The organism is Pseudoalteromonas sp. J010, assembly GCF_003934235.1.
Classification (GTDB): Bacteria; Pseudomonadota; Gammaproteobacteria; order Enterobacterales; family Alteromonadaceae; genus Pseudoalteromonas; species Pseudoalteromonas peptidolytica.
In genome coordinates, this window is the sequence record NZ_RDBW01000006.1 from 1 (window position 1) to 115,343 (window position 115,343).

General features: G+C 41.4%; 81 protein-coding genes and 1 pseudogene (1 of these 82 running past the window's edge). 38 read left to right on the top strand and 44 right to left on the bottom strand.

Annotated elements, in window-relative coordinates; translation table 11 throughout:
- Nucleotides 1–139: 139 nt before the first annotated feature.
- A complete protein-coding gene (locus EAG18_RS04545; RefSeq protein ID WP_125251216.1) occupies nucleotides 140–730 on the bottom strand; it encodes a uracil-DNA glycosylase family protein in 591 nt (196 codons plus the stop codon).
- A gap of 606 nt (nucleotides 731–1,336) precedes the next feature.
- Between EAG18_RS04545 and EAG18_RS04555 the strand changes: the two genes are divergently transcribed.
- Both EAG18_RS04555 and EAG18_RS04560 read left to right on the top strand, forming a co-directional pair.
- A complete protein-coding gene (locus EAG18_RS04555; RefSeq protein ID WP_125251218.1) occupies nucleotides 1,337–2,920 on the top strand; it encodes a PepSY-associated TM helix domain-containing protein in 1,584 nt (527 codons plus the stop codon).
- The gene (locus tag EAG18_RS04560) at nucleotides 2,920–3,252 is read left to right on the top strand and encodes a DUF3325 family protein (RefSeq protein WP_125251219.1); all 333 of its coding nucleotides are present in this window, start codon (nucleotides 2,920–2,922) and stop codon (nucleotides 3,250–3,252) included. Before EAG18_RS04555 ends, EAG18_RS04560 begins: the two co-directional genes overlap by 1 nt.
- Nucleotides 3,253–3,840: 588 nt before the next feature.
- Here the strand turns inward: EAG18_RS04560 and EAG18_RS04565 are convergent.
- From EAG18_RS04565 to EAG18_RS04575, 3 genes are all read right to left on the bottom strand, one after another.
- The gene (locus tag EAG18_RS04565) at nucleotides 3,841–5,511 is read right to left on the bottom strand and encodes a hypothetical protein (protein WP_125251220.1); all 1,671 of its coding nucleotides are present in this window, start codon (nucleotides 5,509–5,511) and stop codon (nucleotides 3,841–3,843) included.
- A 62-nt stretch (nucleotides 5,512–5,573) separates the two neighbouring features.
- Entirely contained in the window at nucleotides 5,574–7,487 is a 1,914-nt protein-coding gene (locus EAG18_RS04570; RefSeq protein ID WP_125251221.1) for an alkaline phosphatase PhoX, read from the bottom strand.
- A 182-nt stretch (nucleotides 7,488–7,669) separates the two neighbouring features.
- The gene (locus EAG18_RS04575) at nucleotides 7,670–8,206 is read right to left on the bottom strand and encodes a lipocalin family protein (protein WP_125251222.1); all 537 of its coding nucleotides are present in this window, start codon (nucleotides 8,204–8,206) and stop codon (nucleotides 7,670–7,672) included.
- 168 nt (nucleotides 8,207–8,374) lie between these two features.
- Between EAG18_RS04575 and EAG18_RS04580 the strand changes: the two genes are divergently transcribed.
- A complete protein-coding gene (locus EAG18_RS04580) occupies nucleotides 8,375–8,917 on the top strand; it encodes a hypothetical protein (protein WP_125251223.1) in 543 nt (180 codons plus the stop codon).
- Between the two features lie 289 nt (nucleotides 8,918–9,206).
- Here EAG18_RS04580 and EAG18_RS04585 read toward each other — a convergent pair whose 3' ends face one another.
- From EAG18_RS04585 to EAG18_RS04600, 4 genes are all read right to left on the bottom strand, one after another.
- Nucleotides 9,207–9,872 (bottom strand): class I SAM-dependent methyltransferase, encoded by a 666-nt coding sequence (locus tag EAG18_RS04585; protein WP_125251224.1) that lies wholly within the window; start codon nucleotides 9,870–9,872, stop codon nucleotides 9,207–9,209.
- A 10-nt stretch (nucleotides 9,873–9,882) separates the two neighbouring features.
- On the bottom strand, nucleotides 9,883–13,536 hold the full coding sequence (locus EAG18_RS04590) for an SbcC/MukB-like Walker B domain-containing protein (RefSeq protein ID WP_125251225.1): 3,654 nt from the start codon (nucleotides 13,534–13,536) through the stop codon (nucleotides 9,883–9,885).
- Nucleotides 13,526–14,740 carry an exonuclease SbcCD subunit D gene (gene sbcD / locus EAG18_RS04595; protein ID WP_125251226.1) on the bottom strand — a complete coding sequence of 405 codons (1,215 nt, stop codon included), beginning with the start codon at nucleotides 14,738–14,740 and terminating at the stop codon, nucleotides 13,526–13,528. Before sbcD ends, EAG18_RS04590 begins: the two co-directional genes overlap by 11 nt.
- Nucleotides 14,741–14,821: 81 nt before the next feature.
- The gene (locus tag EAG18_RS04600) at nucleotides 14,822–15,061 is read right to left on the bottom strand and encodes a hypothetical protein (protein WP_125251227.1); all 240 of its coding nucleotides are present in this window, start codon (nucleotides 15,059–15,061) and stop codon (nucleotides 14,822–14,824) included.
- A gap of 479 nt (nucleotides 15,062–15,540) precedes the next feature.
- On the opposite strand from EAG18_RS04600, the gene EAG18_RS04605 reads away from it, so the two are divergent.
- From EAG18_RS04605 to EAG18_RS04625, 5 genes are all read left to right on the top strand, one after another.
- Nucleotides 15,541–17,937 (top strand): M1 family metallopeptidase, encoded by a 2,397-nt coding sequence (locus EAG18_RS04605; RefSeq protein ID WP_275557230.1) that lies wholly within the window; start codon nucleotides 15,541–15,543, stop codon nucleotides 17,935–17,937.
- Entirely contained in the window at nucleotides 17,934–18,428 is a 495-nt protein-coding gene (locus EAG18_RS04610) for a DUF6702 family protein (RefSeq protein WP_125251229.1), read from the top strand. The genes EAG18_RS04605 and EAG18_RS04610 overlap by 4 nt, the downstream gene beginning before the upstream one ends.
- Nucleotides 18,429–18,515: 87 nt before the next feature.
- Nucleotides 18,516–19,403, top strand: coding sequence for a hypothetical protein (locus tag EAG18_RS04615; RefSeq protein WP_125251230.1), 888 nt, complete (start codon nucleotides 18,516–18,518; stop codon nucleotides 19,401–19,403).
- 480 nt (nucleotides 19,404–19,883) lie between these two features.
- The gene (locus EAG18_RS04620) at nucleotides 19,884–20,585 is read left to right on the top strand and encodes a hypothetical protein (protein WP_125251231.1); all 702 of its coding nucleotides are present in this window, start codon (nucleotides 19,884–19,886) and stop codon (nucleotides 20,583–20,585) included.
- Nucleotides 20,586–20,772: 187 nt separating this feature from the next.
- Nucleotides 20,773–21,519 carry a reprolysin-like metallopeptidase gene (locus EAG18_RS04625; RefSeq protein ID WP_125251232.1) on the top strand — a complete coding sequence of 249 codons (747 nt, stop codon included), beginning with the start codon at nucleotides 20,773–20,775 and terminating at the stop codon, nucleotides 21,517–21,519.
- A gap of 444 nt (nucleotides 21,520–21,963) precedes the next feature.
- Here the strand turns inward: EAG18_RS04625 and EAG18_RS04630 are convergent, their stop codons facing one another.
- Nucleotides 21,964–22,584 carry an arylesterase gene (locus tag EAG18_RS04630; protein WP_125251233.1) on the bottom strand — a complete coding sequence of 207 codons (621 nt, stop codon included), beginning with the start codon at nucleotides 22,582–22,584 and terminating at the stop codon, nucleotides 21,964–21,966.
- Here EAG18_RS04630 and EAG18_RS04635 point away from each other — a divergent pair.
- From EAG18_RS04635 to EAG18_RS04660, 6 genes and pseudogenes are all read left to right on the top strand, one after another.
- Nucleotides 22,583–23,296 (top strand): ABC transporter ATP-binding protein, encoded by a 714-nt coding sequence (locus EAG18_RS04635; RefSeq protein WP_125251234.1) that lies wholly within the window; start codon nucleotides 22,583–22,585, stop codon nucleotides 23,294–23,296. The genes EAG18_RS04630 and EAG18_RS04635 overlap by 2 nt on opposite strands.
- Nucleotides 23,286–25,787, top strand: coding sequence for an FtsX-like permease family protein (locus EAG18_RS04640; RefSeq protein WP_125251235.1), 2,502 nt, complete (start codon nucleotides 23,286–23,288; stop codon nucleotides 25,785–25,787). Before EAG18_RS04635 ends, EAG18_RS04640 begins: the two co-directional genes overlap by 11 nt.
- Nucleotides 25,788–25,937: 150 nt before the next feature.
- Complete coding sequence (locus tag EAG18_RS04645; RefSeq protein ID WP_125251236.1) at nucleotides 25,938–26,555, top strand: HAD family hydrolase; 618 nt, start codon at nucleotides 25,938–25,940, stop codon at nucleotides 26,553–26,555.
- Between the two features lie 480 nt (nucleotides 26,556–27,035).
- Nucleotides 27,036–27,542 carry a hypothetical protein gene (locus tag EAG18_RS04650; protein ID WP_125251237.1) on the top strand — a complete coding sequence of 169 codons (507 nt, stop codon included), beginning with the start codon at nucleotides 27,036–27,038 and terminating at the stop codon, nucleotides 27,540–27,542.
- A gap of 168 nt (nucleotides 27,543–27,710) precedes the next feature.
- Nucleotides 27,711–27,866 (top strand): annotated as a pseudogene (locus tag EAG18_RS04655) (NAD(P)-dependent oxidoreductase); the annotation flags it as partial.
- A 250-nt stretch (nucleotides 27,867–28,116) separates the two neighbouring features.
- Nucleotides 28,117–30,801, top strand: coding sequence for a heparinase II/III family protein (locus tag EAG18_RS04660; protein WP_125251238.1), 2,685 nt, complete (start codon nucleotides 28,117–28,119; stop codon nucleotides 30,799–30,801).
- 386 nt (nucleotides 30,802–31,187) lie between these two features.
- On the opposite strand, the gene EAG18_RS04665 is transcribed toward EAG18_RS04660, so the two are convergent.
- A complete protein-coding gene (locus EAG18_RS04665; protein WP_125251239.1) occupies nucleotides 31,188–31,679 on the bottom strand; it encodes a VOC family protein in 492 nt (163 codons plus the stop codon).
- Nucleotides 31,680–31,800: 121 nt separating this feature from the next.
- On the opposite strand from EAG18_RS04665, the gene EAG18_RS04670 reads away from it, so the two are divergent.
- Nucleotides 31,801–32,694 carry a LysR family transcriptional regulator gene (locus EAG18_RS04670; protein WP_125251240.1) on the top strand — a complete coding sequence of 298 codons (894 nt, stop codon included), beginning with the start codon at nucleotides 31,801–31,803 and terminating at the stop codon, nucleotides 32,692–32,694.
- Nucleotides 32,695–33,095: 401 nt separating this feature from the next.
- Here EAG18_RS04670 and EAG18_RS04675 read toward each other — a convergent pair whose 3' ends face one another.
- On the bottom strand, nucleotides 33,096–33,524 hold the full coding sequence (locus EAG18_RS04675; RefSeq protein WP_125251241.1) for a nuclear transport factor 2 family protein: 429 nt from the start codon (nucleotides 33,522–33,524) through the stop codon (nucleotides 33,096–33,098).
- 336 nt (nucleotides 33,525–33,860) lie between these two features.
- Between EAG18_RS04675 and EAG18_RS04680 the strand changes: the two genes are divergently transcribed.
- A complete protein-coding gene (locus EAG18_RS04680; protein ID WP_125251242.1) occupies nucleotides 33,861–34,352 on the top strand; it encodes a GNAT family N-acetyltransferase in 492 nt (163 codons plus the stop codon).
- A gap of 88 nt (nucleotides 34,353–34,440) precedes the next feature.
- Here EAG18_RS04680 and EAG18_RS04685 read toward each other — a convergent pair whose 3' ends face one another.
- The 4 genes from EAG18_RS04685 to EAG18_RS04700 form a co-directional block, all read right to left on the bottom strand.
- Entirely contained in the window at nucleotides 34,441–37,602 is a 3,162-nt protein-coding gene (locus EAG18_RS04685) for an EAL domain-containing protein (RefSeq protein WP_125251243.1), read from the bottom strand.
- Complete coding sequence (locus EAG18_RS04690; protein ID WP_125251244.1) at nucleotides 37,592–38,548, bottom strand: cytochrome c peroxidase; 957 nt, start codon at nucleotides 38,546–38,548, stop codon at nucleotides 37,592–37,594. Before EAG18_RS04690 ends, EAG18_RS04685 begins: the two co-directional genes overlap by 11 nt.
- Before the next feature lie 102 nt (nucleotides 38,549–38,650).
- A complete protein-coding gene (locus EAG18_RS04695; protein ID WP_125251245.1) occupies nucleotides 38,651–39,223 on the bottom strand; it encodes an NAD(P)H-dependent oxidoreductase in 573 nt (190 codons plus the stop codon).
- A 64-nt stretch (nucleotides 39,224–39,287) separates the two neighbouring features.
- Nucleotides 39,288–39,662, bottom strand: a complete 375-nt coding sequence (locus tag EAG18_RS04700; RefSeq protein WP_125251246.1) for a MerR family transcriptional regulator — start codon at nucleotides 39,660–39,662, stop codon at nucleotides 39,288–39,290.
- A gap of 325 nt (nucleotides 39,663–39,987) precedes the next feature.
- Here EAG18_RS04700 and EAG18_RS04705 point away from each other — a divergent pair, with 325 nt between their 5' ends.
- The 3 genes from EAG18_RS04705 to EAG18_RS04715 all read left to right on the top strand — a co-directional run bounded on the left by EAG18_RS04705 (nucleotide 39,988) and on the right by EAG18_RS04715 (nucleotide 41,740).
- Nucleotides 39,988–40,620, top strand: coding sequence for a glutathione S-transferase family protein (locus tag EAG18_RS04705; protein ID WP_125251247.1), 633 nt, complete (start codon nucleotides 39,988–39,990; stop codon nucleotides 40,618–40,620).
- A gap of 30 nt (nucleotides 40,621–40,650) precedes the next feature.
- Complete coding sequence (locus tag EAG18_RS04710; protein WP_125251248.1) at nucleotides 40,651–41,019, top strand: nuclear transport factor 2 family protein; 369 nt, start codon at nucleotides 40,651–40,653, stop codon at nucleotides 41,017–41,019.
- A gap of 346 nt (nucleotides 41,020–41,365) precedes the next feature.
- Nucleotides 41,366–41,740 (top strand): PH domain-containing protein, encoded by a 375-nt coding sequence (locus EAG18_RS04715; RefSeq protein ID WP_125251249.1) that lies wholly within the window; start codon nucleotides 41,366–41,368, stop codon nucleotides 41,738–41,740.
- Nucleotides 41,741–41,795: 55 nt separating this feature from the next.
- Here the strand turns inward: EAG18_RS04715 and EAG18_RS04720 are convergent, their stop codons facing one another.
- The 5 genes from EAG18_RS04720 to EAG18_RS04735 form a co-directional block, all read right to left on the bottom strand.
- Complete coding sequence (locus EAG18_RS04720) at nucleotides 41,796–42,023, bottom strand: hypothetical protein (protein WP_125251250.1); 228 nt, start codon at nucleotides 42,021–42,023, stop codon at nucleotides 41,796–41,798.
- A 133-nt stretch (nucleotides 42,024–42,156) separates the two neighbouring features.
- Complete coding sequence (locus EAG18_RS04725; RefSeq protein ID WP_211091672.1) at nucleotides 42,157–42,522, bottom strand: nuclear transport factor 2 family protein; 366 nt, start codon at nucleotides 42,520–42,522, stop codon at nucleotides 42,157–42,159.
- Between the two features lie 30 nt (nucleotides 42,523–42,552).
- A complete protein-coding gene (locus EAG18_RS22315; protein ID WP_263972643.1) occupies nucleotides 42,553–42,675 on the bottom strand; it encodes a hypothetical protein in 123 nt (40 codons plus the stop codon).
- A gap of 11 nt (nucleotides 42,676–42,686) precedes the next feature.
- A complete protein-coding gene (locus EAG18_RS04730) occupies nucleotides 42,687–43,247 on the bottom strand; it encodes a hypothetical protein (protein WP_125251251.1) in 561 nt (186 codons plus the stop codon).
- Nucleotides 43,248–43,551: 304 nt separating this feature from the next.
- Nucleotides 43,552–46,107: an insulinase family protein gene (locus EAG18_RS04735; RefSeq protein WP_125251252.1), complete on the bottom strand. Its 2,556-nt coding sequence runs from the start codon at nucleotides 46,105–46,107 to the stop codon at nucleotides 43,552–43,554.
- Nucleotides 46,108–46,476: 369 nt separating this feature from the next.
- Between EAG18_RS04735 and EAG18_RS04740 the strand changes: the two genes are divergently transcribed.
- Entirely contained in the window at nucleotides 46,477–48,009 is a 1,533-nt protein-coding gene (locus tag EAG18_RS04740) for an ATP-binding cassette domain-containing protein (protein ID WP_125251253.1), read from the top strand.
- A gap of 129 nt (nucleotides 48,010–48,138) precedes the next feature.
- Here the strand turns inward: EAG18_RS04740 and EAG18_RS04745 are convergent, their stop codons facing one another.
- Genes EAG18_RS04745 through EAG18_RS04755 form a run of 3 tightly spaced genes read right to left on the bottom strand, consistent with a single transcriptional unit; the run spans nucleotide 48,139 to nucleotide 52,054 of the window.
- Nucleotides 48,139–48,966 (bottom strand): DUF4198 domain-containing protein, encoded by an 828-nt coding sequence (locus EAG18_RS04745; RefSeq protein ID WP_125251254.1) that lies wholly within the window; start codon nucleotides 48,964–48,966, stop codon nucleotides 48,139–48,141.
- A 2-nt stretch (nucleotides 48,967–48,968) separates the two neighbouring features.
- Nucleotides 48,969–50,060: a PepSY-associated TM helix domain-containing protein gene (locus EAG18_RS04750; RefSeq protein WP_125251255.1), complete on the bottom strand. Its 1,092-nt coding sequence runs from the start codon at nucleotides 50,058–50,060 to the stop codon at nucleotides 48,969–48,971.
- Nucleotides 50,060–52,054 (bottom strand): ligand-gated channel protein, encoded by a 1,995-nt coding sequence (locus tag EAG18_RS04755; protein WP_125251307.1) that lies wholly within the window; start codon nucleotides 52,052–52,054, stop codon nucleotides 50,060–50,062. The genes EAG18_RS04750 and EAG18_RS04755 overlap by 1 nt, the downstream gene beginning before the upstream one ends.
- Before the next feature lie 122 nt (nucleotides 52,055–52,176).
- Here EAG18_RS04755 and EAG18_RS04760 point away from each other — a divergent pair, with 122 nt between their 5' ends.
- A complete protein-coding gene (locus EAG18_RS04760; protein WP_125251256.1) occupies nucleotides 52,177–53,112 on the top strand; it encodes a LysR family transcriptional regulator in 936 nt (311 codons plus the stop codon).
- A gap of 23 nt (nucleotides 53,113–53,135) precedes the next feature.
- Here EAG18_RS04760 and EAG18_RS04765 read toward each other — a convergent pair whose 3' ends face one another.
- From EAG18_RS04765 to betI, 6 genes are all read right to left on the bottom strand, one after another.
- Nucleotides 53,136–53,444, bottom strand: coding sequence for a cupin domain-containing protein (locus EAG18_RS04765; protein ID WP_125251257.1), 309 nt, complete (start codon nucleotides 53,442–53,444; stop codon nucleotides 53,136–53,138).
- 605 nt (nucleotides 53,445–54,049) lie between these two features.
- Nucleotides 54,050–54,751, bottom strand: a complete 702-nt coding sequence (locus EAG18_RS04770; RefSeq protein ID WP_125251258.1) for a TorF family putative porin — start codon at nucleotides 54,749–54,751, stop codon at nucleotides 54,050–54,052.
- Between the two features lie 12 nt (nucleotides 54,752–54,763).
- Nucleotides 54,764–55,981, bottom strand: a complete 1,218-nt coding sequence (locus tag EAG18_RS04775) for a BCCT family transporter (protein ID WP_125251259.1) — start codon at nucleotides 55,979–55,981, stop codon at nucleotides 54,764–54,766.
- 152 nt (nucleotides 55,982–56,133) lie between these two features.
- Nucleotides 56,134–57,798, bottom strand: coding sequence for a choline dehydrogenase (betA, locus tag EAG18_RS04780; protein ID WP_125251260.1), 1,665 nt, complete (start codon nucleotides 57,796–57,798; stop codon nucleotides 56,134–56,136).
- A 12-nt stretch (nucleotides 57,799–57,810) separates the two neighbouring features.
- Complete coding sequence (betB, locus tag EAG18_RS04785; RefSeq protein ID WP_125251261.1) at nucleotides 57,811–59,274, bottom strand: betaine-aldehyde dehydrogenase; 1,464 nt, start codon at nucleotides 59,272–59,274, stop codon at nucleotides 57,811–57,813.
- A 1-nt stretch (nucleotide 59,275) separates the two neighbouring features.
- Nucleotides 59,276–59,866: a transcriptional regulator BetI gene (gene betI, locus EAG18_RS04790; RefSeq protein ID WP_125251262.1), complete on the bottom strand. Its 591-nt coding sequence runs from the start codon at nucleotides 59,864–59,866 to the stop codon at nucleotides 59,276–59,278.
- Nucleotides 59,867–60,270: 404 nt separating this feature from the next.
- Here betI and EAG18_RS04795 point away from each other — a divergent pair, with 404 nt between their 5' ends.
- The gene (locus tag EAG18_RS04795; protein WP_125251263.1) at nucleotides 60,271–62,394 is read left to right on the top strand and encodes a TonB-dependent siderophore receptor; all 2,124 of its coding nucleotides are present in this window, start codon (nucleotides 60,271–60,273) and stop codon (nucleotides 62,392–62,394) included.
- A gap of 141 nt (nucleotides 62,395–62,535) precedes the next feature.
- On the opposite strand, the gene EAG18_RS04800 is transcribed toward EAG18_RS04795, so the two are convergent.
- Together EAG18_RS04800 and EAG18_RS04805 are read right to left on the bottom strand one after the other, a co-directional pair.
- On the bottom strand, nucleotides 62,536–65,640 hold the full coding sequence (locus EAG18_RS04800) for an efflux RND transporter permease subunit (protein WP_125251264.1): 3,105 nt from the start codon (nucleotides 65,638–65,640) through the stop codon (nucleotides 62,536–62,538).
- Nucleotides 65,640–66,809 (bottom strand): efflux RND transporter periplasmic adaptor subunit, encoded by a 1,170-nt coding sequence (locus tag EAG18_RS04805; protein WP_125251265.1) that lies wholly within the window; start codon nucleotides 66,807–66,809, stop codon nucleotides 65,640–65,642. The genes EAG18_RS04800 and EAG18_RS04805 overlap by 1 nt, the downstream gene beginning before the upstream one ends.
- A gap of 165 nt (nucleotides 66,810–66,974) precedes the next feature.
- On the opposite strand from EAG18_RS04805, the gene EAG18_RS04810 reads away from it, so the two are divergent.
- From EAG18_RS04810 to EAG18_RS04835, 6 genes are all read left to right on the top strand, one after another.
- Complete coding sequence (locus EAG18_RS04810) at nucleotides 66,975–67,796, top strand: nicotianamine synthase family protein (protein ID WP_125251266.1); 822 nt, start codon at nucleotides 66,975–66,977, stop codon at nucleotides 67,794–67,796.
- An 11-nt stretch (nucleotides 67,797–67,807) separates the two neighbouring features.
- A complete protein-coding gene (locus EAG18_RS04815) occupies nucleotides 67,808–69,067 on the top strand; it encodes an MFS transporter (protein ID WP_275557229.1) in 1,260 nt (419 codons plus the stop codon).
- Between the two features lie 9 nt (nucleotides 69,068–69,076).
- Nucleotides 69,077–69,529, top strand: coding sequence for a hypothetical protein (locus tag EAG18_RS04820; RefSeq protein ID WP_125251267.1), 453 nt, complete (start codon nucleotides 69,077–69,079; stop codon nucleotides 69,527–69,529).
- Between the two features lie 149 nt (nucleotides 69,530–69,678).
- Nucleotides 69,679–70,401, top strand: coding sequence for an ABC transporter ATP-binding protein (locus EAG18_RS04825; protein ID WP_125251268.1), 723 nt, complete (start codon nucleotides 69,679–69,681; stop codon nucleotides 70,399–70,401).
- Nucleotides 70,402–70,426: 25 nt separating this feature from the next.
- Nucleotides 70,427–71,866 (top strand): DUF3526 domain-containing protein, encoded by a 1,440-nt coding sequence (locus EAG18_RS04830; RefSeq protein ID WP_125251269.1) that lies wholly within the window; start codon nucleotides 70,427–70,429, stop codon nucleotides 71,864–71,866.
- Nucleotides 71,853–73,211, top strand: coding sequence for a DUF3526 domain-containing protein (locus tag EAG18_RS04835; RefSeq protein WP_125251270.1), 1,359 nt, complete (start codon nucleotides 71,853–71,855; stop codon nucleotides 73,209–73,211). Before EAG18_RS04830 ends, EAG18_RS04835 begins: the two co-directional genes overlap by 14 nt.
- Nucleotides 73,212–73,389: 178 nt before the next feature.
- Here EAG18_RS04835 and EAG18_RS04840 read toward each other — a convergent pair whose 3' ends face one another.
- From EAG18_RS04840 to EAG18_RS04850, 3 genes are all read right to left on the bottom strand, one after another.
- Entirely contained in the window at nucleotides 73,390–74,232 is an 843-nt protein-coding gene (locus EAG18_RS04840) for a transporter substrate-binding domain-containing protein (RefSeq protein WP_125251271.1), read from the bottom strand.
- A gap of 716 nt (nucleotides 74,233–74,948) precedes the next feature.
- Nucleotides 74,949–75,644: a hypothetical protein gene (locus tag EAG18_RS04845; RefSeq protein ID WP_125251272.1), complete on the bottom strand. Its 696-nt coding sequence runs from the start codon at nucleotides 75,642–75,644 to the stop codon at nucleotides 74,949–74,951.
- A gap of 543 nt (nucleotides 75,645–76,187) precedes the next feature.
- On the bottom strand, nucleotides 76,188–78,365 hold the full coding sequence (locus EAG18_RS04850) for a malate synthase G (RefSeq protein WP_125251273.1): 2,178 nt from the start codon (nucleotides 78,363–78,365) through the stop codon (nucleotides 76,188–76,190).
- Nucleotides 78,366–78,612: 247 nt separating this feature from the next.
- On the opposite strand from EAG18_RS04850, the gene EAG18_RS04855 reads away from it, so the two are divergent.
- Both EAG18_RS04855 and EAG18_RS04860 read left to right on the top strand, forming a co-directional pair.
- On the top strand, nucleotides 78,613–80,217 hold the full coding sequence (locus EAG18_RS04855) for an isocitrate lyase (protein WP_125251274.1): 1,605 nt from the start codon (nucleotides 78,613–78,615) through the stop codon (nucleotides 80,215–80,217).
- A 481-nt stretch (nucleotides 80,218–80,698) separates the two neighbouring features.
- Nucleotides 80,699–82,750 (top strand): ATP-binding protein, encoded by a 2,052-nt coding sequence (locus EAG18_RS04860; RefSeq protein ID WP_125251275.1) that lies wholly within the window; start codon nucleotides 80,699–80,701, stop codon nucleotides 82,748–82,750.
- A gap of 46 nt (nucleotides 82,751–82,796) precedes the next feature.
- Here EAG18_RS04860 and EAG18_RS04865 read toward each other — a convergent pair whose 3' ends face one another.
- The gene (locus EAG18_RS04865; RefSeq protein WP_125251276.1) at nucleotides 82,797–85,340 is read right to left on the bottom strand and encodes a TonB-dependent receptor; all 2,544 of its coding nucleotides are present in this window, start codon (nucleotides 85,338–85,340) and stop codon (nucleotides 82,797–82,799) included.
- 326 nt (nucleotides 85,341–85,666) lie between these two features.
- Here EAG18_RS04865 and EAG18_RS04870 point away from each other — a divergent pair, with 326 nt between their 5' ends.
- Nucleotides 85,667–86,152 (top strand): hypothetical protein, encoded by a 486-nt coding sequence (locus EAG18_RS04870; RefSeq protein WP_125251277.1) that lies wholly within the window; start codon nucleotides 85,667–85,669, stop codon nucleotides 86,150–86,152.
- A 69-nt stretch (nucleotides 86,153–86,221) separates the two neighbouring features.
- Here EAG18_RS04870 and rmuC read toward each other — a convergent pair whose 3' ends face one another.
- The 6 genes from rmuC to EAG18_RS04900 all read right to left on the bottom strand — a co-directional run bounded on the left by rmuC (nucleotide 86,222) and on the right by EAG18_RS04900 (nucleotide 94,371).
- Nucleotides 86,222–87,703: a DNA recombination protein RmuC gene (gene rmuC, locus EAG18_RS04875; RefSeq protein WP_125251278.1), complete on the bottom strand. Its 1,482-nt coding sequence runs from the start codon at nucleotides 87,701–87,703 to the stop codon at nucleotides 86,222–86,224.
- Nucleotides 87,704–87,765: 62 nt separating this feature from the next.
- A complete protein-coding gene (locus EAG18_RS04880; protein ID WP_125251279.1) occupies nucleotides 87,766–88,452 on the bottom strand; it encodes a response regulator in 687 nt (228 codons plus the stop codon).
- A 5-nt stretch (nucleotides 88,453–88,457) separates the two neighbouring features.
- Nucleotides 88,458–88,661 carry a hypothetical protein gene (locus EAG18_RS04885; protein ID WP_125251280.1) on the bottom strand — a complete coding sequence of 68 codons (204 nt, stop codon included), beginning with the start codon at nucleotides 88,659–88,661 and terminating at the stop codon, nucleotides 88,458–88,460.
- Between the two features lie 239 nt (nucleotides 88,662–88,900).
- Nucleotides 88,901–91,993, bottom strand: a complete 3,093-nt coding sequence (locus tag EAG18_RS04890) for a DEAD/DEAH box helicase (RefSeq protein ID WP_125251281.1) — start codon at nucleotides 91,991–91,993, stop codon at nucleotides 88,901–88,903.
- A 164-nt stretch (nucleotides 91,994–92,157) separates the two neighbouring features.
- Entirely contained in the window at nucleotides 92,158–93,123 is a 966-nt protein-coding gene (locus EAG18_RS04895; RefSeq protein ID WP_125251282.1) for a ParB N-terminal domain-containing protein, read from the bottom strand.
- Nucleotides 93,124–93,138: 15 nt separating this feature from the next.
- Entirely contained in the window at nucleotides 93,139–94,371 is a 1,233-nt protein-coding gene (locus EAG18_RS04900; RefSeq protein ID WP_125251283.1) for an AAA family ATPase, read from the bottom strand.
- A gap of 701 nt (nucleotides 94,372–95,072) precedes the next feature.
- On the opposite strand from EAG18_RS04900, the gene EAG18_RS04905 reads away from it, so the two are divergent.
- A complete protein-coding gene (locus EAG18_RS04905; protein WP_125251284.1) occupies nucleotides 95,073–96,287 on the top strand; it encodes a replication protein A in 1,215 nt (404 codons plus the stop codon).
- Between the two features lie 865 nt (nucleotides 96,288–97,152).
- Here the strand turns inward: EAG18_RS04905 and EAG18_RS04910 are convergent.
- Nucleotides 97,153–98,019, bottom strand: coding sequence for a DNA replication terminus site-binding protein (locus tag EAG18_RS04910; protein ID WP_125251285.1), 867 nt, complete (start codon nucleotides 98,017–98,019; stop codon nucleotides 97,153–97,155).
- 1,683 nt (nucleotides 98,020–99,702) lie between these two features.
- On the opposite strand from EAG18_RS04910, the gene EAG18_RS04915 reads away from it, so the two are divergent.
- Entirely contained in the window at nucleotides 99,703–101,058 is a 1,356-nt protein-coding gene (locus tag EAG18_RS04915; protein WP_125251286.1) for a 3-deoxy-7-phosphoheptulonate synthase class II, read from the top strand.
- A gap of 38 nt (nucleotides 101,059–101,096) precedes the next feature.
- Here EAG18_RS04915 and EAG18_RS04920 read toward each other — a convergent pair whose 3' ends face one another.
- On the bottom strand, nucleotides 101,097–101,906 hold the full coding sequence (locus tag EAG18_RS04920) for a pyruvate, water dikinase regulatory protein (protein ID WP_125251287.1): 810 nt from the start codon (nucleotides 101,904–101,906) through the stop codon (nucleotides 101,097–101,099).
- A 143-nt stretch (nucleotides 101,907–102,049) separates the two neighbouring features.
- Between EAG18_RS04920 and ppsA the strand changes: the two genes are divergently transcribed.
- Both ppsA and EAG18_RS04930 read left to right on the top strand, forming a co-directional pair.
- Nucleotides 102,050–104,425, top strand: a complete 2,376-nt coding sequence (gene ppsA, locus EAG18_RS04925; RefSeq protein ID WP_125251288.1) for a phosphoenolpyruvate synthase — start codon at nucleotides 102,050–102,052, stop codon at nucleotides 104,423–104,425.
- 332 nt (nucleotides 104,426–104,757) lie between these two features.
- Nucleotides 104,758–107,796: an FAD-binding and (Fe-S)-binding domain-containing protein gene (locus EAG18_RS04930; protein WP_125251289.1), complete on the top strand. Its 3,039-nt coding sequence runs from the start codon at nucleotides 104,758–104,760 to the stop codon at nucleotides 107,794–107,796.
- 660 nt (nucleotides 107,797–108,456) lie between these two features.
- On the opposite strand, the gene EAG18_RS04940 is transcribed toward EAG18_RS04930, so the two are convergent.
- Nucleotides 108,457–109,782: an HD domain-containing phosphohydrolase gene (locus EAG18_RS04940; protein WP_125251290.1), complete on the bottom strand. Its 1,326-nt coding sequence runs from the start codon at nucleotides 109,780–109,782 to the stop codon at nucleotides 108,457–108,459.
- A gap of 407 nt (nucleotides 109,783–110,189) precedes the next feature.
- On the opposite strand from EAG18_RS04940, the gene EAG18_RS04945 reads away from it, so the two are divergent.
- The 3 genes in view from EAG18_RS04945 to EAG18_RS04955 are tightly spaced (at most 49 nt apart) and all read left to right on the top strand, a layout consistent with a single transcriptional unit that may run on beyond the window.
- Nucleotides 110,190–113,306, top strand: coding sequence for a glycosyl hydrolase family 18 protein (locus tag EAG18_RS04945; protein ID WP_125251291.1), 3,117 nt, complete (start codon nucleotides 110,190–110,192; stop codon nucleotides 113,304–113,306).
- A 49-nt stretch (nucleotides 113,307–113,355) separates the two neighbouring features.
- Nucleotides 113,356–114,783 (top strand): lytic polysaccharide monooxygenase, encoded by a 1,428-nt coding sequence (locus EAG18_RS04950; RefSeq protein ID WP_125251292.1) that lies wholly within the window; start codon nucleotides 113,356–113,358, stop codon nucleotides 114,781–114,783.
- Between the two features lie 46 nt (nucleotides 114,784–114,829).
- Nucleotides 114,830–115,343: the beginning of a glycosyl hydrolase family 18 protein gene (locus tag EAG18_RS04955; RefSeq protein ID WP_125251293.1), read on the top strand. The gene runs 1,949 nt beyond the window's last position; the window shows 514 of its 2,463 coding nt (coding positions 1–514); it begins with the start codon at nucleotides 114,830–114,832; its stop codon lies beyond the right edge, outside the window.

Below are 115,343 nucleotides of genomic sequence, written 5' to 3' on the forward strand. Positions count from 1 at the left end.
TTAAGTTAAGTGGTCTATTTTGAGGCGAGAAAATCTTGTCGATAACGAGGCAAAAATTTTGCTATTTAGTTGTTCTAAATGAGAAATTTTTAACGCTGTTAGCGTCAGATTTACTCCTTCAAATTGAGCAAGTATTAAGTCAAATTGGTATTATCGCCGCTTCATGCCCATCTAATGCTTTCCTTACCTTTACTTGCAGTTGTGGAATAACACACTCTTCAAACCAGTTATGCTTTTTCAACCATATTTGGTTTCTAGGACTTGGGTGAGGTAGCGGGATCATGTTTTGGGTTTCATAATTTGCTGCTTTTACCATGTCTGTCACTGATGAGTACTGCGGTAAATAATATCGCTGTGCGTATTGACCGATAAGTAAGGTCAAAGACACTTGTTTCAGAGATGCGAACACCTGTTGATGCCACTTTGGCGCGCACACTGCCTTTGGTGCTAAATCACCTGATTTACCTTTACCGGGATAACAAAACGCCATTGGCATGATGGCAAAGAGATCTGGATTATAAAATTGCGCCCGCTCCACAGCAAGCCAACTGCGCAATCTATCGCCGCTAGGATCATTAAACGGTAACCTGCTGTTATGCGCTTTCAATCCCGGAGCTTGTCCAATGATGAGTATTTTCGAAAGACTATTTCCCTGAATAATTGGGTTAGCCCCAAGAGGTAACTCAGGTTCGCAGAACCGACATAAATTCACTTGTGTAAAAATATCCATTTTAGCTTGCTGGTTTTGGCAATAAAAAACAACCAAGATTATCGCATAGCAACGCTTATCCCCCAATGCACTGAAGCTTTTATTTAATACTTACTTAGTTTAACTCCATTTGAAGCCTGTTGTGTAACCGACTCCCACCATAACAACTAGACGAAATATACAAGTACAGAATATCACCCAACGGTAGCAGCTCAAGTTATGTCAATTGAGTATCACGCCATGAAAACAAGTGCGAATCACTATCATTTAGATGCAAATTATTGGATAATAATCTATTACTCTTGTTGTACTTTTAAGGGGTACTATGCCTAATCAGGATAACACTAAAATTCAGGCAGCTTTATACAAATCGCAAGTAATCTCACGTTTTTTAATCGCTATAATCGGCGGCTATTTTGTCACCGTTATGGCTTCGTCTCTGCTTGCTTTAACCTTACCAATAAAGCGCTTAGATGCGCTTTTATACGCATTAACAACAGGCATTCTTTTTTATCCTATCACCTTTATATGGGTATTCGGATGCCGCTCTTTTAGAAAGGTATTGCTTAGCATGATTGGAGTACTTTGTATTCTTTACGGCACGTTGACACTGCTTGGAGGCAAGCTGTGAGGGAGTCATTTTTTCGTAGTATGACTTGGTTACACACCTGGGTTGGCTTACTCGTTTGTTGGTTGCTATTTTTAATCTTCTTTGCTGGGACTGCAAGTTTTTTCAGACATGAAATTAGCTTATGGGCGCAGCCAGCGACACATCATTTACCGCAATATAACCATGCTTTTCAACAGCAAACCGTTACAAAAAGCATAGAACGCTTTCAACACACTGCTCCCACAGCTGAATCTTGGCGTATAGAAATGCCAACCGAGCGCCGCCCAAGTCTTTTACTTATGTACTCTGAGAAACCCAAAGAAGGAGAAAGAAGAGGGAAGCGCCATTCAGAATACTTGGATCCGATCACACTAGATGCGCTACCTGAGTTTAGAGATACAAAAGGAGGCAACTTCTTCTATCGCCTTCATTTCGACTTACATTATATGAATGCAATAACCGCACGGTGGATTGTATGCTTCGCGACCTTATTCATGCTGATTGCGCTAATCTCTGGTGTGGTGATCCATAAGCGTATTTTTAAGGATTTATTTCAATTTAGAAGCAAAAAAGGTCTTCGAAGTTGGTTAGATGCACATAATGTCTCATCCGTCATTGCTTTGCCTTTTCATATAATGATCACCTACACCGGTTTGGTTACGCTAATTTTTATGCTGTTACCACAACCTGCGCAGCAACGCTATGAAGACAAGCAAACGCTAAGAGCCGAGCGCTATCCTCTACTTGCGACAGCACCTGCTACAGGGCAGCCGCTTCAGGAGCTTGCGTTAAATAAAGTATTGGATCACTATTATACTAACTCAGGTAATGCTCCACTTCGCCGTATCGTTATTTCATCACCAAACGATGCAAGTGCAACTATAAAGCTTTATGCCAACGCGGGGCGTGCTGTACAGGATGACCCGCCGAGCTGGATGTACAATGCCGCATCTGGTGAGTTATTAAAAACACACAATGTCAACTTATCTGGTGCAGAAAACCTCTACGGCGGCATGATAGCACTACACACAGGACGGTTGGCAGAGCCGACCCTGCGATGGCTGTACTTTATTGCAGGACTCGCAGGCTGCGTAATGATAGCAACAGGTGCTGTCATGTGGGCTAAGAGACTACGCCAAAAACTTAAGAGAGATGAAAAGCCAGGCTTTGGCCTTAAACTGGTAGAGTCTCTAAACTTAGGTACAATAATGGGTCTACCAGCGGCAACGGCAGCATTTTTCTATGCCAATCGTTTATTACCCACGGAGCTTGTTGCACGCGCAGACAAAGAGGTACTCGTATTCTTTATTGTCTGGGCTATCGTTGCCATCGCTGCCTGTTACAAATCGGATAGATTAGCTTGGCAACTGACGGCTAAAGTAAACGCGCTCGCATGGGCGGGACTTCCTGTAGTGTCCATGCTCACGATTGAAGGGAACTTGGTGAGTTATTTAATACATAAACAGTGGGTATTATTTGGTTTTGACGCACTGGCTATTGGTATTGCCGTAAGCTTTTTGGTGCAAGCTAGGAAGTTAGGTCGCTCCCAAGTAACACCAGCCGCACCCTCCCGCCGCTCTCAACGCGAGGTTAAGATCTGATGCAATGGCTGATATTTTTATTTTGTCTACTTGCCTTTATGGGATTTGCCATAGCGAAACCCAACCACTATAAAGAAGTACTAGGCAAACGCCCAAAAGGTAATATAACAAGTCACTTAAATATTGCCAGCTGGCTTTGTCTTATAGGCAGCCTGATACTGTCAATCGTAACTCAAGGCGCATATGGTAGCGTACAATTTATTGGTTACATGACAGTAGCAGTGCTGCTACTGGTGGCTATTTTTGCAACCAAGCCTCAGTATTTCAGATCACTATTTTACCTAGTGAGCTTTAGCATCGTATTGTGCTCACTATATTGGATCATTATTTAACTAAGGCGCTGCTTGCAGCGCCCTTTTCAGATCACTATTTTACTAAGGTTTCTTAGTTAACCCTTTGAAAGAACAACATTTAGCACAAAATATCGCCAGCACTCCACTTCAAGACGTAAATTTACTAACTCAAACCACATACACTTGGTAAAATTCTGATCCAATTCGCTCTTTTTGATTGGTTAGTTAGTAAAAATATGATCTATATATTTTCTCTTTGCATTAGCTTAGTAAAAATCTGATCCAAACAAGGGAACATAACCCTAAAATTACAAACCAACAGAGATTAGGGATGTGCTAACTCATGGCTTTTAAACTCACAGCATATTATTTCTTTATCTAGCGTGTCTATTTTAGGTAATTGAAAAGCTGATGGTGAAAGTTAACCTTAATGTCACTGTCCAACTCAGTTAGTAAAATTACGATCTAATACATGATGGGAGTGATGATAGGCCTTGAAGCCGCTATTATTTCCACCGATACGATATTGAGGAATAACAGCGGCTGAAGTCATTGGCTACTGCGAAGCTTACGTACTAGAGTAAACTCACAATGTATCGCTTAGCTCTTATGAAATGAGTGCCCTTTTTATCGTGAGCCACGCTGGGTTGTTGCCTTCCAGTCTAACTGCATATCCCAAACATATCGGTGTTGGGGGGCGAGTGGTTGCTGCGAGTCATCAACTTGCTCAAGCACGTTTTTTGCTTTCACTAAGGTAGCATCGCGACCAAATAAGTAGCTTTGCTCATGCACAATCGTCAAGTATGCTTTATTCAATGCCAATGCACGCGCTTTTGAAGGTGTAATTAGCTCATATATATTTTCAATAGCATTCACTTTCTCTGTATTTAGCGAGCCATCCTTGTTGAACCAGCGCATTAGCATTTCTTGATTTTGCCTAAACTCATCCCCTCCTCCGACACGCATCATATAAGTTAAAAACTCTCCTTGTACTTCACCTTTATTTGGCACATCTTTTATATCGTGTAAATTGATATAACCCCAACCAAGCTTACCCTCAACTTTTCGCGCAAACGAGAAAGTCTGATCATACGTAGAGCCGATCGTCTTGTGGCAGCCATTACAAAACGCTAATTCTTGCTCATGCTGCGGACGAAGTTGCCCCGACTTGTCTTCGATGTATCCGTTAATGGTCCAGCCGAAGTTGTTGTTAATCCCTAAATCACCAAGGTAAAGTGTTTGAGGGTAGTTTTCAAAAGACTTTTCTTTTGCTTCACGATAATAAGCGGCTCCCAGAGATTGTTTTGACTTAAAGTTATGCTTTTTCATATAGCGTACTTCTTTCATTCTGGGCGCGTTAAATATCTGCCCATTATCGTCTACTCCTATGTAACGAACAGTATGCAAAAACTCAGTATCTTCTGGGTACAGCTGATGGGCAAGCTGGATGTGCTTCGCATCTCCAACATAATGTAGGCGGCGTTTTATTTTATTTACTTGGGCTATTTTGCCATCGCCATTTAAATCCTCACCAACTCGCAATTCTGAAATTAAGGGCGTAGATATTTCGTCAAGCCCCTTTACAGCCAACTCCACTAAACTCAGATTTGTTAAGTACACATCTTGGTTATACGCATCACCTTTTTCTCTGAAAGCGTCGGCAAGCCTTATCATCACATCCCCAGTTGAGCCGTTGGTTGGCCAAAAGGTGCTAGGAAAAGGTTTATAATTAAATGCCACCCAACCACTACCGTCATTCGCTATCCCTAATTCATTGAATGCTTTATCTGGGTATGCCAAATCTTTGATTGGTGTTATTTCGCCTTTCCAGCTCGGGTCATTTTTAAGCTTTTCAATAAAAGGTGTGTAATTGTCTTGAYTAACCCAGTTAGTAATATCTTGATCTGAAATACGCTTAATAAGTTCAGAGCGGTCTATAAACAAGTTTTTCCAGTGGTTTTTGAACCCCAAATCAGAAAACTCATAGGCACCTTGTAAGTTTGCATCTCGCATCATGTTCGGCCTACTTTTATCGTCGTATGACTGATGACACGCGTAGCATGGGTTCTTCACGCCATCTGTTTTTGTGTAACACTGAGGTGGGATAACTGATTCAGGGTTATAAACTTCATTATGTTCCATATATGCAGTAGCGGGAATATCATCTCCTGGCTGATAAGGTGGCGAAGCTTGCGCTACTTCTAACAACGTATTGTTCACTATGTTAGGTTGCTCGTTATCGCAACCAACTATGCTAATACAACTAAAAAGTACGGTAAAAAGGCTAACGTATTTCACTTTTATGACTCCAAAATTTGGACAAAAAAATGCAGTGCATCGATAAATGCACTGCCATCTATTTAGTTATTTTGCTTTGGATCATAAAGCCATAGCGTATTGTTTTCTTGGAAGCCATCTTCACCGATAATGATGCGACCATCTTCCATCACAATCACGTTGTCAGGTTGTGAGAGTTGATTCACATCACAGCGCTCAGCACCAGTAAGTGAAGAGCGGTACGTCGATCCCATCACAACTGGCTCAATACGTGTTAAGTTATAGTTATTGTCGATATGTGCTCGATATACACCGCCACAATCTTTCACCCGTGCTGAAAGTTGAATATCACCTTCACCATCAATCATGGTTTTATCTATATCTGCAATCCCGATATACATATACGCTTTATCAACGACTTCTCCAGGCACCACATCTTGTCCGGTTACAGCCTCCAAAACGCGGTTATGATTAATACTAATGCCCTCAAGCTTGCGCCATTCAGCCGTTGCGCCCTTTTGACGTGCAGCTTGTCGTGACTCGAGGAAAATAGCTCTGTTATCCATAGGTTTACCAGCTGTTACTTTGCCGCCACCATTTTCTATGGTTGGATAGGTTGCAGCCCCTGTCGCCCACGCTTTAACGTCCGCAACAGACAAGTAGCTTGTTTGCCCTTCCACATAGTCTGATGTATTAATACCATCATACTCAGCAATCCAAGTTTCAATTTGCGCATTACTACCTCGGCCAAGCTCCACCCAAGAGATGTCAAAACCGGTAACAGCGGGATCTGTCAATCCGCTATCTTGCTTTAATTTTGCCGCATATAGCACACCTGCACTTAAATCTTCAGGTTGATCGGCAATAAACTTAAACAATACTCCACCGGTATCATCTTGTGATGAATAAACAGTGCGACGATCCGGCATCACGACTGAGTTTTCATGTTCATATCGTCCGATTGTGAAGTGCTTCACCACATCTGGAGTGTCTGTTGTCGGGTTTTGGATCTCTGCAATATAGCCGTAGCGATATGGATTAGGAAAGTCAGGTGCTGTCAACGCTTCCATCGTGTCATTCCCTGTTTCGGCAGGGTTATTCCACTGTGGATCTTGTGTCGTATCAACCGCGGACCATACAATCCACTCTTCAGAAGTTAGCGGAGTTCCCCAAGGAGAAACTGAGCCAAAGCAATTCGCCGCAGTGCCTTTAACACCATCAAAATCAACCATCATTGCTTCTTCAATTGACCACTTACCAGTTGTCGATTTGCTCATTTTTAAACGGCTTACGCCACCAGGGTAGGCTTCCCAGTTTGTAAACAGGTAACCAGAATCCGCAGTTACTGGAATAAAGCCATTAAAATCAGGATTGTCGTTTTTAATGATTTCTTCACCTGTGGAGATACTGTAATGTACCCCAAGACCGCCAGCTAATCCTTTGTCACCTAGCTGCGAGAACTTATCACCTGTTTGCCCCAAAATTTGGTATTGGCCAATTGCAGAAACCACCGTTTGTTGCTCCATGGTTGATGCAGGTACTGGAGCACTGGGTATATTAGATGGCAAGTTATTAAAATTCACACCTGTGAGGACACCCACTGTACCTGTATTAAAAGGCGTGTTGTTAAAGTTATCTGTCTCAGTGTTTGTGTCATTTGGATGTTGCACATTAAAGAATAAATCACCACCTTGAGAGAGGAAAAGACCCGTTACCTCTGCACCTGCTGGTACCGTTGCGATACGGACTAGACCAGGAACACTATAACTACCGTCACGACCATCCGTACCGTCAGTACCATCCACACCGTCCTTGCCGCTGGTGCCATCAGTGCCATCGACACCATCCTGACCATTGGTGCCATTTGTTCCATCTTGACCCGCAGTTCCTTGCTCACCTTTCGGGCCCGTGGCGCCTTGCGCACCATCGTCACCGTCACAAGCTGTCAGTGCCATGGCAACTGCCGCTGCTATTAAAGAATATGCTACACGCTTCATGAGTTACTCCAGTTCCTAAGTATTATTGTTTTGAAAAGCGTGCAACAGTGTGAAGTGTTCCTGTTACAGTTGACTGAATGATTTATTAACCATTTCCTACAGGAATAAGACACGATGGCCGTTGTCTCACGACCATTGAAATAAAAACCCAAAAAGGGTACTGATTGTAAAGGGGGTTTACACTACTCTTGCTCTATTGCTTCATGCTCCATATAAATAAGTGCTTCAGTGTCAAAGCCATATCTATCAGATGTCGCTTTAAATTTATTCATAACGGCTTCAGACACTTTCGGAGTTCTTGAAAGTAACCATAGATAATCTCGGTTATAGCTTGTTACAAAAGCATATTGATAGTCTTCATCTAATTCAAACACCACATAGCTTCCATAAAATGGACCAAAAAATGATACTTTAAGGTGTGCTATTTCCTTATTTGCAACAAACTTGGCCTTTCCTATCGCTTCTTTCCACACTCGCTCTTCTGTTACATACCCACGATTAACAACCTTGATAGAGCCATCTGAATTCTGGCTGTAAGTCGCAGTAACATTTTGCATTCCTCTCTCAAATGCGTGATCCAACCTTGCAATTTCGTACCAAGTACCTTGGTATCGCTCAACATTAAATTCTTCGACCGGTTCAATTCCATTTGGCAGTCCGGTGCAGGCCGCCATCGATATGGTCACGATCGCACCCAAAAGTAGCTGTCTTAATTTCATTATTGTCTCCAATTTTGTCATCCTAATCATACGCGCTTATTAATGTTGTAGATTAGATCAAAATATAATTAGTACTTGGTATGTAAAGAAAGTAGTGATTTACCGTTTAACATGCCAATTTTTCCCGATTTATTTTACACTTATAAAAATTTATCTCAGCAATGCCCCATGGATACAACACAAAACAAAAAAATACTAACTCGTGGCTTTGGTGCAAAGACAGGTCATGTTGCCTTTTATATTGAACATCCACCAGCCATACTTTCCTATAAGAACATCAGTAAAATCATACCCCTAGAGGGTGGAGAGATTGATTATATCAACAACCAATGTGGTAATGGCTGGCGGAAAATATTTAATGTTTTTGCCAAGTTTTTGTTCGCGGCTCAGTTGCCAGATCACAATATTACTAACTTCCCAAGTTGGCAGTCATATCGAGATAGCGCTTTATTACAAGCCTCAAGCCAAGAAGCCCTACTCTTTTCACCACCAGATTTTTCAATAAAATCATACAACTGGCATATAATTGCAGGGCGAACATATGCTAAATCGCTATTGAAAGATCAGATTTTTACTAACAGCTTGATATGGTTAGATGATGAGTTTGCAGTAGATACAGAGTTAAACCTGATCGTTTCACCATTTTTAGACTATCGCCAGCTAAGTAATATAAAAATCAATAGGTTAGCAAATATAATTAAGGGAAACTAAGCTCATTTCTGCCATCATTGACGTTAATTTGACACTCTTAGATCACACTTTTACTAGGTAAAAATGTGATCTAACGTAAAGCGCTTTAGTATCAGATCATCATTTTACTAACCCAACTAGCAGTTATATTGCTTACAAATCGGCTTCTTAACGTCGAAATATGGGATAAAACAACAGAAAGCGAGCAATCTAGATCAATATTTTACTAACACCACTTATACCAGTTTGCTTAATTAAGTGGTCTATTTTGAGGCAAGCAAATTGGTAGTAGACTTGGTAAAAACTTGCTCTATTTTTTGGTTGCAACAACACCTGAAAAACCAAGTGCCTTGAAATAGGGTTTAGYGACCCCAAACCCTGCTGCATCGAGTAATTCCGCTAAGCGTATTTTATCGACTGGAAAAAACTCATGTTCTAAATTGACTCGCATATGCTGCTCACCTTTCTCAGATAGCCCCAGTTGCTTACAAGCGATAAGCTGTGCGTCACGTTCAAAAGACGTCACCGGCTTCTCCAAATCAGCAATAAAAAGGTGACCATTGGGTTTTAGCTGCTCACTCATTTGTTTAAATAACCGAGCCTTATCGCCATTGTCTTTCACAAAGTGCATCACCAATAAGCACAGCACAGCATCAACTTGATAGGCCGAAGGCGAAAGCGCACCATAGTGAAGTTGAACACGTGAGTTGATTTTCAGCTTAGTAAAATATTGATCTGCTATTTCTAGCATATCAGCAGATACATCCTGCGCGATAAAACGCCACGTATGGTTAAGCTTTGCTAACTCAACCACTTCCTTTCCTGTTCCAGCACCAACGATCAGAATTGTCGCATCATCAGGATAGAGCGCTAATAATTGAGCGCTACTTAACTGATGAAGTAACTCATAACCTGGTACTAGTTTAGTGATTCTTGAGTCGTAGTTTTGGGCTTCTTCGCCCGTAAAAGTCGGCATCCAAATTTCCTTATGTTTGTGGTACCAAATGTAATGATGAATAGCCTCCAGGCTGCTTATCGACATGGATCCGCGTTGCGATCCGCTCACTCATTTGCGCTACGTGTGAGATCACACCAACCTTACGCCCCTGAGATTGCAGCGCATCTAACGCGTCAATCGCGACTCCCAGTGTTTCTGGGTCTAACGTCCCAAAACCTTCATCAATAAATAGAGAATGTATACTCACCTGATTGGAAGATAATGCGGCAAGCCCCAGAGCTAAAGATAACGACACCAAAAACGACTCACCGCCTGATAGCGTATTGACACTTCGCTGCTCATCCGCCATGTCCTTGTCTATTACCGCGATTTCTAATGACTGCTCAATCGTCGTCAACAGATAGCGTCTAGACAGTGTCCGAAGTTGTTGATTAGCATACTGTAATAATATTTTTAATGTTTGTGTTTGCGCCCAATTGCGTAATTTTTTGCCCGTTGCATCGCCAAGTAACTTATCTAGTAAATGCCAGTGCTCATAGTCTTCTTGCAGCTGAGCCAAAATAGTTGCTTGGTCTGAAAATTGTTGTTTATTCTGCGTATCAATTTCCAAAGTGCTCTGCACTTGTAGTAATTGATTTTGTACTTCCTCGAGTGCTTGGTTGCTCACCTCAAGCTCAGCTTGCACGCGCTCTTTATCTATTCCATCAGGAAATTTTTGTTGTAGCTGTAGCAACTCCTCACGTTGATGTGACAAAAGTATTTTTGTGTCATCGCACATACGCTGGATTTGATGATACTGATCCAACTTGGTACGTGCCTCCTCTGAGCAAGCATCGAGTAATATTAATACCTGTGCATGTTCTAAGCGATTCTCATTTAACCAGTGTTCAAATCGCTGTGTTAGCTGCTGCACACGTTCGCCGTACTCAGCAAGTTGCTCTGTCAATTGTGATTTAGCTTGTGAGGCACTTTCACGTTTGGCTTCCGTCTGACTAATGTCGACTCGCAATTGTATGAGCGATTCTTGGGTCGTATTTTGCTGCGATTTTAACGCAGTAACCCACTCCTCTAATGTCGAATGTTGTGATGGTAGATACTTTTGCCTTTCACACACAATATCTTGTATGTGCTGTTGATGCTGCTGTAGCACATCTTCCAACTCAGCTAGTCTCAGCGCTTCGTCTTGCTTTTGCTGTGCCAATAAATTGCACTGATGCGTCAAACTGTCTTGATTTTGTAACAGCTCATCATAGCGCTTAGTGGTGGTAAGCCAACGTTGTACTCGCGCTTCCAACTCAGCCAAACCGGTACTGCATGATAAATCAAATTGCTGCCACCACTGTTTATCATCAATTAATGACGCTAACCTGTCTCTTAATGATTTGGACTTTTGCACAAGCTTCTCATGTTCAGTACGTAAATGAACGATCTGATTATCTAGGTCATGATGCTGTTGCTGTATCGCCTGCTCTTGATGTTTAGCTTTCTCAAGTCTTTGCTGCGACAGCTGAACATGTTGCCACTGCTCGTCTATCTGGCTTCTCAAACGTGTTAATTCAGCGATCTGAGACTGAATTTGGAGTAACTTTTGTTCGGCTTGCGTCGCGTTTTCTACCTGATAGTTGTTCGGTAACGTCTCTAAATATTTGCGACTTTCATCAATCTGCTTAGTGCAATGAGCAATCTCTTGGTTCACAGATTGCCACAACGCATTCTCACGCTCTTTTTCACCCACTTGTTGATTATATCGCTGCAACACTTGTTCGCGAGCTTGCTCCGCAGCCTGATATTGAGCACGAAAGTCCCGCAATAATTGCTCCCAATGTGTATCAATATGCTCAACACCATAGGGGTGCTCTTTTGCACCACACACCATACATTCTTGGCCGGCTTTGAGTTGTGAACGTAAGTCACTGATCCGCTCACTAGCTCTGAGTTGCACTTGTTCTAAATTATCTCGGGTGAGTGCTAGGCGCTGTTTTGAAAGTTCGTCCTGCTGTTTAGTATCTTTTATCTGTAATTCTAATCGCTCTAAACCAATATGATGTTGAGTTTGCTGCGAGCGCAGTTGATGTAAAAGTGCCTCTCCTTCATTGATACTCTTGTGCGCTTGAACACACGCCGTCCAGTTTTGCATATCTTGAGTTAAGTCTCGAGCCGTTAACGGGGCTAAGTTTGCTTTCAACTCTTCAAGCGTTTGAACATCAGTAAGATAGGCTGAATTTAGGGTTTGTGCTTGTACTTGGCATTCCTGTAAACGCGTCGCGAGTTGTTGCTGCTGCTCCGGTAAGCTATCTAGTAACGAAGTGCATTCCTTGAGCTGTAACAATAATTGCTGTAAGTCCTCAAACTGAGGCAGTACTGTGTGCCACTGCGATGCTATGTTGGCAACCGACTGTAAGCCTGCTTGCTGCTGTTTAAGCTGGGTAAGTTCGCTCTCAATGTCTTGACGCTGTGATAGCTGCTGCTGTAATTCAAAGTCATACTGAGCTGCCAACTCAGTGTGTTTTGCAATGATGGGTTTAGTTTCTTGCTCCTGAGCACGATGCAACTTTAATTTGTCATCTAATTGCGTGATTGCATCAAATTTTGTCGCTTGCTGGGTAAAGTGCGCCTGCTGCTGAGCAAGTTGCAATTCTAACGCTTGCTCATGTGTTCGTAACGTATCCAAGGTAGTCTCAAATTCTAGCTCTTGTAGTTCTGAGAGCTGTGTTTGGCACTTTGTTTGGCGTAATTGTACTTGCTCTAGCTGCTCTCTATTATCTCGGATCTCATTCGCTTTGAGTACTTGCTCTGCGTGTTTTTGCTGTGGTTCACTCTGTATCAGTTGCTGTTCTTGTTGCTGCAACCTCTGCTCAATATCAATAATTTTTTGTTGTCGTGTTTCAATATCAACTAACCACTGAAGCTGGGTGTGAAACTGAGTGCTTTTGCTTTGTAGTTGATTTCTGTTTGTCAGCAGTGAGTCTTTTTGTGTTTTAAGCTCGGCACGCTGCTCTGCTGATAACAAGACAATCTGCCCTAACCTTTCTTGCAGTGCAGTTAACTCTTGTTTTTTTACCTTATGCGCTTCAAAAATTGCTTTACCAATCTGGCTGAACTTTTCGGTGCCGGTTAGGCACTCGAGTAATTGCGCTCGCTCATCACCTCCCGCTTTCAAAAATGCGGAAAATTCATGCTGAGCAAGTAATACAGCCCGAGTAAACTGGGCAAAGGTCAGCCCGACTAACTGTTCAATTTTTTGCTCAGTGTCTTTCTTCTTTTCGCACACCAGCGTCATATCAGGTAGACGAAATAGCTCTATCGATGCCGGTTTTAGATTGCCTTTTGGGCTTTTTCTGGCACGCTCAACAGACCAAACCACTTGGTATCGATTATTATCTTGCGCGACAAAAACAACCGATGCCGATCCTGCTGTACAGCCTCTGCGCAGCAAATTTCGGGGATCATTGAGTTTTATGTTGTCGCCGTTAAACGCTACCTTTTCTTTGTCATCTGATTTTAACCTTGCGGTTTTACCATAAAACGCAAGACAAATGGCATCAAGTAAGGTGCTTTTTCCCGCGCCGGTGTCACCTGTGATTGCGTAAAGACCGGTATCTTTGAGAGGCGCTTTTGTAAAGTCTACTTCAGCACTTTCAATGGATGCAAGATTGGTGATTTGTATCTTTTCAAGTTTCATCGTTTAACTCTTCCATGTTAGCGATAACTTCCGCAAGCTTATTGTGTAGACTTACAGGCGCTTTTTCTTCATCAGGCTCAAGTTCCCTGTATGCAATATCGAGTAAACTGGTAACAGACAGTGATTCTACTTTGGCTAGGTCCTCAAACAAATCCTCCACGGTGTCGCGCGCCTGTGTTACACGCTCAATTCCGCAAAACTGTATCGCTTTGCCTTTTAATGCAGCATCAATTTCAGCACGAAAGCGACTACTCGTCTCTGCTGAGGAAAGCCTTAACCTAATATAAGGAGCACTGTCGTACTGGCTAAAATCGTTTGTCGTGATTTCCTCACATAACTCGCGAAGGCGCTTTGATCCCGTATCAGGAATATAAAGCACATCTTTGAAGCGTGGAACGTAAAGGGGATTTACAGCCACCAGCTTGTGTTCACTGAATTCGGCCAACAGTACTTGGTGGTTATAATGTCGTTCTGAAAAAGACATAGGTAAGGGTGTGCCGCAATATCTAATCGCATCGTGCTTTGCCACCTTCTGCGCTTTATGCAAATGACCCAATGCAACATAGTCAAACTGCTCGCCAAACACACCCGCTGAAATTGAGTCGAAGCCACCTATGTTGAGGTTGCGCTCTGAATCCTCCGAAATAGCGCCACCTTTGGCATGCAAATGCCCCATCAATATAACCGGGCCTTTGCGTTTGGGTATGGTATCAATCGCCTGTTGGTAAGCGAGTTTAACACCTGTTTGATAATCAAACTCTTCATCTGAGGGTTTAGGAAGATCGGCACTACGCAGAAATGGCATTGCAACGACGTGTAGTTGCTGGGCTGCGACTGTCAACTCTATCACCACTTTCTCTGGTGCTAATTTGTCAAAGCGACCAATTACATGTGTGTTGAACAGTGTTAATAGAGGTTTTGCAGCTTCAATACGATTAGCTGAATCGTGGTTGCCAGCAATAATTATGATGTGCAGCGCAGGGCACAATTGAGTGGCTTTTTGAATGAAAGTATATAGTTGTTTTTCTGCGGTAGCTGGCGGCGTAGCAGTGTGGAAGATGTCACCACTTACCAATAACACATCGATTTGGTTTTTGACCAACTCATCACATAACCAGTCTAAAAAGCATTGGTGCTCTTCTATCCGATCATGTTCGTAGAATGTTTGCCCTAAGTGCCAGTCAGATGTGTGTAAAACCTTCATTTAGCGTTCCTTTTTCTCAAGAAACGCTAATATAACATCGTCAAGCAATATTCGTCTTGTGAATATTGGCGCTTTACCTACTTATCGAGTTAATTGCCACCACGCAAAAATGATCACAGGTAGAGCGACTAAAAAGAATTTTGCCGGCAGCTTCAAAACGCGACTGTGTTTATCTTGCACACGTTTGATAGCCGATTTTTCATTACATGCTGCTACTTTATCAACGTAAAAATAGCCATCATCTAGATAGTCTTTACAGTTCTGTTCGTCTGCAGGAATTGCAACAAACTTCTCTTGTTTTTTTAGTATGTAGAAATCCATACTGCTCACCACATTAGATTCGCTAAACGGGTATTTAGTACTGAGCAAAACTAACGCCAGTTTTACTCAAATATTGTGAAGTGCGCGATTTTAATGACAAACTTAGGTCAATATCAACAACTAATTTTGATTTCTTTATTTATTTATAAAATGTAGACAATAAATTGGCAGAATACCTTTATGGCATGCAAATTAATTTATCCTAATTTGCCACTTTTCCTTATCAAAAACAAAGAATTGAAAAACATGAAAGTCATCGGTTATCGGAACTTGTTACTTTATCTCAAAACTTTGATCTCTGGTTTTTTCTTTGTCAACTTATTGTCATTGACCGAGCGCCTTCATCACCACGTGTCGACACACTATTCGCTTCGGATTCATATAATATAAAACATTGAAAAATAGAACTTATCGATCAGAGTTTTGGTACGGTAAAACAGGAAATAATAATGAAAATATCAACACGTGCCATCCCTTTGATGGCAATACTGGCTTTATCACAGGTCGCGCATGCTAGTGCGATTGCTCAGACCAAAGGCCATTTCGAAGATAAGTTCCGCCAACTTGACGAAACACTCCCCACCCCCAACATATATCGCAGTGCAGCAGGGGAGCCAGGGGAACACTATTGGCAACAAAAAGTGGATTATGATATTGATGTTCACTTAGATGAAAAGGCTAAAAAGATAAGTGCGAAGCAAACTATCCACTATAAAAATAACTCACCCCATACCCTCAAATATTTATGGCTACAATTAGACCAAAATATTTTTAAAACGGACTCAATTGCAGAGCGCAGCACCACATTTGAGAATAAATTACAGAGTAATCCTGTTGCAAACCCTGCAAAAATTTCACTCAATCAACTCAGACGCCAGCAATTTATGGATGATAACGAATTAGGGTTTATCATCGAAAAAGTTACAGATAGGCACCATAAACCGCTCAATATAACCATTGTAGACACCCTGATGCGTGTGGACCTAAACGAGTCACTAAAACCAGGAAAGGAAACACAGTTAAACTTAGCGTTTGCCTTTAATATTGTTGAAGAAGATGCCGTCGGCGCACGTTCAGGATATGAGCATTTTGATAAAGATGGTAACGATATATTTTTACTTGCTCAGTGGTTTCCACGACTTGCGGCCTATACCGATTACGAAGCGTGGACAAATAAGGCTTTTCTTGGCAGTGGTGAATTTACACTAGAGTTTGGTGATTATAATGTTGAAATTACTGTGCCAGCGGATCATATCGTCGCCGCAACAGGAGCGCTTGAAAATCCGCAAGAGGTATTAAGCCAGTCACAACAACAACGCCTAGTTCAGGCAGAAACAGCATCTCGCCCAGTTTTTATAGTCTCTGAAGAGGAGGCAATTGCCAACGAAAAAACCGCGACGAATGAAACTAAAACATGGCATTTCAAAGCTAAGAATGTGCGTGACTTTGCTTGGGCATCCTCACGAAAGTTTATGTGGGATGCAAAAGGCTATCAGCAAGGTGGTAGTGAGCAACCACTCGTCATGGCCATGTCATTTTATCCAAAAGAGGGTGGGGAACTTTGGAAAAAGTATTCAACAGAAGCAATTATCCATACCATGGAGGTCTACTCTCGGTTTTCATTTGATTACCCTTATCCAACCGCACAGTCAGTTAATGGACCTGTTGGAGGAATGGAGTATCCGATGATTACCTTCAACGGACCAAGAACGACACTACAAAAAGATGCTACCCGGACTTACTCACTTGCTGAAAAACGCTTTTTGATTGGTGTTGTTATTCATGAGATTGGGCATATTTACTTTCCTATGATAGTCAACTCAGATGAACGCCAGTGGACTTGGATGGATGAAGGTCTAAACAGCTTCTTAGATGGCGTGGCGGGAAGAGAGTGGGATCCCACCATCCCCTGGGGAGTCGAGCCAAGAGACATTGCAGCCTACATGAAATCTGAAAACCAATCTCCCATCATGACTCAGTCTGATAGTGTACTACATTTAGGACCAAACGCTTATACCAAGCCAGCCGCCGCATTGAACATATTACGTGAAGTGATTTTAGGTCGTGAACTATTTGATYTTGCCTTTAAAGAATATGCGCTGCGTTGGAAGTATAAGCGCCCAACCCCAGCTGATTTTTTTAGAACCATGGAAGAAGCTTCAGGCGTTGATTTGGATTGGTTTTGGCGCGGCTGGTTTTATAGTACAGATCACGTCGACATCTCACTGGATAAAGTCTATCAGTTACGTTTGGATACCAAAGATCCAGACATAGACTTTAATCGCCTAAGAGAATTTGAACAAAGCAAGCCCGTGTCGTTGTTTGTTATGCGCAACCAAGAAGAAGGCCGTGAGCTGTGGGTTGATAAAAACAAAGACATTCGTGACTTTTACGATGACCATGATCAGTTCACCGTAACGAACGAAGAGCGCAATGAGTATCAAGAGTTCTTATCAGAACTAAAACCTTGGGAGAGGCGAACCCTTGAGCGCGCAATCAAAGAAGACAAAAATTATTACGTACTCGCTTTTAGCAATCTAGGTGGACTGGTGATGCCTATTCTCTTGGAATTAACCTATCAAGATGGGACAAAAGAGTCGCGATATATTCCAGCTGAAATTTGGCGCCGTAATGCCAAAACGGTGAATAAATTAATCATCACCGACAAAGATAAGCTACTTGCATCAGTCACAATTGATCCGCGCTGGGAAACCGCTGATGTTGACATTGAGAATAATCATTATCCGAGGCGGATTATAGAGTCTCGTTTGGAGCTTTATAAAAAGAAAGCCCGTGAAGGGAAGGTATATCGTGACATTATGCAAGATGTAAAATCCAAACTGAAACCACTTGACGAAAACGAGGATAAGCCATGAAAATTTGGTATTTCAGCTGTGTTTTAATACTACTAATGCTGTCTTCATTATGTCATGCACATCAACTAAAAGCGGCAATCACTACTGTGTTATTTAATGAGCGAAGCGGAAACATTGAAATAATGCACCGCTTTTACCTACATGACACAGAGCACGCAATTGAGCACCTTTTTAGTCAAGATGCTGACATTTTTAACAATCAAAGAGATAGAGATAACTTTGCAAGCTATGTCAGTAAACGAGTTGAGTTAAAAGCAACTAATGGTAAAGCGCTCCCATTACAATTAGTGGGTGCTGAAATCGACGGTCAGTTTTTTTGGGTATACCAACAGACCCCTTTATTCTCACCAATTACTGCGCTGAATATGCGTCACGGTGCACTCAGAGATGTCTGGCCGCAACAGGTGAACCTAGTTAATTTTGAAGGTAAAGGAAAAGTGAAGTCCTTACACTTCGATGACAGCGATGACTGGCTCAAAGTGACATTTTAACCTAAAGCGCTACGGCGCTTTTTACTTTCCTCGTAAATATCCTAGACTAAAACTAACTATAAGTTTATCCGATAGTGAGGAAAAGGAATGAACGCCTCAGTGGTATATATACTTATCTTTATTTTGCTAGCGCCTCTTACTTCTGTGGCAAAAGATGTGGTTCGCTACAATATTTCCAAAGAATTTGCCGATCCTAAACAAGATTATTATATCGCCTTGTTGCGACTGGCACTTAATAAAAGTCGTGATCAATATGGCCCATATCAATTAATCGAAAACTCCTTTGATCAAACACCTCAAGGTAGGACATTGGAGATTTTAGAACAAGGGAAGTTACTAGATGTCCACTGGAGTATGACATCTATCCAACGAGAGCAACACTTAGGCACCGTGTATATCCCGCTTCTAAAAGGGATGATGGGGGCACGGCTTTTCCTCATTCACAAAGATACCGCAGCTAGCATAGCATTACTCAACTCCCCCGTGCAGTTGGCAAGCCTTACCATAGGAAGTGGCATTGACTGGCCTGATACCGCAATCTATGAAAAAAACGGCTTTGATGTTGTTACCAGCGTTGCAACATTATTACCTAAGATGCTTGAGGAAAAACGTTTTGAGTTATTTCCAAGGGCACTGCATGAGCCCTGGACCGAGCTTGCGCACATAGATAACGCAGTAGTAGAACCTCGGTTTGCATTTTGCTATCCCGCTGCCATGTATTTCTTCGTTAATAAAAATAACACACGTTTAAAAGAGCGACTCTCTTTTGGCTTGAAAAAAGCCATTGATGATGGGTCATTCGACAAACTATTTTTTAGTCACCCAGTAACTCGCGAGGCAATAACCAAAGCAAAATTCGAGGACAGGCAGGTATTAAAACTCCTCAACCCAAATCTAAGTGGCCATACAAGAGATACACTTTTTAATCCACGGTTCACTTGGCAACCGATCCATCAATGTATATCCCCTCATTGACCGAAGGCTTGTTTGTGGTCCTCAACTCACTACTCTGATATTAGCGTCAATGCGCTTTCAACTACGCGAATAGAAATGAGGTTTCACATGAAAATTGCAGCTGTTATGAACTAAAAATAGGAACAGAAATCCCCGCATTGTTCATGAAAAAAATTACAGATGAATCAAAATATTTTAAACATAAAAATCAATAAGATAAAAAAATACACTAGATACAATTATCAAATACTGAAATAAAAGCTAAACGAATCAACCACTTTAACGCAACATACTTTAGTTACATTTGTTTGACAAAAAGGAAATCCACCATGATAAAAACACACACATTGTAAAGATTTGTTAATGAAAAATATATATACATATCATGAAGATATTTAATTTCAATGAATCCACTTGAAAAAACATCGTAAATTATAAGTTGATCAAGATCCCGCATCATGAATAGTATTTCACTAATTATTAACGTCGTCGTGGTGAATTATGCGGTTACTGATTATTGCATTACTTATTGGTTTTATTGGTATTGCTGTTTGGAAAATGATGCCTGAAACGGGGCAATCACATACAAATTTAATTCAAGTAGAGAATACTCAGAACAATGAACAAAGTGATGAAATAAGTTCAACTTTAAAGGTCATAGTACCCACATCAACGTCTCAAAAAGACTTACAAGCAACTTCACAACACAAAGACAGTGATTTTTATGCTGTAAACAAAGTATCAGACAAAGCAAAAGCTGTACTCGAAGCCGCAAAAGTGTTGCCAAAAGATCTCAATAACGAAGCTTATATTGAGTTTGATTTAGCATCGCTGAGAAAACTTGAAGGTGGTGATAACTTTGAGCTGCTGATCCCACAAACGCAGGAGTCATTTATTGCCGAAGTTACCGGAATTTCTTCAGCTGAAAATGGCGATAAAAGTGTGTTTGGTAAAGTAACGGGTGCAGATGGGCGCTTTCACACCACAGTATTAACCGTCGGCAAAGATGCTGTTTACGGTCAGCTTACTGCACCTAGTGGGAATTACGTATTTGAGTCCAAAGATCAATACGGCTGGATTGCAGCGAAGCGAGATCTGTATCGGTCGCATCAAGAAGAAGAACTTCACCCCCATGATCACCACAAGGACACGAAACAAGACTTAGTTTCAATAGAAGAAGATATTTTTACACCCAAAAAGTAATACCTATTTGCTTATTTAACTGCTTTATTTTGAAACGAGAGGGTCTTAACTAAAACTTGACGGTAAACTTTCTATCTATTTGTTTTAAATAGAAAGTTTTGACTCTTTTCGCGTCTGATTAGCGCACTGAGATTGAGTAAGTATTATGGCAAATTGGTATAACGTTCACTAAAAGAAAGGAAAAACAATGAAAACAACAGTAAAGGTAGCATCGCTGGCAACAGCACTCGCACTATCAGCAAGCGCATCAGCAGTTACAGTCGATATTGGTATTTTATATACTGACCAATCAGCGGCTGCAACATCAAACATCGATACAAAAATCAACCAATTAATTGCTTTCACAAACCAAGTGTATAGCCAAAATGGTATTGATCTACAACTACGTCTTGCAGGCAAACAAAACCTAGGTAACTACAACATTACTCCAACGAGTGGGTGGTTAAACTCTGTGACTAACAGTAGCTATGTGGCAAACCTGCGTGATACTTGGCGTGCAGACATGGTCGCAGTACTTGGCACTGGTGAACGTGATGGTAACTATATTACCTGTGGTTTAGCGTGGGTAGGGCAAGGTAGTAGCAGCACAGGTAACCTGCACTCATATATGAGTGACCGTATGTTTAGTATTACAGGTATTGATTGTGGAGCAACAACATTCGTACACGAATTAGGTCACAATCAGGGCTTAACTCACTCGCGTGAGCAAGGTGATACGAGTGGCGGTGTTTATGTCGATGGTATGGGCTACGGTGTAAAAGACAAGTTTGCTAGTATTATGGCATACCCACATGTATTTGGTAATGCAACGCAGTATGACTATTTCTCTAATCCAAATTGGTCAGTAGGCGGTGAACCTTACGGCATCGTTGGTAAAGCGTTTGCTTGGAAAACAGTAGATGCAACAAAAACGAGCATAGCAAACTTTAAGTAATATCAACCAGCTAGGGCCTGCTTGCGAGACGAATGATATTGCGTAAAGCAAGCATGTCCTGATTGGCTTAAGACGAAAGCCATGAATAATACCAATTTCTTAATTAAGTGGTCTATTTTGAGGCGAGAAAATCTTGTCGATAACGAGGCAAAAATTTTGCTATTTAGTGGTTCTAAATAAGAAATTTTTAACGCTTTTCGCGTCAGATTTACTCCTTCAAATTGAGCAAGTATTAAGTCAAATTGGTATACGTACCTTTTTCATCAGCGTCTCAGGTTATTAATAAGGCTGTATTTCCTTAGCACAAGCTAAATCAGTGTAGTGGTATTCGCTATCTATGCTGACCAAAAACTAAAACACCACCAAACCCGCAGGATTGCGGGTTTTTTAATACAGTCAACCAACTATCCGCAAAGCGATAAGCATCATGCAAAGCGGGCAGTTCTACTCAGCTAACCATTGGTTAATGGCATCATACATAAAGTCTCTGATGATCGGCTGTGCTGCTTTATTAGGGTGTAAATTATCATCCTGCATTAGTTCGGGCTTACCTGCTATCTCAAGCATAAAATAAGGCATCAGGTGACTCTTTGTTTGTTCTGTTACTTGTTGGTAGCTTTGCGTAAACATAGTGGTGTAGCGCGGCCCTAAATTAGGAGGAATTTGGATTTCCATTACAGCCACTTTCGCGCCGAACTGCTGGCTCGAAACAACAAGCTCAGTAAGATTGGCTCGTAATCGCTTGATTGGGAACCCTCGTAGCCCGTCATTCCCACCTAATTCAATCAATACATGGGATGGGGCAATAGTTTGTAATTGTTGATCAATTTTAGCTAGAGCATTACCAGTTGTTTGGCCGCTGACACTCACATTGATAATTTCGATCGGATTTTGTTCTGCTTCGTATTTATTTTGTAACAATTTAACCCAGCCATCGTCTTGTTTCAGGCCATAAGCGGCGCTTAAGCTATCACCAACTATCATGAGTTTTTGCTTGGCATTTGCGCTAATAGGCGCCATTAAAATAACAAGTATGAACAACAACTTTAGGAAATAGTACTTCATGTCAGTGCTTTCTCAGTTAAATATGATCCAAGTAAAAGACCTTACTAAACAGGTCTCTACAGTTGAAGGTAATCTAACTATCCTTAGTGATATAAATTTCACTGTCAAGTCTGGCGAGTCCGTCGCCATCGTCGGAGCCTCAGGCTCAGGCAAGTCTACCTTGCTAAGTTTACTCGCAGGGCTAGACATCGCCTCCAAAGGAGAGGTTCACTTGGACGGTGAGCCGCTACAAACAATGGATGAAGAAGCCAGAGCGCAACTACGCGCGGAAAAGGTTGGCTTTGTATTTCAATCTTTTATGCTGGTTCAAAGCCTAACCGCTCTTGAAAATGTCATGCTTCCTGCAGAACTAGCTGGGGACAAAGGCGCAAAAAATCAAGCAACGGAGCTATTAGAAAAGGTCGGCTTATCACATCGCTTAACCCACTACCCATCACAGCTTTCAGGTGGTGAGCAGCAACGAGTGGCCATTGCGAGAGCCTTTGTTGGCAAACCTAAAATTCTATTTGCTGATGAGCCGTCGGCTAACTTGGACAGTAAGAATGGCCACCTTATCGAGCGCTTACTATTTGATCTAAACAAAGAAAATGGCACGACCTTAGTGTTAGTTACACATGATGAGCAACTCGCCCAACAATGCGATCGAATCATTCATATTGAAGCGGGTAAGCTGGAGGTAATAAAACAAGGAGCATCGGTTAATGTGGTTTAAGTTAGCACTCACTTTATTCTCTAGAGAGTTAAGAAGAGGCGAGCTAACCATCATTCTTGCAGCGATTGCGCTTGCTGTACTGACGGTGTTTAGCTTATCTTCGATTACCGAGCGGATCCGCTTGAATATAGAGCAAAAATCCGCAGATTTTATCGCAGCCGATAGAAGGCTATCGAGTAACCATGACTTTGATGACAGAGTCCTGACCACCGCACAAGATTTTGGCTTAAACACCGCAAAGCAGGTCTACTTTGACTCTATGTTATTTGCCAATGACGAGCTCGTTTTAGGCTCGCTCAAAGCAGTGACAGATACTTATCCACTCAGAGGCGAGCTAACATTAAGAGACCAACTTGATGGAGAGAATTACCAAGCTCAAGCTGCGCCCAAAAAAGGCAATGTGTGGCTCAGTGAAGGCTTATTTTACTCACTTGATCTCAAAGTTGGTGATGAGGTAGAAATAGGAGCTGGACAGTTTACTGTGAGTAAAGTACTCATTAACGAACCTGATGCCCCCTTTTTCTCACTCGCGGGGAATAAACGTGTACTTATTAATTATGACGATATCCCTGTGACTAAGGCTATTCAGCCAGGAAGCCGCGTATTTTATCGATTACTGTTTTCAGGCTCCGAGCAGCAGTTGACAGACTACTACACATGGCTCAAACCGCAACTCAAAAACAACCAGTCTTGGCAGGGAATAAAAGACAGGCAGTCCCCTCTTGGAGAGAATCTAGCCCGATCAGAGAGCTTTTTACTCCTAGCGGGGTTATTCGGGATCATGCTCGCAGCGGTAGCAATGGCGGTTTCTGCAAAGCGCTACTGCGAACGTCAGTATGACCCAGTAGCCATGATGAAAACCTTAGGTGGAAGCAGAAAAACTATACGCCGTATTTATCTGCTACACCTATCTTTGGTTACGTTTTTTTCTGTTATTTTGGGTCTTGCAATTGGCTATGTATTACAAAGCGTAGGAGCATCTTATCTAGTAACCTTTATGGATACCAACTTGCCGGAAGCTGGCTTTAGACCTTGGCTTCTGAGTATTGCGGTGGGAGTCGTCTGTGCCATGATGTTCTCGTTAAAGCCGTTATTAGATTTATTTGATATTCCGCCGCTACGCGTCCTTAGGCGCAACCTGGGAGACACCATTGCAGTTAGCCGGATCCATATGGCGCTCTCAGTGTTCACTATTTTTGGCTTAATGTGGCTATTTAGTCGTGATATTAAGATCACTGCGATTTTGTTCGGTGCAACTTTACTGCTCATGGCGGTATTGTTCGTTATCTCACGGCTGCTGTTTTCAGCAGGTCGAAAACTTGGACTAAGCCCAGGCTCAAGCTGGTCTTTGGCTATTGCTACCTTGCAAAAACGCGCTAATGCAAACGCGATACAGCTTATAAGCTTTGCTCTGGCTATCAAATTAATGCTGTTTTTAGTGGTGCTTAAAAACGACATGATCTCAGATTGGCAAATGCAAGTGCCACAAGACGCGCCAAATGCGTTCTTTATCAATATCTCGGAACAAGAAATTCAGCCAATGCAACAACAGCTGGATGACAATGGTATTAAACATGAGCATTTTTATCCCGTCTTTTTAGGTCGAGTCAATGCCCTAAACGGAGAAGTGTTTGCACGTCGAGTGTCACTTCAAGAAGGTGAAGAGAAAGACGATGAAGCGCGAGAAGGGGTAGGGCGAGAACTCAACCTAACATGGCTTAATACACTACCAGAAGGCAATGAAGTCGTTGACGGCCAATGGTTTGATGACTCTGATACACTTCAAGTTTCGGTTGCACAAGGACTTGCTGAACGTGTAGGAATTAAGGTCGGCGATACGCTTAGCTTTTTGATTAATAGTCAGACGCTTGACGCTAAAGTAACAAGTTTACGTAGTGTCAACTGGGGGTCGTTAAAGCCAAACTTTGTGATGATATTTAACGATCAAATTGCTGGCCAATTTCCAGTGACCTATTTTACTGCTGCTAAGTTAAAAGAAACAGACACGAAAGTAATCAGCCAATTTTTGAAAGATTACCCGACTATCAGCATGATAGATATTCAAAGTAGACTTAAACAAGCGCAGTCTATGATTTCTCAAGTCTCTTTGGCTATCAGTTTTGTCTTGAGTATTGTACTGATAAGTGGTGCTTTGGTTCTTATATCGCAAGTTCAAGCGAGCCTTGCAGAGCGGATGCAAGAGATTGTTATCTTGCGTACTCTTGGCGCCAAAGGGCGGCTCATTAAATTAGCAACACTTTACGAGTTTTTGCTACTCGGAGCACTCGCAGGACTCGTTGCAGCCGTTGTAAGCGACGTTACTCTGTTGGTGATCCAGATCCAAACCTTTGATGTTGATGGTCGATTGCATCCATATATATGGGTACTTGGACCTGCAACAGGTGCAGCATTTGTAGCAACTATCGGCTATTTTATGGTTGCAAAGACCATGAAGCAAAACACCCAAGGCCTCTTACGCAAACTGGCTTAATACCGTTAACCAGAATCTAGACTCACCCATGTAAAGGTGAGTCTAGATAATGGGCCAAAACTCTCTCACCTTGATCTTTACAAACCCCAATTACGTACCTACCTTTAACTAGGGCTGCGCAGTACTAATGCAAAACCAAAGGATACCAAAATGGATAGGATACCGGTTAAAGGCATCATATTTGACTTAGATGGCACATTAGTGACATCAGAACTTGATTTTTCTCTTATTCGGGCACAGATTGGGTGTCCGTCAGGGCATGATTTACTCAGTTATATCAACTCATTGCCATCTCCATATATGCGAGAAGAAGCAATGAATATAGTGCACCAACATGAGCTTTGCGACGCACAACATTGTGAAGTGATACCTGGGGTGAAGCCAGTGCTAACGCAGCTTTCTCAGATGGGTGTACCACTTGCTGTGGTCACCAGAAACTTTGCTAAAGCGGCACAATTAAAATTAAAAGCGACGGGACTCCCTATACCTCTGACACTCACCAGAGATGATGCCCCCGCCAAGCCAGATCCAACGGCACTCCTGCGAGTCGCCCAAACATGGCAAGTTCCTTCTTATCAATGTGTATACGTTGGAGATTACTTATATGATATACAGGCCGCACACAATGCTCAGATGCCTTCATGTCTATTTGCTCCTAACAATATACCGCACTACGCGGAGCAAGCAGATATTGTCATTAGGGACTTTTCACAACTTGTAGATGCGTTATGCACACTCGATATTAACAGGTGTCGAGATTTGGCTTGATACAAGTAGCAAGTTTTATATTGACTGTGCGCCTGTATCCTCTTTTAAAGCACCTCTATTGCTAACGTGTTTATTGGAGATGTAGCACTCTATCTCTGTATTGTGAGGTAAGCGTAATCACTCAGATCCAACATTATACCAATTTGACTTAATACTTGCTCAATTTGAAGGAGTAAATCTGACGCTAACCGCGTTAAAAATTTCTTATTTAGAACAACTAAATAGCAAAATTTTTGCCAGGTTATCGACAAGATTTTCTCGCCTCAAAGTAGACCACTTAATTAAGAAAATTGGTATTACTTAGCTACTGCATAATACCACTTTCTTTGTCACGAAAAGTGGTAAAAGTTCATGCAGGTGTAGTAAAGTGGTGTGACGCTTTTTTGGCAAAAATAGGAAAGTCCGTCTTACTCATTTACTTTGGATGACTCATACTCTATCCAAATCTTAGATTACGTAAGGCAGTAGTTAGGATACATAATGATAAATAAAAACACGCTAATTGCAGTATATGAAAGTGTATTAATTACACTGCTTAACGAGCGCAAAAGCGCACTACATTTTTATATTAATCAAAACGCTTTTTCACATATGTCTCTCTCGGTTGAGTTTTGGCACTATGATATTAATTGGCAAATTCACAGTCATCCAGAAACGCATTTTTCTCCTCACCATCACTTTTTAGCAGCCCCATTTATCACCTTGTCTGACTTTGAGGAAGATCACTCTCACGTCTATGAATTAAGAGATATAATGGAGAGTTGGGAAAAGCTAGAGCAAGATGGTGATGGTACCTTAGAGGATATGTTATGTTTACTCTCACATGAAGCACTCGCTGAAGCATTAAATAAAAACACGGTTAAGTCGTTACTATTGACTCTTTTTTCAGAAAACCCAGCTTTACAAACAAAGTCACTGCATGAACTGGTCATCGTAAAGGATCCTGATGGCCGCTTTGATAAAAATTTCATGAATGTTGCCGCATAGCCGCCAACATTCATAAGGCACATCAATTTACCGTAAAATCTAGAGTCACGAAAAAGTGTAAGCCCCTTTTTTAAAGGGGCTTTACATAAACCAAAGCCCTTCCTTTGTATTGTAGCCTGACACTGAAGCGAATAGATTTAGGATTCACCTGATTGTTACCTGTGAGCAAGGAGGTGGTCGTTGCCATCAAGCTTAGACCGAGTATATGACTCCTCGGCAGGACAAGAAAAATTAAGTTGGTTACCCAAGCATAGTTTTGCTAACGTGTTGGATATGTTAGATAGCGAAATAGCTGAGGTATTACCTGTTATAAAGAGCAGCTAGGAAGCTATTTACTTATGGCAGCTGCCATATGGGTTTCTTCAATTCATTGAGTTCAGAGTAAAATCGTTAAATAACTTTTAGGAAACCTACAAATTTAAAGGGGTTATCAGCGACGTTGCTTAGTCGTTTCACTTTGCTATTTCGTTGCCATATATCATAGTGTTTATTTAAGTATAAAATCCAACACAAATACTATATTGATAAGTCAGTTCTGAATTAGGATAATTAATCAGGTCATAAGGAGATTGATATGAGAACCCATTTACTTTCTATTGTATTGGCTAATAGCATAAGTATGCACGCATTGGCCGATCAGTCGCATTTAGTCAATGCGGATTTTGAACAAGGCTATAACGAATTTACGGCCTCTAACCCACAAACAGCGCAATTAACTTTAAACCAAATTGAACCTATCTCTGGGCTACAAAGTTTGCAGCTCTCGTTAACTAACTGGAGTAGCGGTAGCTACAGCTATTTCTATCCTTGGGGGCAAGCACCAACGCTTTTAGGCATGACGCTCAGGGCAAAAGTGAAGCTACTTAACCCAGTTCAAGGTGGAACATTACAGCTTCGCAGTTTAGTGAAGGTGAACAGTGGTCAACATATTCAAGATAGTATCAATTTGAATCCGTTCACAGAGCAAATTCAAACAATTTGCCAGCCCATCATATTGTCTGAAGATGAACAAGTTACAGGGTACTCTATCGCCTTAGCGTTGCAAGGAGGTACAGCAGAGGTGTTGCTTGATGATGTGACATTAACCCCTGATTTGCCAAACGAAGCATGTGCCTCAGATATTGATGACGGTATACATAATAACCCCAGTTTAGAGCCAAGTTATTTGCTCCCCGCTGATAGAATAGCTCGGCTTGCTCAAGCCGCTCAGAAAGAAACCCCAGCTTGGCAAACGTTCCAGAGTAAGCTTGCTGCCAACCTTGCAAAAGAGCGTATATATAATACTTGGGACTACGCTGGCGCGTACGCGCTGAGCTATCGTATAACAGGAAATAAAATACATGGCACAAAAGCCAAGCAGCTATTTTTAGAGCGATACGTAAGTGAGCCGATCGTAGGGTGGCAGTATTACAGCAATCGAAACTTGTTTCGCTCACAGGCCCGTTGGTCGCAGTATACGTACGCATGGGCGAAGACCATGTTTAGTGAACAACAGCAACGGGATATTGAAGCGATCTTTGCGTTATGGGGCGACTACTGGCTTGATTACTTGGGCTATAGTGATGACTTTTCGAAAATGCGCTGGCAGGACACAGATGAAGTCACCTCGCTAGCGGAAAACCTTTCTTTACTGGGTATGACGCTACAAAACGCTCATGATCCTCAGATCCGAGAGAAAAGTACACAGTACTTAAACGCCGGAGATCGATTGTTAAAAGAATACGTTGTCGATAAGTTTATGGATGATGTTATGGCTGGCGGCGTATGGGCTGAGGGTGTTGATTATAGCCCTGGTACTATGATGCACTGGATGCGCTTGTACATGTACAATAAAGAGCTACGTAATATTGATTATCCAAACGATTACGCAGAGCAGGTAGTACTGGCTTATCTCCATCAAACCTTGGCTGGTGGCACAGGTATGTACTTTTATGGTGATCAAGAGCATGTTGATGATTACGTGCCTCTCTCAGGTGATCATCGCTATGCCATGATGCTGCACTTAATCGCTATGGTCGAAAATCCAGAGCGCCGAATTCAGGCTCAAGCTTGGCTTGAACAAGTCATCGAAAAAGAGGGCTATCCAAACGGCTCAATGGACACGGGATTAGAGCGCGTGTTATTCGAACCAGAAGAACCAATCAGTGAGGCACCACAGCAGCCCAGCACATTTTTTTATGCGCCTGGAACAGGGCTAGTCGCATCACGTTCTGATTGGTCTCGTTCAGCAACCAACTTGTATTTTTTGAATAGCCCGGCGATTGTAGACCATCAACATTTCGATACACTCTCATTTGATATAGCTCATGCTGGAAAATGGATAACCAAAGAGATGACCGGGTATGGTAAGTTTGCTATTAACTCAACAGCCCATAATACCATCTTAATTGAGAATGCCACTCATGATGGCTCTTCTAATCCAGCACACAGAGCGGCTGGTCGTGGTCAATATGTTACTTTATACGATAGTCCTAAAGTGAGCTTCATCGCAGCACGTGCCGAACAAACCTATAATATGTTGGGTTATTGGCAAGCAAGTTACGCGAAAAAAATCGCAAGACAACTGGTTTTTTTAAAGCCCAATATCGTTCTGGTTTACGATAGCATTGAAACTGAGCCAAGTGTGATCCGTGACTTAATGCAATACCATCAAGAACTTGGATTACAGGAAGGTGATAAGTACGTGCGCAGCGTGAAGCAAAATCAACGCTTTTTAGCACAACCTATATTCGATGGTAATAGGGTGTCGAGCATAAATGACGGGAAAGAATTTATCTATCAGCCTATTTTACCTAAAGACTATACTTTATCGATAGTTGACGAGACTCTGTATTATCAAGATGTACTGACCTATCAGGCTCCATTGAACCAGCGTAAATGGCATACTCAATTAGAAGCAAATACCCCCCAAGTCAATAATGAACTGCTGTCAGTGTTAAGTTTTGCAGATGTAGGTGAGGTGCCTGAAGTTAATGTACAAGAACTTGATGAAGTATCGCCTTCTCATTTAGGAGTGTATGTGCAAGCTGCTGGACGGGTAGATGAGATAGTCTTATTCAGCAAAGAATTGTTATCTCCATACGCACAAGATATTTATTTCACTCAGCCTGTCGAGTCTGGGGCAACGGTCCATATTAATGGATTAGCCGCAGGTCAACGTTATCAATTACTTCACGATGGGCAACAAGTACAATTGCGCGCTGATGAACAAGGAGAGATGCTCGTGAGCGAGCAGGGTATGCTTATTTTCCATCTCTAGTATTATTTTCATGAATTTTAAAAAGCCAGCTAAAGTCATTAGCCGGCTTTTTTGTATTAGGTGTCTATATGACAAAAGCCAAGAGCGTCTATAGATGCCTTTGATTTTTGAGTTATACCTACTCACTTAATTCAGTGCGTTATTTTGAGGCGATAAAATCTTGTCGATAACCCGCGAAAACGTCCTGCTATCACCAGGGTACCTGCATCCTGTAGGCAAAGCAAACTTAGGCACCAATAGCCGGTTATTGGAAGTGAATTCAACGCAGCTAGTGTCTGATTTGCACCTTCACAATGAGCAATGTATTAACAATCATTGATATTAGGAAAGGTGAATCTCCCATAAATGTGACAAGCAAAGGGGTAGATAACTTCTACCCCTTTGTTTTATTCGTAGTCTGATGCGTAAGTATCTTCATAAGAGTGAGAGTAAAACTCGAATAGGTTACCAAATGGGTCTTCTAAATAAACCATTTGCGCTTGCTTGAGTTCATCTTCGGGGTGGTAACGATGAATATCCATACGAACTTTGCCACCATACTCTTCAACACGTTTAATCGCAGTATCAAACTGCTCTTTTGGCAGCTGTAAACAAAAATGGAAGATACCAAGGCGAGAAAAATCAACGTGATGACGCTCTTCGCGATCAACCATCTCAAAAAGCTCAACACCAATACCATCAGAAGTGACTAGGTGAGCAATATTGAAGCCTTTGAAGCCCTCACCGAATACCGCAATACACATGCGACCAATCGCTGATTCTCGCTCTTCTATCACCTTGGTGTTATTCATTACTATTCTGAGGCCTAGCGCTTTGGTGTAAAACTCAACCGCTTTGTCCATATTGCCAACCATAATACCGACATGATTCATTTTCATAAATTTCTCCAACATTTTTCAATAGCAACTCGACTTAGTCAGTAAATTCTATGGCGAGACATTGATTATATGAAATTATCAATTATTATTAATTCAATAATTTATTGTTATGGCTTTATTTGTGCTCAATCCAGTTTGGTTAGAAACATTTATTACCTTAGTTGATACGGGGCATTTTACAAAAACCGCCGAGAAGCTGTATATGACTCAACCGGGAGTTAGCCAGCATATCAGCAAACTTGAGGAATTGTGTGGATATAATTTAATTAGAAGAGATAAGAAGTCATTCGCGGTTACCGAGCAAGGTCGGTTAGTGTACAACTATGCCAAAGCATTGATCAGGGAGGAAAAGCTGCTCTTTGAGCAATTAAATTTTGACGACCCTTTATCAGGAGAGTGTACTTTAGCATGTTCTGGCTCAGTAGCCTTATTGCTTTACCCAAAGTTATTACAACTTCAAGTTCAACACCCCAATATTCATATTAATATTAAAGCAGCACCAAATCATCAAATTTTGACTGACATCAAAAACGGCCAGATTGATCAAGGAATTGTAACCGATATACCCAATGAGAGTTTCTTTGATTTTGAAACGCTTGGTCAAGAAGAGCTCTGCTTGATTTTACCACAACAGGCCAATATCAGTGATCGTTACGCGCCCTTACTTTTAGAGTTAGGACTAATCAGTCACCCAGATGCCGAGCATTATTTATCTTTGTATTTTAAGCAATCCAAAGAGCAAGAACTCACACAACTAGATGTTAGTAAAATCCCTATCGTTGGTTCAATTAACCAAATTAGTCAAATCTTAGAGCCAATCGCTCAAGGTGTGGGCTTTACTGTGCTACCAAAAAGTGCTGTCGACGGCTTTCATAGCACTAAGCATTTACAAGTTTTGCGGCCAACACAGCCAGTAATGGAAAGTTTATATTTGGTCTGTAAAAAAAACAGAGCATTGCCCGCTCGTTATCGCGCCTTTAATACAATTATTCGGCAGGTATGGGCGTTTAACTGATACTAGTACTTAGCCAAAATATCAATAACAGAAGTGAATAACGGAAGGGTGCTGGGTGCCAGCATGAATTTTTTATCCGTATTAAATGTATCAGTGTAAACCTGCATAACCCAAATCATACTGAAAAAACCATCGAAAAACTCGTCATAGAATTTTCTTTGGCCCACCGGCATCTAGAGTAATAACAAGTGTCTGGCTACTCAAATTTGAGAAAAGTGTAGAAATACATGCAAGCTCTTTCCGCTCTTTGGCTGAATGAACACTATCACAATAAGATTGACACAGACTGCTGATCATCGGCAACACTGGAAGTGTGACGACGTCAAAGTGGCTTGGTAATCACACTTATTTATCAAACTGTTTAGTCTAAAGTTTATATTTTTATCGTAGCTCTTGTTACATTAGAGTGTCACTCTAGACAGCGTGGCTATTCTTTCAGAATCACGACTTGGAAAGTCTGGGTCTACGTAAATGTACATTCTAGATATCAAATTATCATTACATTCAAATACACTACAAAAGCGCCCTGATGATATATGATTATCCGGCCACTTTGTGCCATCGCGCATGACTCCGCCTTCTTGCCCTTCTACCACAACAGTATTCCCAGAGACAATAAAGTTAAATTGCTCAATATCATGCCAAATACTATTGAGTGAGCTCCCTATCTTGTCACCAAACTCTAGTAATGCTTGTTTGCCAACCGCATCGCCAAATTTGGGGAAAAAGAATGTAACTTCGTCGTGAAACAGGTCTATATAGGTTGGATCTCCAGCATCTATCTTTTCAAAGTAGGCTTTCACCAACGTGATAAGGCTGTTTTTTTCCATATTTGAATTACTCCTTGTAATTGGATTGTCGCCATAGTTAATTAGGGCGAAACGCCAAAAAGCAATATACACAGTTCAAAAACCAGATAAAAAACAAAAACCTCCCCGTTGATTGCGCAATAGGTACATGCTAGTTTACGGATAAGTAAGGTGCTGAGCATCTACCAAAAATGCAAACTCAAATACAGCTAGTTGATACTTGCTTTTCATATAGCTTTTGTATTCACTCGAGTTGTTTTTGCAAGGTTTCGGCATCGGGAAGAGACACGATAGCCACTTTGCTCCAATATCAGTCAAGGTAATCTACGCCGAGTGTTAATATAGTGAGATAGACTTTTGTTTCAACTTAGAGAATTTAATACCAACGATGTCGCCCCTCTAGTCGCTATTTTGAACGATCCAGAAGTTACTCGATACCTCTCAACTAAAATTCCGCAGCCCTATACCCAACAAGACGCTCTGTGGTGGATAGAAGAGGGAAGTAAACAAGGCTATATTCGAGCAATTTGTGATGGTCAGCAACTTATCGGCTGTATAGGTGTCAACCCTGGGGAATTTGAATACCAATGCTCAGGGGAGCTTGGCTACTGGCTCGCAAAAAGTCATTGGGGCAGGGGAATAACACATCAAGCGGTTTTACAAATAGTTACTGCTGTGTTCAATGACACCGACGTTGTAAGGGTGTTTGCGAGCGTATTTGATGAAAATCACGCCTCAATAAAGCTACTAAAAAAATCAGGCTTCGAACAAGAAGCCATACTCAAGCGCGCAATTTTCAAAGCAGGGCACTTTTACGATTGCCATATTTTTTCGGTATTAAAGCCTTAAATCGATACGCAGTTTGCCACTATCTACTTTTTCTCGGTCTGTGTATTGATGACGTTTAATTATATAAATACTCCCCCAATAAAACCTCTTAATCCAACCACAACTTATGGCAGGTTCGCTCTGAAATCAGTGTGAAGCGTTCAACCCATTCGATCAAACCCTCAATTGCCATTGGTTTTGCATATAAATACCCTTGAACATACTGACACCCCAAGTTTTTTAGACTGTCCAGCTGACCTTGCTGCTCTACACCTTCTGCAATCACCTTTAATGAAAGACTTTTTGCCATAGACAATATTGCATTGACTAAAACCGCTGCATCTTGGTTTTGATCAATATCTTGAATAAACCCTCTGTCTATCTTTAATGTATTGATTGGAAAGCGTTTGAGGTAACTCAGCGAAGAATAACCCGTTCCAAAATCATCAATGGCTAAATTCACGCCAGTTGCTCGCAAACTTTGTAACCACTCAGTAACCGCTTTATCGTCTTCTAATAATATGCTTTCGGTAATTTCAAGGGTCAGATTTTCAGGATGAAACCCTGATTGCTGCATAATTTGCTTAATGATAGTGGCATTAAAGCCTAACCGATATTGTTGACTCGATACATTTACCGTCAGGTAGCAATTGAGTCCGATGGCTTTATTAAGCCTACGAATATCTCCACAGGCCTGTCCTAATAGCCACTCCCCCAAAGGTGCTATCAGACCACTTTCTTCAGCCACAGGAATAAATTCTGCGGGTGAGATATATTGACCAAAATCAGTCGGCCAACGCATTAAGGCCTCTACGCCATATAGTTGGCCTGTCACAATATCTATTATGGGCTGATAATGTACGGTTATCTTTTTATGTTCTAACGCCACTCGCAGATGTTGTTCTAATTCAACTCGGCGATTAACCTGCTGCTGCATCTCTTGCGCAAAGAAATGGTACYGATTCCGCCCAGCCTCTTTGGCTTTATACATCGCTAAATCTGCCAGTCTTAACAGCTCTTTTTGATCTTTTGCATCACCTGGTAAAATTGCGATCCCAATACTTGCACCGGTGAAAACCTCAAACCCATTAATGACAAAGGGCTCACTCAATGCTTTGACGATTTTGTCGGCAACTTGTGCTGCGTGATCTGGATGTGTAATTTGGCTAAGCAGCAGCACAAATTCATCACCGCCAAAGCGGCTTAGTGTGTCGCTTTTGCGCAGTAATTCATTTAACCGTTTTGCAACAGAGATAAGCAATACATCACCCGCTTCGTGCCCCATGGTATCGTTGACGCGTTTAAATCTATCTAAATCAATAAATAGCACCGCACTTTGATGTTTTGTGCGACTCATTCTTTTGATGTCTTGCTCAATTCGTTCAAGTAACAACGTTCGATTTGGCAATCCGGTTAGCACATCATAATAAGCTTGGTATTCAATCTGTTCTTCTTGGGCTTTACGCTCTGTCATATCAGACAAAATAGCCACATACTGCTGTACCAATCCTTTATCGTCATAAACCACACTAATCGCTAACCATTCTGGATACAAAGTACCATCTTTGCGCTTATTCCATATTTCGCTTGCCCACTGACCTTGGGTATTCAGCGTACTCCACATTTGGTCATAAAAATGTCTGTCATGCTTTCCTGAACWCAGAATATTTGGCCGTTGTCCTAATACTTCATGTTCTTCGTATCCTGTGATTTTGGTGAATGCGGGATTGACGGCTGTGATCTCCAACTTGGCATTTGTTGTCATGATCCCTTCTTGCGTCGCATTGAAAACCGCTGCCGCAGTTTTGAGCTGTGCGCTTGCACTTTTCTGTGCGGTTATGTCTTCTTTAATCGCGATAAAATTAATTATTTCCCCTTGCTGATTCTTAATCGGAGAAATTGACGCATATTCCCAATAATAGTCACCTGACTTACGACGATTAAAAAACTCTCCGCGCCAAACTTTACCTTGTTTGATAGTTCGCCATAGTGCTTTGTAGTCTGTAAAGCCTTGTTTAGACCCCAACACCTTCGGTGTCTGACCTTTTATTTCCGCAAGTGAGTAACCTGTTACTTGCTCAAACTTAGGGTTCACATACTCAATTCGAGCTCTTGGATCGGTAATAATGATAGAAGCAGGACTTTGCTCAATTGCATGGCCCCACTTTCTTAGCTCTTCTTCAGCTTGTTTAAAGGGGGATACATTAACACTGACAAATACTTGCCCATTATTGTGCGTTTTTGTTTGCTTTATTTGAAGCCAAGTACCCAAAGCTGTTTGATGTAAATTGGAGTCAGCGTTGAATATGTCACCAAATTGATGCTGCCATTGTTCTAGTTTACGGGGCATGGAAGATTGGTCTTCAACAGCAAAGTGTTCACACCAAGCGCTATTACAAAGCAGTAAATTGCCAGAGCGGCTAAATAATGCAAACCCCTCCGTCAGGCGCGCAACAGCGTCAGATAATGTTCTGCTGGTGCTTAGAATTTTATTTTTAGCTGCATATAAACGATTTGCAAACACAATAAGCAATAAGAACAGCACAATTGCCAGCGTCAATAGTAGTTCATTTTGTTGTTTGGCTTTTTCTAATGTCTGGCTATGGTAACGATTGTAACTACTGTAAAGCGCAGTGAAAGTATCGCTACTGGGTAAATTGAGAAACCGTTGTCTTGCCTGCTTTAACTCTACACTCCTTGTCACCGCGACATTAAAATGCTGATAAATTAGCTTTGCTACGTCACTTTCAGATGGTATATGTGGGATAGGTTCAATAGCAAATTCATATAGCTGCCCAAGCATTAAATTTGCAAGCGCTCGATTAGCCTTTGTTGCAAGTTCGGGGTCGCTTTGTTCGAGTTCTTTCACTAACTCAGGAAGGTAGAGCAAGCTGTTTTTAATACTGGCAGCAGCTGTTTTTATCGACTCAACTTGTAATACTTTTTCACTCAATAACGCCCGATACGCTTCATATTGCCGCAGTACATCTGGATCTGTATGGTTAAATAGCTCATGCTTCTGGGTTGTGTTTAGCTCATCAATGGCGTGTGCAAGTTGCGCTAACTCATCATATTGATTGAGCTGCGCACTCAACATTTGCAGTACCGCTGCATCAAGTTTGGCATCTATACTTTTTGCTTCAATCAATAGTGAAACTCGAGCTTGATGCACATGACTATTTATTTCTTGTTGCGAGTAAAAATACGCAAAAAGCGCAATCGGTGCACACAGCAATAATGCTTGTACACCAATAAAAGCTTTATTCCTCATTTTGTCTTTCCAAATCCATTTCGTGATGATGTCCAGCTAAACTATTAATGAATGCAACTAACTTCTGCATGTCTGTGTCAGGGATTTTTCTGCCAAGCTGGTACCTAGCCATTGTCTCGATTGCCGACTCTAAACTTGTATGACTACCGTCATGAAAAAAGTACGCTTGTTTGCTCGCGAGTCGCAAGCTCGGCACCTTAAACACAAAGCGATCTTGCTCATTTCCAGTAACGTTAAAACGGCCAAAATCCGCTTTTTTAATTGGTGTCTTCCTATCGCCAAAATAATCACCAAACGTACCCATTCTGGCAAACATATTACCGCCAACATTACGTCCCTGATGACAACTAATACAACCATAGCGCTTAAATAGCTCGTAGCCCGCGATTACCGACTCAGGTAATTGTACGCTGCTATCTTTAAGCCATAAATCGAACGGTGCATTGAGCGTAATTAACGACTCTTCAAAAGTCGCTATCGCATCTTTTACTGTGTGCGGGGTTATTCCTCGCGAGTACACTTTAGCAAACTGTGCGACCAGCACGTTATCTTGATTTAACTTAGCGACGACTTCTGGCCAAGTCATATCATGTTCTTTTGGGTTTAAGATAGGAGAGTCAACTTGATCATACAGCGATTGTGCGCGGCCATCCCACGCTTGGCGAATATTTAAAGCGGCATTGTAAACAGTGGGAGTTTTTAGCTCACCGAGCGCGTTATTAACTCCTCTGGAAAGGGGCTTTACATCTGCACCATGACTGGGCAATTGGTGGCATGATGCACAACTAACTTGATCTCCTCGAGAAAGTCGCTTATCAAAAAAAAGCGCTCTACCTAAGCTTACTTTATCCGCATTAAGCCCCGTTGTAGGCTCAAGTGGCAAAATTGGTTCATTTGCAATTCCCAATAGTGGAAACGCAAAAAGTAATAAACTCCAAATTCGCATACACTTCGCCCAAGTTGCCATCTTAATGTAAAAGATAGCAACATTCGGCGTTGCAAATTTTGATTTAAAATAAGCTTAGTAATAGAAGTTATGTTTTCTTATTCACTCCCCCCGTACGGCTAAGCTTGTCACTTCACTTAGCCAGTTATCAATGACATCTGAAGTTGCCAAATGGGCAGGGCCAAATAATGTGTATTGCGTTGGTGCTATGCCACAAAACCCGAGCGTTCCATGTGTAAGCTGAGTAATTAGTCCTTCAGCAGCCTGTTCCAAATGCGTTTGCGGCGCGTCAGCGGTTAGAATAACTCTTGCTGTTTTATTCGGTAAAAGCTTTTCAACTTCAGTACCTGTTTCACTGTATTTAAAAGCAAACCCGGGGAGTAATGTCCTATCGATTAGCCCTTTAAGCTTAGCTGGTAACGCCAGCCACCAAAGTGGGCTTACTATTACAATATGCTCTGCCCACAGTAGGTTTTGTTGGAATTGCTGTAGGCATGGCTCTACAACTTGGTTCGCTTCATAGCCATACATCAAATTGACTTCGAAGTGCATCTCATGGAGGTCCAGTCTACGTACTTGATGTTGAGTGCTTGCTGCTTTAGCGTAACTTGTGGTGATCGCATGACACAGGCTTTTGTTTTTGGGATTACCATTCAGTAACAGTATCTTTTTCATTTTCGTTTCCTTATCCAGTGACTAAGAAACGATTGTACTGTCTCCCCTTAACGGGAGAGTCAAGTTACTCTACCTGTGGCTGCCATGGTGTTAATTGTGGACATTCATCGAGCGATACGATGCAGTGTTCAATACGCTGTATCTTTTGCTGAAGCTCTGTAATTTGCTTTATGAAAGCAGCTTTAAGTTCGACTAGAAATGTGTTGATTTCGACCCAGTTAACTTGCTGCCCTGTAATTTTAATCACCTGCTGTAATTGCTTAATCGACACCCCAAGCAACTTTGCTTCTTTTATTAACAACAGCAGGTCGACATCCACTTGCGAATAAACACGATACTTACCAACTCGCTCAGGCGTAGGAATAAGCCCTTTCTCCTCGTAAAAGCGAATAGCTTTGACTGACAGCCCAGTTAGCTCAGACAGCTTGCCAATATACATTTTTAATTCTCCCTGCTAAAAGCAAAATAATGGTTTACAGCCTCTGTAAAAGTTGTAACTATCGGGATGAAAACCAGCCACACGCAAATAAAAAGTAGCGTCAAGGAATAGCAAAAGATGTATCAGTTATTTTATACCAATTTTCTTAATTAAGTGGTCTATTTTGAGGCAAGAAAATCTTGTCGATAACTCCGCTACCGCGTCCTGCTATCGCTAAGGTACCTACATCCATATAGGCAAGGCAAAAATTTTGCTATTTAGTTGTTCTAAATGAGAGATTTTTAACGCTGTTAGCGTCAGATTTACTCCTTAAAATTGAGTAAGTATTAAGTCAAATTGGTATTACTATCCGCGTAATGCCAGTTGGGCACCACACCTTGTACTTGAGCACCTACAACTAGAGAAAAAACTGCTCTTGGTCGATAGAAAAACACAACAACAAAAGCCTACGACCTATTTAGAACTCAACCCAACAGGACGGATCCCAACATTAGTCGACGGCGATGAGGTCATCTTTGAAAGTGCAGCAATTTGTTTGCATTTATGCGAAAAGCACCCTGAAGACCAGCTCATCCCAGCGCCAGCAACCTCACAGCGAGCCACGTTTTATCAGTGGCTTTTTTATTTAACCACCACAGTTCAGCCAGAGCTCATGCTGTATTTTTACCCTGAAAAGTATCAGCTGCCACCAAAGAACAATAAGAATATGTCTCAAGTCGCTGAACAACGAGTCGGCGACATGTTTGCACTCATCGACAAGCCACATACCTACTTAGTTGGTGAGCAGCTCACGCTTTGTGATTATTATTTATTTATGTTGGCCCATTGGGCAAGTGGATTCAATACCGCGCCAAAGGACTATGTTAATTTGGGACGATTTATGCGGCTGATGGCAAGGCACAAAGTGGTAAAAAGAGTGTGCGAAATTGAACAAACCGACCTAAGTTGTTATAACTGAGCTATTATCCTGATATACCAAGGAGGAACGATGGAAACCTTAGTTAAAAACTATATCTCAGCCTACAATCAATTTGATATAGAGGGGATGTTAACCCTGCTCACCGATGATGTCGTGTTTGAAAACCTCGCCAATGGTGAAATTACAACACGTACAACCAGTAAAATGGAGTTTGCTGACTTAGCAAATCAGTCCGCAAAGGTCTTTTCTGAACGCACTCAATCTTTAACCGCCGCCACGCAAGACAACGATCTGTTTATTGTTGATGTGACCTACAAAGCAAAATTAGCCCAAGACTTAGCCAATGGCATGAAAGCAGGGCAAAGCATCTCCTTGCAAGGCCGCTCAGAGTTTGCTTTTCGCGATGGCAAAATTTGTTTGATAAGAGATATAAGCTAACTTATTACTCCAAACCTCAGGTTATTTAACCTGAGGTTTGGATAAGGAATGAGCTAATTCATTGTTTTAAACTCACCTTAAATAACTTTCTTATCTAGCCAGAGAGTTTTAGGGATAACTAGGCGAATTTACGCACTAATAGCAGGCTATTGGAAGTGAATTCAACACAGTTAGCACTAAAACTGGCTGCTAGAAAGGCATTAATTATCCAAACTCAGGTTATTTATTTGGCAAAATCAGCGTGCTTTTCTATGCTGGTTTTGTCACTTTCATCATTAATTCACTTAGCAATGATGACTGTTGTGTGTTCAGCCTAAGAGCAATTTAAATCAAACGGAGAAGAATAATGGGACTATTAAGTGGTTTACTTGGTAATGCGAGCGAAGTAGACAGTAACGAAGTTGATAAGTTATTAGAAGATACACTTATCACCGGAGAAGAAGTTGCACAAGCTTACAAGGTGATCCGCGACTTATTTATTTTTACCAATAAACGCCTAATTTTAATCGACAAACAAGGTATGACTGGTAGCAAAGTAGAAATGCTCAGCATCCCGTATAGCAAAATTACGAAGTACAGCAAGGAATCTGCGGGTCACTTCGACCTTGATGCGGAATTGAAAATTTGGATCGGCTCAGATCCAACACCAATTAGTAAAGAATTTAAAGCAGGCGACAATATCAACCAAGTGTATAAAATCATTTCACAGTATTGTTTATAGCCGCGCTGTAGTAAAAAGGCACATGAGTTTTGTGCCTTTCTTTTCGGTAAACAAATTAAGTTAGTTTTCGCTCTGCACGCAGGCAAAAAACCGCAGAAAAGAGCAAGGAAACAAACACTTGATTCCAAAAGTTGGAGACAAAGGGAGCAGCAACAAACTGAGATGCGATATGCCAAATACTAAGGTTTAGCAGAAAACCAAGTACAAACCCATAGCCTTTGTATTGTGCAAGCAATTGCCCCAGCTCTTGCCTAAAGCGCTTATATTTAGCTACTTTGCTCATTTTTATACTCCAGTTATTGATTAAACAGAACTCAGTTTAAATAAGAAATTTTTAACGCTGTTAGCACCAACTTTACTCCTTCAAACGCAGCAAGTATTAAGGCTAATTGGTATTAGATGAACACATTATGTGACTATATCAATGTTGCACTATGGCTTATCAGACGCCACTTATCATCACTGCAGCGACACCAAGTAGAGTGCCTCTGGGCATGGTATGATCTCTCACCTAGAGCACTCTCAAGTGCTGAGATGTATGTAATGATCACCTGTGTACGACTCTGAGACACCAATTTATAATCCTCACTGACTATTTTATGCTTGCTAAGGTCTTCATGCTTTAACCCCGTTAGAATATCAGCTTTGGTCATCCCTTTGCTAAATAGTCCATCTTCATAAAATTCATCGTGAATATAATCCGAGATCCGTTCAATATCACTGCGCATTTGCGGTGTATGTAGCCCTTGTTCTAGGGCTACAATTTTTTCGAGTATGTCCATAAAAATAAGCTTGCTTTAAACTCAAAGCGTTTACTTTCTAGGCCATACACCAGCTAAACAAACGTCTGCAAACTTCTCAGCTTTTACTAATTCTATCACTACTTGAGCGTGAGCCGCTTTGTTACTTTTTGCTCGATTTTTTAAATATGACATGTATATCTCCTTTACTCGTTGATCATAAAATGGTGCGCCCCAAGTTTTGGTAGCACAGATTGAAAAAACTGAATATCAAACAAGACCGCATGTTCTTTTGGTAACAGTGAGTCAACTTGAAATAAATAAGGGACTTGCGTTGTTGTGAGGGGATCTAGGTCTGAAGCCTGACAAGCAAGACAGTATGTTCTAATAATTGCCTGATAATGCTCGTTATATTCGATATTTTCTAATGGAGTTTGATGACCAAGTACTTCGCGCTTGCGCACTGGGTAGTGGTGAATAAACTGCCCAACCCCCTCGCAAAAGGACGCGTATTGATGTGTATGTAAAATAAAAGCATGAAACAGTTCGTCAACCAGCTTGCTTGCAGCGGCCACTTTATGAGGCGAAATGATGGTAAATATCAAGTAGTCTTTTAACCCTTCAACAACTACTTGTATTTCCTTTTCAGATAACCTTTGCCCAAAATGAGTTTCCACATGCCAATCAAACCACGCGAGCACAGCCTCATCAAATTCATAATTTTCGATAAAGCTCACAGCACTTTCCTTTCCTGCAATTGCTTTCATCAGATCCCTTCTCCATATTAGCAATCAATTTAAAATATACAGTTCCTACTAATTAGTCAAAAGAGAAATACAAACTATTAACATCAGTTCGAGGTTTTTGCTAGCCAAGACGCTAAGAGGTTACCAGAGCCAAACACACCAACTTTCTATGAGTAAAACTCTGCTAGGGGCGTCCGACGAGCAACAACTCGCGCATGTTTACGTCGTGAATTGTTGCTCTTCTGATGTCAGCCGTGGACATTAAGCTTTGCCTCCTGCCTAACATGAATGTCATCGGTTTATCTTGTGCTTGGAGGCACTGCGGCTACCGGTTTTCATTATTCTTTGTGTTATTTTCTATGCCTATAATTGCGACATACCGCTCAGCCAAATCATTACTGAGTAATCGCTTCGAAAACCTTTTAAATTCCGACAACGATAGTTTCATCGAGTTAATACTAGTCTCATCAGTTTGAGAAATTAGCCGGTCAGCGAATACATAATCCAGCTGATTGCTCAATCTAATTACCTCTTTTTTGCTTTCATCACTCAGTTGTAAAAATTCCTGCTCTGTTAACCTTTGTACCTTACTCAACATATCAGTAAAAAAATGATGGTTCATTTTTTTCATATCACTGATTGAGTGTGTCGATGTCTGTAGCAAGGTAACAAAGCCAGTTCCTTTATCACTCACCCTGTGACCTGTTATTGCTGTATAGGCAATTTTAAGCGTATTCCTAAACCTTTCCTTGTAATCACTTCTTATAATCGAGTTGAGCAAAACCGCATATACTTTCTCTTCTAGTGAGCCTGTTTGCACCTGTCTTAACGATGCCAGTATGTTTACTGGCGCATTATTTTTAAGTTCTAGATTTTGTGAGCTGGGTGCCGGTAAAGCGTGACTCACGCTATCAGATGACTTTGTAGGATAACGCCTAATAGCAGCAAGCAGTTGCTCATCAGACCAAATATGGTTCGATTGGATCCGCGCCAAAAACTCATTCATTCTGAACACTTGATTGTCACTGACCTTTTTCTCAATCGCACTAATCGCGTCAGTCTTAGCTTTTGCAAGATCATCACCTAAAATCGAAGCTGGAACTTTAATAGCGTTTGCCAGATAGGTGGCGAGCGACTTCCTGCCGCTTGCAACAATACTCAACTTATCGTCAATTAAAAACGTGGCAGGGGTACCTAACGCATCAGCATCACTTAACCATTTGCTATATTTGGCTTCCAAGTGCGCTTTAATTATTAGTGCCTCTGCGTAGTCATAAATATGAGAAATACCAGCCTTTAGCACACGATGGGATGCAAATTTGCCATCTTCTACAGCTCGCAATCTCACGTCTTTCTTCGCGACAATTGATTTTTCAACCATTTCTACCAAGGCATTTTTTCTTGGAAAACGAAAAGATAGTGGGGCATTCACCTCATTCTTTCTTGTTGACTCAAGCAAAACATAAGGCTGGTCGTAATGTTCCATCACATCTTTATTCTTAAGTGAAACCCACTCATCATCATCCACAAATAGCTTAGTGTAAGTTTTTGCGGAAACAAACGTTTCAACGAAGCGCCTAAACAAGGCTCTATCGAGCTTTTGAGGTATATGACAAGCGTTAAGCCAGTCAGTCAATCTACCAAAGTGAACTTGATTATCTAACTCTTTAGCCAATTCAAATGATAGGTTTTTCTGTGAACATGTCAGCCTATATTCCATTGCAAAATCATTGTATGCCGATACCAATTCCGCTTCTCGTTCTACTGCCGCCAAACTTAACAGTACAGAGTTAAAAATCGACAGAAATTGCCGCGCATCCTCATATATTGCTCCCCCTTTACCTTCGCGCCGGGGAAAAGTCATGTGTAAGCTATCAAATTGATGAAATGCGCTTGGTGAAAACTCGATTGATGTGGGTGAAAACTCAAGTGTTGCTTGCCCTAAGCTAACAGTATGGATGGATGAATGCTTTAAAAGGTGTATTAAGAACTGTGTAAAAACAGGAGGCGCGCTAGCAATAGGGGGAATCGCAAATGTGAATTGAATTTCCTTGTCATCGTGATTTTGTTTTTTCCTGACTTCAGTCACTGGTGTAAAGTGCAGCGAAGGCTCTTGAGTTATTCTTTGAGCGCGATCTCGCTCGTTCAACTCTACAGCGCCTATCGTCTTTTCCATCAACTTAAAAGCGTTTTCTTTGCTATGCGATGACTCACTTAAAATCGTGATGTTTTTACCGTTATACCTACTAAATAACTTCTTTAGCTCGTCTTGTAACCCAGCTGCATATTTTTTAAATTCAGCGCTATTCCCCATAAAAAACGACCCATCCTTAAGCGTTAGATCAGTATGCGCAAATACTCTGAAAGTTTGCTCCCAATCAATTAGCTCTTGGTAGCGTTGCCCTTGCTTCCATTCATTATCGATTGCAGCTATTTGAGCTGCAATCGCATCTTCAGAAGCTGTGACTCCAACTAGTGACTCTTGAATAAGAGGCAACAAGCTACCTAGGTATTCTGTGGGAATTTCGTACCAATATCTAACCCCTGATGTATTTAAAGTTGCTCTTCTGGTGCCATTTACTGATGCGAGGAAGTCGTCAATTTTTGATACGTTTTTTGCATCTCCCCCTAAATTGAATAAATGTTCTGTTAAATGGGAAATACCATGGGCATCACCGTTATATAAGTGTCCCGCTTTTACAAAAATAGCCAGTCTGGCTACGTTAATATCAGATTGAATATGTTGATATACAATGCCATTGCTTAGTGTTGGTAAAGTGGTTTGGCTGCGTTGCTCCAGAGCAAACGAGCTGCTATTAAAAATAAGCAAGACGCAATAAAGAATGGAAAAAATCGGAGAAAGGCTTTTTCTTATTAGCATATAGTATTAGCTTCCTTACAACTTGTCGCTGAACATTATCACATGACAACTTGGAGAAACAATTGTTTAAAATAAAACCGACGAATTCACTGATACTCCCTTGACATTTAACCTAGTGTCAGCAAAATATCACCTGATTGATATTTACATCCGCTTGTTTCCCCTCTTATTAGGAGCTGCCATCACAATGAATAACTAAGCCCTTTGTAACTGACGAACTTATTATTAATTTTCAGTGCAAGGCTTATGGTTATCGTTGAGGCTTCTCAGACTAATCTATAGACTCTCATTTTCTATTTTACTGTTTATGGCTTTTACGAGTCTTTGTGCCTTTAGCCTTTTGCACTGCTGCAACTAGGAGCAGTAATTATGCCTTGGATACAGTTAAAGCAGGCAAGTTTTATCCTTGCAAATGGCCAATGTTTATTTTGCGATGTCGACTTAACAATAGAGCGACAATTTATTGCGATAACAGGCCCTAATGGGGCGGGCAAATCACACTTACTCAAAGCCCTATCCGGTGAACAGCCTCTAACCTCGGGCGAGCGCCAAAGTCATGGGAAATGCTTTTATCTCCCACAAGATGCAACTAACCGCTTTGCTACCGTTTCTGAACTACTAGGGCTTAAAGAGAAGCTAGCAGCACTGCATCGGGCCCATCAGGGGTTAGCCTCTGAGCAAGATTTTGACTTAATCGCAGATGATTGGCAGTTAGAATCAACTTGGCAAGCAACACTTGCGCCGCTAGAACTCACTTTGGAAACCCCCTTTACAAAGCTTAGTCCAGGAAAGCGAATGCGAGTTTATATCGAAGTATTACAATCTCAGCCTGCAATCCTATTACTGGATGAGCCGAGCAACCACATGGACAGCAACAATAAGCACTGGTTAGCTGAGCAGCTAAAGAGCCACAAACATGGTGTGGTTGTCGTCACACACGATCCTATTTTATTAGATGCAGCCGACCATATACTGCACCTAAAACAGGGGGAGCTAACTCATCACTCACATGGATTTGACGCTTTTAGAGAGGCGTTACTTCAAACTCAAGCTCGACAAAAACAACAGCATTTAGCAAATCGCGCTGAGCAAAAAGCACTTAAACAGGCTTTGATTGCAGCGGATTTACAATATCAAAGGCAAGCCAATAAAGGTAAAGCACAAGTACGCGCTGGTAGCCAAAGTAAACTGATTGCTGATTTTAAGTCTGACCGAGGAAGTAAACGTCTTGCCGGACAAACCCATAAAATTCAGCAAGCTCAAGATAGAGTGAAAGAAAGTGCAGTGTATTATCGAGAAGACAAACAGCAGTTTCACTTTAATACCACTACTAGAGCGAAAGAAAAAATCCGCTTATGTGAAGCCGAACTGTGCTTTGGACCAGAAAAGACACTAAACCTTTTTGCGGATACAACACAAAAACTCAGAGTAACAGGAGATAACGGCATCGGAAAATCCACTTTGCTTAAAACCCTTGCCGGTAAGCTAGAGTTAAAGCGTGGAGAAATTCAGCGCCCCACAACATGTATTTACTTAGATCAGCATTGTGCTTGGCTTGAGCAAGGCAATAGTATTTTAGACATTGCCGTGCGCTTACTTGATACACCTCATCATAATATCATCACCAGCTTTGCAAGCGTTGGTCTTAAATTAGATAAAATATCTTCGCCTGTCATGAAACTAAGTGGTGGTGAAAAAATGAAAGCTGCGATTGTGTTAGTAGTGCAACTGCAAGGTTTTTTACTACTTGATGAACCCGACAATCACCTCGACTTAGAAGCACAGCAGGAGCTTGCTACCATGCTCAATCAGCTTCCTTGTGGATTTGTACTGGTCTCTCACAATGAGCATTTTTGCAGTCAACTTACCAACATAAAAGCACTACCGCTGTGTGAGCAATAGTCAACTAAGAAAGAAAAGGGGGAGGAAGGAACGCCTCCCCCTTTGGGCACTTAGTGGCGTCTCTGTTATGACCACTAAATTAAATGGGCTGAGACGACTGCACGTCTCAAACCACATGGGGACCGTTAGTTAAAGCGGTAATACCTCAAGGGTAGTGACATAGCTGCCGGTACGCTTTGTAGCGGGTGCTTGTGCTTTGTCGTCTTCATATTCCACTTCAAACCAATACATGCCTGGCTCAGATAGCGTTAGCGTCACTTCACCTTTGACATTCGTTGTATATTTGCTTGGTTGACTGTTGTCACGGTACTTTTCATCCTGACGTACCACTATCACTTCTGCACCCTTTGCAGGTTCACCATCCATCGTATATTGCAAGGTAATGGGTTCACCGGTGTACAAGTCATTAGGGTGAGTTACAGGGTTTAGTTCTAGCCCTTTGCCCGTTGGCTCAAGCGCAGTGTTATTGGGTGCCCCCAAAGTTACAAATACTTCTAATCGTCTTGCAACGTCGGACACACTTAAATCTTTTGCCGTTTTTGGTACTTCTTTATTAAAGGCCTCTACTGAGCCAGTTTTTCCGCGTCCTGGCCAGTAGTGCTTTTTACCGTTTTCATCAGTCCAGCGCGCCACCAGCGAGCGACTTTGATTAAACACTTTGTAAGTGCCTTGCTGATTGAGCTCAATGTCAAATACACTGCGATACTTAAGTTTTGTGGCGTTCTTAAGTTCGACCTTGCTACCAGAAGGAGACAGTGCAGATAGACGCTCTAGTGGATAAGCATAATGATCTGGGTTAAAGATCCCATTGGCGATAGCAGCATCAAACGTGATCCATTCGCTGTCACCAGACACCACGGTGGTACTTGGCTTGATCCATACTCGGTGCGCTTCACTTAACGGGCTATATGCGGCTAAGGCAACTAAGACACCAGAAACTAACGTTGAAATTTTCACGATTAAGGCTCCATTGTTAAAATTGTTGTAGCGAGTTCAGATTTACCTTCTGCAATCACAGTGACAGGTGCAGTGATAGGTAAGGTCACTGGCAGTTTCAATACTTCACGACCTCCAAGCTCACGAGCAGCCTCGACAAACAGCGTGTACTCACCCGCAGGTAAAGCTTTAAACTCGTTGCGCCAAGGGGTTAAATCAATCTTTGCCGTACCTGGACGCCTTGTCGCACCAGTCACGCCGTCTACAGGCATGGATAGGCTACGGCCGCTTCTACGCCACCATAGGCGTAAGTCTTTTAGCCACTTTTCACCTTCTTTATCCGCCATGTTTACGTCATACCAAACGGCAATATCGGCAACTCGCTGTTGTTTGCTGTTCGCCAGCCATACTGCTATATAAGGTGGGTGATATTCCGCGACGTTTAAACGCGGGATAGTGATTTCAACTTCATCAGCTTTAGCGTGCACGGGTACCATCAGCACTAGAACAGGTAATACAAAGCCTGCTGCGACGAGCGGCCAAGTCGACTTTCTTCCTCGTGAATGCTTGTATAAAAGCCATAATCCTGTAAGCGAAAACACTATACAAGCTACTGAAAACACATCAATAAACATACGCCATGCAAATCCTGTATTACGTCCTTTGTGAAGATCGTTAAGGTATGATACCCAACCACGATCTGTGATCTCTTGATAAAACTCACCGCTATCAAGGGCGATGCTAAACCAGCCATCACCACCAGCTCTTGGCAGCGCAACATACAATTCGTACTCGCTCCACTGCACTTGCTGTAGTGCAGGTAACGCCGTACCTGTGTGTGACTGATACCAAGATTGAAAGCTGCGTGGCAGCGCTGTTTGCTCTGCCGCCGCGTTAAGCTGGGTCAACAGCGCGCTTGGCAGCACCGCTTCTTTGGCATGTGTGGTTGGTGCAGCTTCTATCTGGCTCGCGTGATTTAAGGTGATCCCAGTCACGGCAAACAGCAGCATGCCCACTAAACACACGGCAGAGCTCATCCAATGCCAAGTGCGCCAATCAAACAGCTTTTTAAGTCGTCGATTCGACGACTTAGCCACTGAGCGAACTCGTGTCATTAAAAGCTCCACGCCAATGAAGCCCAATAGCGACGACCGTCTTCAAAGTAGCCGTATTCTGCTTCAGTAATTTCTTCATCGAAGAGGTTGTAAATCCCAAACCCAAGCTTGATCGCTTCGTTCAGCTGATAATTTGCACCTAAATCGGTTAGGTTGTACGAAGGTGCGACTAAGCTACTTTGCGAAGGCCCTGTTACCGGCTGGCTTTCTTCACCACGATAATGAAAGCGTAACCACGTGCTCAGCTCATCCGAATACTGATAATTAAGCGACGTTTGGAACAGATGTTTAGGTAACTGATTTAATGGGCTACCAGCATACACTCCGGTTTTTTGCTCCGAATCTGTGTAGGTATAGTTTGCGCTAAGCGTTAGTTTTTCCGTCAATTGACCCGAGAAGCTAATTTCACCCCCTTGGGTTACGGCTTCATCAACGTTGACATAAGTTGTCGGTAACGAGCCAAACTCGTTAGGGCCGTCCGTACATTGAGTTAGTGGACACGACACCCGTGAAATTTTATCGTCAAACTCGTTATAAAATACCGTTGCGGAGGTGCTAACCCCTTTAGCAAGCTCAACGTACACACCTAGCTCATAGTTAATCGAAGTTTCAGGGTTTAAATCTGGATTACCGTAAATATTGCCACCACGGCTCACTTGACCCCACGCCGCCGTACTTTGACGCAAGTTCGGCGCTCTAAAGCCGGTTGAGATCCCTCCTTTAACCGTCACCGCGTCTGATGCAGTATAAACACCGTATAAACGCGGGCTTAGATGGCCGCCAAAGTTACCGTCTTTGTCGTAGCGTAGTCCCATAGTCAGGGCAAATGGTTCAACGATACGCCACTCATCCTCTGCAAATACCGACCACTGATCGTTGTCGACTTGCTGCAAGTCACTAATGCGATTACTGGTTTTGTCGGTCAAATCTTCATTAAGATAAGCAACACCGATTGAGCTGGTATGAGACTCACCAAGCGGTAACGTCCAAAGAGACTGGAAATCGACGTTTTTGACCGTCATCTCACGGGATTTATTGTCAAACTCTTCATGTTTTAAGTAACTACGAGAGCTACCAAATGACCAGTAACCGTTATGCGTCAAAGAGATTGACTCACTATCGTATTCGGTTGTAGTGGACTCAGGACAACCACGGCGGCCACACGGCTCACCTGGTGCAAGTGGTGCAACCGTTTTACCGAGTGTTGCATCAAGCGTTTGTGAGGCAATGCCATAATCCAATAACCATTCGTGTTCATCTGATGGTGTATAGGCCAGTTTTACCTTCAGCGTATCGGCATCGCGACCTCTAAAGCCAGACACGATTTCGTCTTCGTCTCTGTGCGTAGTTTGGCCGTAGATTTGTACCCCTAAGGTATCTTTGATTAGCGAGCCTGCAGCAAAGAAATTAGCCTGATATATATCACCTGAGCGGCTGCTCTCCTGGCTGGTTGCATCAACTCTGACTTCTCCATGCCACTGTTCAGGCGTTTTTTTCGTGATAATGTTAATTACACCGCCAATTGCATCAGAGCCGTACAGCGAAGACATAGGCCCGCGTACCACTTCGATACGTTCAATGGCAGCAACAGGAGGTGTCCATGCACCTTCAACACCAGGGCCGTCACTATTTGGCCGAGTTTCACGCGAACTTTGTCTTTGCCCGTCGACTAAAATAAGCGTGTACTGACTGCCCATACCGCGAAGGCTAATATCTTCCCTGTCTCCGCCTCCAGTTACTACAACTCCGGGAACATCTGTCATGGCATCAGTAAGATCTCGATAAAAGCGCTGCTTTAGCGCTTCTTGATTGATAACGCTAACGGACGCCGGCGCATTTTTTAGCAGTTGCTCAAATCCAGAAGCGGATACGACGATCACTTCCATCTCTTCTTTTATTTCTGATTTTGCATCACTTTGTGCAAGTGAGGAAAAAGGCAGGGCAGCTGCAACAGCTAAAGAGAGTGGCGCCAAACTACGACAGGCCATCAACATCAAGAAATCTCCATGATAGAATACAAGATAAATAACAATTATTTTCATTTCTAATGGTATGATGATTGCGTATTTTGGAGCAATGCGCTTTTTCTTAAAGGTATTTTAAGCAGATCTTAATAATGAATCAGAAATTGACCCGTGGACTTAATGTTTTCGCCAAAACAGTCGAAGCAGGTAGCATGAGCAGAGCCGCAGACTTATTACATATGACCACCTCGGCTGTCAGCCAACAGATCAGTAAATTGGAGCAAGATATAGGTCTGAGCTTATTTAATCGAAATACCCGTAACCTCACGCTCACCGAAGCGGGCACTATTTATTACAACTCTGCGATACAAATACTACAAACCGCAGAGCAGGCAGAGCATGAACTCGAGTTATTACAACATACGCCATCTGGCATATTGAAGATTTCTGCCCCTATCGGGTTTGGAGGAGGGTTACTCAGTAAGCCGCTGCGTTACTTAAGTGAACAGTTTCCACAAATAAAAGTTGATTTGATCCTAACCGACGAACCCATCGACATCATCACTGAAGGCGTCGACTTAGCTATCTGTATAGGCCCTTTACAGGACTCAAACCTTATCGCCCGTCATCTTGCTGACTGGCAGCTAATTCCATGCGTAAGTTGCCATCATCCTTTATCAAAACTCAATATTGAACATCCCGATAGCTTAGCGCCACATGCGCTCATAGGCCATACTAGTAGCAAACAGAATCCTTACCATTTAAGCCATCTACAAACCCACCAGCAAGTAGCGCTACCTGCTGCACGATTTATGGTAAACAATATGCAGGCTTGCATTCAGCTTACCTTAGATGGCATCGGTTATGGCGTATTACCAGAGCCAGAAATTAGGCATCACCTCTCATCAGGCAGGCTAAAAAGACTGTGTCCTGACTGGTCGCTAAGGGAATATAGTGTGTATGCAGTGACACCGCACCGCGATACGGTCGCAGCAAAAACGACCGCAGCAATTGAGAGCCTAAAAGAGTGGTTTACTGAAGTGTCCAACGATAGCCAAGTGTTCGTTGGCGACTTTAATTTCATTTAGACTGAGTTGAGGTAAATGCCATTTTAATAAAAAATAGCGAGCCAAATAGTGGGCTCTGAAGTGTCGGTGTAGCTCACTTTATGCTTTTGATGTGCGGGAATATTAAGGCTATCACCAGCCTTTAAGGTTACCTTGCTATCGTCTTCAAAAGTTAATTCACCACAACCCTGTAATACCAATACCCATTCATTTTCGTCTTGGTCGTAGTATTCAGAGCTTGGGGAGGTATGACCGTTTGATACTATTCGTTCAATTCGGATATTTGGATGAGAGAGTACCATTTCAAAAACTTCTTCAGTTAAATCAGCTGGAATATCTTTAAGAAAGTTCATATTGTACTTAACCTGAAGTTTGGATAACTTAGTGACACTTGCGTTTTGCTACCGCCCTGATACTTATCCACTATAAATACAGCGTATTTGCGCCAGCACCAAGACCTAGCAAGACATTAATTCTCCTAAGCTTAGGTTACCTAGTCAACTATCGAGAAATAATTTGCCGCAACAGCACGTCCGTTTATCTGGTCGCGGCAAATTGGGAGAATGGTACAACTTGATTAATAAAAATGTTCAATATATTGTTCTCAGTATGTCGAAACAAGCAATCAGGGGCGCACATCTCACCACCTAACTAAGTGACTCCACTCGGACTTATTATCCAGTTGTACAGTCACCAATAAAGTTACACAATTTAACAATGTTTGTAAAACAATATTTAACATTAAATAAACAAAATCGTTTTCTGCACTTCACTTTTCCACTACACCAAAAAATCCTGCCAACTTTCCCGTCACTCTTTCAGTCGTACCAGTTACTTATACCAATTATCTTAATTAAGTGGTCTATTTTGAGGCGAGAAAACCGTGTCGATAGTCAAAAAAATACCAGCCTAAATTAGGCTGGTATTTCGGTCATCATCAAGTGACGCTTGCAAAGCCTTATAAATCGAAGGTCCTTGATAAGGACAAAACGATACGCTCATCAGCGGTATCCCAGTCTAGACTGGTATTCTCTGCTGCTACTTCAATGTTAAAACCTTGCAATGCCGTTTGATAAGCTAATCGATAATGGTTGTATGACTTACCAGTGCCATCCCAACTATACTTATCTCCATCAAGAGAGTTGGACACATCAAAGCTAGCTCTTAACGCATGGCCTGGTGCAATTTCAAAAGTATGCGCCACCATCGCAATAGTATGACCCGCCTCAGTACCAAAGTAATCCCAGCTATACCAAAAGTTAAATTCTGTTTGGCCAAACTCACTGCTGTAACCAAATTTTGTGTAAATCTCAGGATAGTTACCGTCACTCGAATCATCACCACCATGATATGAGTAATAGGCAATGCCATAATCAACACTCCAGCTTTGGTTCAACTCGACGAAGCGACCAACATAAAAATCCCACTCTAAATCAGTGTCACCACCAAAATCGACATTAGACGCCCAGCTTCCAGCATATACACCGTTGGCAAACGCTTTATCAATGCTGCCTTGTAGCGCAGGGTCATTCTGAGTTTGACTCACACCGTTAAAAGTATAATCAGACACACCTGTTAGTGTTGCTGACCAATCAGCCAGTGCACAATTGGATGCAAATACAAGTGGTAATGCACAAAGTGTTTTCTTTAAAGTTGTCATATCGTTGTATCCCTAATTTACAGATTCAATTTTTCTAAAGTCGATAAGGTTGTCTTTTGGTGAGCTATCAATCTTGCTCACGGTTTTGAATTTGCTATAAGCAATGTACGCAAAACACGAGAAGAACAAGCCAATGACCAGCGCACCAACCCATTGGATCTGCAAAAAGTTTAGTTTAAATAACAAGGTAAGCAGCGATAGTGCAACTATGTTAAGTAAAATATAGTTCCTTTTACCAAGGCGACTAACGGTTAAGTTCAAATTATCAGTATATAAACGGATCAGCGAGTCCAGTGAGTTGATCACAAACACGATACCCACAAACACCATTGCAAAGTTCTTAATGCCAGCAGTTGGGATCCCAGCCTCATGATAGTGATAAAGTACACTAAACCATGCTGCGATAGGGATAGAAGGGAATATAAGCATCGCCGCCAACACTTGATACGTCTTCAAGCCGCCAACAAAACGCGATGTAAATTGCCCTATCATGATACTCCAAGCAAACCACCAAAATAGATAAAATTCATGATAATCATTGAGTGGTAATACGAACTGATCAATATTGGCAAAGTATCCACCGATGAGCGCCAGATTATTGGTATAACTCGACATTGCACTGTCACCAAAAACAAACGCTGATGCCCACATAAAGGCGATTAGGCCAATAAATACCCAGGTCGTCGTGATGCTTAAAAAGCGCACGTATTTAAGGCTGGTGCTTGAGTAAACGGCAAAGGCGATCGCTGCAAACACGATTAAATAGAAACTCGGAATAATTGACTCGCCATCACCTAAGCTAGGTAAATACCAAGGCAGATTAGACAACAATAAGAAAGCGGTAAACGCGCAAGTTCCAATAATAACGATGTTATTAATGAATTTAACCCAAGGAATTTCAAAGAACTTCACTTTGGGCTCTATTACGCAGAAATAAAAACACGTAAGAAAGTAGAACCCCCAGATTAAAAATCCCCAAAAGCCAAACTCTATGGCTAGAGGATTTGTAAATGCGTACTCTGGGCTTGCTTTTATGTCTGCGTAACCCGCAAACTCCGTAAGCGGAAACATGATCAGGCCAACATCGAGGCCAGAAGTAAATAAGATAGCAATAAAAGTGAACGTTTTAACTGGTGTAACACCAACGCACTGAACATTTCCCCATTTTAATAAGATAAAGGCGACTGCTAATAGGGTGAAAATGATGCCTGCACTAAGCCATACTGTCATTGTCACCCTCCCAAAATAGATAGAAGTAACTCATTTTTTTCTCCGTTGTTTTTATGTACGTTATTCCCGCATTAATACAGTGCAAACTACTTGCACTGTATGCCACTGCAGGCCTCATATGGGGCACGAACTTTCCCATACGAGTGGCGAAACTACATCTCCGAACTACGTTGAACTTGTTGCCAGTTCTGTGTCATGACAACCTCTGCTTCCTCAAGGGCTAATGGCGGATTACCAAGGATCATATCCGCAGCCTTTTCCGCAGCCATAATGGTTGGCGCATTGAGGTTACCGTTGGGGATTGTTGGGAAAATAGAAGAATCGACAACGCGTAAACCCTGTACACCGTGAACGCGAGTTTGCGAGTCTACAACGGCCATTTCATCTTCTCCCATTTTGCATGAACAAGAAGGGTGGTAGGCACTTTCTACCGCTTGACGCACAAAGGCATCAATCTCTTCATCGGTTTGGATATGCTCACCAGGTTGGATCTCGCTTTGTCTAAAATCATCAAATGCGCTTTGCTCAATGATTTCACGAGTCAACCTAACACAAGCTCTAAAGCCTTCGATATCCTCTTGCTCAGCTAAATAGTTAAACTGTATTTTCGGTGCAACCCTTGGATCCGCCGATTTAATCGTGACTTCACCACGGCTCTTTGGTTTATTGTGGCCAACATGAACTTGAAAACCATGACCATCAAATGCACTTTTTCCATCATAGCGAATAGCAGCAGGTAAAAAGTGGTACTGAAGATCCGGCCACTCAACGCCCGCTTTCGAACGAATAAAGGCACAAGATTCAAAGTGGTTAGTTGCACCTAGACCTGACTTATCAAGCAACCACCTGGCACCAATTAAGCCTTTAGAAATCAGTCCCAACTTACCATTTAAGGTGATCGGCTGCTTACACTTATATTGAAAATAGAATTCTAGGTGATCTTGTAGGTTTTTACCCACACCTGGTAAGTGATGTTTCACTTCAACGCCTGCGGCAGTCAACGCGTCTTTATCACCAATGCCAGATAGTTGTAGTAAATGTGGTGAGCCAATTGAACCTGCGCTCAAGATCACTTCCTTCGCCGCATTCGCGGTTTTCAGGCTGCCCTTCACGCTATATTCGACACCCGTTGCAACTTTGTCCTCTAGCAACACTTTTTGTACCAGTGCTCCCGTTACAATCGTCAGATTGCTACGATGCTTGATAGGGTCCAAATAGGCTCTACTTGATGAGCAGCGTTTACCGTCTTTGACGGTCATGTGCATTGGGCCAAAACCTTCTTGTTGCTTACCATTGTAGTCTTTGGTAAAAGCATAGCCGGCTTGCTCTCCTGCACTGATAAACGCGCGATAGAGCGGATTTGCCATTTCATTACCATTATTGGTGCCAAGCGGACCTTGTTCACCACGGTACTGATCGCCACCTAAATACCAAGACTCAGCGCGCTTGAAATAAGGTAAGCAAGCCTGATAATCCCAGCCTTGTGCACCGTGGTCTTGCCACTCATCAAAATCTTTTGCGTGACCACGCACATACACCATGCCATTGATTGACGATGAGCCGCCAAGCACCTTGCCGCGAGGGCAATGCATAACGCGGTTGTCTAAATGCGGTTCAGGCTCTGTATGGAACTGCCAAGCATATTTATCGGTATTCATTGGAATAGATAGCGCGGTTGGCATCTGAATAAAAATGCTCTTATCACTACCACCCGTTTCGAGTAACAATACTTTGTGCGCGGGGTTTTCTGACAATCGGTTTGCAAGCACACAACCGGCAGAACCCGCACCTACGATAATATAATCAAAATCAGTCATAGTACTCCTCGATTAAAATGGGCTTTCAATATCACTCATACCTACATACACAGATTTAGTCTGAGTATATTGGTCAAGTGTCTCTACGCCATTTTCACGACCGATCCCAGACTGCTTATAGCCACCAACGGGCATTTCAGCGGGCGAGTTACCATAGCTATTGATCCAACAAATACCAGCCTCTAGCTGGTGGATCACGCGGTGTGCACGTTTAATATCTTTACTAAATACACCTGCAGCCAGACCTAAGTGGGTGTTGTTCGCACGCTGAATGACTTCTTCTTCGTCATCGAATACCAATACAGACATCACTGGACCAAATATCTCTTCTTTAACTATAGTCATGTCATCATGGCAGTCGATAAATATCGTCGGCGCAACAAAGTAGCCGTTTGGTGCAGATGCAGGGCTGATGGCTTCACCGCCTGTCAGTACAGTTGCCCCTTCAGCTTGACCTTTTGCGATATAGTCCATCACCAGGGTTTGATGTTGTTTTGAGATTAACGCACCAAGGTTAACGTTTGGATCGAGTGGATCACCGGCAATGATATTTTGCTCAGTGCGCTGTTTTAGCTCTGCCAAGAAGGCATCATATACACTGCGATGTACAAATACGCGCGTACAGTTAGTACACACTTCACCTTGAGTGTAGAAGTTGCCCAACATTGCAGCACTGATAGCTTGAGAAATATCTGCATCTTCAAAGACGATAAGCGGTGATTTGCCACCTAGCTCCATCGTCACCTCTTTTAAATTGCTTGCCGCGCTTTGCATGACTTTTTTACCCGTGCCAACTTCACCGGTAAAAGAGACTTTTTCAATATCAGGGTGTGTTGTGAGCCATTGACCCACTTCAGCGGCACCTTGCACGACATTGAATACGCCCGCAGGGACACCTGCTTCGATAAATATTTCCGCCAACTTTACCGCACCAAGCGGCGTTTCTTCAGACGGTTTAAAGATCAGTGCATTACCAGCTGCCAGCGCAGGGCCTGACTTCCAGCATGCAATTTGCAGCGGATAGTTCCACGCTCCGATGCCTGCACAGATACCTAAAGGTTCTTTACGAGTATAGAAAAAATCACCGCCGACTGGTTGCTGGCTCCCAGTCTGAGCGGGTGCTAACCCTGCAAAATATTCAATCACGTCAGCGCCAGTTTGAATGTCTACACATTCTGCCTCTTGCCAAGGTTTACCTGTATCCAACACTTCAATTTTGGCAAGTTCATCATTACGCTCACGTAATAACGACACAGCCTTATGTAAGATGCGGCTGCGCTCAATTGGCGTCATTGCCGACCAAAGGGCAAAACCTGCTTTGGCACTTTCAATTGCAGCTTGCTGAATATGGCTATCAGCAACTTCTACTTCGTAGATCACTTCATCCGTTGCTGGATTTTTTACTGCAAACTTTTCGCCTGAGTGGTTCGCCAAAAATTGGCCATGAATAAAATTTTGATATACAGGGACTGTCACATTATCCTCCAAACTGCTTAATAAGTGATTGAATGTAGCGTTTTGCGAGCGTTTCGCTGTGATGAAACGCGTGATGGTCGGCTTTACTTAATACGGCTCTAAGCCATAGCCCGTCAATCATGCCTGCGGCAAGTTCCGCCGCTTCTTTTGCCTCAGCTCTTGGCATAAAAGCAGCCAATGACACTGCTAAGTTACTTTGTAATCGGCGACTGTTGACGTGCTGTAGTCGGTGTAACTCATCATCGTGCATAGATTGGGCCCAAAAGCTTAACCAAGTACGCGTCGTGTTGGACTGCTGCTGCACCATGGCAAAGTTAGCTTCCACGATGTACATCAATCGCTGTTCAGCACTACAACCGCCATAGGTTTTATCTAACAAACTATATTTTAGACTGTTTAATAAGTAGCGTACGGTTGCTTCAATTAAGCCTTGTTTACCACCAAAATAGTGGCTGATTATCCCCGAAGAGAGCCCCGCTCTTTTGCTGATACTATTAATTGTGGTTGCTTGTAATCCTAACTCGGCAACTGACTCTAGCGTGGCGTCAATTAGCTGCTGACGACGAACAGGTTCCATTCCGACTTTTGGCATAGCTTTTATTAATTGACCGTTCAATTAAAATAAAGCTTAGGGTGATCATGATGAGACTTCAAGGTTGACTTTTTGTAAAAAGCCAATTTTTTGACGTTTGTACCTAGGTTAATCCCATGATAGCTAAGGGGTTTTGAAGGATTACAAAAAATCTCAAAAAAAATTTAAAAATCTGATATTTTGCAAGTATTTGCGATAACTTATCGCTTTAACAACTAATTCTCTTCGTGAAGAGCGATGCGCTTTACTGTATAAAATTCCCACATTTATTACTATTTTTAGCAACAATGACACAATACTTATATCACGAATACGCGACATTGATTACTGCTTAACACTTGACCTCATTCATGGTACAGTCACCACAAATAAACGTTATATTATATCATAATGAAGGATTGATAATGACTCCCTTTCACTCTACCTGCCGTTTAAGTGTGATTGCCGTGTCTTTACTGGCAGCATTCTCAGTATCTGCCGATAATGGCATCGAAACCATTGAAGTTACAGGTGAACGCCAAGCCTATCGTGGTGATTTTACCCATCTAATGTCTCCCGAGGCTATATTCGAGTTTGACGCTGAGTTGATGGCACAAACGGGTATCACAGATTTAACACAGGTACTGGACATGTCAGCCTCTGTAAGTCGCCAAAATAGCCTTGGTGGCCTTTGGGACAGCTTTGCTATCCGAGGCTTTTTTGGTGATGAAAACGTCCCAAGTGGTTATTTAGTCAATGGCTTTAATGCTGGACGAGGATTCTCAGGACCAAGAGATGTTTCTGGTATCGAGCGAGTTGAGGTATTAAAAGGACCAAAAGCGGCTTTATTTGGTCGTGGTGAGCCAGGAGGTTCAATTAACCTTGTTACCAAAAAGCCAACTTTCCAATCATCTAGTGAAATAGAGCTCACCGCAGGCAGCAGGGCTCACCGTAGAATAGAAGGTGACATAAATACTGTATTTTCTGATTCAGTCGCAGGTCGCTTCATTGGTTTCTACGAAGAAGAGGACAGCTTTCGTGATACCATCGAAACCCAAAAACACGGGATGATGGCATCGTTTGTGTTTGATCAAAGCTCAGACTCAAGCTGGCAGTACGATTTTGAGTATGCAGAGCAAGAGATCCCGTTTGACCGCGGGATCATAGCACCCAATGGCAACTTTGATTTTATGCCAATCGAGCGCTTTCTTGGTGAGCCAGGAGATGGCCCCACCACAACAATGGTGCACGGTCATCAACTGCAATGGCTATATGATTTAAATAATGACTGGCAACTGAGCTCTGCACTGGCTTTTAGACAAACAGAATTAGATAGCCTATCGAGCGATGCCGATATTTCACCGTCAAGACAAAAACTGTATCGTGATTTTCAAACACTGACACGCCAACATCGCCAACGTGCTTATGATACCGATCAATATGTTGCACGTTTCGAACTCGCTGGAGATTTTGTGACAGGGTCAATTAAACATCATATCATTGTTGGTATAGATTATGACCGTTTTGAATTCGACCGTGATTATCGCGTTGCTCGAGCTCCCGCTTTAAGTACTAACCCAACCGATGCACAGTTGTATGCGATTAACATCCATCAACCAGTGTATGGTCAATATCCTTCACCAACGCCAAGTCCAGTCATTATTCGCCAGCAAAATCAATGGGCGACAGGTATCTATATTCAAGATCAAATCGCTCTGACTGAGGCACTGCAAATTCGCATTGGTGGTCGCTTCGACTGGCTAAAACAGACCACCGATGACAAGATAAGCATGAAAAGTGCAGATCAATCTGAACAGCACTTTAGCCCACAAATGGGCGTGGTGTATCAGCTCAATGATAATTGGTCGCTCTACTCAACATACGGTGAAGGGTACCGCTTAAATTTTGGCACTGATCATCTTGGAAACGGCTTTGATCCAAACCAAAGCGAATCAATAGAGGTTGGTAGTAAGTGGTCATTATTAGACAACAATGTCGACATTACACTGACATACTTTGATAGTGAACAAAGCAACATCATTGTGGCGGACGTACAAAACCCTGGATATAGCGCGGCGATTGGTGAAGCCACAAGTGAAGGGATTGAGTTGGATATCATCGGTCAATTACCTGCTGATGCCCAAATTCAATTTTCGTATACCTATCTAGATGCGCAGGTCAGTAAAGATTCTATAGATACAGGATTAGGTGTAGCCATCAGAAAGGGTGATGATCTACTTAATATTCCAGAAAATGCGGCGAGCATACAATTACGACAGCAATACACCGTATATGGTAATACTTTATCCGCAGGTGTTGGTGCGCAATATGTCGATGAGCGATTAGGCCAGCGTGGTAGCGATTTTTACCTTCCTTCTTATGTTACAGTCAATTTATTTGCAGAGTATGCAATCAGTGACAGATGGTCTGTGAAAGCGCAGGTACATAACGCCTTTGACCGCGAGCATTTTACCAATTCATATTCACAGATGTGGGTACAGCCTGGTGAGCCTCGTAAGGTGCTGCTATCGACGTCTTATCAGTTCTAATCAGCGTCATTTTGTGTGTCCACGCTCTCCTTTGACTGGGCACACTCTTTTTACTTCAACAAGGCACATGCCTGACCTTTAAGTCTCAAGCCCAAATACATTTTGGGCTTTTTTATGAGCTAAAAGCAGAGCTTGGAGTCCTTAAGCTACGCTATTGACGGACTTTTTAAACCCATAGAGAAATACCTGCTTAATATCTTCTAACATCATGTACAAGCACGGCACCATTATTAAAGTAACAACCGTCGCAAATAATACTGAAAAGCTCAAAGAAATCGCTGTTGGGATCACAAATTGAGCTTGTAAGCTTGATTCAAACATAATGGGGACGAGTCCCAGAAAGGTTGTCAATGAAGTAAGTAAAATGGCACGAAAGCGACCAATCCCAGCCTGGATCACCGCTGTTTTAGTACTTTGACCTGCGGATCTCTGCGTGTTCACAACATCGGTCATGACTAAAGAGTCATTGATCACCACCCCAGCAGCGGCAACGATGCCAAAGACCGACATCATACTCAAGTTATAGCCAAGGAAGTAATGCCCCCACAATGCGCCCACAGCAGCAAAGGGGATCACTGACATCACGATTATTGGCTGAAGATAGCTTTTAAGAGGGAGTGCCAATAAACAGTAAACCACCAACAATCCAATCAGCCCAAACGTCAGTACCTCACTTTGCTCTTGGCGCTGATCTTCAAGTGCTATTCCAGGCTGAGTGGTAAGCCCTCTGTGTGCTTGACTGAGTGCTGGTAAAAGTTGTGATTCAATCTGTTCTACCACCTTACCAATTGTATTATGCTGCTCATCAACGTCTGCGCTGATTGTGGCGACTTGATAACCTTGCTCCCGAGTGATGTCTGATAAGCCAGGCACCGCTACTGTTTTGGCAATATCGCCAAAAAAGACCTGTTCGCCGTTATCTAAAGTAATCAGTGTATAGGCAAGGGCGCTCAATTGATGACGCTGGGCTTTTGTTCCGCGTACTTTAAATACAACTTCTTGGCCTTCACGCATTACTCGCTGCACCTCAATACCATAAAAATGAGCAGCAACTTGTCGTGTCACCTCTTTTGCACTGAGCTGTAACTGATATGCTAGTGGCTTTAGCTGGATTTGATATTCAAGCTGCGCACTATCTAATGATGAGTAAACCCCATAAACACCAGCGGTCCCATTAAGCCTATCAACAAAATCACGACTGGCAGCATACAAGGTGTTTGCGTCAGGGGCATATAAACGGTATTCAATATCACTTTTCTCGGCAATATCAATTACGTCAGACTCTATTGTCAGCTTTTTCACCCCTGGTATATCTGGTAATTGCGCTCGCCAGCGCTTTGCCAGCTCAAACGTATCAAAGGGACGTAACGCTTCGGCTACTAGCGGTACTACTACCTCAGCCTCTTTTAGGTGGTCAATACGGGTATACATTGCGTCCATCATAGGTTTGCCCGTCTCGGCTTGAATATCCTGCTCAACTTGCACGATGAGAGCTTCAATTTGTTCAACCGCAGCAAGCGTTTGCGCCTCAGATACAGCGTGATCCATCTGAATATTAATTGAAGGGTAATCGTGTGGTACTTTTGGTACCGCAGTAAAGCGCAGTAAACCACTGGCTAATAAGCAAATAGAAAATACTAACAGGCAAACAAAACCTACTATCACAGCATAACGATAGTGAATACAGCGTCTCAGAAGGGGCGCATAATAGTGGTGCAATAGGGAATAAAAACGGTCATTAAAGCGTTGACGCCAATGCGTCTTTGGTTTTGGCGCGAGCTGAACTGAGGCTAGATGAGCGGGCAAGATCAGCTTAGATTCGATCAAGCTAAATAATAAGCACAAAATACAAACCCCTGCGATAGCAATAAACTGTCCGGAGTTCGGCCCACTACTGAACATAAACGGCATAAAAATAGCGACTGTCGTGAGCACGCCGAAAGTAGCTGGCATTGCCACTTTTTTTGCACCTTGTACCACTTGTGCAGGAGAATGGCCATTTAATTCAGTCTGCTCACAGATACTCTCTCCAATCACAATAGCATCATCCACCACTATGCCCAGCACCATGATAAACGCAAATAATGAAACTAAATTCATGGTGATACCAAATATCGGCATTAACCAAAATGCGCCAAGCATCGCAACAGGTAGACCTAACATCACCCACACAGCCAGTTTGGTGCGTAAAAACACAGCCAAAACAACAAATACCAAAAGAGCACCTTGCGCAAGATTGTTCAGCATCATGGATAGTCGACCATCAAGGTACACTGTGACATCAACAAACTCGTACACTTGAATATGTTCTGGCAAGGCTTGTCGTTTGAAGTCAATGTAAGCTTTTACTTGCGCAACAACATCGGTGAGCGATTGCGCCTTTTCGCCAAGCACCATGATGTAAACTGCTTGTTGGCCATTAAAGCGCCCCGCATCTAACGTTTCTTGAAAACCATCTTTGATAATTGCAATATCGCCAAGTCGAACAATTTCCCCCAACGGTCCTGTAATAATGGGTATGTTCTTCAGATCGTTGCCCTGATAACCACGCTGTGCTAGTCGCAGGTAAATATTACCTCTAGCCGTTTTTATTTGACCCGCTGATAGGTTATCTGCATTCATTTGAATTGCCTGTACGACCTCAGATAGGCTCAGCGCGTATTTTTGTAGTTTGAGTGGAGTCAGCTCAATGGCTACCTCATAATCAGGAAGTGCTGATACCTCTACATGTGATATTCCCTCTAGTTGCAGCAGTTCCTGCTTAAACTCATTTCCGAGCTTTTTCAGCTCAAGTGGGTCATCAGCTCCAGATAACACAACACTTAATGCCCGTTGACGCTGAGCACTTTCAACAATCTGCAACGGTTCCATAGCGGTAGGAAATGTCGCGATAGCATCTAATTTCATCTTGATTTCGTCTAGGCGATACGCCAAATCTTGGTCATTTTCTAATTCAATTTCTATCTTTGCTCTGGAAGCTGAAGCAAAACTAGTGAGACGCTTAATACCAACCTGTGACTGTAGTGCTTGCTCTATTTTGACCAGTATGTTTTCTTCAATTTCGTTAGCAGGTGCACCCAATAACGTGGCTGTAACGACGATTTTATTATTTTCAGATACCGGAAAGGTTTGTCGTTGGATCCCTTGATAGCTCAATAGCCCCATACAAACAATAAACAGCATTAACAAATTAGCCGCGACAGGGTGATGTACAAAATAGCCAATGAGTTTACCTTGCGAACCCATTATTCATCTCCTTTAACAGCCAATTGCGTATGCACCGTATTAGTGCGAACTTGCATGCCGGCTTGAGGATAGTCAGGTAAGTGAGTAACCAGCTGGTGGTCGGTATACGGTGGTGCGCTTATCAATACACTATTGTGCTCCCTGCGTAGCACATTAACAGGAAACTGTACTAGCTGTTGCGTTGGACTCACTAACCAGAGCATTTCGTTTTTTATCCACTCCTGCGGAATTTTCAATACTTTTTTCAGTATATTACCTGGCACTTGTGCCTGTAAGAACTGACCAAAGTGTATCGCGGGTAACGTGCTGTGTAAGGCATAAGGATCTTCTACTTTTATTACAAAGTAAGCCATTCTCGTGCGCTCACTTAATAGCCCTGTATGGCGTGTTAGTGTGCCTACACGCTGTATATCATCAGCTGTAATTGTCACTTCAGATACAGGCAAAGGTGGCAAAAATGGCAAATCAAATTGAGCGATAGGTACGTGCAGCTCTCCATAGCTCAGATTAACCACAATACCGAGCTGCTGACCGATGTTAATCACCTGCCCAAGTCCAGTATCACGACGTGTGACTAACGCATCATAGGGTGCGTAATACTTTGTTCTAGCTAGATTCTTTTGTGCCTGAGCAAGTCCAGCTTCAGCCGCTTTAAGATGTGCTCTAGCACTGGATACTTGAGGCTCTCTCAGCGCAAGCTCTGTAACATGAGGGTTATTTTCCCACTCTTTTTTTGCAACCTTTGCCAGTGCTAACTGTTCAGATAAGTGTGATTGTGCCAATGCCAATTCAGCCTGCTTGTTTAAAAGTTGGGTCTGATAATCAAACGGGTCTAGTCGCGCCAGCACCTCCCCTTTTTTAACTATTCCCCCAACAACAAACGCCTCATGCAGCCATACAACCTTTCCTGAAACTTCAAATGCAACATCTGTTTGCTCTGCGGGCTTTAATATTCCCGATAGTGACAAGCTTACTTGGTGATCAGTAACAGCTATGGGTACACTTGATACCAAAGGAAAAACCGCTTGCGGTGTGTGCGTATTGGCAGGTGCTTTTGCCACCCCAAACAATACAAAGCAAGCTGTGGCCCCCACCAACAATACGAGTATTAGGGCAGATACTCTCCCCCTAAACTTATGATAAAGAGACTTATTTTTATTTTCTTTCATCAAAAATTCTCAACATGATGCCTTGTGAAAATAGTAAATTATTTGTTTTTAAATTAGCTAAACCTCTCACTTAGCTAAAAATTTTTAAATAATTTTGTTTACACATAAATAACCAGTGAGTTATGTTATAACATAAAACAGGAACAGTATAGTAGTGACTTACTTATGACTTTAATGAATCACGTTGAAGACCATGCTTCACAAATTGTGGCAATGTATGAGCATATTCACAGTATGGAATCGTTGACGATAAATGCGCAAACAATGGCTACGTTTGACCAATTTTTGGGGTTGTTATCGAACGAACATGGCAGTGAATTTGCCAAACAAGTGTTAGCACAAGCCAAAATAGAAGCAGTGAAGCCCCAAATCCAACATCTGTTTAGTATGGCATCCAGTTTATATGAACAGCACTGGGCACAACGCCTTGTGGCTAGTACCGCAGCTCAACAACTCCTGATTGAAGAGTATCCTTATTTTAATCACTATCAGCGTGCGACAGGGCTTGAGATAAACGCCGTCAAATCTTTAGCAGAGCAGCCCATAGAGCATGTACTAATGGTAGGCTCAGGCGCGTTACCACTTACGTCGCTGGCACTACATCAGGCGGGCTTACAGGTTGATAACCTAGATATTCAACAAGATGACTTATTGTTAGGCAAACAGGTTTGTGATGCTCTTGCCAGTGGCAACGAAATGAATTTCATTCACAATGATATTTGTCAACAACAGCATTTGGCGAAATACGATGTGATTTGGCTCGCCGCTTTGGTCGGTGATGAGCAAATTAAAAACAGCATCATCACTCATTTATTTGAGCAAATGCGCCCCGGCGCACAACTCGTGGTAAGAACAGCATTCAATTTACGGACATTGTTATATCCAAGTGTTGATGAATCTGGGTTAGCACCGTTTCAACTGAAACTAAAAATTCAAACCTATGCTGACAATTTCCATTCTATTTTGATTGCACAAAAACCGATTTAGCTATGATCTCTATGTTTAACACCTACCTAAAGCTTGGCAGTGAATACCGCTGGATGCTGTTTGCAGCCTTTATATTCAACCTTGGCTTTTACATGCTAATTCCATTTTTAGCAGGCTACCTAAAACAAGATCTATTACTAAGCGCGACACTGGTTGGCTTGGTTTTAGGTGTACGCTCGTTTTGCCAACAAGGGCTATTTTTAGTTGGCGGATTATTGGCTGATTTATTTGGAGTGAAAAAGCTTATTGTCGTCGGGTGTCTCCTACGAGCACTCGGTTTTTGTCTGTTTTTGTTTTCTCATATTGTTGAGCTGCTTTTTTTAGCTGCCTTTTTAACCGGGTTTGCAGGGGCGTTATTCACTCCTGCTGCACAGTCTTACTTTTCAAAGCAAACCGAGCTGAGTCGCGCGCAAATGTTTGCGCTGGTTGGTGTTGCCAGAAATGGGGGAGAATTACTCGGCCCAGTTTGTGGTCTGATGTTGATAAGTGTTAGCTTTGATACCTTGTGTATAGTGTCAGCACTGCCTTTTGCACTCTTTGCGCTCATTTTTACTGTATTACTAAACGATAAATCCACAACCAAACACCAAGAAACCGCACAACCTAACGCAGATAGCACGGGTGTACGGGCAATGATCCAAGGTGTGTTGAGTAATCGCCCGTTTATTCTGTTCTCACTGATCATGTCTGGCTATTTTATGTTAATAAATCAGATTTCGTTTGCGATCCCGCTTCACATTGTAAGTCAGTCAGGTACAACAAAAGAAGTCGCTTGGGTATTAACATTATGCGCGCTGATCTCAATCTGCTTTCAGTTCCCGGTCACCCGTTTATGTGAACGCTGGTTGTCGCCGAGTCAATGGATCAGTATAGGTATTGCACTAATGGGATTATCATTTGCCACCTTGCTTGTAGATTGGCCTTATCAATCGGGCATATTGTATTACTTACCACTTAGTCTATTAGCGACTGTATTTACACTCGGCACTATGGTGAGTTTCCCATTAATCATGAGTCAAATATCTTTACTTGCACAAGATAAGTCGGTCGCAACACATTACGGATTTTTCTATTTATTTGCAGGTGCAGGGTTAATCATTGGTAGCAGTGTAGTAGGGGCAGCCTTTGATTACACGGCTCATCACGACTATCTCGCTTGGTATAGCCTGATCATAATCGGTGTCGGCACGGCTTTACTTAACACTATGTTTATGTCTGCACACCAAGTTAACAACCACATTCAAACAACCAATCCATCTACATCAAAGTAAGGGTTAACCATGATTCAACTTACTCAAGCGCAGCAACGAGCCTATATGTCAGACTATCTTGAAAATGGCTGGCGTGAAGAGCGCATGTCTTTCAGTTCCGTGTCGTTGGAACCTGGATATATTGAGGGACGCGTTAATGTTGAGCACTTTCAAATGCCAGGAGATGGTCGTTTTCATTTCAGCGCACAAAGCGCCATGATTTGGATCTCTCAGCTCGGTATTATTTATGGGTGTTGGGATAACCAACTAACCGAAAAAGTAGGAGAGGTCTACCTAAGAGATCTAGACATTAAGTTCAAACGCACCATCAATACCACTGAAGCCGTCAAATTTGAGGGTTTTTTTCCTAAACACTGCAAAAAACAATTATCAAACGACCTTGTTTACTATAAAAATGCACAGATCCGTGTAGAGGGTGGTGCTTTTGCGGGCACGGCTAGCTTTCTGGTACCAATATGCTAACGCAGCAAATAAAACCTGTTCCTATTTAGATAAAAGATGATATGTTATAACCAAACATATCATTCTACAATTTGACCACATGCGCTCTGTATTCCTACCCCCAGGCATCACTTTGCACATGTGGTTTTAATCACATCAGGGAGTTTTTTGTGTTAGAAGCCAAACAATTAACAAAATCTTTTACGGGAAAACGGGTGATCACGGATCTGAGTTTTAAAGTTGAGCAAGGTGAGATCATGTGTTTGTTGGGTGCAAACGGCGCGGGAAAAAGCACAACATTAAATATTTTTCTTAACTTTTTACAGCCCGATAGTGGACAGGCTCTGATTGATGGTGTGGAGGTAAATCAGCATACCAATAGCAAAGATAAGTTGGTGTATCTACCAGAGCAGGTAAACCTATATCAAGAGTTTAATGCCATTGATAATCTCAAATACTTGGCAAGCCTTGCTGGGCTAACTGTCAGTGAAACCCAAATTCATGCCGCGTTAGATGAAACAGGGCTTGAACAACAGGCAAGAAAACAGTCTTTAAAAAACTATTCTAAAGGAATGAGACAAAAAGTAGGGATAGCGTTTGCGATTATGCGCCAAGCAAAAGTGCTGTTATTAGATGAACCTACTTCAGGACTAGATCCAAGTGCAACCCTTGAATTTATTCGCATCATCGAGAGGCTTGCAAATAAGGGAGCTGCTATTTTAATGGTGACTCATGACTTTTATTGCGCACACACGCTTGCAGATAAAATCGGCATTATGGATAAAGGAAAATTGCTGACCCTACTTGATAATAAAAAGCTACCGCTAAGTAGTTTAGAAACCACTTACCACGAACTTATCTCTGGAACCGCGACGATCCGTGCAGCTAGTTAGTCTTTAAATAGGAATTGTCCCGTCTATGAATAATAAAATAATACAAATTTGTCGTCACGAGTTGGCTAGTAAGCGGAAAAGTCCGGTCTTATGGTTATTATTTGTGATGATCCAATTATTGCTGGTTGTTGCACTTTTTACTGGTTGGCAGCAGTACCAACAAAGCATGAATATGCAAACCAAAGCGCAGCAGCTGGTCGAGCAACAATGGAATGCACAACCTGATCGGCACCCACATCGCGTCGCGCATTTTGGTCACTTTGCATTTCGACCACCTAGCGCTCTTAGCTTCTTTGATCTAGGTGTTAATGCCTGGGTAGGCGACAGTATTTTCTTAGAAGCACATAAACAAAACAGTGCCAATTTTGCCACCGATCAGGACGGAGGAACATTACTGCGTTTTTCTGAGCTAAGTAGTGCCAATATTTTATTGCTGATCTGGCCGTTGCTGATTATTGCACTGGGCTTTGCAAGTGTGAGTGGAGAGAAAAAAAGCGGTACTCTTCGGCAATTAATGTCAATGGGTGTGCCATTTCGGGCACTGATCGCAGGCAAAAGCCTGAGTTATTTATGCTTGTCTGTTATTTTTATCTTGCCAGTGTTTGTGCTCGCACTCGGTCTTGCTGCCAGTACGGGCGCTCAGTTTTCATCGGAAGCCCCTATTAGGCTGGTACTACTCTTTGCGCTTTACCTGGTATACTGCCTGTTCTGGATAGCTATTACCTTGCTTGTTTCAAGTACGGTAAAGGCACCAAAACAAGCATTGGTATTACTTACGTCAATATGGTTTATCCTCACAATACTTATGCCAAGAATGCTTGCTGAGTTTGCACATCACCAATATCCACATCAAAAGCGCAATGATTTCGAGCTTGCTGTAAAACTAGATAACCGGAAAGTCGGAAACAGTCATAACCCAGATGATCCCTATTTTAGTAAGTTTCGTGCAGATACACTGGAAAAATATGGCGTATCAACCGTAGAAGAACTGCCAATTAATTACAAAGGGCTAGTAATGCAAGAGGGAGAAAGGCTCAATGCTGAGATCTACAAAAAGCATTATCAGCAACAAATAGAAAAGTTTGAGTCACAGCAACAATTTGTCAGTCAATTCTACTGGTTAAATCCATACCTGTTTGTTCGAGACTTTTCGATGGCATTAACACGTACCGATACACGTCATTTTCTGGACTTTGAGCAACAAGCCGAAGCCCACAGATATGCCCGTATTCAAAAGCTCAATCAGTTGCACACTCATGAAATCCACCACCACAACGACAGGGCACAACGGGTTGATAAATCCTACTGGCAAACATTTGAAGCATTTACCTATGCCACGCCACGCTTAAGTTGGTCTCTCAAGGTATTTTCCTTATCTTGGTTCTTGCCACTCATTGTTGTTGTGCTGCTATTTACTTTCTTAAATTCCAACAAGATGCAAAGGAGAATTTATGCTGCTGTTTAAACTCGAATGTAAGCGCTTGTTTGCAGGTACGGTTAATAAACTAGTGCTCGTACTGTTTCTCCTATCTGGTATTTTTGCTATCTACCAAGGTGCATTGGGATACAAGTCTATACGTATTGACCAATATAAATCGACAGTGGTATTTCAAAAAGAGCGCGAGCATGTCAGTAGCCGTGAAGCTTTGCCTGAGCCTGGCTCTTTGGCTTATTACGCCAGCGCACCAACACAATGGCAGCTAAGTCCATGGGCTGCATTATTTGTGGGGGAAACTTCCTCTTCAATGGTCGCAGCGAAGATCCGCGCCACCGCATTACAGAGTCAAATATATAACCGTGAAATCGTCAATCCAAGTCAACAGCGCGCTGGTGGTTTAGATTTGGGGTTTGTATTGGTTTACTTTTTACCTTTGGTGATAGGGATACTCACTGTCACACTCATTTCCGATGAGCAACATGCTGGGCGCTGGCGCTTACTCAATGCCATGCCTCGTAGTGTATTTTCATTAGTGGGAAAACAAATTGCATTACGATTTGTTGTGATCTGGTTCATGGTTGCCCTGTTACTGATCAGTGCAGCACTATTATTGTCTTTACCTTTCGATATTTTCTTCTGGACAGTACTTGGCGCAACTAGTCTGTATATGGTGTTTTGGTTTGCACTGGCAGCCATTATCATGAGCTTCAGTAAAAATAGTGTGTTCAATAGCCTAACTTACCTCAGCAGTTGGGTCGTACTAGCGCTATTGTTACCAGGGGCTGTGCACTTATATTTATCAAATCAGTATCACAGTGATGCGCCTCTTGAAATCACGCTACAGCAGCGTATGACACTCAATGATGGCTGGGATCAAGACAAGCAAGCAACGTTAGATGCTTTTGTGGCTAAAGAGAGTAAATGGAGTAATACAGCACCACTGGGGGAAGCATTTGATTGGAAGTGGTACTATGCCCAGCAACACATGAGTGACATTGCCGTTCAAGATCAAGTGGAAGCATATAGGCGCAGTAATGCAGCTCGTCAAAATCAGTTACAAAAGCTCAGTGTGCTATCTCCTGCACTGTTTTTTCAGCTTTCGTTGAATGAACTAGCCAAAACCAGTGGCAACTTTCAGATCAAATACCAACAACAAATAGCTGATTATCACCAAACAATTCGCCATTATTTTTACGACTTTTTGTTTTTTGATAAACAGGTAAGTCGCCAAGATATCGCTGACTTTCCAAAATTTGAACCACAGACCATGGTAGCGCAAGGTGGTTCATGGAAGTTGCCTTTAAGCACCGCAGTGGTAGCGCTGATGTTAATGATAGCTATTGTGAGGATCCGCAAAGTAAAAGTGATATAACCTTTTAACGTATATGGATAAGCATCGTCCATATACGTTATTCACCAAAGTATTGAAGAGTACTTAGCCCAAACTCAGGATAAGAAGTTAGTTAAGCTGAGGTTTGAATAAGAAACTTTTAACGCAGTTAGCGTCAGAGTTGCCCCTTCAAATTGAACAAGCATTAAGATTAATGGTGTTAATGCGACTGCACTGGCAACAGATGAGTAAATTGATTGGGTTCTGTCGTTGTATCAAGGATGAGACTAGATTGGTAGGTACTAACTAATAGCTCTATTTTGGGTTTTAACTGCACTATCGCATCGTTAATTTTACTGATTAATCTTGGGCTAAAAACGCCATTTCTGAGCAAAAAATGTACTTGATTATCGTGTACCACGTACGGCCAAGCTTTTGCAGAGTCTAACCCCTGCTCATTAATAAAATAACTACCAGTTATCACATCATCAACCACAAAGTCGACTCGGCGCTTCATCAGCATTTCTATCCTGCGCTTCGCACTAGCAATACCAACGAACTGTTCTTTGTACCGAGTATCATTTTTTAACTTAGCAAGCTCTTCGCCATAAAAAGAGCCAATACTTAACCCAATCGTTTTTGATTGTTTAACAAGCGACTCTAGACTGGGAATTTCCATCGCAGGAGACAACGAGAATAAGCGCATTCGCTCAAAACGGTAGGGAAGGGTAAAATCACCGTAGCGCTCCCTATCTTTGGTATAGCTGACCATCACAGCAACATCAATGACCCCTTTTGTCATTTCTTCAAACGTCCGAGCGCTTGAGGGCAAGCGTATATAATTAGTACATATCGAGACATGTTGAAACACCATTTCAGCAATATCAACATCAAGACCCCAAGGTCCTAACTGATCAAAAGCCGTTAACGGTGGCCAATCTGCAACAACACCGATGTTCACTGTTTTGCTGCATTCACTGGCATACGCAGGTGTGATGATAAGCCACCAATTTAAAATTAATACACTTATAAAGTGTATTGTTATTGCGTACTGCTTAACCATGAAACCTCGACATCACTCGGGAAAAACGTTAATTAAGGACACTTATGCAAATTACGCTGATTCTCTCACCAATTTGAAAGGTTAAAGCCCATTAATACCAATTAGTCTTTATACTTTTTCAATTTGAAGAACGARGCCTGACGTTAACGGCATTAGAAATTTCTTATTTAGAACAAGTAAGTAGTCAGATTTTCTCGCCTCAAAAATAGCAAGCTTAATTAAGATAACAGGTATTACTCAATACAATTGGTATTAAAGCTAACTTAATGTGATAACAACATATTTACCTAAAGCCTAGATGACAAAATGAGATTGTTAAACTAATTTCACCACATAAATTAGCGAGGACTTCGGATAATGACTGTCTTTTTAGCCGCCACTATACACTGCAAAAGGATGTCGATATTAAGGCTGTCGTGGGATGCACACGCGCAGCTATCACCTTATCTAGTCTGAGTTTTTTTCATTCACTATGTTTATTTATATTACAAGCGCGAGACCATCGACTCCTTCAAAACCAGTCAAACCTAAGTGTATAGCGTATGTACTTAATGAATTAGACGCAGCTTAATTGCGTAAAATGGGGATATGCAGTAGCGAGAGGTCAATCTACAGCCTGTAGGTTGACCATAATAAAAACAATTTAAAAATCTTTTACAGCCCTAAGGTTGTCTAGAGTGGATGTGATTGGTACAAGACTCTGTATATTACACGAGCTATAAACGGGCTTTTAGTTTTTCTCCTTTTTCGGTCAGCAATGCCTCATCTAGGTTGTGCGGGTTATTTTTTAAATAGTCAGCGGCGCCCAATTTCTCAAATGAGTCTTTGATTTCATTATCACCAAAGCCTTTGTCTTGCATCAGTGAAAAAAATTGATTTTCTTCTAACTTTCCGTAGTTTGAAAATATATTAATCACGGCTTTATCAATCGGTTCAAACCCTGGTAAATCAGCTTCTATTTCTAACTGCAGTCGGTGTGCTTCAAGTACTTCTACAATCTTGTCAGAGTCAGTATTTTGCTGCATTAATTCGTCTAGTTTTGCACTGAGTGTCGCCTTAGTTTGTACCTCATCGGTTACGGTTAAGACTTCAAAATTTCGACTTTGTCTTATCGATGCCAACTGTTCACCAGTAGACATAGCAGCAACTTCCAATAGAAACTCTTCATCGGCCACATACGTACCAAACACCACAATTGCAAAAATATTTAACAGATTTTTTTCTGAAGAGAGTAACAGTAGCATCATCGCAATACTGCCAAATAGCATCCACATTTGTTCAACATTTTTGCCCATCACAATTAAAGTGACATGTATCGCGCAGACAATAAAAAAGAAAATGCTCAGTCCAATAAACAAAACATCATATTTTTGGATCTTTATCCCATTTTCAGAGCCTAATATATTCTTCATAAATAGTGAACTTTTGGATTACTTATAACTTTATGATTATAGGATCTTCTTAACTACTCAGTCGATTACACTAGATTACAACACAAGTAGGTGACATTTCACTGTAAACCCCCTTTACACCCTTCAATTTTCGACAACAAGATAAACCATAGTCGCACGATAAAGACGTAGATCTGAGCCTTAGCTCAATTAGCAAAGTAGTCCCTCAGGATTGCTATATAAAAGTAGGATGACTGTTTAGAAGAACAAAGTGAGTGCTATTACCTTAGAATATAAGTGACTTTCACCACCACGAAAAAAGGCTGGATGAGCCAGCCTTGGTTTATGTGACATCGAATAAAGTAGGGCGATTGGTAAACCTGAACTCAGGGTTAGAAGTTAGTTAATCAACTAAAATACCCATGCTCAAAATCGTTAGAGTCAGAAGTTATTTCTCAATGCACGGCAAATTTGTGCGTCAATCACTGAGCTCTTGCAAACAAATTTAACACTGTAGTAAAAGATAACAATTACTAGAGCACGAGTTATTATGCCGTGTTCAAGTTAATTAGCCTGCTCCTTATAAGCGCTTCGGTAAGCATGTAATAACGGTTCTGTATAGCCATTCGGTTGTGTCCGCCCCTCAAATACCAAAGATAAGGCTGCTTTGTATGCAAGGTTTTCACTAAGCGGTTTATGGTCATTGAGCATGGGTTGGTACAGCTTGTCACTTTCGTTTTGACCATCAACCACTGCAGCCATTCGCTTAAACGTCTTTTCTACCTGCTCTTCACTACAAATCCCATGATATAACCAGTTAGCGATATGCTGACTTGAAATCCTAAGTGTTGCTCTATCTTCCATTAATCCAACGTGATTGATATCTGGCACTTTTGAGCACCCTACGCCTTGGTCTATCCAGCGTACCACGTAGCCCAAGATGCCCTGCGCGTTATTGTCTAATTCGGCTTGGATATCCTCAGCAGACAAATCGTTTTCTAACATCAACGGGGGCGTAAGTAAGTTATCAAGTGACGCCTGCTGGCGTGTTTTTATCTCAAGTTGGCGTGCAAACACATCCACATAGTGATAGTGCATCGCGTGGAGCGTTGCTGCGGTAGGAGAGGGCACCCACGCAGTATTAGCACCAGACTCAGGATGACCTTGCTTTTGCTCCATCATCAGCGCCATTTTGTCTGGCATTGGCCACATGCCTTTGCCGATTTGTGCCTTTTTCCTAAAACCGGTTTTAAGACCAATATCCACATTTTGATCTTCATAAGCGGCTATCCAGGACTGGCCTTTAATTAACGCCTTTGGTAATACTGGGCCTGCTAGCATTGAGGTATGAATTTCATCCCCAGTTCTATCTAAAAAGCCGGTATTTATAAATACAACACGCTGTTTTGCAGCAGCAATACAAGCTTTTAAATTCACTGAAGTGCGACGCTCTTCGTCCATAATACCCATCTTGATGGTATTTTTTGGCAGTGAAAGTAATGCTTCTACTCGGCTAAATAGGGTATCAGTGAAAGCGACTTCTTCAGGCCCGTGCATCTTTGGCTTCACGATATTGATACTTGCTGCCGTCGAGTTTTTAAACGGACTATTTCCCTGCAAATCATGCAGTGCTGCGGTGCTTGTCATGATGGCATCTAAGATCCCTTCAAACTGCTCATTTCCTTCTGCGTCCAGCACCGCTGGTGTTGTCATTAGGTGGCCAACGTTACGCACAAACATCATAGCGCGACCTTTTAGCGTAATACGCTGGCCTTGTGTATCTACGTAACTCCGGTCGGTATTTAGCGTCCTGGTCAATGATTTCCCTGACTTTTCGAAGGTCTCACTCAAGCTCCCTTTCATCAGACCTAACCAATTTTGATATACCAAGACTTTGTCTTTAGCATCCACCGCCGCAACAGAGTCCTCACAATCCATAATAGTCGTAAGTGCAGATTCGAGAACGACATCTTTGATCCCTGCTTTGTCAGCTTGCCCGACCGGATGATGTGGATCAATTTGGATCTCTATATGGAGATCATGATGACGCAGCAATATTGCACTTGGGTTTTGTGCCTCCCCCTGATAGCCCACTAGCTGCTCAGGCTGCTGCAATGATACTTGAGCACTATCGTTTAGCGTGATCACCAAGTTTCCGTCCAGAATTGCATAATTCGTGCTTTCTATGTGAGAGCCCTTTGCTAACGGCAGCGCGTTATCAAGAAACTGCCTAGCATAAGCCATAACTTTAAATCCACGCGTTGGATTATAGTCTTGAGTACGTTCAGCTCCATCCTCTTCACTAAGAACATCAGTACCATAGAGCGCATCATACAAAGATCCCCAGCGGGCATTAGCTGCATTTAGCGCAAATCTAGCATTACTCACAGGTACTACTAATTGCGGCCCTGCAGCACTGGCAATTTCAGGTTCTACATGTTTAGTTTCAATGACAAAATCTTCAGGTTCTGGCTGCAAATAGCCAATTGATTCAAGAAATGTCCGATATTCAGCAGCTTGCCAATCAGGGTGAGAGAGGTGGTAATCGTCAATTTGCTGTTGCAGGGTATCACGTTTGTTGAGTAACGCTTGGTTTTGCTTACCAAGTGCCGAAAAAATATCCGCAACACCTTGCCAAAATTGATTTACCGCTATCCCGGTGCCGGGAAGTAAAGATTGCTCGACAAACTGCGCCAGAGGAGTCGCAATTTGGAAGCCTGAATAAGTGACATACTTGCTCATGGAGAGTCCTTGATTAACATTTTTTGAACGGGATAGATCAAACATAAAACAATTTTTGGAAAAACGAACCCCTTTTCTCATTCACAAAAAATATACTCGCAATAATAACTATAAATTTAAAAAATCTAATTTATCGGCCTAGTGTTTAATTAAGCCCGCAGCCAACCACTCTCACATCAGGTGGCTTCGTGTAACAAACAACCAGAACTTAATTTGATTTATAGTACCCGTTCGAAGGAAGCTAATTATGTCTCAGTATCAAACTCAGTTAGATCATTTCTCTAGTCTATGTCAAAGCCAAGGAAAAACTTGGCAGTCTATCAGTCCTGAGTATGCCAGCCGTATGCACCTACAAAACCGCTTCAAAACCGGTTTGGACATCGCAAAATATACAGCCAAGGTGATGCGTGAAGATATGGCAGCATACGATGCTGATAGCAGCCAATATACGCAATCCCTTGGTTGTTGGCACGGCTTTACAGCGCAACAAATGATGATGGCAGTAAAGCGTCACAACAAAACCACGAAACGCTCTTACGTATACTTAAGTGGCTGGATGGTTGCTGCGCTGCGCTCAGAGTTTGGCCCACTGCCAGACCAAAGTATGCACGAAAAAACAGCAGTTCCAGCTTTGATTGAAGAGATCTACACCTTCCTCAAGCAAGCCGATGCGCGAGAGCTAGACCATCTCTACAAAGAGCTTGATGCAGCAAAAGCCAAAGGCCAAGACACAACCGAGATCCTTAACAAAATCGATAATTTCGAAACCCATGTAGTGCCTATCATTGCAGATATTGATGCCGGTTTTGGTAACGAAGAAGCAACCTATCTATTAGCTAAACAAATGATTGAAGCGGGTGCTTGTGCAATTCAAATCGAAAACCAAGTATCGGACGCAAAACAGTGTGGCCACCAAGCAGGTAAAGTAACGGTTCCCCATGAGGACTTTTTAGCTAAGATTAACGCTGTGCGATACGCTTTCCTTGAGCTTGGTGTTGAAGATGGCGTGATCGTTGCCCGTACCGACTCATTGGGTGCAAGCTTGACGCAAAAAGTACCAGTATCAAAAGCACCTGGCGACCTTGCGAGTCAATACACCAGCTACTTAGACACAACGCCTGTGACCTCAGCCGCTGATTTACAAGAAGGTGAAATGGCAATTAAGCTGGGTGGCGAATTACAAAAACCGGTTCGCTTGGATAACGGCCTATATCAATTCAAAGCAGGTACAGAAAAAGATCGTGTGGTCCTAGACTGTGTAACTAGCTTGCAATCAGGTGCAGATCTATTATGGATTGAAACCGAAAAACCAAATATCGAGCAAATTGCCGAGCTGGTTAACCGAGTTCGCGAGCAAGTGCCTAACGCTAAGCTTGTGTACAACAACTCACCATCGTTCAACTGGACATTAAAATTCCGCGAGCAGGTATACCAGCAATGGCAAGAACAAGGTAAAGACTTATCAGCATACCCTGATCCAAGCACAGATGCGAAGGTATTGATGGCGCCAGAATTAGACACAACCGAATTAGCTACAGAAGCTGATAGACTGGTGCAAAACTTCCAGCGGGATTCCGCAAGAGAAGCGGGGATTTTCCACCATCTAATTACACTGCCAACTTATCATACAGCAGCGCTAAGCACCGATATTCTGGCTGAAGGCTATTTTGGTGACGCGGGTATGCTTGCCTATGTACGTGATGTGCAACGACAAGAAATCCGTCGCGAGCAAGCATCAGTTAAACACCAAGACTTAGCTGGTTCTAATATAGGTGACACCCACAAAGAATACTTCTCTGGCGAAAATGCACTAAAAGCTGGCGGTGAAGCCAACACCATGAACCAGTTCTAACATTTGATTTATTTAGTTCCAAAATCAGTAAGGGCCGCAAGGCCCTTTTCAAAGCTTGAGATTATTAGATCAGGTTTTTACTAGCTTATCAGTCTCAGATCACCTATTTACTAACCCTTGCTAGACAGATCATGTTTTTACTAACAACAATCAAATTTGGATCAGGATTTTATTAACCCAACAACAAACGATCCCGATCTTTTTATGAAGATCAAAGATCCTAGCTCAAAAATACTCACTTTTGACTTAAGCCACTTTTACAAACCAAAATTTTACTAACTAAATCTACGACAGGTCACATTTTTACTAACTTACTTAGTAAAATTTTGTTCTGAGAATATTCCAAGTCTTGTTCATCATATTATTAGCGCATGATTGATAAACATCAATTGTCACTGTAAACCCCCTTTACACTTTCCATATTTACCTCACTTTTTTGTGTAATGCTGCATGACAGACAAAAACGATATGAACTTAAAAGATGACTCTATTTAAGAATCTCACGCTTGCAATCCTTATATTTTTTTCGCTGAGTTGTAATGCTGAAAATATAGCGATAAAAGAAGTACAAGCACTAGAAATTGCCGGTCAGTACACCGAAGCGCTTGAAAAAATCAAAGAGCTGAGTAATACCGAAAATGATGAAACACGCTACCAAGCTATTTTTCTTCAAGCGATGATATATAGAAAGCAAGATTTATACGAAAAATCGATATCAACGCTTAACTTTATTGAAAAGCAATTCTTCCTAACTGAGATAAGAAAATATGAGCTATACCGAGAGATCGGCATCAACTATCGCAGCATCAGCAAATTAGCACTTGCTGAAGACTTTTATTTAAAAGCATTAGACTCAGCACAGTCAATGAACAAGCCAAACTTGATTGCACAAACCTATAATAACTTAGGAGTCGTCGCTGATCACAGAAACCTGCTCGCACAATCAATGCAGTATCATCTAAAGGCATATGAACTGCTTAAAGGAACAGACCAGTATGAAAAGCAAGGTGCCAATTTTTACAACCTTGGAGATATTTCTGTGCGTTTGGGAGACAAGGAAAATGCGGAGTATTTCTTTCAACAAGCGTTGATAGCAGATAAAGCATCCAAGGAGCTACGTAATGTTGCTGGTACAGCACTGCGGTTAGGGGAATTAAAATTCAAAAACGGTAAAGCTGATGAGGCACTACTTCAAGTTAACGAGGCCATCGAACTTTTACGCCAATTAGATGCTCGGGTGTCGCTCAGTCGCGCACATCGAACCGCGGCATTGATTTATATTACTAAATCTGAGCTAGACAGTGCATTAACAGAGGCACTATCTGCGATTGAATATGCAACACAAACGAGTTCCACGTTACAACAATTTTATGCCTTTCTTACAGAGCTTGAAGTCAGACTTGCAAGAGCTGAACTGAAAGAAGCAAAAACATTACTGCCCACACTCGATAAATTAATAAAAATTGAAGCAGCTGAAGTACTACAAGAAAAATATCACCATTTAAAAGCACAAGCCTTAGCACTTGACGGCAACTTTGCGGATGCGTACCAATTTATGTATTCAGCTGCAGAGCTGCAATCGAACATCCATGCTGACTACTTACAAAAACAGGTAAGTACTTACAAAGCCAGTATTGATGCCTTAATCCAATCTCAGGAACTTGAAAAAGCTCAGGCCAAGCAGGCTATAACAGAAATTAACCTTAAAAATGCCAAGCTTTCTACACAAATGTGGTTAGTCACTGCTATCGCCGTTTTTTTAATGGGGACTTTCTTTATCGGATTTTTTATAGCAAAACATAGAAGTGCAACTTTGAAAGCCAAAATGTATCAATCAAACATTGCACAAAAAGACAAAATGCTGGCTGATATTTCTCATGAACTTCGTACGCCTTTAAGTGTACTGAAACTTCACATTGAAGCCATGGAGCATAACCTGATAGATGACAGCACCATCGCTTATGCAAAAATAAACAATAAGATAAATCAACTTAACGACCTGATATCTAATGTCTACCAGCTTTCCCAAGCAGATCATAATGCTTTAGTGATCCACCCTCAGCTTTACGATGCCAAAACTGTAATACAAAGCTATGTGTATGATGTTGAGAGGTTAGTAACTAGTAATAAGTTGCAATTTATTGCTGACATTCACGTTGACGATATGGATATTCATATCGATAAGCCAAAGCTAGACCGAGTGATTGATAACCTAGCAAAAAATGCCTGTTTATATACAGATGTCCCTGGCAAAGTGCGCTTTAAAGCTGTGGTTAATAAATTTGGATTCTTCTTACAAGTTGATGATAGCTCACCAGGGGTATTAGAGCGCGAGCAAAACAAATTATTTGAACGCCTGTACCGTGTTGAAGCTTCAAGAAGCCGGGCAACAGGGGGATCAGGGCTAGGTCTTTCTATTTGTAAAAGCATAGTAGAGGCAATGAATGGAACAATTAGGCTTAAGTCAGGAAAGTTCGGTGGTCTATGTATCCAAATAAACCTTCCCCATGCGGTAGATAGCAATTATAAATAAAAAAAGGCCAAGCGTTTGCTTGGCCATTGATTACTTCAAATCATATTTAAAAGCGATAGCTAATATTGCCATATACGAAACGGCCATCAGTGTTGTATGCCGAAAACGCTGAGTAAGGGAAGATTTGGTTAAATGTTGTAAAACCAATATTACTCACCGTATCTTGAGGATACTGGTCAAACAGGTTGTTTGCGCCGACGGCGAATTTCCAGTTGTCACCTAAATTATAGGCCACTTCCAAATCTGTAATCCATTTGGCATCTAATACTTCATCACCTGTAACCGAGCTTGAAGAATCAGTTGTTTCACCATAACGTGTTGCGCGTAGGGTTGTTTGCCAATCACCAAACTGCCAAATTGCTGCTAAGTTCCATTTATCTTTTGGTGTACCATCTTCAAATCGAGCTATTTCCCGACGAGCAAAATATTCATAGCTGTCACCTAAGGCTTCTAGCTCTGCTGGGTTCGCTTTGACATCCGTTACTTCGGTATCGTTAATATTGACCGCAGCACTTAATCTCAAATCACCAAAGTCAGAGAGGTCAAAGCTGTATGTCGCAACGATATCAACACCTCGAGTGCGAGAGTCGATGGCATTTGTGAAGTACCTGACACTTTGTGTGTTAAGCTCGCCTGCTTGGCGTAAAATATCAATAACCTCAGGACCATTTAGATTCTCAGAGAGTACAATGCGGTCATCAATATCAATTCGATACGCATCTACCGTGAATGAGAACGCATCAAGTGTGTACACAAAACCCACCGTAGCATTCACTGACTCTTCAGCTTCTAGCTCGCGAGCACCGAGTGCTTTAGCTGCAGGCGTATCAACCGGAAAGTGTCCAACTTCACTTGGTACGCCATTTTCAAATACGGTTGCTACTGATTTATATGATGTTTGCGCTAATGAAGGCGCTCTGAAACCGGTACTTATCGCACCACGTAACGATAGGTTGTCTGAAACCACATAGCGCGATGCAAGTTTGCTAGTAAAGGTGCTGCCAAAGTCGCTATAATCCTCGAAACGACCAGCCAAGACGATATTCCAGTCTTGTGTTAGATACGTATCGAACTCTGCAAATAAAGCGATATTGTGGCGAGATTCATCTACCGCACTTGCCGGTGAAAACCCGGCCAGTACTTGCGCACCACCAGCGGCCACAGGATTACCTTCGGCATCAAGCACCGTTAGATAAGACGCCTCGTCACCAACTTCAATTTCGTAATTTTCACGGCGATATTCAGCACCAAGGGTGAAAAAAACATCGTCTGGTAAACCCAAATCCAATGCTGTTTTCGCGTCCGCATTCACTAACCACTGTGAATAAATCAAGGCGCCATTATTAAATTCAGTTGGACTGGTTACGCCCATTGAGGTGTTTAGGCTGTTTACAACTCCCAAACCAAAGTCATTCACGCCATAGTTGCTGCTAATATCATAGTCCCAATCACCGCGAGTTCCTTTTACGCCAATAGCGAATGAGTAATCATCAACATCACTGACAATTTGTGGTAAGAAACCGTCTGGATAAACCGCAGTTAGATTACGGCTGTCTTTTGCACGGCGATAAAACCCACCAGAGTTACCTTCTCGTGTTGAGTAACTACCAAATGAATAAAGCTCTGTATCAGTATCTAAGTTGTAGCCAGCATTGAAAAAGAGCGCAAAGTCTTCCACTTCAGCTTTGCCAAAACGGTGATTGTAGCGGTCAAAAGTAAACTCTCGAGCGTCCAATTGACCGTTGTCATCACGAGCATATTGCTCTCTTGGATCAAAGCCCGAACGATTCGTTGGTTTTTTGTCTCTATATTCGGCTGAAAGATTAATAAAGCCATCATTGCCTAGCGCAAAGCCAATATTAGCACCAATGGTTGTGGTACCGCCGTCATTGCGTTTGCGGTCATCACCTAATACAAAATCTAAATCGCCCGAAGCATCTGTACGGGTGGCTAATAAGTCTGGAACACCTGCCATCTGGGTGTCGTGTTCACCATAGGTAACGCTTATACTACCGCCTTCTTCTGCATCTTTAAGCACAATATTAATCACTCCCGCAATTGCATCTGAGCCGTACTGTGCAGCAGCACCATCACGTAAGACCTCAACACGTTTGATTGCGGCAGCAGGAATGGTATTCAAATCTACAGCTGTTGAGCCACGACCAACTGTACCATTTAAATTCAATAATGCACCTGCGTGGCGGCGTTTACCATTTACAAGTACTAAAGTATGGTCTGGTGCTAACCCGCGAAGCACGGCAGGACGCGCATGATCAGTACCATCCGCGAGTGTTGAGTTAGGAAAGTTAAAACTTGGCACCAGCGTAGTAAGTACCTGGCTTAGCTCTAGCTGACCTGTACTTTGCATATCATCTAGCGAAATGACATCAACCGGAACGGTACTTTCAGCCACACTGCGCAGACTTCTTCTGGTACCTGTGATCTCTATAACTTCGACACTGTCTTTAGCTTCAGTGTTATTACTTTCTGCCTGCGCGTGAATTGAAATAGTTGAAAGAAGCGCAGCACCGACAGCCAACGAGATTGGCTTGCGAACAGCGCTGTCTAGCTTGTTATTAATAAATTGCATAGTTTGTCCCGTGAATATGTTGAACGCAGAGTCAGTGAAAGACCGACTAGTACTTAATTTAGTCAATAGTGGAATAAATCAAGACTGAATACGAATACCATCCGATTTACGATTAAAATGTTGGCACTTACTTATTCGATACCAACCTAAAATTAAGTAACTCTCGTAAGAAAAGACGCGAATTTTAAAATTATTCTTTCACCCACAATAAAGAATTTTTCGATCTATCTTATACCCTCAATTGGCACTGGTCTGATGTTTATTCACTCCATCTTTACTCCATATTACAACGCTTAAATATCAGCATATGAAAACGGAGAGAAACGATGACACAACGGACGCTTAAACATGCTGACTGGCTGAAAATTGTCGAGTCTAGAGCTAAACAGCAGCAACAACAGAGTAAGCCAAAGACTAAGCTGTCACCTATGGTGATTGTGACTTTTTTGCTCGCGATGACAATTTCATTGCTGAGTGCGTGGGCACTTCTGAAAGATACAGCTACTCCCGCTAACTTAGTGCTGAGTGAAGAATCAGAAAAACGCCTCAATCGCTACTTTACTAGGCAATACATGGTGGGCAGTTGGCAATTTTCGCATATGAAAATAAGTAAAGACGATATAAACGTGTTCATTCGCATTCCCTCAGAACTGGCATTAACAGGGCAGGCGCTAACAGGCTACATAGAGCAATCTCTGTGCCCACCAGCGACTCATAATATCTGGCGTGATGTAAATCAGTTTACGCTATACATGCACTTATACTCAGGCTCACCGCGTCATAGCAATTACGCAAAGTGCAGCGCCCCTTAACTTAGTCTGATCAATACAAAAGGCCATCTGTGGCCTTTTGTTTTAGGGTTTATACTCAATGATATTAGATCATTGCGGGTTTTTAGAAGAGAGAGTAGGAGATTTAGGCTCGAGCTCCAGTTTCGCTTTTTCCTCTAGATCTGCTGGCAGCTCTTTAACTACCGCAACACCAAGCTCTTTAAACTCAGCGGCCTGTTTGATTAAGTTTCCTTTGCCCATATACAACTGGGAAAATGCCCTTTCATAGCTTTCTTTCGCTTTATCAAGTTGCTTGCCCACATTCTCCATACTATGCAAGAAGTTATTTAACTTGTTATAAAACTTCTCTGCTCGTAGTGCCAGTTCTCTCGTATGCTTACTTTGATCTTCAAAACGCCATAGTTGCTTCACGATATTGAGACTCGTCAATAAAGTCGTTGGCGTCGCAACCAAAACATTATGTTGTAGCGCGTCTTGATAAAGGGTTGGTTTATGCTTTACCGCTTCAACAAATGCCGATTCAATCGGAATAAACATAATAACCACTTCCGGAGAATTGAGACCAGGGAGGCGCTCATAGGATTTACTTCCAAGCTCTTTGATACGCGCTGTAATAGCTTCGCTATGCGCTACGATAGCCTGATTGGCCTCACTGTCAGTTGTTGCATTAATATAACGTGTATAGGCGTTTAACGATGTCTTCGCATCGATGACTAAGTGACGAGATTGCGGTAGATAAACCACCACATCAGGGCGAAACTTTCCTTCATCTGTATTAAAATTAACTTCTCGCTGATAGTCATAACCGGGTCTTAAACCAGCACTATCGAGCACATTTTCAAGCATCAATTCGCCCCAATTACCTTGTGCTTTTTTCTGTCCCTGTAGCGCAGTAGTTAAGCGTTCAGCCTGCTCTGTCATCACTCGATTATTAGCTTGTAGATGGAGTAATTCAGTTTTCAAAGAAGCCCGCTGTTTTAGCTCTTCGCTATGGATTGCCTCCATCTTATCCCTAAAGCCTTTTAACTCCCCTTGGACAGGTTGCAGCAATTGTTGGATTTTTTCTTTACTTTGATGGCTAAAGCGCGCTGTCTTTTCATCAAAGATCTGGTTGGCAAGGTTATGAAACTCTTCTTTTAACTGTACTTTGGCTTGTTCAAGTTGCGCTAGTTGCTGCTCAAAATGGTGTTGCTTTTGCTCTAATAAGGTTTGTAAATTCGCCATTTCAATTTCAAGCCMATGAGCATGGGCTTGAATTTCTTCTTTGGCGTCGAGCTCACGCTGCCAAAGCTGTTGATACTCAGTAGCTTGACGTTGACGTTCGTTAAGGCGGGCTTGCATTTGCTGTACTTGGCCATGACTTTGTAGCTGCTGTTCACGGAGCTCCTGAACTACCTGTTCAGCTTGAACGATTTGAGCACGCAAGGCATGTTCTGTTGCTTGTTGAGTATTAAGCTGATTTTTTAATGTACTGCGGATCACCCATACAATAGGAAGGAGGGTAGCTGCACCGCCTGCAAACAGTGCCATACTATACCATGCAGGCGTTGTTGAAAGCATTGACCAAAGCATATTGAAATCTCATCAGTTGTTCTGCTTTGATAATACCTTAGATATAAATTTCAATCACTTAGTCATTCAGTGATCTGTTGGCCATTATAACGGTACCCGGCGCCATACACCGATTCAACAATTTTAGGGGAATGCTCTAATTCTTTGATTTTTTTTCTGATATTTTTAATATGACTGTCAATAACTCTATCTGAAATATCAAAATTATCTGGCTGAATATGGTCAAGAATTTGTTGTCTTGAGAAGACACGATTAGGCGCATCGTACAACAAAGCAAATACATCAAACTCAACTTTAGTGAGCCCCAAAGTACAACCGCTCAACTTTACACTCAATTCATCACGGTTAACTTCTATCGGTTTTTGGTAGGAATGCGTGTTCACGCAACGACGTAAGATAGCTTTCATTCTCATCACTAACTCAGCTGCGCTAAATGGTTTACAAACATAATCGTCTGCACCAACCTCTAGTCCTTGTAAACGATCAGCTTCTGTGACTTTTGCTGTTAACATAACAATAGGAACTTCGGAGAATGTCCTAATTTGCCGCATACATTCCACGCCATCTTGGTTTGGTAGCATGATATCCATTAAAATCGCATCCGGTTGATTTTCGCGTACCCAAGATACCACTTCTGCGCCATCAGCAATATGGAACATCTTAAATCCTGACGCTCGAAAGAACAGTAATACTTGCTCTGCAATATCTTGATCGTCTTCAACGAGTAAGATGTTTGGAGGTGTAGACATAGGGTTTATTTACTCTTTGCTTTTAAACTTTTCAATTGCTGTCGGACTTGACGCTTCAAAGTATCCGACAGTGTGTCATCGAATAACAACATTGTCAGTATACTAGACAAATCCTCTGAACTCGCCACTTCATTTAACAGATCATAATCCGTTTGTGATTGTGTCTCAATAAAGTTTAAGTGTGTAATCGTCGCATCGTAGCAAAGCATAGCATTATCCTAATTGGTCTATGGCGTTTCTCCGTTATGAATATTAAAGCGCGATATTATGGAACAAAAATGGAGTGTGATGATGTTTTTTTCATCAGAAAAAGAAAAGCCAGCTTAGTTAAGCTGGCTTATTACAATCAGTAACAAAGGGGGAAATCAACATACGCCTATTACACCAACATGTTCGCAATAAGCATAATCATAGACCTACGAGGTTTTCATTTAGTTCAATTTTATTTTTAACTTTTTATCAATGCGAGCATTTGTGACTCATCAAATTGGCTCAGGTTAACTCCAGAGTCTGCAAACAAAGCGTCAACTAGCGCCTGTTTGTCTCTTTGCATCTTAAATACCTTTTCTTCGATGGAATTAGCCATAATTAATTTGTAAACAAAGACCGGCTTGTCTTGGCCAATACGATACGCGCGATCAGTAGCTTGATTTTCAACAGCTGGATTCCACCAAGGATCAAAGTGGATCACGGTATCAGCTTGAGTAAGATTCAAGCCTGTCCCACCGGCTTTAAGGCTTATTAAAAAGATGCTGCACTTACCTGAAGTAAATGCTTCTATTGCCTTATCCCTTTGTCTGGTTTGACCGGTTAACATTGTATACTTCAGCTGTTGTTGTTGGCACTGCTCCGCAATGAGATCAAGCACACTGGTGAACTGACTAAAGATGATGATCTTGCGACCTTCACTTAATAGTGTCGGCAGGTGCTGTGCAAGCCATTCAAACTTTGCACTGCTATGCTCTGCCAAATCCTTATCCACGAGTTGAGGGTGACAGCAGATCTGACGCAGCTTAAGCAGTGCATCAAGAAACGCCAACTTACTCCTTTCAACGCCATGCTCTTGGAATAAGTTCTGTAATTTACTCTCTACTTGATGCTGCACGCCTTGATACAGCTTATGCTGCGACTCTGAGAACTCTAACTCTTTAATAAGTTCTGTTTTATTAGGTAGCTCTTTTACTACTTCTGACTTTGTTCTTCTTAGAATGAACGGTGCAATTAAAGATCTCAGTTCGCTCGCACGAGCACGATCTTGCTCTTTCTCGATAGGGATCTGAAAGTGTTGTTTAAACTGTTGTTTGGTCCCCAATACATCCGGCATTACAAAGTCCAGTAACGACTTTAGCTCAAGTAAATTGTTTTCAACCGGTGTGCCACTCAAACAGAGTTTGAAACGCGCAGAAAGTCCCTTCACACATTTGGAAATTTGTGCAGTTTCATTTTTGATATACTGCGCTTCATCTAACACGATAGAGTCGAAATCCAACCCTTTGTAATAAGCAACATCTCGTTTTAACAATGGATAAGTGGTCAGAATAAAACGAGCACCCGATAAGTTAGTTAGTGCTTCCTCTCTGTTAGCACCATGAATAATAGTCAAGGGTAGGTGAGGAGCAAAGCGTTTAAATTCATCTCTCCAATTTCCAACTAAGCTAGTAGGGCAGACAATTAAACTTGGTTGTGTCACGAGGGTGTTATGTTGCGCAATGAAGTATGCTATTACTTGTAACGTCTTACCAAGGCCCATATCGTCAGCGAGAATACCACCTAGTTGATGACGATTTAGGAACTTAAGCCAGTTAACTCCCTGAGCCTGATAATCGCGTAAAGTAAAGCACTGTCCTTCACTAGCCGGAATAACTTCATTTTGTTCAATCGGCTTTTCTAATTCCGCTAAATATTCAAGTAACTTTTGATCGCTTGACTTGGTTTCAATATGCGCCAGCTCAAATAGCTTTTTAGCGTACGAAAGTGGGAACTTAAACTGAGAGCTGGATAGGTAATAACTAAAGCGAGATTTTAATGTCAGCAATTCATCAAATACGCTGCGACTGATTGCGTAAAACTGCTCTCCGATCTCCACATAACGATACTCATGGGCTAAGTTGTTTAGCTCGYGAACCGGATGTTTATCCCAGTTTAAAGTAATAGGTTTATCATCCAGCATCACTTTACCCAAAACATGGTGTTGTTTGTCACGTTTAAGAGATAAGATCACTTTCGGAGTAACAACATGACCATTGCCTGGCAGCTCATCCACAACCCAACGTTTGCCTTGCAGGTAAGGTCTAACTTCTTTGTTGAACCAGTGTATTTCAACACCGTCCTCGGTGGGCAGCAAAAAGTCTTCACCTTCGTGTACAAAACCCAGTCCTGTAAGCACTTGTTCAAGACGTGATAATTGTTTTTTCGACCCACCTTTTCCTAGTGGCTCAATGGTAAACCTAATTTTGTTTGCACGCTCTGATTTGATCAGTTTGGCGACTGTTGATTGCGGGTTTACGAGTTGAGAAAAACCAGATGGCGGTGCAATAATATCGTCGGTAAAAATATCTTGAAAACGCGACATCACTTGCTCAAGTTTTTCACCTGTGATCGGTGGCATCGTATGGAGGTGGGCAATTTCAGATGCGGTTAATTCAGATTCAATCCTACCAATGAGTAGATTTTCAGTATCCAAATAAACTGGTGGCTCGGTTTTAACCAATCGCCAATGCTCAACACCAGCTAAACGGCTCTTTAGCTGATATTCGTCATTCTCTTGATGCCAATAAAAGTCTAATGTTTGCTTGTGACCCAACTCCAATGGCTGACGATGATTACGATAAAAACAGCGATGTGTATGTATAAGCTGAGTCAGAGCATTAAAGCCCCACGCACCAAACAACTCAAAGTGGCCAGGCGTATTTTGGGAGCGGATCCAACTGAATAAGCGAAAATCACTTTCTAATAATCCGGCGGGAGCAACTTGGCTGTTGAGTTGTTGCTCTGTCAGTGCACGGCCAAGAGGATACAGGCCATCTGGACGGTTTGGTGATACTTTAGGGCTTACTAATACTTCATTTGCCCGAGGCTCTAATACAAACAACAACACATTATCAGCGTCAGCTTTATCTGTTTGCTGTAGCTGCGCTAATTCATTAAACCAATCGTTAACTAAAAAAGCTTCGCCAAATCCACCGGAGTGTTCGATTTTTAGTTTCAGCAATACAGCTGCGATATGTCGACACTTAGGATTATTAGAACAAGAGCAATTTGCTTCGACAGAGACAGCCCCCTGCTCCTGATTGATTTTGATATGCTGGGTAAACGTATTACCGTAATTGCCCAATACTTGCGCATCAATCTGAGCGAAGTTATCACTATGCTGCAAAAAGCAAACCTGTTCATCTTTAAGATATTCCTTTGCTTTTGCTAACAAGCCGGAATTAAAATATTGACGAAGAAATCGCTCAGATAGCGGAAACTGACTCGCTTGCTCCTGCTTGATTTCTTCAAATAAGGCGAAAAGTTGCTCTTTAGATAACTGCGAAGACATTAAGTGCACGTCAAAATCAAAGTAAAAAGCCAGTATATGAAATTAGTGATATGAGCTAAAGAGCCAAATGCGAGAAAATAGGTAAAAAACGACTGGTTGGAGGTCAAGTGACCATAAAAAGCACCGAGTTGAAGTAAATTTGTCCAACTCGGTATCGGTAACGTTTAATTGTAGCTACTCAGTAGTTTTTGTAATTGTTCCAAACGTTTATCGGTAAGAACACGATTATCAATTTTTACGGTAACATCGCCGCTTTTTAAGTTACGCTGGATCCTAATATAATCGCTTTCGAGCATAGATTCGACTCTAGCCGAATCGCTATTGCCAAATGTTGTCAAAAATTTAGTTATCTGTAGTGCCCTTTTTTCATCTGACATTTCATCGGTCATAAACTCTTGGTTTGATAATCCTGCCAATTGTTCAGCGAAAAACTGAGGCTGTTCTTGCTTTGCTGCAATCAATTTTTTTGCCGCCTCCCTGCCTAAATGGTTTGCGGTTGGATAATACTTTAGTACTTCTACTGGAATGCTTTCAAATGCCTTTAGTGCGTCAGCTACAGCGGTATGAGAAACTCCCTCAATTGCTGCTATTTCTCGATAAGATCCTTTTTTACCTTGCTGGATCAAAGCATGCTTAGTATCGCTATATGCTTTACCTAACTCCCATAAACTAGGCGCAATATACTGATCAGAAGAAACCGCCAGTGTTTTAGCATCTTCCTCGTTAAAATCTTTAGAACTCAGAACAACGTAATCAGCTTCAGCTAATAAACAGGCCTTGCGGCGTCTTGACCCTGATAATACATGTAACTTACCGTCGTTCCTCCAGCATAGAGCTGGATGCAAATTGCGCTTGTCTTTTTTGATTGCAGGTAAAATATCAGCAACTGCTTTTTCGCTTAACAAAGATTGCTCGCGGCGATTTTGTCCAAATACTGCTGTTTTATTCTCAATATCTGAAAATGGAATGATCTCACAGGTCAATACAATCGTGCGATTAGGATCGCTTGGAGCTGGCATTGTAACCACATCACCTACTTTTGCCTGATCCAATAGATCGTCCAAACTACTACCCTCAACAGCGGTTGCAAAAGGGTCTATTCTTGTGTCATTTTTGCGTTTTCTAGCCATTTGTGGATACCTTTTTTATTCTGCTAGCGAGGATTGTGTTGAAGGCCAATTTGAGCGAATAAGCATTTCAAGTTCATCGACCACGTCTTTGATATTTTCTTGTGCTTTAAGTAAAGACTCTCTACTTGCAAGACTATCAGAAGTCTTTTGATCGAATATCGTATTAAACGACGAGGAGCTTGCGGTGATAGCGGAACTGTGGTTAATCGGGTAACTCATTACTTGCCTACCAAATGCACTACGCACATCCTTAACAATATCCCGTTGTGAATGGTTTCCTTTTACGTAATTCGTTACCAAAAATTGCATAAAATCCCACCCCTCGTGACCTAATGCTGCAACAGTGTGATAAATTTCACCGAGGCGTTTTAGATATTTATTGTTTGCATCGAAGTCAACCGCTTCTGGATGAACAGGGATCAACATTGAAGTAGAAGCCATCAGTGCATTGTAGAACATGAAATTAAGTGATGGTGCAGTATCTACAAGAATTATGTCAAACTCGTCTTGTACAGACTCTATAACCTTTTCTTTGAGCTTATGATAGTGTCTTGTTGATTCATAGCTTGAGCTTTCTTTCAATTCGGTAGCAGTTTCATGTTCAAAGTAAAAGTCATCCATACCTGACGGTAGTACTCTAATATTTGGTATGTGGGTTGTCTGAAATGCACTTGAAACTAGATCTTCCCATGTTTCACCTTCATCTAAATCAATACAATCTCTCATTAAATCACCGACTGTGATCGGCTCATGATCGTTTGATGGAAAAAAGCTGGATGAAGATCCTTGAGGATCGAGATCGATGATCCCTATGCGATAGCGCTTAATATTTGTAGTGGCCAAGGCAGCTGCAATATTTACCAAACTCGTTGTTTTTCCACAGCCACCTTTTAAGCTATTAATCACGATAACTTGAAGTTTGTCTTTTTCTTTACGTTGGTCTGCACTTACACCTAATACTTCGGCCATAGCGAAAATATTTGATAATGTATAAGCATAATGGCCGTTAGCACCTTTCTTAATGTTTATATTGTCAAAGTCACCTTGGTCATGACGTCGTTTGAGTGTTCTGTTATTGACACCTAAAAGATCAGCAGCTGCTTTTTGCGTATAAGTTCGAAGTTCTTTTTCTTCGGTTTTTAAATGAGCGCGATAGTGTTGTATCCGCCCAGCAAGAGATTGTTCGGCGACTTCAGCTGTTGCTTTTAACAGTCTGTACGTTGAGAGCGCATTGTTATTTATAGACATACACATTATCCTTCATTTGATGCTAATAATTATAATGTCCATTCAATTTGCTGTAAACACAAAAAAACAGAGACATTTGTAATTTATGTTTACATCTAAGAATAAATAAGAAAGGTTAGATATGGCTAAATATATAGGTATTAAAGGCTAAGGTTTAAATTTTAGTATGTATCTATATGTTTTATATGAATTTTATTGTTTTTTTTAGATCACAATATTACTTGGTTAAGATCAGATCTCTTACAACTAACAGATCTGATTTTTACTAACTAGTATTTTATTTTTATAGTTACTCACATCTTACCCACAGGTATATGCTATTTTTTTATTAATGAGATCAATTTTTTACTAAGTAAAATCAGTTGGTTATTCACAGTAGCGGTAAGATCCGATCGTAAAATGTAAGTATAGATCTGATCTCTTCTAAGTAGAGATCAGATCTATACTAATTTAGGTTGTAGTTTTCCACAGGTGCGTGGTGTAGTGGGTCAAAATCAGCAAAAAACTAGATTATTGAGAGAGTTTTATGGGTTTTTAAGTGCTAGCTTAGTAAAATGTTGATCTGAAAATTGAGCCAGTTAGTAAAAAAATGATCCAAACAAAAAAAATGACCTCAGATCACTTTTATACTAACTTTAATCATTAACTTTTCCTGCTGAATATGTTGTTATTAGACGTCATGAAAATTTGGAAGTAAAACAATGAGCCGGAAGGTGAACATCTCTGTTGACAATTTGCCCGATTCACTTCGTGGACAGATCCATGGTGTAGAAAGTGCTATCGATAATGAAAGTTTGGCATTGTTCACTGATAATAAAGATGTTCGGGTATCAATAGAGCATGCAGCTCATGGTTTGAGAGCCTACTCAAATACCTTTAATCATTATGACTTATGGGGTCGTTTTGTTCGCTCTGGTCATAAAAAACTACCATTAGAAGAAGCGCCAAAAAAAACGATCGTTACTAGAAAAATTTCAGAGAAAGTTGATGGGATTTTGTATGAGGGTGAGATAAAAATTACGCCTGCTGTTGTGAGTACGAAAAAAGATGGCGATGACGAGGAGTTTTTGGTCTGGCCTTCTGATCGTGAAGAAAAAGTTGAGCGTGCACTTATTCGTCTTGCTTCAAAAGGGAAAATAGTAAAGATTAATTTTAAGTCCGGTATTCAATATGCTGTTATCTTTTCTATGAATGAACTAGCCCAAGAGCTCAAGGCTGTTGGACAGTCGATGCCGTACCCTCAAATTAAGGAGTCACTAGAAGCACTTCAAGGTTCAAAACTTTCTTTTAAATACACCGCAACAGATACTAAGAATCCAAGTATTGATGATTCTTTCTACGAATCAAACATGAACTTTTTGTCTTCGCTTCATTTTAGTGGCAAAAAAGGTCAGGGTGGAAACATAAAATGTGTAGCTTGTCTTAATGCTTTTGTACACAACATGATTGATAATCTGGAGTATAAAGGTTATTACTTTAATAGTGCGCAAGAGTTAAAACGCGGTTTATCGCGTTGGATGATGTTGCGTCTCTATCACCTTTGGCGATATGCAGCTCCTGGTAAAACATATCATTTTCGTTTGATTTCAATCATGGAAAAGTATGGCTCTATCTATTCTGATGATGAAATTACAGAAAATAAACTAAAAGCCCTACGTCGTGATATGACTACAACAATGAAGGATTTGATCGAAAAAGGGGCTATATCTGAGTACAACATTTCAAATGTTAAAGATGAAAAGTCTGGAAAAATCATCGATTATGTTTATGAAATGCACCCTTCAGCACAATTTTGTGATGAAATTTTAGCGCTTAACAAACACCACAAGCGCATTGAGATTCAGGGTGGTAAGCGTATCGTTGAAAATGCAGAAGTAATAGATGAAGATACATTAGAAGAAATAGTGAAAAAGTAATTTCATACAAAGTGGTATTTGTTCGAAGAATGCCATATAAACATTTAATAAACGCCTCTGCTGACCTCTGTTTTCCAACGGCTACACGATAGAAAACTTTTAACTAATCATATTTAATTGATAGAAAATTTGATAATTAACAGGAATCTGCTTCAAAATAATAGTATTTGGAACAAATAAAAAATCTGAAGAATAGTAGATTCGTTATTCTTCCGATTTTCCCTGAATTTAGTTTTTAAAACTTAACGTGCGGTTAGCTGTATCCTCTATTATTGTTCAGATACAAGTGGTAGTTGGGACGATGTTAAAAAATTACCATCTAAAAAAATAACAAACTAGCTTCTCTTATATTTTATCTGCTGTTACGCATTTCGAGCATAAATATTGAAATAGAATTACTATAAAATTTGCTTCAAGTGCTATAAATTAGTTGCTCACTCATCAAACTTCTTTTTTAATACTAATACCAATTAGACTTAATACTTACACAATTTGAAAGAATAAATCTGACGCTAACAGCGTTAAAAATTTCTTATTTAGAACAACTAAATAAGAAATTTTTGCCTTGCCTATATGGATGTAGGTATCTTAGCGATAGCAGGAGGCGGTAGCGGAGTTATCGACAAGATTTTCTCGCCTAAAAATAGACCACTTAATTAAGAAAATTGATCTAAACTTTCATCAACTTGATGTCTAACGCGATTATTATTTTAGTAGATTCAACTTATACTTTGAAGATATAAATCTAGGTGTTTAAAGAACACATCGTACTAAATGGAGTTATCACCGCACCCTTGTTATGTTAAATTAGCTGAAAATTTTAATCATGAAACTTATTCCGCGCATAATCACACATAAATACTGATTAATCACAGCGCTCTAGGTAGATTCTATCAACAAGAAAATTATATTCTCGCTTTCTAGGGTGGTCATCTTTTTCAATAAAATTGGAGAGTTCTCCAATTTTAGTATCAGGGTGTGGGTTTAATAAAATAAAAGGCAGTGCAGCACTGACATGATAACGGTTCGATGCGGTATAACGGACATTTACTTCAGGTGTTACTCGAGTAGGTCTTCTTATTCTTAGCTTTGCACTTTCAGAAAGGCTCGATACACGGTATTTTTCTTGTTCAACTAATTGTTTCCACTTTTCTTGATCTATCATTCTCGGATTAGAATAAATAGAGGAGCGATTAAGCATTTCCAAAGCGGCATCTTTTGTTAGCACTCTAGTCGCATGCTTTTTCATCCAGGTAAAGCGAACAGAAAAAGGCGGCTCTGATTCACAATGAATCTTTCGATAGGCTGCAAGAGTTATTAAATCAGGTACGGCATTATGCACAGCCTCGAACCGCGCATCGTTGTTAGAAATCTCCAAAATCGTATTTTTAAAATTTTCTTTTGCTAAATTAACTTCTGCGACTCTTGATTTTATTGTGTCTCTCGGATCGTTGACAAGTAAAAGACCGGGAAAGCGTTGTAGTAACTTGCCACTCTCACGACCACTTAAAAAAATATCACGGAACGAATTTATACATTTCTTTTTTGCATCTTCACCGTCTAACTTTAAAATAGGAATATGCTTAGGTGCGATTTCCTCATCTTGTTTTTTTATTGCTGGTAATTCATAAAAATTAGCTTTGATAATTTCGCTATGCTGTAATTCATGACATAACTGATCAATATGATGTATTAATACATCGAATGTAGAACGGATATTAAATTTATTCATGTATGATGTGTTCTTTTTAAAGTTAGCGTTATTATATCAGATCATCAACTGTGTAGTATAGCTGTTTGATTATAAGGGTAATTTTGGACTGTACTAGCTATGTATGAAAGATGATTTTTTCAGATGATGTGTTCTTGTATTTATCTTCGGTTAACGTTTTGCAGCTCTACAGAATATTGATTTTTGATAAAGTATGATGTGTTCCTTTATTCCTCGCGATAATATCTCTTTTTACGAAGTAAAGTCAATTCTAATGTAACAACGCTAAATGTGTGTTACCGAAAGACCTAGATTGATATTCTCTATGATAATAAGGACAGTAAGGGAATTGTCTTTTAGCGACTAAATGAATTTTTCACAGAAAAGAAGTAGGGTAGCGATCGCTATTGTTTATTTGATAACTCTGAGAAGGTAGAATTATACATTGTCATCAATAAAATATGCTAAACCTGAACGCAAGCAGGTTATGAATAAATCGAGTCATTAATAATTTTTCCTACGTTTTTAGGCCCAAAGTACTAGAAGATGCAGAATATGTTGTATGATAACAAGATTCGATTTTTCAATGGCGAATGTAAGATTGGTTTTAACTTTTGACTTACTGGAAGATCAAGAAGTAATCCTTGATGGCATTGCTATGATTCTTTTTCTCAAAAAAGTTTTACCAGCTCCAATATCATGTCTTTTACTGATATGTGACCTAAGAAAATTTATCAATTTTATGCGATAGGTATAGATGCCTCAAAAATTAAACGTAATCTGTCTTACATTTCAACTGGATTGACAATTGACTCAAGTTGATGACTGTAAATCTGTCTGAATAGATGATTGCTTTAGTTAGTGGATCTGACATTTAACTGTTTTACTTATCGGTACTGGTATGTCTATGTCTGGTGTTTATTGGTAAAACCATGCTGCTGTAGAGATTAGATTAAAAAACCTATCATTCAAAATAATCCCGAAAGAACGTTATGAGATAAAAAATAGAGTTAATACTGCTGTGGCACATTTTAAAATGTTGCTTTCATCTGAACATTTGAATTTTTAAGCTGCGTAGGTAAAGGTGCGCTTTGAAAGGTATCAATCAAGTGGTAACTTTGTTTGCTTGTTTTAAAATTTGCTTAGAGACTTTTTCATAACTAGGCTCAAGCTAAGATTTGATAATTTAGATTATGCTTAGTAAAACTTCCTTTTTATAGCTAGAAATCATACAAACTCAATCTTTCAATAATATTGTAAAAGTAGGTGGAGAAAACTTTTATAAGTTATCGTATCTAATTTATCAATCAAAAATACCAACACGAACTAAAAGCATATTTCATAGTTTTATCTAGTGCTAACAGAATTAAGTTAAATACTTTATCGTCAATCTTAGATTAAAAGCCTAATTTAACATAACAACTACTCATTGGAGAAGACGTATCACTCTAAACTTTAATCAAATGAACAATTAATAGACTCCGTTCAAAGAGACGGTGTCCTTAAATAAACACAATATCAAAGAGGGTTATCCTTTGTGCTTGGAGAATTTTTTAAAGTTTAGCAATTGTACAGATTAATGTAGTTTTATTAAAAGTATGATGTGTTCTTTACTTTATTAAAATCTATATTTCCCTTGATGAAAATTAGCCGTTAGGGTACTGTTCTAGTGTGTTTACACATATTGGAATGAGGAATTTTAAAATGGCCAATTGGAGCCCAAATAGCTGGAGAGATAAGCCCATCTTACAGCAACCAGAATACCCGGATTCAACCAAATTGAGTGCGGTAGAGAGTGAACTGAATTCAGCACCGCCGTTAGTCTTCGCTGAAGAAACACGTAGTCTATACAAAAGCCTAGCGGATGTATGTGAAGGAAAAGCTTTCATATTACAGGGTGGAGATTGTGCTGAATCTTTTTCTGACTTTAGTGCTGCAAATATTCGCGATACATTCAAAACCCTACTTCAGATGGCTGTGGTTTTAACCTATGGTGGTAAGTGTCCTGTTGTCAAAATAGCAAGAATGGCTGGCCAATACGCAAAGCCACGTTCGGCTGATTTTGAGACTATAGATGGTGTTTCTTTACCTTCTTACCGTGGTGATATCGTAAATAGCTTCGAGTTTACAGAAGATGCTCGTATCCCTGATCCAGATAGGTTGATGAAAGCATATCATCAATCAGCGGCGACACTCAATTTGCTCAGAGCCTTTGCACAGGGTGGTCTTGCCGACCTGCATCAAGTAAACCGCTGGAACATGAGTTTTGTCGCTGCGAATCCTCTAAAAGATAAATTTCAACAACTAGCAGAGCGTATTCAAGAGGCGCTCGAATTTATGGAAGTCTGTGGTATCGATTCCACTGTAGCGCCGAGCCTTAAAGAAACGCCGCTTTATACTTCACATGAAGCGCTATTACTAGGTTATGAAGAAGCGTTAACTAGACGTGACCATCTTTCAGGCGACTGGTATGACTGTTCAGCTCATTTCGTTTGGATTGGAGAGCGAACGCGACAACTGGATCATGCTCATATCGAGTTTTTCCGGGGCATCAAAAATCCAATAGGTGTTAAGGTTGGCCCAGGAATGCAAGAAGATGAATTAATTCAGCTTGTAGACGCCCTCAACCCAGACAACATACCGGGTCGTTTAACGCTGATCACTCGTATGGGAGCAGATGTACTTCCGGAAAAACTACCTAAACTGGTACGTCGAATTCAACAAGAAGGCCGCAAAGTTATTTGGACATCCGATCCAATGCATGGAAACACTGAAAAATCGACGACAGGATATAAAACACGTAGTTTTAATAATATCCTTCGAGAAATCAGTCAGTTTTTTGCGGTTCACAAATCAGAAGGCAGTTACCCTGGTGGTGTGCACCTAGAAATGACAGGACAGCACGTCACTGAGTGTGTTGGTGGTGCGTACGGTCTTTCGGATGAAGACTTGTCACAGCGATACAGAACTCAATGTGACCCACGCTTAAATGCAGATCAAGTCTTAGAACTTGGATTTTTAGTCGCAGACTTACTTAAAGACGCAAGAAAAGCAAGATAAGAATTTGTGTTTTAAAGGGCCGCACACGCGGCCTTTTTTTAGTATTTTCTGCGTTTCAACCCAGTTTCAGAAATTATCTTTGCTGATATTTCTTCAACAGAATATCGTGTGCTATTCAAATAAGGTGTTTTATTACGTTTAAATAACATCTCAACTTCCTTCACCTCTATACGACATTGCCGAATAGACGCATACTTTGAGTTTGCCATTCTCTCCTGCCTGATAGCCGCTAACCTTTCAGGGTCTATGGTTAAACCAAAAAGTTTCTTTTTGTAATTATCTAAACATTTTGGCAGCTTACCACTCTCTAGATCATCTTCTGTCATCGGATAGTTCGCAGCCTTAATCCCATACTGCAGTGCTAGATATAGACTAGTTGGAGTTTTACCACTACGACTAACACCAACTAAAATAATGTCAGCTTCATCGTAATTTTTAATATTTGCACCGTCATCATTTGCCAAAGCATAGTTAACTGCATCAATCCTAAAGTCGTATGTCGACTCGTGAATACTGTGCGTACGGTGTATTCTTGGCATGGGACAAACTTTTAATTCTTCGCTGACTAACTCTCCCGAATAGGATAGAAAATCGTAACATACGCCCTTTGATGAAAGAATAATTTCAGATAGCTCGGGATTAACAAAAGTAAAAAACACGAGGGGTTTTTCTCCTGATGTCTCCGCTACAGAGTCTATCAAGCGTTTAATTTCATTAGCTTTTTTTATTGTTTCAACGAAAGGTATTGTCTGGTGATTGAACTCCACAGGAAACATAGAAAGCGTAGCATGACCGAACACTTCAGAAGTTATCGCTGTACCATCGGAAATATAAAATGCAGTTCTCATTTTGATATTATTCATTTAGAAATTGTTGAAAATAAGCCAACGCGGTTTACGAAGGCAGCCATACCGTTGTAGAATGCCTGTGACCTAGTGGAAAGGTCAATTAATCTCTCACATTTAATACAATTTGTTTTGGAGACAGTTCCGTGCAAGACTACGTTCTCTGGTATCAAGAGTTAGGTATGCAGGATGTACCTCGAGTTGGTGGTAAAAACGCTTCTCTAGGTGAAATGATATCTAACCTTGCTAACGCTGGTGTACAAGTACCTGGTGGATTCGCAACAACCGCTGATGCGTTCAATGAATTTCTTGAGCAATCAGGACTCAATGAAAAAATCCACTCAATCCTAGATACTCTCGACGTTGACGACGTCAACGAATTAGCCAAAGTCGGCGCCCAAATAAGACAATGGGTTATCGATACACCATTCCAACCAGAATTAGATAAAGCAATCCGTGAGGCTTACAGCCAATTACACGGTGATGCAAGCCAAGATGTCTCCTTTGCTGTTCGTTCTTCAGCAACAGCAGAAGATATGCCAGACGCTTCTTTCGCTGGCCAACAAGAAACTTTCCTAAACGTTCGCGGCATTGACGCCGTGATGATCGCGATAAAACACGTGTTTGCTTCGCTATTTAATGACCGTGCCATATCTTATCGTGTACACCAAGGCTATGACCACAGAGGCGTCGCGCTTTCAGCCGGCATTCAACGCATGGTACGTTCTGACAAAGCCTCTTCTGGTGTAATGTTCTCAATCGATACTGAATCAGGTTTTGAAGACGTTGTTTTCGTTACTTCTAGTTATGGTTTAGGAGAGATGGTAGTTCAGGGCGCAGTAAACCCTGATGAATTTTATGTTCATAAGCAAACGCTTGCTAAATCAAAACCAGCTGTTCTTAAGAGAAATATTGGCTCGAAAGCAATCCAAATGATTTATTCAAGTGATGAATCTCATGGTAAGCAAGTTGAGATTGTTGATGTAGACTCAGCACTATCTAACCAATTCTCGATTACCGACGCAGAAGTCGAAGAACTTGCCAAGCAAGCTGTTATCATCGAAAAACACTATGGTCGTCCAATGGATATCGAGTGGGCAAAAGATGGTAACGATGGTAAGCTATACATCGTACAGGCCCGTCCAGAAACCGTTCGTTCAAACGAAGATGCGAACGTAATGGAACGCTTCCAGTTAAAATCAAAATCAGAAATTATTGTTGAAGGTCGAGCAATCGGTCATAAGATTGGCTCGGGTGTCGTTAAAGTTTTGACTTCTATTGACGAAATGGATTCAGTAAAGCAAGGTGACGTACTTGTAACTGACATGACGGATCCTGATTGGGAACCTATCATGAAACGCGCCTCTGCTATCGTAACAAATCGTGGTGGTCGAACTTGCCATGCAGCAATTATCGCTCGAGAGCTTGGGATCCCAGCTGTAGTCGGATGTGGTAATGCAACTGATTTGATTACTAATGGCGACACCGTAACTGTCTCATGTGCCGAAGGTGACACAGGTTATATCTACAAAGGCGAGCTTGAGTTTGATGTTATTTCTTCTCGCATCGATTCAATGCCTGACATCCCAATGAAGATTATGATGAATGTGGGTAACCCAGATCGCGCATTCGATTTTGCTAAGTTACCGCACGCAGGTATCGGCCTTGCTCGTCTTGAGTTTATTATCAACCGTATGATCGGTATTCATCCTAAAGCACTACTTCATTTTGACAAGCAAGATGCAGAGCTACAGGCTGAAATTAAAGAGCTTATCGCAGGTTATGAGTCACCAGTAGAGTTTTATATCAGCAAGTTAGTCGAGGGTATAGCGACACTTGGCGCTTCATTTGCACCTGAACGTGTTATTGTTCGCATGTCTGACTTCAAATCAAACGAATATGCAAACCTAGTTGGTGGTCAGCAGTATGAGCCGGAAGAAGAAAACCCAATGATTGGTTTCCGCGGTGCATCTCGATATATTTCTGAAGACTTTAGGGAATGTTTCGCTCTTGAGTGTGAAGCGATTAAACGTGTTCGTAACGACATGGATCTAACCAACGTCGAAATCATGATCCCGTTCGTTCGTACTCTAGAAGAAGCAGCCCAAGTGATTGAAATTCTTGAAGCTCATGGCTTAAAACGTGGCGAGAACGGGCTAAAAGTCATCATGATGTGTGAACTTCCATCAAACTGCCTGCTAGCAGAAGAGTTTTTAGAATACTTTGATGGTTTCTCTATAGGTTCAAATGATTTAACTCAGTTAACTCTCGGTCTTGACCGTGACTCTGGTCTTATCGCACACCTTTTTGATGAGCGAAATCCAGCGATCAAGAAACTGCTTTCAATGGCTATTCAAACCGCTAAGGCAAAAGGCAAGTATGTAGGTATTTGTGGTCAGGGCCCATCGGATCATGAAGATTTTGCTGCTTGGCTGGTTGAAGAAGGAATTGATTCTGTTTCACTAAACCCAGATACAGTGCTTGAAACTTGGTTATATTTAGCTGAAAAGTTCACTAAATAACATATCATTAGCCCCAGTTTATTGAACTGGGGCTTTATGCTTAAGCAACTTTTTGCTGCATTTTAACGACCACTTCGCTATCTGTTATTCTCAGCGAATTACTATATTAGCCACTTTTCCAATCAAGTCTTATCGATGTAGATACGAGTAAAAATCATAAAAGAGAACAAACTAATTTATTAATAACTTTCATGTTACTTTCTCCCTATCAACAAAACTGTACAATAGTATCTAAAATAAACTATTTTCATTTTTAACAAACCCAAAAATTCTCAAGTTGTTCATGGAACCTTCGTGATACAATCAATGCAAAGCAAGTAAAATATACCGTCATGATCGAAAATATTAGTCAGCAGGATTCTGCAAGTGAGCTCATAAGCCAGTACCACAAAAAACTCAGTGAATCAGGGTTTTCTGGGGACATAGATAATAGCTATGCCACACGCTTAGTAACGTCAACTGATAATAGTATTTATCAGCAAGTACCTCAGGCCGTCATTTTTCCAAAGTCAAATAGAGATGTACAAGTTGCTTTAGAACTTGCGCAACAGGATCCTTTTCTTTCTCTTACTTTTGGTCCCCGTGGAGGTGGCACAGGTACTAATGGTCAATCATTAACTCCAGGTATAGTAATTGATCTCTCAAGGTATATGAGAGAAATATTAGAAATTAACGAAAAAGAAGGGTGGGTCAGAGTCCAGGCAGGGGTTATCAAAGATCAACTCAATGATTTTCTGAAACCTTATGGCTTCTTCTTTTCACCCGACCTATCAACAAGTAATAGGGCAACTATTGGTGGTATGATCAATACTGATGCGTCAGGTCAAGGCTCTCTCGTTTACGGCAAAACCAGCGATCATATTTTAGGTTTAAAGACTTATCTCATTGACGGTACTGAGCTCAACACTTCAAAGCTTCCAATTGAAAAAGCGGAACTTTTAGCTCAGCAAAATTCAAGAACATCTGATATTTATGCTCATGTAATTGAAGCATGCCGCTCCAATCGCACTCTCATACTTGAAAAGTTTCCAAGGTTAAATCGATTCTTGACAGGTTATGATCTTGAAAATGTTTTTGACGAATCTTTATCTACGTTTGATTTATCAAGAATCATTGCTGGTTCAGAAGGATCCTTGGCGATAGTAACAGAAGCTAAACTAAATCTAACCAAGATCCAGCCATACAAAACATTAATAAATATAAAATATGATTCTTTTGAGTCCGCACTTAGAAATAGCCCATTTTTAGTGTCAGCAAATGCCACTTCAGTTGAAACTGTGGATAGTAAAGTACTAGGGTTAGCAAGAGAAGATATTATTTGGCATTCAGTATCGGACTTAATTACAGATGTACCTGGCTATGATATGCAAGGTTTGAACATGGTTGAGTTCAATGGTGAGTCAACACAAGAGATCAATTCGAAGGTAGAGAATCTTTGCAATAGGTTAGATAAATTAATTGCGAACAAAGAAGCTGGAGTCATTGGATATCAGTTAATAGATAGCAAAGAAGATATTCTAAAGATCTACGCAATGCGTAAAAAGTCTGTTGGTTTATTAGGTAATGTTAAAGGAAAGCGTAAACCAATCGCGTTTGCTGAAGATACCGCGGTTCCGCCTGAAAATCTTGCTGATTTCATTATGGAATTCCGAGATTTGCTAGATAGCTATAAATTAGATTACGGCATGTTTGGTCATGTAGATGCGGGGGTTCTTCACGTTCGTCCAGCACTTGATATGTTTGACCCAGAGCAAGAACAGCTACTTAGATCAATTTCTGACAAAGTTGTTGCACTTACTGCAAAATATCGCGGTTTAATGTGGGGTGAACATGGTAAAGGTTATCGTAGTGAGTATGGTCCAGAGTTTTTTGGTGAGCAGCTTTTTAGCGAGCTTAGAAAAATAAAATCTTTATTCGATAAAAACAATCGCCTGAACCCAGGAAAAATATGTACTCCTATTGATTCGAATGACCAATTGGTATCGGTTGACGGGCAGAAAAGAACATGGCTTGATCGAGAGATACCTGTACAAGTACAAACAAGTTATGAGCCCCCACTCAATTGTAATGGTAACGGCCTTTGCTTCAACTATGATGAAAACTCCCCCATGTGTCCATCATATAAGGTGACTAAAGATAGACGTCATTCACCAAAAGGAAGAGCTAGTCTTTTTAAAGAATGGTTACGATTACAAAGTAACAAGGGTGTCGATTTAGTATCAGTAGAAAAGCGACTCATTAATGGCGAGAATACAGTTACTTGGTGGGAGCGATTTTTAAATAGTCGAAATAAAGAGGAGTATGATTTCTCCCATGAAGTTAAAGCATCCATGGATGAGTGTTTGGCTTGTAAAGCTTGTACGACCGCTTGTCCAATAAAGGTTGATGTGCCAACATTTCGCGCTAAATTTTTGAACTTTTATTACAGTCGTTACAATCGCCCAATAAAAGATTATTTAGTTGCCAACATTGAGCGCTTGTTACCAGTAATATCAAAATTCCCAAATTTGAGTAATTTAGTTCAAAATAACCGTATATCGAGTTATTTACTTGAAAAGCTTATTGGCTATGTAGATTCACCATTACTAAGTAAAGTTCAACTACATAAATTAGTACCTAAGGAATACCACTATTCTGACGAAGTATTTAACAGGCTCAGTGCTGAGGAAAAGCTACGTGCCATATTTATAGTCCAAGATCCTTTCACCAGTTTTTATGAAGCTGAATTAGTATCGGACTTTATTCAACTCATAAGAAAGTTAGGATATTATCCACTTCTTTTACCCTTCAAACCCAATGGGAAGCCTCAACACGTAAAGGGTCTTTTAAAACAGTTTAAGTCAACAGCGACAAATGCTTCTGAATTTTTAAATAAGATAAGTGAAAACGGCAGACCTTTAGTGGGATTAGATGCCTCGTTAGTCATGTGTTATCGAGATGAATATAAAGATATACTTCAAGAAAGTAGGGGAGAATTTAATGTACTGTTGGCCCATGAGTGGCTTGCAACTATTGATATTCCAAGTATAGACACGCTAAGTCCATCAAAGTTCAAGCTGTTAAGTCACTGTACCGAAACCACCTCGATGCCCGAATCGAAAAGAGTATGGAAAAGTATTTTCGCAAAATTCAATTCTAACTTAGATACACCAAGTACTGGATGTTGTGGCATGGCTGGTACCTACGGTCATGAGTTACAGAACCAAGAAAATACGAGGGCTCTTTATGATGCTTCATGGCGGTCGCATATTGAGGAAACTAAAGATGAAGCGCTTCTCGCCACCGGCTTTTCCTGCCGCTGCCAGGTGAAGCGTTTTTCAGGTAACAAGCCCAGACACCCAATACAAATACTGAATAGTCTATTGGATTAAGTGTAGAATGTGAGCATTTAACTATTTAATGTTAGGTGCTCACTCTGGCTATATTTTGAAGTGTGAAAATTAATTCACTCCATATTATATTAACTGGAAAGAATCTTTTTAAAATAAACTATAATCAAACATCCTTATTAAACGCTTTATTTTTATCTTAGAACGTTTTCCAAAACCCTCAAAATCACATCCAATCTTTGTCACGATAACGATATTTTTATAAACCAGTTCTAATAAAATTTAAAATATGTCAGGTGAAAATGAATGCTTTGATAAAATTTCATAATTCAACTCGGTCTATTAACTTGTAATTTCACCAACATTGGTATGATGTGTTCTTTAAAAAATAAATACTCACACATTGTAAATGTATGAAGAAAGCATGACGCTGTAACCTATTTTTAATAGTTCTTGCTCGCAGCTTATAACCAGCAAAGTGTTTAATAAAAATTATACCGATTTTCCTAATTCAGTGGCCTATTCTGAGGCGAGAAAATCTTGGCGATAACCCCACTACCGCGTCCTGGTATCGCCAAGGTACCTACATCCGTGTCGGCAAAGCAAAATTTTTACTATTTAGTTGTTCTAAATAAGAAATTTTTAATGCTGTTAGCGTCAGGTTTACTCCTTCAAATTGAGCAAGTATCAAGTCAATTGATATTAGTTACTTTTTACCATTATCCTAAATGGGATAGGGCGCTGAGTTTGTAGTTGCTTAAGCTTATCAATAGATTTATCTGTAAATACATGGCCTTTGGGTAGTAGCAAGATCCCTTGATTGCTATGTAGCGCAAGACCTAAGGTCATCCCTGCTTGTAGCTTATCAGTTGTAATTATATCAACTGTTCCCACACTATCTTCAGCCAGATCGTTATTACTTACGGCTTTTTGCAAGGCATCAACAACTTCGGGGGCATAAAAATTTCCTCTATACGCTTTTATAAGCTCAAGAGAAGTTTGCGTTTTTTCCTCATCTGTACCGTTAGCTTGATAAAAATGATCATAATAGTCTCTCGCCACAGCCAATATTAAAGAGCCAAGAGGGATCTCCTTTCCCTTGAGTCCCTTGGGAATACCTTGCCCATTGTACCTTTCAAATTGGTGATAAATTGCTTCGGCAACATCAGATAAATGTTGTGCTGGCATTAACATAAGCTGTGCGATTGAGGGGTGTGTATAGTATGTCTTTTTTTGCGCTTCGCTCAGCGTTCTCGGAGGTTTTTTGTAGATCTCAGGATCCATCGCAAGTAAGCCTACCTCAGCAAGATACCCTGACATCATTGTTGTTTCAGCTAGCTCTTTACTTAAATTAAGGCCAGAAGCCATTATTTTACATAATCTAGCAATATTCTTCGCTTTTTTCCCATCAATAAATGGGTTGGCATTAATAAAGTTATACAGCAACTCAACTGTAGCACGGTGCTCTTTAACTTCTTTTTTATTCGCTTGCTCGAGCTGATTCAATACTTTTCTAATTTGTGCGGTACGTTTTTGTACCAATTCCTCTAGGCTTTCGTTTAGCTCCACTAGCTCCTTATTTTTTGCACTAATTTCTTTAGTAAGCTTTATATTTTGGTTCTTTAAACGAAATTTCTCGGCACACTGTTTAACTGTATGAATTAGAATTTCATTGTCCCACGGTTTTTGAATATATGCGTGGATCCCACTTTCATTTATGGCTTTAATTGTTGATGCCATGTCAGCGTATCCAGTAAGTAAAATACGTTGAGTTTCGGGCTGAATTTGCTTTGCTTGTTTTAAAAAAGCAGCTCCGTCCATATCTGGCATTCTCATATCGCTAACAATGACATCATAAGTATTTTTTTTAATCGTCAACAACGCTTGCTCTGGTTTAGTAAACATTTCCGCTTCGATCCCATTTTGTCGAAACAGCCTGTTTAATGATCGCAGTACATTCTCCTCGTCATCGAGGCATAGAATACGAATGACTTTGTCTGAAGTAGTTGATTGTTCGCTAAAATCCAATGCAATACCTCCAAATTACCTTACTTTTAAACTTAGTAGAAAAACCAAGTAACAACAAGCATGATGAAAAATTCGAATTAATTCCTATATTCCTCTTAGAAATCATTTATACCATTAAGATATATCATTATAAAACATCGAGTTAAAGTAAATATTTTGCATTCTCTCTCAATCAACTATCTATAAATCTCAAATAATCATGACATCGATTATTTCATTATCTGAGAAAGAACTAAGCATTATTTTCAATAGCTTAGTATTACATTTTTAAGTCTAAAACACATAAAATTACGTTTACGTAAACGTCAATAGGGGTGGTAAATTTCTTGTTGCCATATCCTTTTTATGTGTTAGGTTTATGTTGTTATTGTTAACCGAATACAATAAATGGTTGGAGAACCACATCTATGAAACAACATGTAAAGACCTTTAATTTATCCTATATGGCCTCGCTAATTGGTGCTGCTTTTTGCGCTAATTCATATGCTTACAATTGTGAATCACTAGCACAATGGTCACAAGGCACAGCATATAGCGGAGGTGAACAAGTACAAAAAGCACAACATGCCTATGAAGCAAAGTGGTGGACTCAAGCAGATCCCGCTACTAACTCTGGACCTTGGGATGACTGGAAAAAATTGGGACAATGTGACAGCGTTGTCACCAACAAGCCACCTCAAGTTCAATCATTACAACCAATTGACGGCGCTTCTTTTTCAGAAAATGACAGCGTTGCCATTTCGGTTGACGCAACAGACGCTGATGGTTCGGTTAGTCAAGTCGAGTTCTTTGTTGACGGTACCTCCGTAGGCATTGATACAACAGCAGTAGGTAACAACTACTCTGTTGATTGGTTGGCAACTGCAGGTAACCATACAATTTCTGTTGTTGCTACAGATAATGAACAAGCACGCTCTTCATCATTAATCAGCAATATCATCGTAAACTCAACGAGTAACCAACTACCGACCGCAAATCTTAGTCTTGAAGGTGGGATAACTGATGTCACTGTAAATCAACCAGTCATCATTACTTTGGATGGCTCAGATCCTGATGGTACAGTACAAAAATTAACGTTGCTTGTAGACGGTCAAGTCGTCTCTGAGAGTACTTCAGCACCGGCACAATACACTTGGCTACCGGCGCAACTCGGCAGCGCGCAACTTAAACTAGTCGTAGAAGATAACAGCGGTGCAACAGCACAAAGTACATTAACTGTGAATGTTGTTGAAGTTCCTCCAGTTAGTAATAACTGTGTTCCAGCAGGGCTGTACGAAACTCCAAATGCTTCGCCAAATTACTGCAAAATCTATGATGAAAATGGCAGAGAGAAAATGGGTGCCGATCATCCAAGGCGAGTCATTGGTTACTTTACAAGCTGGAGAACAGGTAAAAACGGTCAACCAAGTTATTTGGTTAATGACATACCGTGGGACAAGATCACGCATATTAATTACGCATTTGCACATGTAGATGCTAACAACAAAGTTTCAATAGGCAACCCAAATTCCGCTGAAAACCCAGCAACCAATATGACATGGCCGGGAGTTGCAGGTGCAGAAATGGATCCAACTTTGCCCTATACCGGTCATTTTAACTTACTTAACAAATTTAAAAAGCAGCATCCAGACGTAAAAACGTTGATTTCAGTTGGTGGTTGGGCTGAAACTGGAGGCTACTTTGACGAAACAGGCAAAAGAGTCGCGAGTGGTGGTTTCTACACCATGACAACCAATGCTGATGGTAGTGTGAACCACGCTGGAATTGATGCTTTTGTTGCAAGCTCTATCGATTTTATACGTAAATATGGCTTCGATGGTGTAGATATTGACTATGAGTACCCATCTTCGATGAACGATTCGGGTCACCCAGATGACTTTGCCATATCAAACCCCCGACGCGCAGCATTGAACCGCTCTTACCAAGTATTGATGAAGAAATTACGTGAGGCACTAGACCAAGCAGGTCAGCAAGATAATACCCATTACTTGCTCACTATCGCGTCTCCTTCCTCTGGATATTTGTTGCGTGGTATGGAGACCTTCCAAGTCACCAAATACTTAGATTATGTGAATATCATGTCTTATGATCTACACGGTGCATGGAACCAACATGTTGGCCACAATGCTTCATTATTTGATACTGGTGAAGACTCTGAATTAAAACAATGGAATGTTTATGGCACGAAAGAGTTTGAAGGTATTGGCTACCTGAATACTGATTGGGCTGTTAAATATTTCAGAGGATCAGTTTCTGCTGGGCGAATTAATATAGGTATTCCTTATTACACTCGCGGGTTTAGAGATGTGACTGGCGGTACCAATGGCTTATGGGGTCAAGCTGCATTACCAAACCAAGCGGATTGCCCTCCTGGAACTGGTAGTGGCGACAAGAATAAATGTGGTAATGGTGCAGTTGGTATAGACAACTTATGGCATGATAAAAATGACGTTGGTTTAGAGGTACCAGCGGGTTCGAACCCATTATGGCATGTTAAAAACTTACAAAATGGAGTACTGGGTAGCTACCTTTCAGATTACGGTTTAGACCCTATCAATAACCCAGCGCACCAAATTACAGGCAGTTATACACGCCACTATGATGCGGTTGCAGTTGCACCTTGGCTTTGGAACTCAACTAAAAACGTATTCTTGTCCATCGAAGATGAAGAATCCATAGCTGCAAAAGTTGATTATGTCATCAACCAAGAACTGGGCGGGATCATGTTTTGGGAGCTTGCCGGTGACTTTGACTATGACACCAGCAAAAATGAATATTTTATGGGTTCATCGCTTACCAGCTTGGCGTACAACAAGTTTAACCAAAGTGGTACACCTTATTCGGTCAAACAGGGTAACAAAACGTTTGTTAAACCAGCTTCTGCTGTCAACGTGTCTTTTGAAGCAAAAGACTTCCCAGCAGGTGATGCAAACTACCCAATTGCTCCAACCTTCGCATTTACCAATAACTCAGGGATTGACTTAACCGGTGCAAAGATTTCCTTCGATGTACCTGTTGCAACATCAGCTATCTTCAAATCGAACTGGAATGCCCAAGAAAAACTCAAGATGGCGGTGGATGTAAATGGCTCTAACGCTGCTGGCAACAACATAGGTGGTTTTGAAAATGAATTCCATCGTTTTTCTATCACGTTAGTCAATGAGTGGGGGAGCACACCTAAGTCATTTGGCCCTGGAGAGACGGTGAACGCCCAAGTTATGTACTATATGCCGATTTCAGGTCCTGTTAATTTTGTCGTTGAGAAAGATGGTAAACGATACGCCTTTGCCAGTGAATACAAAGATCTTCCAATAGCAAAGCCAGGAGATGGTTCAACGGATCCGGTGACTTCATGTAAAGGAACCCCTGTAGACCAAATTGTCACCTATCCTACTTTTCCTAAAGGCACCCATGCGGCTCAGGGCGACCTTATTAAAGATGGTAACGCAGTATACGAAGCCAAGTGGTGGAGTAATAAACAACCTTCAACGAGCAGTGATTATACCAAAGTTTGTAACTTATAAATAATGGATGGGGAGGACAGGCTCCCCACTTATTAGAAGGAAATTTAACATGAATAAATTCCAATCTAAGTTTGCATTTATAATTGTTGGCACCGTTTCAACGCTACTGTCCAACAACGCGGTATCTCATGGCTATATGGATTTTCCAAAGGCCAGACAAGCAATATGCCAGTCTCAAGGTGGTTACTGGTGGCCTGATGACGGCTCCAACATACCCAACCTAGCATGTAGGGCAGCTTTTCTAGAGTCAGGACACTTCCAGTTTGTACAAGAGCATGAGTTTTCAGCAAATACCGCTGATTATAACAACCTTGAAGCCGTTAAGACTGTAGTTCCAGATGGTACATTGTGTTCAGCCGGAGACACAAATAAAAAGGGAATGAGTGTTGTGTCGCCCCATTGGCAGAGAACTACGATTGAGCCAAATGCTCAAAACACAGTGGCCATTAGCTTTAGAGCAACCACACCACATAATCCCAGCTTCTGGCAGATTTTCTTAACTAAGCCCAGTTACGACGGAAATACAATGCCACTCAAATGGAGTGATTTAGAGCTCATCAATGAGTTCGACAATATCGACTTTGTTGTAGATCCAGAAGGCAAACGCTTTTACAAAATGGAAATTAATATTCCCGCAGGTCGTGAAGGAGAAGCAGTGTTGTACACCCGCTGGCAACGTAATGATGCCGGTGGCGAAGGATTTTATAACTGCTCAGATATTACCATCAAGTCCACAGGCGCTCCTGCGGATTGGGTTAGTAGTGGTTACTATTTAAAACAAGGACAAAATGCTAACGTTGGCGACAGTATCTGGTTTAGAACATTTGACCAAGCCGGTAACGAGCTAGTAAGCCATCAACTTTCCATCAATTCAACGAATGTCTCGCGCTGGCAAACTGAGCTTGCCTCATACTTAAATAGTAACTTTAGTAACCAACTAAAAATTGGTGTTATGCAGCAAGATGGCGCGATTGTTTTTGACGAAACAACATTGTTGGCCAATCAAGTATTTTTACCAAACGCACAATTTACAAGTAACCTGAGTATTGTAAAGGGGGATACCAATACACCTCCAACGATTAACCCGATAGCAAATATCGTGATTAACGAAAACACGCAGGCAACCGTTCACGCTCATGTTTTCGATGATCAAAACGATCCGTTGAGTTTTACTTGGTCAATTCCTTCACCTTTAACTTATACAGGAGATGGCGACACGATAGTTGTCACCGCCCCAGCCGTTAACACCGACCAGTCAATTGAAGGTTCACTTACAGTCTCGGATGGTAAAGCCAGTACCGCAGCGAGTTTTACTGTCACCATCAAGAATGTAAACGCAGGTGAATACCCACAATGGCAAGCAACTCAAACCTATGTTGCAGGGGACAAAGTAACTTATCAACAACAGAGCTATGAAGCGAAATGGTGGAATCGTAATGAGAAGCCAGGCAGCTCCGCCGTTTGGAAACCAATTTAATTAACCCACACTGGGTACAACATGTAACTACAAAAAGGTTGAAAATATGAAACTTAATAAAATAACTACATATATAGGACTGGCGTTATTAAGTGGGGGAGCACTAGCTGCACCATCTACGCCATCACTTGATTGGAAGCCGCAACAATACTCTTTTGTTGAAGTAAATGTTGATGGCAACGGCTCATACAAGCAGCTAGTTAAAGCCAAAGATGTGGTTAATATTAACATCAAATGGAATGCTTGGAGTGGCGCTGGTGGAGATAACTATAAAGTTTATTTTGACAATATGTTAGTCAATCAAGGAACTTTAACACCGGGAACCAAAAGTGGGGTTGTCGAATTTCCTTATACAAAATCAGGCAGACACCAACTTTATCTAGAGCTATGTGAAGGTACGGTATGTGCCAGAAGTGCAGGCAAAGAAATCGTTATCGCCGACACAGACGGTGCACATTTGGACCCACTACCAATGAATGTTGATCCGAACAACAGAAATAACGGAACAATTCCCGGACGTGTTACCGGCGCCTACTTTGTAGAGTGGGGGATCTACGGTC

What these genes read in the sequence shown, in the direction of transcription:
- EAG18_RS04545 (WP_125251216.1), bottom strand. Translation starts at nt 730, where the DNA reads ATGGATATTTTTACACAAGTGAATTTATGTCGGTTCTGCGAACCTGAG.
- EAG18_RS04560 (WP_125251219.1), top strand. Translation starts at nt 2,920, where the DNA reads ATGCAATGGCTGATATTTTTATTTTGTCTACTTGCCTTTATGGGATTT.
- EAG18_RS04570 (WP_125251221.1), bottom strand. Translation starts at nt 7,487, where the DNA reads ATGAAGCGTGTAGCATATTCTTTAATAGCAGCGGCAGTTGCCATGGCA.
- EAG18_RS04575 (WP_125251222.1), bottom strand. Translation starts at nt 8,206, where the DNA reads ATGAAATTAAGACAGCTACTTTTGGGTGCGATCGTGACCATATCGATG.
- EAG18_RS04580 (WP_125251223.1), top strand. Translation starts at nt 8,375, where the DNA reads ATGGATACAACACAAAACAAAAAAATACTAACTCGTGGCTTTGGTGCA.
- EAG18_RS04590 (WP_125251225.1), bottom strand. Translation starts at nt 13,536, where the DNA reads ATGAAACTTGAAAAGATACAAATCACCAATCTTGCATCCATTGAAAGT.
- sbcD (WP_125251226.1), bottom strand. Translation starts at nt 14,740, where the DNA reads ATGAAGGTTTTACACACATCTGACTGGCACTTAGGGCAAACATTCTAC.
- EAG18_RS04600 (WP_125251227.1), bottom strand. Translation starts at nt 15,061, where the DNA reads ATGGATTTCTACATACTAAAAAAACAAGAGAAGTTTGTTGCAATTCCT.
- EAG18_RS04610 (WP_125251229.1), top strand. Translation starts at nt 17,934, where the DNA reads ATGAAAATTTGGTATTTCAGCTGTGTTTTAATACTACTAATGCTGTCT.
- EAG18_RS04615 (WP_125251230.1), top strand. Translation starts at nt 18,516, where the DNA reads ATGAACGCCTCAGTGGTATATATACTTATCTTTATTTTGCTAGCGCCT.
- EAG18_RS04620 (WP_125251231.1), top strand. Translation starts at nt 19,884, where the DNA reads ATGCGGTTACTGATTATTGCATTACTTATTGGTTTTATTGGTATTGCT.
- EAG18_RS04625 (WP_125251232.1), top strand. Translation starts at nt 20,773, where the DNA reads ATGAAAACAACAGTAAAGGTAGCATCGCTGGCAACAGCACTCGCACTA.
- EAG18_RS04635 (WP_125251234.1), top strand. Translation starts at nt 22,583, where the DNA reads ATGTCAGTGCTTTCTCAGTTAAATATGATCCAAGTAAAAGACCTTACT.
- EAG18_RS04630 (WP_125251233.1), bottom strand. Translation starts at nt 22,584, where the DNA reads ATGAAGTACTATTTCCTAAAGTTGTTGTTCATACTTGTTATTTTAATG.
- EAG18_RS04640 (WP_125251235.1), top strand. Translation starts at nt 23,286, where the DNA reads ATGTGGTTTAAGTTAGCACTCACTTTATTCTCTAGAGAGTTAAGAAGA.
- EAG18_RS04645 (WP_125251236.1), top strand. Translation starts at nt 25,938, where the DNA reads ATGGATAGGATACCGGTTAAAGGCATCATATTTGACTTAGATGGCACA.
- EAG18_RS04650 (WP_125251237.1), top strand. Translation starts at nt 27,036, where the DNA reads ATGATAAATAAAAACACGCTAATTGCAGTATATGAAAGTGTATTAATT.
- EAG18_RS04660 (WP_125251238.1), top strand. Translation starts at nt 28,117, where the DNA reads ATGAGAACCCATTTACTTTCTATTGTATTGGCTAATAGCATAAGTATG.
- EAG18_RS04665 (WP_125251239.1), bottom strand. Translation starts at nt 31,679, where the DNA reads ATGAAAATGAATCATGTCGGTATTATGGTTGGCAATATGGACAAAGCG.
- EAG18_RS04675 (WP_125251241.1), bottom strand. Translation starts at nt 33,524, where the DNA reads ATGGAAAAAAACAGCCTTATCACGTTGGTGAAAGCCTACTTTGAAAAG.
- EAG18_RS04690 (WP_125251244.1), bottom strand. Translation starts at nt 38,548, where the DNA reads ATGCGAATTTGGAGTTTATTACTTTTTGCGTTTCCACTATTGGGAATT.
- EAG18_RS04695 (WP_125251245.1), bottom strand. Translation starts at nt 39,223, where the DNA reads ATGAAAAAGATACTGTTACTGAATGGTAATCCCAAAAACAAAAGCCTG.
- EAG18_RS04700 (WP_125251246.1), bottom strand. Translation starts at nt 39,662, where the DNA reads ATGTATATTGGCAAGCTGTCTGAGCTAACTGGGCTGTCAGTCAAAGCT.
- EAG18_RS04710 (WP_125251248.1), top strand. Translation starts at nt 40,651, where the DNA reads ATGGAAACCTTAGTTAAAAACTATATCTCAGCCTACAATCAATTTGAT.
- EAG18_RS04715 (WP_125251249.1), top strand. Translation starts at nt 41,366, where the DNA reads ATGGGACTATTAAGTGGTTTACTTGGTAATGCGAGCGAAGTAGACAGT.
- EAG18_RS04720 (WP_125251250.1), bottom strand. Translation starts at nt 42,023, where the DNA reads ATGAGCAAAGTAGCTAAATATAAGCGCTTTAGGCAAGAGCTGGGGCAA.
- EAG18_RS04725 (WP_211091672.1), bottom strand. Translation starts at nt 42,522, where the DNA reads ATGGACATACTCGAAAAAATTGTAGCCCTAGAACAAGGGCTACATACA.
- EAG18_RS22315 (WP_263972643.1), bottom strand. Translation starts at nt 42,675, where the DNA reads ATGTCATATTTAAAAAATCGAGCAAAAAGTAACAAAGCGGCTCACGCT.
- EAG18_RS04730 (WP_125251251.1), bottom strand. Translation starts at nt 43,247, where the DNA reads ATGAAAGCAATTGCAGGAAAGGAAAGTGCTGTGAGCTTTATCGAAAAT.
- EAG18_RS04735 (WP_125251252.1), bottom strand. Translation starts at nt 46,107, where the DNA reads ATGCTAATAAGAAAAAGCCTTTCTCCGATTTTTTCCATTCTTTATTGC.
- EAG18_RS04740 (WP_125251253.1), top strand. Translation starts at nt 46,477, where the DNA reads ATGCCTTGGATACAGTTAAAGCAGGCAAGTTTTATCCTTGCAAATGGC.
- EAG18_RS04750 (WP_125251255.1), bottom strand. Translation starts at nt 50,060, where the DNA reads ATGACACGAGTTCGCTCAGTGGCTAAGTCGTCGAATCGACGACTTAAA.
- EAG18_RS04755 (WP_125251307.1), bottom strand. Translation starts at nt 52,054, where the DNA reads ATGTTGATGGCCTGTCGTAGTTTGGCGCCACTCTCTTTAGCTGTTGCA.
- EAG18_RS04760 (WP_125251256.1), top strand. Translation starts at nt 52,177, where the DNA reads ATGAATCAGAAATTGACCCGTGGACTTAATGTTTTCGCCAAAACAGTC.
- EAG18_RS04765 (WP_125251257.1), bottom strand. Translation starts at nt 53,444, where the DNA reads ATGAACTTTCTTAAAGATATTCCAGCTGATTTAACTGAAGAAGTTTTT.
- EAG18_RS04770 (WP_125251258.1), bottom strand. Translation starts at nt 54,751, where the DNA reads ATGACAACTTTAAAGAAAACACTTTGTGCATTACCACTTGTATTTGCA.
- EAG18_RS04775 (WP_125251259.1), bottom strand. Translation starts at nt 55,981, where the DNA reads ATGACAGTATGGCTTAGTGCAGGCATCATTTTCACCCTATTAGCAGTC.
- betA (WP_125251260.1), bottom strand. Translation starts at nt 57,798, where the DNA reads ATGACTGATTTTGATTATATTATCGTAGGTGCGGGTTCTGCCGGTTGT.
- betI (WP_125251262.1), bottom strand. Translation starts at nt 59,866, where the DNA reads ATGCCAAAAGTCGGAATGGAACCTGTTCGTCGTCAGCAGCTAATTGAC.
- EAG18_RS04795 (WP_125251263.1), top strand. Translation starts at nt 60,271, where the DNA reads ATGACTCCCTTTCACTCTACCTGCCGTTTAAGTGTGATTGCCGTGTCT.
- EAG18_RS04800 (WP_125251264.1), bottom strand. Translation starts at nt 65,640, where the DNA reads ATGGGTTCGCAAGGTAAACTCATTGGCTATTTTGTACATCACCCTGTC.
- EAG18_RS04805 (WP_125251265.1), bottom strand. Translation starts at nt 66,809, where the DNA reads ATGAAAGAAAATAAAAATAAGTCTCTTTATCATAAGTTTAGGGGGAGA.
- EAG18_RS04810 (WP_125251266.1), top strand. Translation starts at nt 66,975, where the DNA reads ATGACTTTAATGAATCACGTTGAAGACCATGCTTCACAAATTGTGGCA.
- EAG18_RS04815 (WP_275557229.1), top strand. Translation starts at nt 67,808, where the DNA reads ATGTTTAACACCTACCTAAAGCTTGGCAGTGAATACCGCTGGATGCTG.
- EAG18_RS04820 (WP_125251267.1), top strand. Translation starts at nt 69,077, where the DNA reads ATGATTCAACTTACTCAAGCGCAGCAACGAGCCTATATGTCAGACTAT.
- EAG18_RS04830 (WP_125251269.1), top strand. Translation starts at nt 70,427, where the DNA reads ATGAATAATAAAATAATACAAATTTGTCGTCACGAGTTGGCTAGTAAG.
- EAG18_RS04835 (WP_125251270.1), top strand. Translation starts at nt 71,853, where the DNA reads ATGCTGCTGTTTAAACTCGAATGTAAGCGCTTGTTTGCAGGTACGGTT.
- EAG18_RS04840 (WP_125251271.1), bottom strand. Translation starts at nt 74,232, where the DNA reads ATGGTTAAGCAGTACGCAATAACAATACACTTTATAAGTGTATTAATT.
- EAG18_RS04845 (WP_125251272.1), bottom strand. Translation starts at nt 75,644, where the DNA reads ATGAAGAATATATTAGGCTCTGAAAATGGGATAAAGATCCAAAAATAT.
- EAG18_RS04850 (WP_125251273.1), bottom strand. Translation starts at nt 78,365, where the DNA reads ATGAGCAAGTATGTCACTTATTCAGGCTTCCAAATTGCGACTCCTCTG.
- EAG18_RS04855 (WP_125251274.1), top strand. Translation starts at nt 78,613, where the DNA reads ATGTCTCAGTATCAAACTCAGTTAGATCATTTCTCTAGTCTATGTCAA.
- EAG18_RS04860 (WP_125251275.1), top strand. Translation starts at nt 80,699, where the DNA reads ATGACTCTATTTAAGAATCTCACGCTTGCAATCCTTATATTTTTTTCG.
- EAG18_RS04865 (WP_125251276.1), bottom strand. Translation starts at nt 85,340, where the DNA reads ATGCAATTTATTAATAACAAGCTAGACAGCGCTGTTCGCAAGCCAATC.
- EAG18_RS04870 (WP_125251277.1), top strand. Translation starts at nt 85,667, where the DNA reads ATGACACAACGGACGCTTAAACATGCTGACTGGCTGAAAATTGTCGAG.
- EAG18_RS04880 (WP_125251279.1), bottom strand. Translation starts at nt 88,452, where the DNA reads ATGTCTACACCTCCAAACATCTTACTCGTTGAAGACGATCAAGATATT.
- EAG18_RS04885 (WP_125251280.1), bottom strand. Translation starts at nt 88,661, where the DNA reads ATGCTTTGCTACGATGCGACGATTACACACTTAAACTTTATTGAGACA.
- EAG18_RS04895 (WP_125251282.1), bottom strand. Translation starts at nt 93,123, where the DNA reads ATGGCTAGAAAACGCAAAAATGACACAAGAATAGACCCTTTTGCAACC.
- EAG18_RS04900 (WP_125251283.1), bottom strand. Translation starts at nt 94,371, where the DNA reads ATGTCTATAAATAACAATGCGCTCTCAACGTACAGACTGTTAAAAGCA.
- EAG18_RS04905 (WP_125251284.1), top strand. Translation starts at nt 95,073, where the DNA reads ATGAGCCGGAAGGTGAACATCTCTGTTGACAATTTGCCCGATTCACTT.
- EAG18_RS04910 (WP_125251285.1), bottom strand. Translation starts at nt 98,019, where the DNA reads ATGAATAAATTTAATATCCGTTCTACATTCGATGTATTAATACATCAT.
- EAG18_RS04915 (WP_125251286.1), top strand. Translation starts at nt 99,703, where the DNA reads ATGGCCAATTGGAGCCCAAATAGCTGGAGAGATAAGCCCATCTTACAG.
- EAG18_RS04920 (WP_125251287.1), bottom strand. Translation starts at nt 101,906, where the DNA reads ATGAGAACTGCATTTTATATTTCCGATGGTACAGCGATAACTTCTGAA.
- EAG18_RS04930 (WP_125251289.1), top strand. Translation starts at nt 104,758, where the DNA reads ATGATCGAAAATATTAGTCAGCAGGATTCTGCAAGTGAGCTCATAAGC.
- EAG18_RS04945 (WP_125251291.1), top strand. Translation starts at nt 110,190, where the DNA reads ATGAAACAACATGTAAAGACCTTTAATTTATCCTATATGGCCTCGCTA.
- EAG18_RS04950 (WP_125251292.1), top strand. Translation starts at nt 113,356, where the DNA reads ATGAATAAATTCCAATCTAAGTTTGCATTTATAATTGTTGGCACCGTT.